The organism is Massilia oculi, from assembly GCF_017582745.1.
Lineage (GTDB): Bacteria > Pseudomonadota > Gammaproteobacteria > Burkholderiales > Burkholderiaceae_D > Telluria > Telluria oculi_A.
On sequence record NZ_JAFVIM010000010.1, the window covers coordinates 54,488 to 169,563 of the forward strand.

Here is a 115,076-nt window from a genome sequence, read left to right on the forward strand (position 1 = left end):
AAGATCTTCAAGAATATGTCTCAGCGTGCCAGCGAGATGATGCGCGAAGACCTCGAATCGAAAGGTCCGGTGCGCCTGTCCGAAGTAGAATCGCAGCAGAAACAGATCCTGCAGATCGTGCGTCGTCTGTCCGACGAAGGCCAGATCGTGCTGGGTGGCAAAGGTGAGGATTCGTTCGTCTGATGGCACTACCGAAAGAACAGCAGAGCGCCTACCAGCGCTGGGAAATGGCGTCGTTCGGCGACGACCGCCCCAGCACGCTCGCTCGCCGCGCGGCCGAAGCCGCGGCGGCGGCGCCTCCTGCTGACGCCACGCCTGCCCTGCCGCCGGGATTCAATCTGCCGAGCGTCGAAGAACTGGAAGCGATGCGCGAAGCGGCGCGCCAGGAAGGTTTCGCGCAAGGACTGGAAGAAGGCCGCGCCCAAGGCCACCAGGAGGGCCGTGCACAGGGTTATGCCGAAGGCGCCGAGGCCGGCCAGCGCGAAGCCGCGACCGAGCTGGAGCAGGTGCGCCAGGTCGCCGCCAGCTTCGGCGACGCCATCGCCCAGGCCGACGAGACCATCGCCCGCGACGTGCTCGACCTGGCCCTGCGCCTGGCGCGCGGCATGGTGCGCACCGGTTTCGACGTGCGTCCCGAACTCATCCTGTCGGTGGTGCGCGACGCCATCGACCAGCTGCCCGTCCTGCAACAGCCGGCCGTGCTCACCCTGAACCCGCAGGACGCCGAACTGGTGCGCCATGGCATGGCCGAGGAATTGACGAAAGGCGGCTGGCGCATCGTCGAGAACGGTTCCATCGCGCGCGGCGGCTGCAAGGTCGAGACCGCCACTAACCAGATCGACGCGCAGGCCGCGGCGCGCTGGAACCGCCTGACCCACGCGCTGGGCGCCAACGTCGAGTGGCTGGGCGACTGATGGACGACCACGTCCCGCACCACAAGGAAGGCACGAACAGCAGCGACCCGCACACCGGGCGCTGGAAGTCCTTCCTGCGCGATTGCGACACTCTGGTCAGCTTCGCCGATCCGCTGCAAGTGTCGGGCCGCGTCACGCGCGTGGCCGGGCTGGTGATGGAATGCGTCGGCCTGCGCCTCGCGGTCGGCGCCGCCGCCACGATCCCGACCGCCAGCGGCTTCATCGAGGCCGAAGTGGTCGGTTTCGAGGGAGAACGCCTGTTCCTGATGCCCCAAAGCGATACCGAGGGCGTGGTGCCCGGTTCGCGCGTGTTCCCGGTCGAAAGCGTGCTGCCGCCGCCGGGCACCGTGCCGCACGGACGCCGCCGTCCGCAAGACCGCGCACGCCACCTGCCGGTCGGCATGCAGTTGCTCGGCCGCGTGGTCGATGGCGCCGGCCGTCCGCTCGACGGCCTCGGCCCGCTCGGCACGACCGAGGTCGGTCCGCTCAATGCGCGGCCGGTCAATCCGCTCGACCGCGCGCCGATCAAGGACACGCTCGACGTCGGCGTGCGCGCCATCAATGCGATGCTGACCGTGGGCCGCGGCCAGCGCCTGGGCCTGTTCGCGGGCACCGGCGTCGGCAAATCGGTGCTGCTGGGGATGATCGCGCGCTATACCGAAGCCGACGTCATCGTGGTCGGGCTGATCGGCGAACGGGGCCGCGAGGTCAAGGAATTCATCGACCAGATCCTGGGTCCCGAAGGCCGCGCCCGCTCGGCCGTCGTGGCGGCCCCGGCCGACTCGCCGCCGCTGCTGCGCCTGCAGGGCGCGGCCTACGCCACGGCGATCGCCGAACACTTCCGCGACCAGGGCAAGAACGTGATGCTGATCATGGATTCGCTGACCCGCTACGCGATGGCGCAGCGCGAGATCGCGCTGGCGATCGGCGAGCCGCCAGCCACCAAGGGCTATCCACCATCGGTATTCGCCAAATTGCCGGTGCTGGTCGAACGGGCCGGCAACGGCCTGGAAGGCGGCGGCTCGATCACGGCCTTCTATACCGTGCTGTCCGAGGGCGACGATCAACAAGACCCCATCGCCGATGCGGCGCGCGGTATTCTCGACGGCCACATCGTGCTCAACCGCCACCTGGCCGAGGCCGGGCATTATCCGGCGATCGACATCGAGCAGTCCATTTCGCGGGCGATGCACTCGATCACGACCCACGAACACCAATTGGCAGCGCGCAAATTAAAGCAATTGTATTCGCGCTATCAACGCTCGCGCGACCTGATCAATGTCGGCGCCTATGCCGCCGGCAGCGATCCGGTGCTCGACCAGGCCATCGCGAAGCATGGGGCCATCGAGGAATTCCTGTGCCAGGAAATCCACGACAACGCCACGCTTCCCCAGAGCTTGGGGCAACTTTCCTCGCTATTCAATTGATTGGCGAGAATTGCTCAGCGGTAGAATCGCTGCACCATGGCCCAATTATCCGCACTTGAAACACTGATCGACCTGGCGCAGAAGGATTCCGATGCTGCCGCCAAGCGCCTGGGCGCGGCCAACAAGCTGGTCGAGGAAGCCGAGCAGAAGCTGGAGATGCTGGTCGGCTACCGCGACGAATATGCGCGCAAGCTGGATGCGGCCCAGGTGGCCGGCATCACGCCTTTCGCGTACCACAACTTCGTTGCCTTTATTGGCAAGCTGGACAATGCCTTGAATGGCCAGCGCGACGTGTTGAAGCATGCCCAATTTAAGGCAGAGTCCGAGCGCAAGACTTTGCAGGAAAGCGAACGCAAGCGCTTGTCGTATCGCACGCTGAACGAACGCGCCGCGAGCGAGGCGCTCAAGGTGCAGAACAAGCGCGACCAGAAACAGATGGACGACCACGCGGCGCGTGGCGCCCGCTACAAACAACGCTGAGCGAAACATGACGACGCAGACCACGAATCTCCTGTTCCAGACCACCGGCGCCAATGCCAGCGCGCCACGCAGCGCGAGTCCGGACCGGCTGGCCGACAGCGCACGCAACAATGGCGCCTTCGGCGCCACCCTGTCGCGTGAACTGGCGGCGCGCCAGCAGGCGCCGCAGCCGCAGTCCCCGGCTCCGGCTGCCCAGCAGTCGAAGCCGGCCGCGCAGCAGCAATCGAAGCCGAACGCCGCCGACAAGCCCGCCAACCGCGAGCCGGTGCGCGAGCAGGCCAAGGCCGGCGCCAAGCCGGCCACCCACGAAGGCGAAGCGAAGACCACGAAGACCGCGTCCGCCGAGGGCGCGGAAGAAACCGGCGCAGCCGAAGGGGCGGCCGAGGCCGCCGAGGCTGCAGCCGCCGCCACGACGCCGGTCACCGATATGCTGGCCTTCATGGCCAGCCTGACCAGGCCCGCAGCGGCCGACGCCACGCCCGTTCCGGCCGATACCGCGGCCGCCGACGCCGGCGATCAGCAATTGAAGGCGTTGGCAAGCGCGCTGGAGCACATGACCGGCGCGGCGGGCGATGACGCCGCGACCGGCGCCGCCGCCGTCACCGACGAACTCGGCAAGGGCGTGACGCTGGCCGCCGGTGTGCAGCGTGCCCCGGTCGACCCGAACGCGCCCCAGGGCCAGGCCGGCGCGCTGCCGGAAGGCCAGCAGGATGCCGCCCAGTTCCAGACCCAGCTGCGCGAGCACCAGCAGCAACTGGCGACGACTGTCGAAGAAGCCCCGGCCCCGCTGGCCCAGCTGCAGGCCCAGGCCGCCAAGATGGCGGACGCGGTCGGCAACCCGGCCGCCGTGCCGGGCGACCGCATCCCGGCCCGGGTGGGCAGCCAGGCCTGGGACAACCAGGTCAGCCAGCGCATCGTCTACATGGTCGGCAAGGAGCAGGCCGCCACCCTGACGCTGAATCCGCCCGACCTGGGTCCGGTCCAGATCGTGCTCAACGTGAGCAACGACCAGGCCAGCGTGGCCTTCTCGGCCGAGCAGCTGGAAGTGCGCCAGGCGCTGGAGAACGCCCTGCCGCGCCTGCGCGAGATGATGAGTGAAAGCGGCATCGCCCTGAACAACGCGACGGTCGACGCCGGCGCACGCCAGCAGCAGCAGGACGGCGAACGCCGTACGCCGGGCGGCACGAGCGGCAATGGCAACCTGGCCGGCGCCGGCACTGGCGGCGAGGGCGAGGCAGCGGTGAACGAGGTGGCGCCGCGTACCCGCACCGTAGGGCTGGGCGAGCGTGGGATGGTGGATTTGTTCGCCTGAACATCGTAGGGTGGACGGGGTCCCCGTCCACGCGTTCAACCAGAGCATGCGATCGATAGCGCGAACATGCGTTGAACGCGTGGACGGCCAAGCCGTCCACGCTATACCCCGTACGGAAAGGGTGGCATAACAGCCGCCCTTTTGCATTCCCTCATCGCGCGGCTGCAACAATTCCGGATTTACTGCCTCTTCCTCCCTCTTTTCTAGGCTTGCCCGGGTGCATCTTTCCGCGACAATGCCATAATGTTGTATCCCATTAACCTAGCACTGAAGACCTATTTTGAAAGCGAATCCGAAAATGAAGGCTGATCCGAAAGCGGACGCGGCTGCAGCAGCGGCGCCGGCCGGCTCGAAGAAAAAGCTCATCATCATGATCCTCGCCGCGATCCTCGTGCTTGGCGCGGGCGCCGGCGGCGGCTGGTATTTCAGCCAGTCCTCGGCCGCCCATGGCGAAGAAGAAGCCCCGGCCAAGGAAACCAAGAAGAAGAAAAAGAAAGACCCGGCGGTCAAGCCGGAATACGTGCCGATCGAGGCATTCACCGTCAATCTGCAGCCGGAAAACGGCGAGCAGTATTTGCAGGTACAGTTCACCCTGCAGGTCGAGGGCGCGGAACAGGCGACCCTGGTGAAGGACAATATGGCGATCGTACGCAATCGCGTGCTGCTCCTGTTGTCGAGCAAAAAAGCGTCCGAAATCAATACGGTGGAGGGCAAGCAGCAATTGGCGTCCGAAATCCAGGCGGCGATTACCGAGCCGTTTGAAAAACAGGGCGACGAACAGGAAGTGTCCGACGTATTATTCACTTCGTTCATCATTCAGTAAGCACGAAGAAACATGGCCGATAATTTCCTCTCACAGGAAGAAGTCGATGCCCTCTTAAAAGGGGTCAACGGCGATCAGGACGACATTGCGACGCCTGAAGACACCTCGGGGGTACGCACCTATAACCTGGCAACGCAGGAGCGCATCGTGCGCGGCCGCATGCCGACGCTCGAGATCATCAACGAGCGTTTCGCCAGGTATCTGCGGGTCGGCCTGTTCAACTTCCTGCGCCGCAGCGCCGAGGTCTCGGTCGGTTCGGTGCGGGTCTCCAAGTACAGCGAGTTCATCCGCAACCTGGTGGTCCCGACCAACCTCAACCTGATCCACATGAAGCCGCTGCGCGGCACCGCCCTGATGGTGTTCGATCCGGGCCTGGTGTTCCTGCTGGTGGACAACCTGTTCGGCGGCGACGGGCGTTTCCACACCCGCGTCGAGGGCCGCGACTTTACCCAGACCGAGCAGCGCATCATCATGCGCATCCTCGACATCGTGTTCGAGGCCTACGGCAAGTCGTGGGAGCCGGTGTACCCGATCGAGTTCGAGTACATCCGCTCCGAGATGAACACGCAGTTCGCGAACATCGCGACCCCCAATGAGGTCGTGGTGTCCTGCACCTTCACGGTCGAGCTGGGCTCGGTGTCGGGCCAGATCCACTTCTGCATGCCCTACTCGATGATCGAGCCGATCCGCGATGCGCTGACCTCGAGCATCCAGGGCGAGGCGCTGGAAGTCGACAAGCGCTGGGTGCGCCTGCTGACGCAGCAGATCCAGGTCGCCGAGGTCGAGCTGGTCGCGGTGCTGGGCAACGGCAAGGCGAACTTCGACGAGATCCTGAACATGAAGATCGGCGACGTGATCCCGATCGTGGTGCCGGAAATGCTGCAGGCCACGGTCGACGGCGTGCCGGTGATGGATTGCAGCTACGGCGTGCACAACGGGCAATATGCGCTGAAGGTCGAGAAGCTGCTCGCGAACAGCGACACCTTCAGCAAGTAATCGATATGATTGGCCAGGCGCAGCGCGCCGGCCGAGGCAATGGAAGCAATACAGGAGAACACCATGTCGGACAACCAGGAAGACCAGGACCACATCGACGACGATTGGGGCGCGGCCATCGCCGAGCAGGCCGCGGCCGAAGCCGCGGCGCTCGAGCGCCAGCAACAGCAGCAGGCGACCGCCCCCGCCGCGGCTGCCGCCGTGTTCAAGGATTTCTCGAACAAGGGCGCGCGCAACGAGACGCCGAACGACATCGACTTCATCCTCGACATCCCGGTGCAATTGACGGTGGAACTGGGCCGCACCAAGATCGCCATCAAGAACCTGCTGCAGCTGGCGCAGGGCTCGGTGGTCGAGCTGGACGGCCTGGCCGGCGAGCCGATGGACGTGCTGGTCAACGGCTGCCTGATCGCCCAGGGCGAGGTGGTGGTCGTGAATGACAAGTTCGGGATCCGACTCACTGATATCATCACGCCATCTGAACGGATTCGCAAACTGAATAAATGACCCCGCGCCGCGCCCCTGTCTTTGATCGCACACGAGCCATCACCGCCTCGTTATTGCTCGCACCTTGCCTGGCCTTCGCCCAGCAAGCCACCGACACCACATCAAAGCCAGCGACGCCGGCCAGCATGGCCGGTACCTCGACTGCGCCGGCCCCGGCCGCCCACGAGGATGCCGAAACCCCACGCCGCCCCGGCGAAACCACCACCGGCCGGCCACCCGCGCCGGCGGTGCCGGCCCCGGCCACCATACCCACCGCGAAAGCCCCGCCGACCGCCCCGCTGCCGGGCGATGGCGCCGCAGCCGCCGACACCACCCCACCGGTCGCCACCGCGCCCGTGTCGCCGACCTCCACCGCGCCGCTGAGCGAAGCGCCGCGGGTGTCGATGCCGGCCTCGATGCCCACCGCGTCCACCGCCAGCCCCGGCGCGGGCGGACTGCTCAAGACCATCATGGCCCTGATGCTGGTGCTCGGCCTGCTGGCCGGCCTGGCCTGGTTGATGAAGCGCTACGGCCCCAAGATGAGCGGCGGCAGCGCCAACCTGCGCGTGGTCGGCGCCCTGAACCTGGGCGGACGCGAACGCATCATGGTGGTCGAAGTCGGCGACCAGTGGATCGTGGTCGGCGCCGCGCCGGGCCGCGTCAACGCCCTGCACACCATGCCACGCCAGGAAACGGACCTGACGCCGGCTGCCGCCCACGGCGCCATCCCGGCGAATAACTTCTCGGACTGGCTCAAGAAGACGATCGACAAACGCAATGCGAGTTAAATACATCCTGTTGGCCGGCGCACTGGCCCTGCCGCTGATCGCAGCGGCCCAGCCCGGCATTCCGGCATTCGAGAGCAGGCCTGCGCCGGGCGGCGGCGCGTCGTATTCGCTGCCGGTCCAGACCCTGCTGCTGCTGACCTCGCTCACCTTCCTGCCGGCCGCGCTGCTGATGATGACGGCGTTCACCCGCATCATCATCGTGCTGTCGCTGCTGCGCCAGGCGCTGGGCACCCAGACCGCGCCGCCGAACCAGGTGATGGTGGGGCTGGCGCTGTTCCTGACCTTCTTCGTGATGGGGCCAACGTTCGACCGCATCTACAGCGAGGCCTACCTGCCGCTGCAGCGCAACGAGATCCAGATGACCGAAGCGATGAACCGCGGCGCCGTGCCGCTCAAGGAATTCATGGTCAAGCAGACGCGCCAGTCCGACCTGGCGCTGTTCGTCAAGATCTCGCGCTCCGAGGCGCTGCAGGGTCCCGAAGACATTCCGCTGCGGGTCCTGATCCCGGCCTTCGTCACCAGCGAACTCAAGACGGCGTTCCAGATCGGCTTCGCCATCTTCATACCGTTCCTGATCATCGACATGGTGGTGGCGTCGGTGCTGATGGCGATGGGCATGATGATGATGTCGCCCGCCGTCATCGCCCTGCCGTTCAAGCTGATGCTGTTCGTGCTGGTCGACGGCTGGCAGTTGCTGCTGGGCTCGCTGTCCCAGAGTTTCTACTGAGGATGCGGCCATGACACCCGAAAGCGTGATGACGATGGGCCGCACGGCCATGGAGGTGACCCTGATGATCGCGGCCCCGCTGCTGCTGGTGGCGCTGATCATCGGCCTGATCATCAGCATCTTCCAGGCCGCGACCCAGATCAACGAGGCGACCCTGTCCTTCATTCCGAAGCTGGTCGGCGTGTTCGTCGCCCTGGTGGTGGCCGGACCGTGGATGCTGTCGGTGATGCTCGATTATATGCGGCAGGTGTTTACCGGGATTCCGGGGTTGATCGGGTAAAGGCACTTCGTGCTGACATTGACTTCGGCCGAGATCAATACCTGGATCGCGGCGCTGCTATGGCCGCTGTCGCGCATCCTGGGGCTGATCGCGGCCGCGCCGCTGTTCGGCAACGCCGGTGTGCCGCTGCGCGTCAAGGTCTTGCTGGGCGTGTTCCTGGCACTGGTGATCGCGCCGCTGGTGCCGGCGGTGCCGGCCGTCGATCCGACCTCCTGGGCGGGCCTGCTCATCCTGGTCAAGGAAATGATCATCGGGCTGGCGATGGGCTTCGCCATGCGCCTCGTGTTCGCCGCCGTCGAGTACGCGGGCGAGGTCGCCAGCCAGACCATGGGCCTGGGTTTCGCCGTCTTCTTCGACCCCAGCACGCGCGGCCGTTCGTCGGCCGTCAGCCAGTTCATGGCCCTGGTCGCGACCATGGCCTTCCTGGCCGTGAACGGCCACCTGGTGCTGCTCGAGGCGCTGGCCGAAAGCTTCGTCACCATGCCGATCACCGAGACGCCGTTTTCCTCGAACGCGGCGCTGGAACTGGTGCGCTGGGGCGGCCGCATCTTCTCGGCCGGGCTGCAGATCGCGATGCCGATCATCGCCGCCCTGCTGATCACGCAAGTCGCCCTCGGCATCCTGACGCGCGCCGCGCCGCAGCTGAATATCTTCGGCATCGGTTTCCCGATCACGCTGGGCGTGGGCTTCCTGACCCTGAGCCTGGCCCTGCCCTATCTGAGCGCGCCGATCGTCAACCTGTTCAACCAGGGCATCGAAGCCACCCGTTCGCTGCCGCGCGCCGGCAATCCGCAGCCGGGCACGCCGGCGGCGCAGCCGGCGCCGGTGGTGCCGGCGCCTGGATGATTACAGGAAACAACTATAGAATGAGAATAATTCTCATTCATTTTGTTTCCCATGCTCGACTCTTCGCCTCGCCGCCGCCTGCTCGGCGCCGCCGCCGTCACCACCCTGGCCGGCCTCGCCGCGCCGCTGGCCCGTGCCGCCGAAGGATGGCAAGCGGCCACCCTGCCCGCGGGCCTGCAGCGTGACATCAAGTCCACCATCACCGGCCAGCATTACCGCATCTTCGTGGCCGTGCCATCGGGCCCGGCGCCCGCCGCCGGTTACCCGGTGCTGTACGCGCTGGACGGCAACGCCACCTTCCCGACGCTGGCGCTGATGAGCCGCTTTGCAGGTGGGCGCGGCCGCGCGGGCGGCCAGACGCCGCCCGTCATCGTCGGCATCGGCTATCCCGGCGACCAGCCCTGGAACATCGCGCGCGGGCGCGACTATACGCCGCCGACCGGCGCCGCGGGCCCGGCAAACGAAGGCGGCGCCGACCTCTTCCTCGATTTCATCGAGAAGGAACTCAAGCCGCTGGTGGCAACGCTGGCGCCGCTCGACCCGGCGCGCCAGGCCTTGTATGGGCACTCGTATGGCGGCCTGTGCATCCTGCACGCGCTGTTCACCCGCCCCGCCATGTTCCAGACCTGGATCGCGGCCAGCCCGTCGATCTGGTATGGCGAACGTGCGGTACTGTCCGGCATGGATGGATTCGCCAAGCGACTTGCCGCCCTGCCCGCGAAACCTTCGCTGATGCTGACGGTGGGCGAACTGGAACAGCCGGCAGTGGGTAACGTGGCGCTGGAAGGCCGCGAGGCGATCGCGGCCAGGCGGCGCATGGTCGACGAAGCGCGCGAGCTCGCCGGCCGGCTGCAGGCGGACCAGACACTGGCGCGGGTCCGGTTCCACCTGCTGGCCCACGAAAACCATGGCTCGGCGATGTTCCCGGCCATGGCGCGCGGACTCGAGTTCTTCCTCGCTTAGCTTGCAGAAGCGCGGTAGCGCATCGCTACGTCGCAGCGCGCATAGCGCGCGCCGTAGTCCGCCATGATTCCGGCGTCGTGCTGGAAGCCCAGCTTCTCGTACAGGTGGATGGCGGCGGCGCACCTGGCGTTGCTGAGCAGATAAAGCGGCTCGGCCCCCAGCTGCGTGGCGCGTGCGATCATCGCCTCCAGCAGGAACTCGCCGGCCTTCAGGCCGCGCGCGCTTTCGCGCACGCCCATCTTGGTCAGCTCGAAACTGCGCTCACCCGTCTTTTGCAAGGCGCAGGTGCCGACGATGCCGAGGCCGCGCGCCTCCACGAACAGGATCACGCCGCCCGGATCGACGATTTTCGTGCGCGGGTTTTCCAGCACCTCGCGGTCGGTCGCCTCGAGCCGGAACATTGCGTTGATCCACTCGGCATTGATGTCGTGGAAGTGGTGTGCCAGCTCATCGCTAAACTCGTGGATCGTGAGGATTTGCGGCGTCGACCGCGCCGCCAGCGCGTCGATCGGGTTGTCCGCCAGCGCCGTCTCGATGGCGGCGATCTGCTCCATGAACGCTTCCGGATGGCCGCCGAACAAGGCCTTGACCGCTTCGCCGATCTGCGGCCACATGTACAGCTTGGCGCGCGCCAGTACGGCATTGCCTTCGGTCGTCAGCGAAATTGTGCGCTGGCGCCCGTCCCCGTCCTGGCTTTGTCGGGATTCGGCCAGGCCGAGGTCGACCAGTTGGCCGATTCCGCGCGTGATGCCGGGCTGGCTGATGCCCACCACCTGGACCAGTTGCCCGATGGTCAGCGCCTGGCCGTCGAGCGCGGCCAGCAGCGGCATGTGGGCCGGCTGCACCGGCAGGCCAGCGTCCGAGGCAACCTTGGCAGCGCCCGCCTGCATCCGTTCGCCCAGACGCTTGAGGCGGCTGCCCAGGAAGGTCGGCCCCAGTTCAGTCAATAAATCCGACATCATCATCTCCATAACGCGATATATAACAGTGTATATTCGTGTTACAGAAAGCGTCAATCGGCTTCTTGCAACGGAAAACTCAGCGCGCCAGTGCCGGATAGGTGAATGCGAGGAAGTGCACCGCATTGAGGGCGAAGTGCGCCAGGATCGCCCCTTCCACCCGCTTCGACAGCAGGTAGGCCGCCGCATAGTGCAGGCCCGCGATCGTGGCCAGCAGCGCCAGCAGGCTGCCGCCGCCCAGGTGCGCCAGGCCGAACAGGACCGACGTCACGAGCGTGGCGACGAGCACGCCGCCACGCCAGCCGCGCATGGCATGGGCCATCTTCGCGAGCAGGAAGCCGCGGAAGAACGCCTCCTCCGCCACGCAGGTGATCAAGAGGTTGGAGGCGAGGAACCAGGCCGAATACGGCGTCCACTTGAGGTCCGGCCGGATCTGCCCCAGCAGCCAGCCTAGTCCCAGCACGACGACCAGGGTCGACAGCACCACCGGCGCGATCCGGCGCAGCATCTCCCGCCATTCGGCAGCGCTGCTTATCCGTTCGCAGAACACCCCAACCAGCACGATCCCGACGACCGCCTTGTCGAAGTTGGCCCACAGCGCGAACGGGATGCCATCGCTCGAAAATCGGATGCCGTCGGCCAGCATGGGATTGTGGAAGCCCGGCGCCTTGTGCACGGCCAGCGCCAGCGCGGCGAGCGCGGTCAGCGCCAGCAGCAGCGCCCGCGCGTACTTGCCCCGCGCCTCGCGCGCGCCCCAGGCCAGCGCGGCGAAGACCGCGATCGACAGCGGCGCGCGCCAATCGAGGATGCCGCCATGCAGGCCGGCCAGCGTCGCCAGCACCAGGCCGCCGCACCAGGGCCAGGCGCGGCTGCCGCGGATGGCGGGCAGCGGCGCCCACAGCAACAGGACGGTCAGGCCCAGCAGGCCGAAAGTGAGCAGGACGTGGGCGGGAATGGTCATGGGGCGAGATTATATTCGGGACAAGGTTGTATGACAGCAAGCTGTACTTACGCCATTGGGCAGACCTCGGATACCTGAAACTCCACCTTTTGGCGCGTAATGCTACTTAGCCAACAAACAAAACCGCATGGCAGGGGTAGCCTGAACATCCCAGGGCGTAGCGCCTCCACCAAGCCATGCATGTGGCCGCTATCGACATGAAAACATCAAGACCTCTCAAGATCGTCGGCTGGATCCTGCTCGGAATCACGGTCATCGTGATTCTGTTCTTCCTCCTGTTCGACTGGAATATGTTGCGGCCATATATCAACCGCAAGGTATCGGAGACCACCGGCCGGGAATTCGCGATCCGGGGCGACCTGGACGTGAAGTTCCACCGTGGACTGGACAGCGAACGCGGCTGGCGGCGCTATGTGCCGCACCCCTACATCAGCGCCAACGACGTCACCATGAGTAACCCGACCTGGAGCACCGTCGGCCCGCAGATGGCCGGGGTGCAGCGCGTCGAGGTGGGCGTGCGCATCCTGCCGCTGCTGACCAAGGACGTCGTCATCACCGACCTGCGCCTGGCGGGGCCGGACATCGCCGTGCAGCGCCTCGAGGACGGCCGCAATTCCTGGACCTTCAAGGACAACGGTCCGTCGCAATGGGACGTCGACATCCAGCGCCTGTCCTTCAACAGCGGCAAGCTGCGCTACGTGGACGCGCCGCTCGGCATCGACCTGCGTGCGGATGCCCGTACGATCGACGGCCAGCAACCCGCACCGTCCGCGGGCGTGCCGCCGTACGGCCTGGCCTTCACCCTGTCGGGCACCTACAATAAGGCGAAGATCACCGGCGGCGGCAAGGCCGGCGCGGTGCTGTCGCTGACCGGCGAAGACATCACCTTCCCGATCGAGGCCCAGGCCAGTGCAGGACAGAACAAGCTCGGCCTGCGCGGCGTGATCCGCGATCCACGTTCCCCGTCCGGCTTCGCCCTGAAAATGGAACTGGCCGGCGCCAGCATGGCCGACCTGTACGGGCTGACCGGCGTGCTGCTGCCGGAAACCCCGCCCTACTCCACCAGCGGCGAGTTGCTGGGCAAGAAGGATGGCGAATTCTGGAACTTCACGTATAAAGACTTTACCGGCAAGGTCGGCGCCAGCGACCTGGCCGGCACCCTGAGCTTTGTCCAGCGCAAGCCGCGGCCCTTCCTGAGCGGCACCTTGACCTCGAAACAACTGCGTCTGGCCGACCTGGGCCCGACCATCGGCGCCGATACCGGCGCCGGCACCAAGGAAGCGGGCCGCGTCAAGGCGCCGCCGCCCGGCAAGGCCTTGCCGGTGGAAGGGTTCAATACCGAGAAGTGGGGGGCGCTGGATGCCGACGTCAAGTTCTCGGGCAAGCGCATCGTGCGCACCCACGACATTCCGCTGGAAGACCTCCAGACCACGATCCGCATGAAGGACAAGGTGCTCACGCTCACCCCGCTCAGCTTCGGCATGGCGGGCGGACGCATCGTCTCGAACATCCGCCTCGACGGCAGCACCAAGACCCTCGACGCCTCGGCCCGCCTGGCGGCGCGCGGCCTCAAGATCCGCGAGCTGTTCCCCAAGCTGCAGTCGCTCCAGGCCAGCTTCGGTGAAGTGAATGGCGATGGCGTGCTGGCCGGCAAAGGCAATACGGTGGCGGCGATGCTGGGCACCTCGCAGGGCGAGATCAATGCCGTTGTCACCGAGGGCACGGTCAGCCAGTTCATCCTCGAACTGGCCGGGCTGAACGTGGCGAATGCCATCTACGCGAAGATCTTCGGCGACAAGCAGACCATGCTCAATTGCGTGGCGGCGCAGACGACGGTGCGCAACGGCCGCGCCAACATCGACCGCTTCGTGCTCGACAGCGAGGATGCGGTGGTGAACGCCTCGGGCTACGTCGACCTGGCCAGCGAACGCCTCGACGTCGACGTGCGGCCGAAATCGAAGGGGGCGCGCATCCTGACCTTGCGCACGCCGCTGTATGCGCGCGGCACCTTCACCGATCCGAAGGTCGGGCCGCATGCCGGACCGCTGGCGCTGAAGGCCGGCGCCGCCGTGGCGCTGGCATCGGTGACGCCGCTGGCCGCCCTGCTGCCGCTGGTGAACGTCGACAAGGCGCCGGACACCAACTGCGGCACCGAGATCAGGGAAGCGACCAAGCCGCCGAAGGTGAATGCGAAGACGCCGCCGAAGCCGGCGGCGGCTGGCTGATCAGATGACGTTGAACAGCGACAGCCCCGACATCGTCTTGAACGACATCTGCGCCGCCTGCAAGGTCAGCTGTTGCTGGGAAAAGTCCGAGATGGCCTTGACCGTGTCCAGCCCCTGCAGGTCGTCCAGGGTGGTGGCGTACTGGATGTCGAGGTCGGAGCCGGCCATGTCCAGGTAGTCGAGCTCGTTCATGTGCGCGCCGACCGAGGCCTGCACGGTCAGCACATTGTCGTGGGCGTTCTTGAGGTTGTCGATCGCCGTGTTCAGCTGGTTGGTCAGCGCCGCCTTGCCGGCCGCGCCGTCGCCGGGCAGGCGCAGCGTCTTGATCAGGTCGGTCACGGTGGTGAACACCGACTGCTTCTGGCTCGGCTCGACGCTGAACTTGTCGCCGGCGGCCGGCACACCCTTGATTTCCATCGACATGCCGCCGAAGGCGATCTGCTGGCCATCCTTGTAGGGCAGGTCTTGCTGGTCCGGCACCTCGGTGCGCGGATCGGTGCTGGTGTTGTAGACCGAATACGTCGGCACCGGCGGCGTGTCCGCGCTCATGCCGAACTCGATCTCGTATTTGGTATTGTCGACAACCGCACGGTTGGTAACCGAACCCGACGAGATGATGCCGGCGCCGGTATTGCCTGCGGCGGCCTTGGTCTGGAACGTGCCGTTGCCGGTCGGGATCGATTCGAACACGGCCGCACCCGAAGCCGACAGCGGCACCTTGCGCGATTCGCTCACCTGCAGCTGGCGGATGCCCGAGTCGCCCTGGTAGGCGGCGCCGGTCGGCGTTGCGGTGAACGGCTTGGTCGTGGTCATGAAGCCCGAGAACAGGTAGCCGCCGGCGCCGTCGGCGGTATTGGCCACGCCCAGCAGGTCGGCCAGGCGGCCTTCGAGTTCGGTGGCCAGCTTCTCGCGGTCGCTCTGCAGCATGATGCCGTTGCCGCCCTCCACCGCCAGTTCCTGGATTTCCTGCAGCAGGTCGCCGGCATTCTGCAGCGCCGATTCGGTGAAGCCCAGCGCGGACTTGGCGCTGCTGCGGTTGGTGGCGAACTGGGCGTTGATGTTCTGCGACTGGGTCACCTCGAGCGCGCGCGCCGACGCCACCGGATCGTCGGCCGGGGTCAGCAGGCGGCGGTCGGTCGACAGCTGCATCTGGGTGCGCGCCAGCGCCGACTGCAGGCTGTTGAGCTGGTTGGTCGAGGTGTTGTAGAGGTTCAGGGTACTGATGCGCATGGTGGTCTTTGCTCCGGGTCAGGCGTTAGCGGCCGATCGACAGCAGCGAATCGAAGATCGTGCCGGCGATCTGCATCACCTTGCTGGCCGCCTGGTAGGCCTGCTGGTACTTGATCAGGTTGGTGGCTTCCTCGTCCAGGTTGACGCCCGAGACGTCGGCCTGGGCGCCGGCCGCCTGCGCCAGCAGCGAATTGCTGGCCGAGGCGTTGATCTGGACTTCGCGCGTCTTGTTGCCGACTTCGCTCACCATCTGGGCGTACGAGGACTGGACGGTCGCGGTGCCGCCGTTGAAGATGTTCTTGGTCTGCAGCTCGCCCAGCGCCGCGATGTTGCGGGTGTCGCCCACGCCGTTGACGTTGGAGGCGATCTCGAACTTGTCGCCGCCGCCCGGGGCGCCGGTCATGGTCACGGTGATGCCGCCGAAGCTGTAGGTGGCGCCGTTCTCGAACACGACGTCGCCCGTGATCGGCGTCTTGTTGCCCTTGTCGTCCACCTTGTAGACGGTCTCGCCGGCCGGGAAACCGGTCAGCGTGTCCGGCGCGCCGGCGGCGCCCTTGTTGAAGGTGAGCGTGATCGGCAGCGTGGGAGGCGTGTCCAGGAACTCGCTGTCGACCTTGATCTCGCTGATCTTGCCGCTGCCGGTGTTGCTCGAAGGTTCATTGCTCAGGACCGGGGCCGCGGCCGCGATCTGCGACACGTCGGTGGCCAGCACCTTGAAGTCGGCCGCGCCGTTGATGGTCGGCCGCACCAGGAAGGTGTCGCCCTGGCGCGCTTCCTTCGAGAAGGTCATTTCCACGCCGCCCACTTCCAGGGTGGCATTGCCGTCGGCGTCGGGCGCGACCGACCCGACCGACTGGCGGTCCGGCAGGCTCAGCACGTGGTAGCGGCCTTCGGAAAACTTGACCTCGTAATCGTTGTCGGTCAGCTTGGACGGGTCGACGACCTTGGCCGTCAGCTCGGACGTGCTCAGCGGCGAGCTGTTGACGCTCTTGCCCACGTAGGCCGGCGCTTCGTTGAAGAAGGCCTTGCCCGGCTGGCCGTTCTGGTCCAGGCCCAGCTCGTGCTGGCGGTTGAATTCGAAGGCCAGGCCGATCGCGATCTTGCCGAGCTGGCTCTGGGCCTTGTCCAGGGTATTGCTGCGGAACTCGAGCACGCCACCCAGCTTGCCGCCCGGCAGTGCGCCGTCGGGCAGCACCGACACCTTGTCGCCCACCTGGTAACCCACTTCGAGGCGGGTCAGGTCGGTCGGCGACTGCATCGTCGCCAGCTGGAAGGAATCCTGGCCCACCACCAGCGGCTGGCCGTTGCCGATCGAGACCGTCAGGCTGTTGTTATCGCCCGGCAGCACGGTGGCCTTGACGTATTTGTTCAGTTCCAGCACCAGCTGGTCGCGCTGGTCCAGCAAGTCGTTCGGCGGACGCTGCGGCGAAGAGGCGTAGTTGCCGATCTGCTCATTGAGCTTGGCGATCTGCTTGGCGTAAGTATTGATCGCGGTGACGCTCGACTCGATCTCGGAATTGACGCCTTCGCGGATCTCGCCCAGGCGCGCGTCCAGGCCGTTCAGGCGCGTGGCCAGCGATTCGGCGTTCGACAGCATGGCCTGGCGCGACGGCACCGAGGCACGGTTGGCGGCCATGTCCTGCACGCCCTTGAAGAAGCCCTGCATCGCCGGGGTCAGGCCCGACGTGGTGTCGGCCAGCAGGTTGTCGATCTGCTTGATCTGCGAATAATACGATTCCAGGCCGCTGCTGCTGGCCTGGGCGTTACGCACCTGCGTGTTCAGGAAGTCGTCGCTGTAGCGCTTGATCTGCGCGATCTGGGTGCCGGTGCCCATGAAGCCGACGCCGGTGTTCAGGGCGGCGGCGGTGGCCTGCACCACCACCTGGCGGCTGTAGCCGGCCACGTTGGCGTTGGTGATGTTGTGGCCGGTCGTGGACAGGGCCGCCTGGGCTGCGTACAGGCCGGTCTTACCGATGGCGAGAAGGCTACTCATGACTTTTTTCTCTCTTTAACAAGTCCGTCTACGGCAGCTTTTGGAAAAACTTGACGGTCATTTGTAAGGACATTTTTCTGGGCCGGGTCTTCAGGCCAGCGAGTTCTTGATCAATCGGGTCAGCTTGGCCGCGTAATTCGGGTCGGTCGCATAGCCGGCGCGCTGCAGGCCCTTGGCGAAGGACTCGGCGTCGCCGCCGCTGGCGATGACTTTTTCGTAACGCGGGTTGTTCGCGATCAGCTTGGCGTAGTCGCGGAACGAATCGGCCGGCGTATCGTAGGCGCGGAATTTCTCGACGCGGGTCTGCGGCTTGCCGTTCACGTACTCGGTTGTGGTAGCAAGGGCAACCTTGCCTTTCCAGCTCGGGCCGGCCTTGATGCCGAACAGGTTGTTGCTGCTGGTGCCGTCGGCATTCTTGATCATGCGCTTGCCCCAGCCGGTCTCGAGCGCGGCCTGGCCCAGCATGAACTTGGCCGGCACGCCGGTGGTCTGCTCGGCCGCATGGGCGTGCTCGTGCATCTTTTCCTGGAAGGCGCGCACGTGCGGCGCCTGGGTGCGGCCATTCTCGAGCGTGGCCGGCAGCGGCGGCGCCTTGCCGGCGCCTTCCGCGCCGGCGCTGTTCTGGTACATGGCGGCGGCGTTCATCGCTGTCGGCAGGCCCTTGGCGCCGGCCGCGCCCATCGCCGCGCCCGCACTCACGCCATCGGCGCCGATCGCCAGCGCCTGCTGGCCCATCTGCTGCGAACTCAGCTGACGCACCAGCACGTCGGCCAGGCCGACGCCGCGCTTGGCCAGGTTCTGGCTGGTCTGCTGGTCGAGCATGGTGGTGAAGGTCTTGGTCTGCTGGTTGTCCATCAGGCCTTCCTGCGGCGTGGCGTCGCGCATGCTCTTCATCATCATATTGATGAACATCGCCTCGAACTGGGTCGCCGCTTCCTTGAGGGCGGCCGGCGAGCCGTCCTTCGCGCTCTGCCGCAGGCCGTTGAGGCTGTTGGTGTCGAGCGCGAGCTTGGCGGTCTGGTCGGCGGAAGTGGTCGAGGCGATCATGCGTGGCTCTGCAGGGTGGATGGAGATGCGATCAGATGATTTCGAGTTCGGCGCGCAGCGAACCGGACGCCTTCAGCGCCTGCAGGATGGCCAGCAGGTCTTGCGGGGTGGCGCCGATCGAATTCATCGCCTTCACCACTTCGGCCAGCGATGCGCCGCCCTTCACGTTGAGCACCTGGCCCGGTTCCTTCCTGATCTCGACGGTCGGGTTCTGCGTCACGACGGTGGCGCCCAGGCTGCCCGGATTCGGCTGGCTCACCTGCGTATCGGCGCCGATCGTCACCGACAGGTTGCCGTGCGAGATCGCGCAGTTTTCCAGCATCACGGCCTGGTTCATCACGACCGAACCGGTGCGCGCGTTCATGATCACCTTGGCCGAGGCCAGCGGCTGCTTGACGTCGATCTGTTCCAGCTGGCCCAGGAAGGCCACGCGCTGGTCGCTCGACGACGGGGTGCGCACGCGCACCACGCGGCCGTCGAGGGCGGTCGCGACGCCAGGACCGAACTGGTCGTTGACAGCCTCCACGACGCGCGCAGCGGTGGCGAAATCGGTCTCTTTCAGTTCCAGGCGGATCTGGTTGTCCGCACCCAGGTTCGAGGCCACCGCGCGCTCGACGGTCGCGCCGCCCGAGATGCGGCCCACCGACAGGTGATTGACCTGCACCTGCGCGCCGCCGCCCGGGGCTTGCGCGCCGACGCCGCCGACCACCAGGCTGCCCTGGGCCATCGCGTACACTTGGCCGTCGGCGCCATGCAGCGGCGCCATCAGCAGGGTGCCGCCGCGCAGGCTTTTCGCATTGCCGATCGACGACACGGTGATGTCCAGCGTCTGGCCCGGCTGGGCGAAGGCCGGCAGCGAGGTGGTGACCATGACGGCCGCCACGTTCTTCAGCTGCAGCTGGACGCCGGGCGGCAGGTTAATGCCCTTCTGCTGCAGCATCGCCTTGATCGACTGCACGGTGAACGGGGTTTGCGTGGTCTGGTCGCCGGTGCCGTCCAGGCCCACGACGATGCCGTAGCCGGACAACTGGTTCTGGCGCACGCCGGCGATGGTCGCCAGGTCCTTCAGGCGCTCGGCCTGGGCCACTGGAGCAGTTCCCCCGAGAACGGCGGCGAGCAGCATGAAGAGAGTGATTTTACGCATGGAATTCTCTAGCAATCAGAACGGCAGCATCGACAGGAAGAAACGCGACAGCATCGAGGTCACCTCGGCGCGGTCGAGACGGCTGTTGGTGCGGTATTCGACCCGCGCATCGGCGATCACCGCCGACGAGACCGTATTGCCGGCCTGGATCGTGTCCGGGCTGACCATGCCCGAGAAGCGGATGAACTCAGTGCCCTTGTTCATCGCGACCTGCTTTTCGCCGGCCACGATCAGGTTACCGTTGGGCAGCACTTCGGTGACGGTCACGCCGATGGTGCCGCTGAAGTTGTTCGAGGCGCTCTGGTTGTCGCCGTCGGCATACTTGGTGCCCGACTCCAGGTCGACACCGGCGCCGATCACGCCTGCCACCACGCCAGGCGCCTTGAAGCTGGCGCTGCCGGTCTTGTTGCCCGAGCTGGCGCCGGTCTTGTTGGCGGTGGTGCGCTCGCTGATGTTGACGGTCAGCAGGTCGCCGATATGGCGCGCGCGGCGGTCTTCGAACATCGGGCGATAGCTGTTGACGTTGAAGATGGCGCCGTCGGTGGCCGGCGCGTTCTCGACCATCATCGGGCGGGCGCTGGTCGGGCCTTGCACGATGGTGGTCGGGGCGGTGTTGCAGCCGGCGAGCAGCGCCAGGGCGGCGAAGAAGGACAGGGACAGGCTTTTCATGGGCGTGGATTAGAGCTGGGACAGTTTCTGAAGCATCTGGTCGGAGGTCGTGATCGCCTTGCTGTTGATCTCGTACGCGCGCTGCGTCTGGATCATGGCGACCATCTCTTCGACCACGTTGACGTTCGACGCTTCGACATACCCTTGCATCAGGTTGCCTGCGCCATTGGTGCCTGGCACGTTGAGGTTCGGCGCGCCGGAGGCGGTGGTCTCGACGTACAGGTTCTCGCCGCGCGACTCGAGGCCGGCGGGGTTGATGAAGGTGGCCAGCTGCAGGGCGCCGATCTGGGTCATCGCGGCTTCGCCGGCGATCTTGACCGACACGGTGCCGTCGCGGCCGACGCTGATCGATTCGGCGTTGACCGGCACGGTGATGGCGGGCTGGACCACGAAGCCGCTCGAGGTGACGAGCTGGCCGTTCTGGTCTTTCTGGAAGGAGCCGTCGCGGGTGTAGGCCTGGGTGCCGTCCGGCATCATGACCGGGAAGTAGCCGGGACCGTTGACCATGACGTCCTTGTCATTGCCGGTCAGCTGGGGGTTGCCCTGGGTGTGGATGCGCTCGGTGGCGACGGTGCGCACACCGGTGCCGATCTGCAGGCCCGATGGCAGGTTGGTCTGCTGCGACGACTGGGCGCCTGGCTGGCGCACGTTCTGGTACAGCAAGTCCTCGAACACGGCGCGCGACTTCTTGAAGCCGTTGGTGCTGACGTTGGCGAGGTTGTTCGAAATGACGTCCAGGTTGGTCTGCTGGGCTTCCAGACCGGTCTTGGCGATGTACAGCGAACGAATCATGGCATTCTCCTATTGGTGGCAGGCGAACACCGCCACGCACAATAGAATTATGCCGGGGCAACTATCAATTCAAAGCGAGGATCTGGGTCGCTTTTGCGGCGTTATTCTCGGCGTTCTTCAACAGGCTCATTTGCGTGTCGAACGACCTTGCCAGGGAGATCATGTCGACCATGCAATCGACCGGATTGACGTTGCTGCCCTCGAGCGCGCCGCCCGCCACCCGCACATTGGGGTCGAGCTGGGCGTTGCCGCCGTCCTTCAGGCGGAACAATCCGTCGTCGCCGCGCACCAGGTCGCCTTCAGGAGGATTGACCAGCTTCAGGCGGCCCAGCACGGCCGGCGCGGCCGGCGAATCGACGTTGGAGATGGTCGAGACGGTGCCGTCGCCGCCGACCGTCACGGTGGCGTCGGGCGGAATCGTGATCGGACCGCCCTCGCCGGCAATGGTCTGGCCGGATGCGGTGGTCAGCACGCCGTTCGGGCTCATCTGCAGCGAACCGTTGCGGGTGTACGCCTCGGTGCCGTCCGGCATCTGCACCGCCAGCCAGCCCTGCCCCTTCACCGCCACGTCCAGGTCGCGGCCCGTGACTTGCAGCGCGCCCGACGAGAAATCGTTGCCGGCGGTCGAGTCGACCACGAAGGCGCGCGTCGGCAGGCCGGGACCTTGCACCGGCGCGGCGCGGAACACGTCCATCTGGGCACGAAAACCCGTGGTGCTGACGTTGGCCAGATTGTTCGAGGTCGTGGCCTGCTGCTCGAGGATGTGCTTGGCGCCGGAGGCGGCGGTGTAGATCAGGCGGTCCATGTCGTGGTCCTTAAGTAGTGCGGAAATGCGGCGGTGCGTTCAAGCACCGCCGGCATGATCATTAGCGCAGGTTCACCAGCGTCTGCAGCACCGAGTCCTGCGTCTTGATGGTCTGCGCATTCGCCTGGTAGACGCGCTGCGCGGTGATCATGTTGACCAGCTCGGCGGTCAGGTCGACGCTCGAGGCTTCGACCGAGCCTGCCTGCAGCACGCCCATGCCGCCGGTGCCGGCGGTGCCGATCAGCGGGGTGCCCGACTGTGCGGACTCGGCCCAGGCGTTGTTACCCAGCGGCTCCAGCCCGTTCGGGTTGGTGAAGTTGGCCAGGATCACCTGGCCCAGCGGCTTGGTCTGGCCATTGCTGTACTGGCCCAGGATGATGCCGTCGGCGCCGGTGGTGAAGCGCTGCAGCGCGCCCGGCTTGTAGCCGTCCTGGTCCAGGCGCTTCTCGCTGGTGGCGTTGCCGTACTGGGTGCTCTTGGCGAAGTCGAAGGTCACCGGGATCTGCAGCTCGGCGCCGGTGGAAGGCACGACCGGCAGCGAGGCCGAGAATTTGCCGTTGAAGCCGGGGCCGGTGCCGCTGGTCGCCATGTTCAGCGCGCCATTGGTGTCGAAATGCAGGGTGCCGAGGGGTTTCGGCGCCACGTTCAGCACTTTCAGGATCGCGGCGTTGACCTGCTCCGGCGTGGCGCCGGGAATGGCGGCGGCGGCGTTGGCGGCGGCGGCGATCTTGGCCTGGTCGTCCGCGCTCATCGTCGGGTCGGCGGCGACGGCAGCGGTACGCACGGCATTCGCAGCCGAGGTGGCGTAGGCGGTGATCGCGCCGGTCTTGCCCGCCGCATCGGCATTGTCCCAGGTGGTGCGCGCGCCCAGCACGGTGGCGTCGGTCAGGGTGACGCCGGCGGCTTTCGCCGACTCCATCTCGCTGCCATCCATGCTGGTGTAGACATCCCACTGGCCGGCTTCGGTCTTCACGTAGTACAAGGACAGGGTGTGCGGATTGCCCAGCGTGTCGTAGGTGCTCAGCGGGCTCTGCTTGTTATAGGTGGTCGGATCGTTCGGGTTGAACGGCTTGTTGGCGGGCGGCTGGGTGCGCGAATCGAGCTGGATCTCGGCGAAGATGTTCGAGGTGACCTTCGGCGGCTGGTCCGAGGTGTCGATCTGGATCGGCACCGGGGCGCCGGCGGCCAGCTGGCCGTTCGCACCGAGGCCATAGCCGGTCAGCTTGGCGCCCTGGGCGTTGACGATGTAGCCGTTCTTGTCGAGCGAGAACTGGCCATTGCGCGAGTACTGGACCACGCCGGCCTGCTCGATGCGAAAGAAACCGGCGCCGTTGATGGCGATGTCGAGCGGATTGCCCGAGGTTTCGATATTGCCCTGGTTGAACTGCTGGGCGATGGCCGCGACCTTCACGCCGATGCCGGCCTGGGTGCCGCCGGCGCCGTTGAGCGCATTGGCGTAGACGTCGGCGAACTGGGTGGTCGAGCCCTTGAAGCCGACGGTGCTGGCGTTGGCGATATTGTTGCCGATGACGTCAAGCGATTTGGCGGCGCCGTTCAAGCCGCTCAAGCCTTGTTGGAAAGACATGGTAATGCTCCTGAATGAGATAAAAGGTAAGCGGCTTGCTTACATGACTTGCTTGATGTCGGCGAGGGTTACTGCACCCTTGCCCGGCAGGTTGAGCTTGACGCCATCCTTGCCGCCGGTGGTGACGCTGGCGACGCTGTCGAAGGCCAGGGCCTTGGCGTCCTTGAGCGTCTCGCCGCCGCGGCTGGCCACCACGCGGAAGGAATACTCGCCGTCCGCCAGCACGACCGGCTTGCCGTCGGCGTCGAGCTTGTTCGGGTCGGGCACGCCGTCCCAGGCGATCGGGATGATGCCCGCTTCCTGGGCGCCCAGCTCCAGCGAGGCGACGTCCTTGCCGCTGGAATCGCTGATGACGATCTGCACCTTGTCGGCCGGGGTTTCCAGTTCCACGCCCAGGATCGCCTGGCTCTTGTGCAGCAGGATGCCGTCGCCCTCGACCAGCACGCCGGAGCCGATCAGCTGGGTCGCCTGCAGCGACTCGGTCGACTGGTAGCTGGCCTTGAGCGATTCCAGGGTCGTGTTCAGCTTGTTCACGCCGGTCACGGTCTGCAGCTGGGCCAGTTGGCTGGTCATCTGCGCGTTGTCCATCGGGTTCAATGGATCCTGGTTCTGCAGCTGGGTGACGAGCAGGGTCATGAACTTGTCGGTGTCGGCCTGGACGCTGTCGGTCTCGGCCTTCGGCTTGGCGTTCATCGCCGACTGCAGGTCGGAGATATTGTTGGCGGCACTCTGGGTGCTGATCGGGCTGGTCATGGTGAGTAGAAGTTTATTGTCCGATGGTCAGGGTCTTGAGCAGCATGGTCTTGGCTGCGTTCATGGTTTCGACGTTGGTCTGGTAGGAGCGCGAGGCCGACAGCATGTTCACCATCTCGTCGACCACGTTCACGTTGGGCATCGATACATAGCCCTTGTCGTCGGCCATCGGATGCTTGGGATCGTAGACCTGCTTGAGCGGCGACGGGTCTTCGACCACTTCGCGCACCCGCACGCCGGTGGCGCCCGAGGCGGTCGGCACCGACTCGAACACGACCGCCTTGGCGCGGTAGGCTTCGCCGGTGGGCGACGTGGCGCTGTCGGCGTTGGCCAGATTGCTGGCGGTGGTGTTCAGGCGCTGGGCCTGGGCGCTCATCGCCGAGCCAGACACGTTGAAGATATTAAATAGCGACATGGTCAACCGGCTCCTTATTGGCTCTGCAGCGCCGTCATCAGGCCCTTGAGCTGGCTGTTGATCATCATGATCCCGGCCTCGTAGCGCAGCGCGTTGTCGGCGAACTGGTTGCGCTCAACGTCCATGTCGACGGTATTGCCGTCGACGCTGCCCTGCACCACGCCTCGGTACAGCACCGGCGTGCCATTGGCCAGGGTGTCGCCGGTGGCGGCGCCGCGCGGCATGTGGTTGCTGTTGGTGGTGTTCATCGCGCCGGCGTTCTTGCCGCCCGCCATCGCATTCTGCAGGGCGCTGGCGAAGTCGATGTCGCGCGCCTTGTAGTTGGGCGTGTCGGCGTTGGCGATGTTCGACGCCAGCAGTTCCTGGCGCTGCGAGCGCAGGGACAGTGCGGTTTCATTGAAACGCAGGTAGTTGTCGAGATTGCCGATCATGCTGCCTCCGGGTCTTGGGCTGTTTGGGACAGAAGCGATCATACGGACCAGGCGGCAACACCAATCGACGGATAAGGAGGTGGAAATCCCCCGCTATTCAATGTTTCGCTACGGAATCATTCGACCTAAGATTGCAGCATTCCCGATGTCCCTTCAACTGGAATCACTATGAAACAGCAATTTGTCGCTTTTTCGCTGCTGGCTCTGCTGGTTGGCGGCGCCCAGGCGCAACAGGCGCCCGCCGCGGCCCGCCAGAAGCCGGAAGCGGTGCGCGCGGTCGCCGAGCAATTTCTGAAGACCCAGAGCGCCGGCCTGCCGGGCCAGGTGACGGTGAAGGTCGGCGGCGTCGATCCGCGCCTCTCCCTGCCGGCCTGCCCGGCGCCGGAAGCTTTCCTGCAACCGGGCGCCCGCCCCTGGGGCAAGACCACGGTGGGCGTGCGCTGCAGCGCCCCGGCCTGGTCGCTCTACCTGCAGGCGCAGGTGAGCGTGGTGGCCGACTACGTCGCCGCCGCCGTGCCGCTGGCCCAGGGCCAGCCGCTCGACGGGAGCCAGCTGGTGCTGGTGAAGGCCGACATCGCCGCCATGCCGAACGGCATCATCACCGACATGGCGCAGGCGATCGGCCGCACCCCGACCATCTCGCTGCCGGCCGGCACCGCGCTGCGCACGGATACCTTGCGTGCGCAGCAGGTGATCAAGCAGGGCCAGGCGGTACGACTGGTTTCGCGCGGTTCGAACTTCTCGGTCACGAGCGAAGCGAAGGCGATCAACAACGCCAGCGACGGCCAGGTGGTGCAGGTGCGTACCCAGTCCGGCACCGTCGTCAGCGGCCTGGCGCGCAACGGCGGGATGGTGGAAATAGTTCTCTAAAGTAATTGTAGATTTTGACGCATCAATTTCGTGATTGATCGCTAAAGTTTGTAAAGGCGCAGCCGTTACATCAAGCAGATCCCGGAGCTTGTAGCTTCGAACCGAGAAGGATGATGCTGTGAAAATCAACGATACGCTCAAGGGCAACCCCGGCCTCCAGCCGGCGACCACGCAGACGAATACCGCGCGTGGCGCCGACAAGGCCGCAACGACGGCGCCGACGACCCAGGCGCAGACCGACAGCGTGCGGCTGTCCTCGCAGGGCCAGGCCATGGCCAATGCGGTGGGCGGCGGCGCGCAGGTGTTCGACGCGAAGAAGGTCGAACGCATCAAGATGGCCATCGCCGATGGCCAGTTCCAAGTCAACTCCGAGAAAGTGGCGGACGGCTTGCTAGAAACCGTACGCGACTTGCTCCATTCAAGACAACGCTAAACCATGACTCCGAGCCCGATCCAGACTATTGCCGCAGAACACCAGCACCTCGATGCCCTCGTGGCATTGATGAAACAGGAACAGCAATCCCTGGTCGCGCTCGACGCCGACGAGCTGTCCAGCCTGACCACGCAGAAGAACGCGCTGCTGGCGAGCCTGTCGGGCCTGTCGCAACAGCGCCACGCGGCGCTGCGGGCAGCCGGATGCGAAGGATCGGAAGCGGGCATGGAGCCCTGGCTGGCCGCCAGCGACGATGGCGCAGGGCGGGAACAATGGCAACGCATGCTGCACGTGGCCCGCGAAGCAAAAGAACTCAACCGCGTCAACGGCATGCTGATCAGCAAGCAGCTGGCGCACAACCAGGGCGTTCTCAACGCCCTGCGCACCCCGACCAATGCGCCGACCGGCGCGATCTATGGCGCCAGCGGGCAGACCGTGGGACTGGGCGTGTCGAAGCGGTATGTAGTAGGCTAAAAGGCCACGATAAACATTCCTGTTGGCAAGCATTAGCGGCATAATGCTGGCGCTATCCGTCTCACGGATCCGTAGCACGTCGTTCCCGCGTAGGCGGGAACCTAAGCTTGCCAGCGTATTGGTAACGCGAAAAACTTAGGTTCCCGCCTACGCGGGAACGACGATTTGCCGCTAACGATTAGATTTCCTGCTATCTGAACGCTCACAGCGCACAGGTTCGTCCCTCATGCTCGCCACCCAGCAGATCTTCCTGATCGCCGCCCTGCTCTGCTTTCTCGTCTTCCTGGCCCTGCTGGCGGCCGGGTCGGAGAACGTGCGCGGCATGCGCGCGATGCTGGCGTCCACCGTGCTGGGGCTGGTGGGCAACCTGCTGTACGCCTTCGGCCGTGAACTGCCGCCGCTGCTGGCCTATGAGGTGGCCAATATGGCCTATGCCGGCGCCGGCGCCGCGCTGGCGGCGGGCTACCGCCAGCTGGCCGGCCTGCCGGCCCCCATCAGACCGCTGGCCCTGCTGGTCGGCGCCGTCGGACTGCTGATCGCGCTTTTCCATTACCGCTTCGATTCCTTTGCCGCGCGTAGCGCCGTGGCCTCTCTGTTCCAGGCCGCCGTCTGCGCCGACATCGCGCGCAGCGTGCTGGTGCGCCGCGGCGCCGCCCCGGCCCAGCCCATGGCCGGACCACCTGCGCAGCAGGCGCCAGCCACCCTGAACAAGGTGCAGCGCTTCGTGCTGCTCATGTGCGCCCTGGTCGTGGCGGGCCACGCCGTGCGCATGGCCTGGCTGCTGCTGGCGGCCGAACCACCCGGCTCGCTGCTGCAGCCGAGCACCGCCAGCCTGGCGATCCTGACCGCCGCCGCGCTGGCGCTGCCCGCACTGACCCTGGGCGGCCTGCTGACCATGCACCGCTACATCCTGCACCAGGCCGAGTACATCGCCAACCATGACCACCTGACCGGCGCCTGGTCGCGCAAGGCGTTCTTCGACATCGCCGAGCGCGAGCTGGTGCGCAGCCGGCGCAACGGCCAGCCGCTGGCCCTGATGCTGATCGACCTCGACCATTTCAAGGCCATCAACGACAGCGGCGGTCACGAAGCCGGCGACGTCGCCCTGCAACTGGTGGCCGAACGCGCCCGCGCCTCGCTGCGCGCGGCCGACTGCATGGCGCGCCTGGGCGGCGACGAGTTCGCGGTGCTGCTGCCCGAAACCACCCTGGCCGAGGCCTGCACGGTCGGCGAAAAGCTGCAGGCCGAGCTGCGCCAGCCGGCGGCCACCCTGCGGCGCCATGCCGGACAGTGCCCGCTGACGCTGAGCATCGGGGTGACGGCGACCCAGGCCGACGAGCCGTTCAAGGCAACCCTGGCGCGCGCCGACGCCGCCCTGTACGCGGCCAAGTCGGCCGGCCGCGACAAGGTGATCGCGCTGGCGCCGCAGCTGCAGCCGATGCGGTCGCGCCAGTCGGGTTAGGCACGCCCATCGGGCCCGCTCAGGCAGCGTGAACGGAAAATCCTACGCGCAGGCGCTCTCCCCTCCTATTGGGAACGACGGCAGGCAGACCCAGATGGTCATTTTGTCAGCTGTGCCAAGGAGAGCATCATGGAAGATAAAAAACCGAAGGACACCCAGCAGGACAATCCAGACCAGGGCCTGCGCCAGGGCCGCACCGATTCCTATGCGGGCTTTGTGACCGACGACATGAGCGGCACGTCGAGCATCGGTTCGGGCAGGCAGCAGTCCGGCATCCAGAGCAACTTCGCCAAGGCCTCGCCTGAAAGCAACGTCGGGCCGGCCGGCGCGGCGCAGAGCAGCCATGGCAATGCATCAGGACCGATCGTGGGTGGCGTGCTGGGCAAGTCGGAAGAAGGACAGAGCAGCCAGTCGGAGATCGGCGGCGCGGCAACCGGCGGCTCGGCAGGCACCCACTTCGACCGTGCGGCGCAGGATTATGTGGGGCGCGCCAGCGATGACAAGATCAGCGAGCGGCTGGCCGACGGGGCGGAGAGTTCGGGGACGCCGGGGGATGGGCCAAGGTAGGTTTGGTGGACTCAATTGCAGCTGGCTGCTATTCCGCTACTCTGCCAGCAGCCTGTACACGTCGTTCCCGCCCTCGCCGGGCGCCTTGGCGGGAACCTAATTTTGCTCGCACTGACGCTACGTTCGTTGATTACGGCGGCGCGAAAGACTTAGGTTCCCGCCTCCACGGGAACGACGTGGTGAGGCGGGTGTGGTCTAATATTTCGACGTTGTGATTGCGCACCAAACAGCAATACATTCGTACAAATGTTTATAATGATGGCTTCCACTATTCATCGGCCATCATGCCGCCCGAACCCTCTTCGCACGACGTGCGCTCCGCCTTCCGGCGGGAATTCGTTTCTCCTCATCTCTGGCGCACCCGGATCGTCGTGGTCAGCATGGCCGCGATCGCCGGCCTGGTCGTGGTCGCCTTCACCTGGCTCGCCGAGTCCGCCTTCGGCCGTTTCCAGCAACTGAATGACCTCGCATGGTGGGCGCCGCTGATCTGGACGCCGCTGTGTTGCGCCGCCATCGTCTGGGTGACGCGCCGTTATGTGCGCGGCGCCGGCGGCTCAGGCATCCCGCAAGTGATGGCGGCGCTCGATCCCGCGCTGTCGGGCGGACGCCGTCCCCTCCTCGTGTCGCTCAAGCTGAGCCTTGCCAAGATCGGCCTGACCTCGGCCGGCCTGCTGGGCGGCTTGTCGCTGGGGCGCGAAGGCCCGTCGGTGCAGATCGCGGCCGGCGTGATGCTGTCGGCCCGGCGCTGGCTGCCACGGCGCAGCGGCATCAGCGCGCACTCCTTATTAGTGGCGGGCGGCGCGGCCGGCATCGCCGCCGCCTTCAATACCCCTCTGGCGGGCATCATGTTCGCGATCGAAGAGCTGTCGCGCACACCCGAGCAACGCAACAGCGGCCTGATCGTGGCCGGCATCGTGCTGGCCGGCCTGATCGCCGTCTCCGTCCACGGCAACGGCCCCCACTTCGGCGTGATCCATCCCGGCCCGATCGGCCTGTCGCTGCTGTGGCCGGGACTGCTGGCCGCCGTGGTCTGCGGCGCGGCCGGTGGCCTGTTCGCGCGGCTGCTGCTGGCCAGCCTGCGCGGAACCTCGCCCGACCTGCCCAGCCGCTGGCGCGCCCGTTACCCGGTGCGCTTCGCGCTCGGCTGCGGCCTGGCGGTGGCCGTCATCGGCATCGTCAGCGGCGGCGCCACCTATGGCAGCGGCAACGAGGCTACCCGTGGCCTGCTCGAGAACGAGGCCAGCGTGCCGGTTGCGTTCGCCCTGTTCAAGTTCGTCGCCACGTGGCTGACGGCGTGGTCGGGGGTGCCGGCAGGAATCTTCGCACCATCGCTGTCGATTGGCGCTGCCCTGGGTCATGACATCGCCCTGCTGACCGGGTATCCGCATGCGCCGGCGCTGATTGCGCTGGGGATGGTCGGCTTCCTCGCTGCGGCGACCCAGGCTCCGTTGACGGCCTTCATCATTGTCATGGAAATGGTCGATGGACACGGGATGGTGCTGAGCCTGATGGCTTGTGCGGTTGTGGCGAGTACGGTGTCGCGGGTGCTCAGTCCGCCGTTATATGGGGCGTTGGCGGCGATTCAGTTGCCGCCGCGACCGGCGCGCGAGGCGAGTGATCGAAGTGGAAATACACAATAGTTCTTTGTCAATCGCGCCTTCCGCACAGCAGCAATTTCGCTCGAAAATGTTTCATTAAAGGAATACTATTGGTATAGTGCATTTATCTGTTCATAATGTTGTGGCATTTGTGCGTAAATACATCATGCACAATTGAATACATTTTATGGCCATGAAACAATCGGAGAGTTTTGTTGAAGAATGATCCATGTAGAATCCCGACGATTGCGCACTGCATCATGGAAACTCTGTGAATCGGTGAGGTCAAGATTGCTGGCCTGTATTGATAACGCTCTCAACTTGGCCCGTAGCAATGACGGCGAAACTCGTGCCGAACTCTTCGATTTGTATCGAATTCCCGTCAGCAGTATTGCTTCGGGAGCCGCCCCAGTCACGACGGGCCCACGATATCTAGGGTGCGCAAGCAAAGTCCACAGGCAGTGCTTGTGCACTTGGAGCGTCCGGTCATGCCGGGAATTTTGATCCTACTTAGGAGTAGTAAATGTACGATACCAACGCCACTGCGATCAGCAACCAGCTGAAAAACACCTCGGCGACCTTCTTCACCGATGAGACCATCAGCAGCATCCTGGATCTGATCTCCACGCCAAACAACACGACGATCGTTGCCAACAACGTCCAGGCTACGAACAACACCACCATCAGCGAAGCCAACGGCGTCGATATCGTGTTCGTGGAAACCTCGGCTACCGAACGCACCAATGTCAACGTGACTGCTGACATCCCGGCAATCTTCTTCCAGGGCGCAGGCGGCGTGAATGCAAGCATTGGTGCTGCTCCAGCACCGGACGCAACCGGCAACTCGTCGGCAGCAACCGTCGCAGGTCAAGACATCGAGCGCGTTGTCGTTGGTACCGCAGGCGCCGACACCATCACCATCGTTGACGGCAAGAACACCCAAGTCATCGCTGGCGACAAGGACACCGTCGTCGCGGGTTCGGGCTGGACCCACGTGGTTGCAGCAGAAGGCAAGAGCACGGTCGTCGGCAACGACAAGACCATCGTCGAAGCAACCGGTGCTGAAGCTGACTTCACCGTCGCTACCGCCGACGGCAAAGCCATCATCGTCAACTCGAAGACCGGCGTGTCGGTCGAGCTGACCGACGTGAACTATGTCCAGCTGAACGGCACCGATGCGCTGATCTTCGCGGACAACGCGAAAGAAGCCGCCGTGGCCAACCTGTACCACGCTCTGCTGGGCCGTAACGCAGACGCTGCAGGCCTGGAGTACTGGTTCGACGTCGCGGAAACCCACGAGTCGCTGCACGCGATCGCCGGTGGCTTCCTGGGCTCGGCTGAGTACACCGCCAAGGCACAGGACGACGCCGAGTTCATCGACGCGCTGTACGCAGGTCTGTTCGGCCGTGAAGCTGACGCCGCTGGCGCCGACTACTGGCTGGATCGCCTGGAAGACGGCGCATCGCGCGCCGACGTGGCTACCGCCTTCGCCGAAGCGTCTGTCTCGGGCGTCGAGACCGACATCGTTGGTTCGGTCACCATCATCGATCCAGCGGCGTAATAAGTAGCACTATGCAACACCCAAAAGGGGGCCCTGCCCCCTTTTTCCTCTCTACGTGCACGTCCCGCCTGCGGGACGATGCACTTCTGACGCGAGCTGTGGAATTGTTCACGGCTGGCCAGCACGCCGACGCGCTACTGGCTGCCGAGTACGTATGCCGCCGCTTGCCCATGAACCGCATTCCCGCCATCCTGCGCGCCAAGATCCTGCAAACGGCCTATCCGTTCATGGCCTCCCGCGCCTGGCACGCCGCATGGCTGAGCGAAGCGGAGAATCCCCTGCTGCAGGACGTCATGCTGCAGGCCTGGCTGAAGGACGGCGGCCGCGCCGACGTCGCCAGCCTGGGCCCGGCCTTCTTGCCCGCGCGCTGCCGCGCGGGGCGCCATGACAGCCTGATGCCCATATTGCGCGCGGCTGGCGTGACCCACACCGGCGCCTGCTGGAAGAATGGCGACGCGATCGAAACGATGGTCTTCCTCGGCACCGCCGGCAACAGCGCGCCACGCGCGACCCTGCTGCTGTCCGACGCGACCACCCAATACCAGTTCGATGTGCCAGGAGACGGCGCCCGCGTGCGCTTGATGCCGCCACGACCCGGCGCCGTGTGGTCAATCACCCTGCTGCAACCCGACGGACGCCGGCAGCTGCTGCCCGGCTCGCCGCTGGCGTTCTACGAGACGCCGACCATTCGCGCCGGTGCAGAGCCATCCGCGACGAATCCAGCCGAAGCCCGGCCGGTATCGATCGTGATCCCGGTCTACCGCGAGCTGGCGCTGGTGCGCGCCTGCATCGAGAGCGTCAAGACCAGCCTGCCGCTCAACCAGACTCCGGCCCGGATCGTGGTGGTGGACGACTGCAGTCCGGAACCCGCCCTGTCGGCCTGGCTCGACAAGCAGGCAGCAAGCGGCGCCATCACGCTGCTGCGCAATGCCTGCAATCTCGGCTTCATCGAAACGGTCAACCGCGGCATGCGCGCCCATCCGGATCACGACGTGCTACTGCTCAACGCCGATACCCAGGTGCATGGCGACTGGATCGACCGCCTGGCGCGCGCCCTGTACGCGACGCCGGACGTCGCCTCGGTCACGCCATGGACCAATAACGGCGAGATCAGCAGCTTCCCGGTGATGAGCCAGGCCGCGCCTGCCCCGGACACCCGCGAACTCGCGCTGCTCGACCAGGTGGCGGCCGAGGTACGCGCCGCCCCGGGTGGCGCCGATATCGAACTGCCGTCCTGCTGCGGTTTCACGATGTTGATCCGGCGCACGGTGCTCGACGCCATCGGCATGCTGGACGGCACCGCGCTGATCCGCGGCTACGGCGAAGAAGTCGACTGGTGCATGCGCGCCCGCGCGGCCGGCTGGCGGCATCTGCAGGCCACCGGCGTGTTCGTGGCGCACGAAGGCACGGTGTCGTTCCGCGCCGAGAAGACGCTGCGCGTGGCGCAGAACCGGGGCCATCTCGTTGCTCGCTATCCTTCGTACTACCCCGAATTCGCAGCCTTTCGCCGTGACGATCCGCTGGCAAACGCACGCACCACGCTGCGCGTTGCTCTGGAACGCTCAAAAGCAGCCAACTGGTTGCGCAAGGCCGATGTAGCGCAACCCACCGGAGCCCTGCCGAACACCATCGCCAAAAAGCCGCTGCCCGCCGTGCTCTCGCCAATGCGTGCATCTTGCCAACGCATCGCGGTCTGGAAGCATGACCTGGCGACGCCGGCTGCCGCGCATGTACTCACGCTGGCGCGCCTGCTCGCCAGCCGTCCGCAACTGAACCTGCGCATGCTGGTCATCGGTGACGGCGGCGATGCATTGTGGCGAACGGGCGTGGTGGACCACGTTCCTCATATCCAGGGCGACGCCCTGCCTTTGCTGGACGACCTGCACCTGCTGCAAGCAGCAGGTTGCCGCACGATTCTGACCGATTCCCCTACAGCGCTGCCCGCAAAACTCAAAACGGTGCTGCTCGACGAGCGTTTCGACGCGCACGCCTGGCTGGCAAGCTGGAGCAATATCAATGCGGGTATCAAGGCCGCCTGACCGTTTTTGCAAGCTGAAGATTCATGATGACCGATTCACCCTCCCCTGCTCAGGCCGTTACTTTGGCCGCTCCTACACGTTGGCATGGCGCGGTCGAAGGACTGTATAACGGACAGTTGTTTGGCTGGGCATTCGACAGCGCGCGGCCCGATGCCCGGGTGGTGGTCGAGGTATGCCTCGATGGCTATCCCTGCGCCAGCGTCGTAGCCGATGCCGCACGCGGCGATCTGGCGTCGACCATCCAGACCCTGGCCGAGCAAGCCGACGTTTGTCATGGTTTCGTTGCCGACCTTGGGCATCTTCCCGAAGGCTCCAAGGGGGTACTCACCTGCCGGATCGCAAACAACGACGCAATACTGGCCGGTGCGGTGAGCCGCACGGCGCCGGAACGTCCTCCCGCTGCTGCAGTCAGCACGGTATTCGGCGACGGCGGCTTGCGCCTGCAAGGCTGGGCTCTCGATCCGGCAGACACGAAGCGCTTCCTGCGCGTGCGCGCGTTTGACGGGAAGGACATGGTGACGGAAACCGTCGCCAACATCATTCACCCGTTCCAGCGCGCCTACATCGATGGTGCCCATGGATTCGAACTGGTGCTCCCGCCATCCCTTGCGGATGGACAGTCGCATAGTATTCGCGTGGTGGACGAAGACGGCCGTGAAGTCAACGGCAGCCCGGTCACTGTATGCTGCGCGATCGACGGATTGACCGGCTTGCTCCCCCAAAGCACGGATGAGCTGCTACAAGGAGTCGCCGATTACTACGAACGGCTACTGCCCCGCAGCTTGCCAATGAGTTACTGGCCCGAGTGGTCAGCTCGCTTTGACGCCGCGCCGCCGGCGCCACTTCCCGCATCCGTCGCTAAACTCAAAATCGGCATCCTGATCACTGGAGAGCCGGGCGCGGATCCGACCCAGCGCAGTGTGCAAAGCATTGAAGAACACGGCGTGACCGTGCAGGTCTTCCCCGGCGCGACATTCCCAGCGGTTCTCGACGGCGCCCTGGCTACGGGCTGTGACGTGATCGTGTGCATTCGCCCCGGCGATACGCTTACGCCAAACGCGTTAGCACATGCACTGGAAGGCTTCGCCCTGCCCCAAGCGCAGGTGGTCTACACCGACAGTGAGCAGAATGGCCATCCATGGTTCAAGCCGGCCTGGAACATCGACTATGCGCTGGCGACCGATTATCCGCTCGACCTTTTGCTGGTGCGCGCTGCACTTGCGAAGGAGCTGCGACAAGCCAGCAATCCAGCGGAATTCGGGTGGTCTGCGCTAGCCGCCGCGCATGCGATAGGAGAAGCCACCATCGTTCATGTGCCACGGGTGTTGTACCACAGGAATTCGCCTCTGACCGAACTCGAGCGCGCCAGTCGAGCTGCTGCTGTCGCCAAGGCTGCGGAAGCGATCGATCCATCACTTGTGCTTGAGACGCTCGTGACGGTGCCGCACGGCACACAGGATGCTGCCCGCCGGGTACGAGCAACCTTGCCGCAGAACGCACACGACATAAAAATCAGCTTGGTGATTCCAACTCGCGACAGGGCTGACTTGCTGAAACGTTGTATTGACACAATACTTCAATTCACCACTTGGCCGAGCTTAGAGCTGATTGTTATTGACAACGGCTCTACTGAGCCGGCAACACATGCCTATTTTTCCGAAATCGCAGCTCGGGGCGTAAGAGTGCTGGCAATGCCCGGACCATTCAACTATGCCGATTTAAATAACCGGGCGATCGCACTTGCCAGCGGTGAGATCGTCGGCTTAGTGAATAATGATATCGAAGCATTACACCAAGGCTGGCTGGAGGAAATCGTTGCACATCTACTGCGCCCAGGTGTCGGCGCTGTAGGTGCGAAGCTGCTCTGGCCAAATGGTATGGTGCAGCACGGCGGTGTGCTGTTAGGAGTCGGCAATGTTGCAGGCCATTTTGGAAATCTTTTGGCAGACGGGGATTGGGGCGACCATGGTCGTAACCAACTAGTGCAGCAAGTTAGCGGATGCACTGCGGCATGCCTGTTCCTGCGTCGACAAGATTTTTTGAGCTTGGGAGGAATGGATGCAGACGCTTTCCCTGTGGCTTTCAACGATGTCGATCTTTGCCTGAAAGTGCGTGCTTCGGGAAAAGTTATTATTTGGACCCCTCATGCAAAATTACTGCATGCGGAATCTGCCAGTCGCGGCCACGAAGACACACCTCAAAAAAAGGCTCGCGCTATGCGCGAAGTACAGAATTTGCGTCAACGGTGGGGCCACATATTGACTCTCGATCCGACTTATCACCCATGTGTCAACCTAGACCCCAACAGCCATGCTTTCGGCGGCTTGGCGCTCCCACCCCGCCAGAGAAAACCTCGCCTTAATTTAATAGCTCCATAAAGATTCATCGTCTTTTGTAGCTAGACGAAGGCTGCCAACACGAACTATCCAATCGCTGTTGAACGCTCTAAAAATCATAAGCTTGAATTTAGAAATTAATGCGACGCCAATGCTGAATTATGAAAAATAGCATCTCACGCGAAGTCGAAGTCATCGAACACTTGAATAGGGTAGTGAAGAGGTACGCCACAGAAAATATAGCGACTCACCCAGCAAGAGCATATTTCGAGCCGATTTCGTCTTTATCTGATGGCTTACCCGTACCGATTTTTGGAGTTATGCTGCTTATTTGGCAACTTCGAGATCAGGACTTACAAACCTTGTATCCCTTGGATACGGTAGAAAGTCGAATGCGCTTTCTATCTTGGTGCATTTGCTCTGGGGTTAAAGAGTACGCTCTTTTAAGAGAATGCGAACCGTTCTGGGAAGAACTCTCGAAACCAGCATATGATCACCAAAAATATTCAACTCTGGACAGTGCCCAGGCAATTTCTTGGCTAATGGTCATCACCCTCATAAGTAGGCCGGATGTAAACTGTGATTTAACCAGCAGCCACGGGCGCGCCAAGTTACTTCTCTGGTATCTTCAATATGGATTCGAACCAGAATATAACGGAACTCGATTAGGATCCTGGCAAATAGATTTTTTGCTGACGAAGCAGCCATCAGGAATTACCAATCATCAACATATTCTATTTGAAGCACGCAACGATCTCAAGGAAAGCTTCAATCTTCCAAGCGAAATCAGCCGCTTTACTCAATGGTATTCCGAGTCGGCTGAATTCAAGTCGTTCATAGCAGCCGTCTCTAGATCGACGGAATATAATACTTGCCTGATCCGCCCGAAGGCGGCTGGGGTGAATGTGGTTGGGTATCTTAGTGAGACTTCTGGCATTGCCGAAGATTCTCGTATGATGATTGCCGCACTTAACCACACAACAATTCCCACTGTAGCGGTTGATTACTCTAAGAACGTATCGCCCAGAGACAATCACCATCGCAATAAAATTAACGTTTTTTGCTTTCCCGTCTTGGAGCATGCCCGCTATATAGCGGAACATGGCTTGACTAAAGTTACTGGTCATTACAACATTGGATACTGGCCCTGGGAAATATCACACTGGCCGTCACAGTGGTCTCACCTATTTTCGCTAGTTGACGAAGTATGGGCCTCGAGCGCTTATACCCAAAACTCCATACTTTCCAGTACGACAAAACCAGTTCTGTTCATGCCTATGGCAGTCGAAGTCGCATCAACTCGACGCCTAACCCGAAAGAACTTCGGGCTACCAGAGCATAAATTCTTGTTTTATTTCGCTTTTGATCTTAAGTCATCATCCAGACGTAAAAATCCGGAAGCTTGTATTAGTGCTTTTTTGAAGGCGTTTCCGACATCAGACAAGGTAGGACTAGTAATCAAGGTGCTCAAACCTTCCACAACCAATAAGGAATGGAGTGCTCTCGAAAAACTCGCACAAAAAGATAAACGCATTTATATCATTTGCGAGACTCTTGAGAGAGGCGATCTGATAGACCTATATGCGGCATGTGATTGTTTCATATCACTGCACCGGGCAGAAGGATTTGGTAGAAACATTGCAGAGGCAATGATACTTGGGAAACCAGTTGTCGTCACAGATTACTCTGGAAATCAGTCTTTTGCCACTATTGAAAACAGCCTCCCTGTAGACTACAAATTAATTCGAATTGAAGTGGGTGACTATCCACATGTCACTAATGGAACCTGGGCAGAACCTAACACGAATTCGGCTGCAACTGCAATGAAAACGATATTCTCGGATCAGGAACTATCAAACAAACTACGTAGATCGGCGCGTCTATCAATGATTAACCACTCAACATTTAATGTAGCCAAGAATTATCTCGCACGCATAGATTATTTGGCTAGCACGTTCGAAGATAGCAAAGAAGGTATTTATGACCTGGTATAAAAAAGATACTCGAACTGAGTTATTGTTCGCACACAGCGAATACGATGATGGTGAATTTGCAAAACTTATAAAAAATTCGCTACCTAATTCTGAGTATTTGGTCGGCCTTATATCGATTAAAGACGCGAAAGGCTATGAACCGGAGTATGGGCAAAAGATTATTTGCACAGACCTAGAGTCGACAATCGCATTTTCAAAAGCCAAGACCTTCACACACGTCTTTTCTCAATCACCTTATGATGCCATAGACGCCAGTGATCTCCCACTTGAAGAAAAAAAAGTACGATACTCCGCTGTTCACCGCAATTTGAACAAGTCTAAGCGGGTAATTGCATTGAATGAAAAATGCAGATCTAATATTCAACAATTTCATTCGCGGCATATATATATAACTACGCTCCCGTCAACCTCAAGCAGTCTAATATCAAACCTCGAGCAAGACGGAATTGCGATTATTGTCAATAGCAACGAAATTGATAATTATGGATCGATACTGGAGCTTCTGGCGAAGTACAAACCAACGTTGTATTTCAACTCAGAAGAAAATAGCCCGGCTCCAAAAATATTTGGGATGCGTATGCCTCACAACGGGTTCGTTTCGGCCAGGCCATTAATACAGATTTACCTTGGAGAAGACCGATCAGATTGTACACCACTACGGATCAACGACGCTTCAGCCGCTAACTCAGTAGTAATCCAAATCAATGCCTCAGAAACTGAGCGGAGCAAAGGCCGATGGATGCCGACTGACTGCATCGGTTATTTTAATATTGATCGTTTGGATCTAAATTTCGCGAAACTGGAATCATTCATCTCGCATTTGCTAGGCAATAAAATATTCTTCGATTCTGTTTTATCGGCTCAACGTCGATATTTACCAGCCTACAAGTCAAACATAGCCGCTTTTCTCGAACTTCTGACCAAATGAAAAAGATTGCTTGGTGCACTCCATTCTCAACTGCCTCCTCGATCAGTGAATTCTCACATACTCTGGTCGAGAGCCATAATAGCGACCCTTCCAGCAACAGCAATTTCGAGATCGATATTTTTGTAAATGAGAACGGCCATCGATATCGTTCAACGAGCACGTGCTTTGAAATCAAACAATTCCTAAAGTCTTCTGACTCAATCAGGCTATTTAAGGACCATTACGATCACGTCTTCTACAATCTCGGCAATAACAAAGAGAATCATCAAGAGATCTTCGAGTTATCAAATATTGTGCCAGGAGTTGCGATCCTACACGACTATGTTTATCAACATTATCTCGCCGGGCGCATCTTCTCTGATTGCAATGCCCCATCCGTCTATGCTTATCTGATGGGACGTCATTATGGAGAAAGCGGTTTAAAAAGCGTTCACGCCTCGCAGATATTAGGATCGTCTGGCTCAAGGATCGGCTTATGGGATACCGACCTCACTAGTGAGTTTCCGATGATCGAGGCGATAGTCAACAATCCTTTACATAAAGGAGTTGTTGTGCATTCGGGCATGGCTCGGCGTGCGGTAGAGAAAGCTTACGATGGACCTATCCTGCAACTGCGCCTTCCTGGCGACGAAAAAGAATCCCTTTCGCCCGAGACTATCTTACGGTGGAAAAACGAAACATCACGGCGCCGGCGCGTAACGATCGGTGTAATTGGGCATATACAGCGTGGTAAGCAGATCCATCGACTCTTAGAATCGATTTTTTCCGCTCCCTTGCTTGCTGATTTGATTCAAACCGTGATCATTGCAGGAAAGCCGTCGGACAAGGAGTATGTAGAGAGCCTCAAGCGTATGATTGCAGAGCATCCGCAGGGCTCATTGATCAGTTTAGAATTGAACGTAACCCATGGAAGACTTCAAGAGATTAAGGAAATCTCTGATTTCTTCGTGAATATGCGTTATCCAAACACGGAGGGTGGGTCCGGTTCACTTGTTGAACAAATGGCATGTAACAAACCTGTAGTTGTGTTAAATAGTGGAATATTTGCGGAAGTCTCGAAAGGAGTGATAAAGGTCGATAGCATCGAAGATCGGGCGGCTATGCACGATGCTATCTATGAGCTCGCGAGCTCGCCAGAACGCAGGATCGAGCTAGGTAATGAAGCGCGGGAGTATGCACAGTCATACATGTCAAAGGACTACATCACGGACATAATTAAATTCAGCGAATCGATTCGCCTGCATGAACGATCTAATGGCGCTTCTAGCTTGCATGAGATACTGCTTTATGATAAGGAAACTCGTGGTCCAGAGCCAATATTCGATTGGTCGGCAAACGCCTTTCTCGAATTCCTAAAGATTGTCTTCCAACAGTATTTTGAGCCTGGATTTATCGACCACCTTGCGCTCGAGAGAGAAATGGATCCAATTAATACCTATAAACAATATTCTTTCGCTCGAACCATTATCAGCCTGATTGAGTCTAGCGCTAGAGGAGATGAATGCAAAACTTGGCTCTTCCCAAAGAATCTAAGCGCCGACAATAGTTATATTTTGGCATCATTGAAAGAGAAATATTACTTAATGCTCGCAGCGGCATTTTCATGCGTCGAAAATCCTTCAATTAGTCAGTGGGGCAGTCTATGCAATCGATTTACAGCCATAAGTCAAATTGAAAGATTTGCACTCGTGCTAGCAGCTTGGAATAGCGAAGGAAGCGAAAAAATCATTAAGAAGCTTCAAGGCCGCGAAGAAGAGAATATCCCAGCGAAGTTTATTGAAGTGATTAAATTAGCCGCAACTCTTCCCGATGAGAGTTTCGGCAAGCTGCTATTAGGCGAATGGCGAAAAATTCTCGATACTAAACAATATCAGAACTCATACGCAGATCTCGCCGTCAATAAGAAACTCGACCATGAGTCATTGGTGAAACACTACGAAGATCATGGTAGGGAGGAAAAACGAATTGCAAGAGTATCATCTAATCAGCTTATGCTCATCATGAGGAACGCATAAAATGACTGATGTTAACTATAAAACTGCTGTCCTCGGCTATTTTGGTTACCAGAATGCTGGGGATGATGCTTTCTATGATTTCTGGGTGCAAAGAATGGGAGCTCCTACTTGCGCATTATCAAGAAATCTCACTGGAACAAGCGCTGAATCGGCGATACTGGGCGGCGGGGCAATTATTAATGACTACTTCATTTCTCGGCTTCCAACTTCATTCACCTCCCTAAGCCTCTATGGATGCTCATTACCTTATGGAAGTGACGATGCTAAGCTGCTTATTCCGCTACTTGACAAAATTGATGATGTACATCTGCGCAGCAAGCGTGATGTCGAAGCGGCAAAGGCTTTTCTACCTCAAGCGCAGTATGTGCCCGATTTGATATTTGGCCACACTTTTGAAGATCGTCATATTTCGATCGAGGAGCTTATTTCGCATTGCGAAGTGCCCCCGGCAGGATTTAAAGCAGAACGGAAAAATTTATTTCTATTCTTATCCGATCACTATAGGTCATCAGAACTAAGCCGGCATTATATTGTCGAGTCGTTCAAATATAAATTGGCACACGCAATTGATTATTTATCTCAGTTCTATAATATTATATGTATTCCGATGAGCATGTGGCATGACAGTCGGGATAACGTATTCGCGGCCGACGTTGCATCAAAGATGAAACATCGCGCCAAGGTTGCAGTGGTTGACAGATATTTAGGACCCAGCTATATCTATCAAGCAATTAAGTCTCAGGCAGCGCTCGTGCTAACGATGAAGTATCACGGCATAGTTTTTTCAATGATTGCGAACGTCCCATTTATCAATATCGGTGACACGCGCAAGAATGCGGATTTGCTATTTGATTCTGGACTAGACGGGTTGAATTGCAGCCTAGATAATTTTGATAACAACACATTTTTGAAGACTGTTAAATTTGCAGAGTCCTCTGAGGTTCGAGAAAATATTACATCAGTAGCGGCGAAGAATAAGACATTGGTTGACGCAGCAATCGAGAAAATCATTCCGAAGTTAAAATTTTCATCAACATAGAGATTCGCTTTTTCCGTCAAGATCGATGGTGCCCTCTAAGAGGTAATTGCATCCGTAATTTTCGTAAAACTATTTCATGGACAGACGAGCTTGCCATTTAGAGCAAGCCTTTTTGAGACTCACGGGAGAACAAATTGTCAGTAATCACCGACGAGATTATAAATCGCGGGCGCACGTTGAACTTGCCAAACCCAAAACGAATTTTGTTTTACGGAGCTTGCCATGCTGGCGCGCTCGCCCGAATATTTGAGACCTTCTGCACAGATCTCTCATACTCATTTGACACCGTCACAAATTATGAAATAATTCACCGTGAAATTCCATTTCCTTATGAATCAGTTTCGAATTGGGACATCATCATCTTCAGTCCGATATTAAGACGCAAAGGCTACGAAACTTCGCGCCTGATTGATGCGTGCATCAAAAATAATGTGAAATATGTTTGTTACCCTTATCTAGAATGGCGTGGTTATTTTCCATATATTAAAGATGGCTATTTCGTAAACGCGCCGTCGTGGCATTATCAGTCTTCCATTAGCCTTGCAAAAAGCAATAGCGATTTCAATGCTTACATGCGAGAATTCAATAGACCGTTCAAAGAAGATAACTTCCTATTTGAAAATCTTGATTCAACAACGGAAATATTACGCAACCATGAGAAGATGGGACAGTGCGACGTTATTATTTCGGATTTTATTGTTGAGGAATTTCGGAATAAACGGCTATTCCTAATCCCATCTCATCCTTCGCAAGCGCTCTGGATAGAAGTGGTTAAGCGCCTGAACAAAATTTTAAACCTGCCGCTTGATCCAGCTTATCTATATTCGGCTGCGGAGCCTCAGGAGGGGGTAAAGATTCCAATACATCCCGATGTCAGCGAACGGTTAGGACTCCGTTTTCAAGATGCTGACTTCCAGAACAAGGCGAGTCATTTTGGCAACAGAACTATTCCTTGGTCAGACTATTTACGCTTAGCTCATGGTTTTGGAAGAGATAGCACTATGCGACAGTCAACTTCTCAAACAGCGATCAAACGCTTCCTGCAACCAGCCAACACATTGAGCCCAGATGATTATATAAGAGTGCCGAATAACACTATTTTACAGGCACGCTCGAAGCCAGCGGAAGATACGTCACACTTAAAGCTTGATATTACGTGGGCAGAGCCGAAGATACGGCATCAACTGATGGGCTGGGATAATGTGTATATTTTCAAACACCATTGGCTCGAATCTGTAAGACCAACAGGAGATTGAATTGGCAGGAAATGAGCGACCATCAGTTTAGATAAGTGTTTTTTTTAAACATCACACTTTCGAAATCTATTTCATTGCTAACTGGAAATTCTATGGGATGACTTCAGCAAAGACTATCTAATATAGTTAACAACAATGAAGAATTCTAGACCTGACACACTTCGGAACCATTGCACCCCACAACACAGCGAACGCTGTGCTATGAGAGGAAGCATCGAGATCAATCTTTTTCTTTCACCCACTAAAGCACGGCACTAATCGAAGTAGTCAATTTCAGTGAGCCCTTGTCCCTTATTATCTTTAGCCGAAGTAATAGGTGTTTCATGAATGGGCCAGTTGATTTTTATCAGTGAATCGCTCCACGCCAGGCATCGTTCATATTCTGGCGCATAATAATCTGTCGTTTTGTACAAAACCTCGGCCGATTGCGACAATACGAGAAAACCGTGCGCAAACCCTTCAGGCACCCACATCTGCGCCTTGTTCTCTGCGCTCAGGATTTCTCCAACCCACTGCCCAAAAGTCGGCGACGAGCGACGCAAGTCCACCGCCACGTCGAATACGCTACCAGCGACCACGCGCACCAGCTTGCCCTGCGGCTGCCGAATCTGGTAATGCAATCCTCGCAGCACGTTGTGAGCCGATTTCGAGTGGTTGTCCTGCACGAAGGTCACCGACCGGCCGACTGCTTCCTCGAACCGGGCTTGATGAAAGCTCTCATAGAAAAAACCACGCTCGTCGCCGAACACCCGAGGTTCGATACGCAGGACGTCAGGAATGGCCAATCGGGTAATCTGCATCAAAACACCGTTTCTTTCAAAACACGCAACAGGTACTGGCCGTAGCCGTTCTTCTTCATGGGGTCCGCCAGTATTTCGAGCTGGCCGGCATCGATCCATCCCTTACGGAAGGCGATCTCTTCCGGACATGCCACTTTCAGCCCCTGCCGATGCTCGATCGTCGCGATGAACTGGCTCGCGTCGAGCAGCGACTCGTGGGTGCCCGTATCGAGCCAGGCATAACCTCGCCGCATGATCTCGACGTGCAGCTTGCCCGCCTCCATGTACAGGCGATTCAGGTCCGTGATCTCGAGCTCGCCGCGTGCAGACGGTTTGAGCGTGCGCGCCATCCGCGACACGTTCTCATCGTAAAAATACAGCCCCGTCACCGCGTAGTTCGAACGCGGCGCTGCCGGCTTTTCTTCCAGGCTGACCGCCTTCCCTTCACGATCGAATTCGATCACGCCATACCGTTCAGGATCCTGGACGTGGTAAGCGAAAACGGTAGCGCAATCGGTCCGTTCGTTGGCACTGTCGAGCAGGGTGTTGAGGTTGTGTCCGTAGAACAGGTTATCGCCCAGGACCAGGGCGGAAGGCGAATCGTCAAGGAATCGTTCACCGATGAGAAATGCCTGCGCCAGGCCGTCCGGCGACGCCTGCTCGGCATACGACAGGTTCAAGCCCCAACGCGCGCCGTCCCCCAGCAATTGCTGAAAACGCGGCGTATCCTGCGGCGTCGAGATGATCAGGATGTCGCGAATCCCGCCCAGCATCAGTGTGCTCAGCGGGTAGTAGATCATCGGCTTGTCAAACACCGGCAATAACTGCTTCGAGATCGCCAGCGTCGCCGGATGCAGCCGGGTGCCGCTGCCGCCGGCGAGAATGATGCCCTTGCGTTTCACGGGTTCGCTCATAGGTTTCCTTGTGCCGACAACTCGGCGATCATGCGGTTCACGTGATAGCGCCAGTCGGGCAGCACCAAGCCGAAACTCGCGCAGAATTTGCTGCAATCCATGCGCGAGTTAGCCGGCCGCACGGCCGGTGTCGGAAATGCGCTCGAGGCGACCGGCTGCACCGACTCGGGCCCTGCCTTCAATATGGCGCCGTGGGCCTGCGCCTGCGCCAGCACATGCCGCGCATAGGCATGCCAGGTAGTGCTGCCGGAGGCGGCCACGTGATACGTGCCAGACAAGCCGTGCGCCTCTGGTCCCAAAGCCGCGATGCGATGCAAGGCCAGCGCCGTGGCATCGGCCAGCAGCTCTGCGCCGGTCGGGGCGCCGTGCTGGTCGGCCACCACGCTCAGGGTCTCGCGCTCCTTCGCCAGGCGCAGCATGGTCTTGGCAAAATTGCCGCCGCGCGCAGCGAATACCCAACTGGTGCGCAGGATCAGGTGCCTGGCGCCGCTGGCGCGAATCCGCTCCTCGCCCTCGAACTTGGTACGGCCATATACCGACAGCGGATTGACGGCATCGGTCTCGACCCATGTGCCCTCTTTCGAGCCGTCGAACACGTAATCGGTCGAATAATGCACCAGCCACGCGCTGAGGGCGGCGGCCTCCTCGGCCAACACGCCGGGAGCAACCGCATTGCAAGCATGCGCGGCGGGCTGGTCGCTCTCGGCCTTGTCCACCGCGGTATAGGCCGCGGCATTCACGATGACGTCGGGCGCGACATCGCGCACCAGCGCGCGCAGCGACGTGGGATCGGCGAAATCTGCTTCACCGCGGCCATACGCAAGCAATTCGCCCAGCGGCGCCAGCGCACGCTGCAACTCCCAGCCAAGCTGGCCATCCTTGCCAAGCAACAGGATCTTCATGCGGCCGGCCGTCCATCGGCATACTGCCGGTCGATCCACTCGCGGTAGCCGCCGCTGGTCACGTTGCGCACCCACTCATCATTGGCCAGGTACCACTCGACGGTCTTGCGGATCCCGGTCTCGAAGGTTTCGGCCGGTCGCCAGCCCAGCTCGCGTTCCAGCTTGCCCGCGTCGATCGCGTAACGACGGTCGTGGCCGGGACGGTCCTTCACGAAGGTCATCTGCGACGCATACGATTCGCCATCTTCACGCGGACGCAGTTCGTCGAGGATCGCGCACAAGGTGCGCACCACATCGATATTCGCCTTCTCGTTGCAGCCGCCCACGTTATAAGTCTCGCCCAGGCGGCCCGCCGCCAACACGCGGCGGATGGCGCTGCAGTGGTCGGTCACGTACAGCCAGTCGCGGATCTGCTGGCCATCGCCATAGATCGGCAGCGGCTTTCCGGCCAGCGCATTGTGGATCACCAGCGGGATCAGCTTTTCCGGGAAGTGATAGGGACCGTAGTTATTGGAGCAGTTGGTCGTCACGACCGGCAAGCCATAGGTGTGGTGGTAAGCGCGCACCAAATGGTCGGACGCGGCCTTGCTGGCGGAGTATGGACTGTTCGGTTCGTAGCGGTTCTGCTCGTTGAAGGGCGGCGCTTCGCTCGACAGCGAACCGTACACTTCGTCCGTGGACACGTGCAGGAGGCGGAATGCCGAACGCGCATCCGGCTCCAGGCCGCTCCAGTAAGCGCGCACCGCCTCCAGCAAGTTGAACGTGCCGACGATATTGGTCTGGATGAAGGCGCCGGGGCCTTCGATCGAGCGGTCGACGTGGCTTTCGGCCGCGAAATTCAGTACCGCGCGAACCTGGTGTTCGGCCAGCAGGCGTCCCACCAGGGCGCCGTCGCCGATGTCGCCACGCACGAAATGGTGGCGTGGGTTGTCTTCGAGGCTGGCGAGATTCTGGAGATTGCCGGCGTAGGTCAGCTTGTCGAGATTGACGACTGGCTCATTGTGTTGCGCCAGCCAGTCGATGACGAAGTTCGAGCCGATGAAGCCCGCTCCGCCCGTCACGAGGATGGTCATTCCTGCGATTCCTGATAAAGGGTCGGTGGCCGAACCCCGTCTGGCGCTCGACCTGAAGAATTGATTTGATGAGCGGCATCAGGCTCTGCGACAGGCTGTGCAACGATGCATCACGTCCGTTCTACCATCTGATTCTTGCCGCATAGCAGCAAGGGATGGCATTTCCTTTGCATTTTCAGGGCGATCTGAAGGCTTGTCAATCCAGAGTGACTGCACTTCATCACGCCCCGCGCATGCGGAGCCCGCCGATGACTGTCTACTTCAACTTCAGCATTTTCATGAATTTGTCGGCTGCCTGCGTGCCAAGCTGCTCTTCGCGCGCCTTGATCTGGGCAGCCTGCTGGGCTCGTTCCTGCTCGGTTTGCCCGCTCAAGGAACACGCTTTGCGGTGGCTTGCATATTGCAGACAGCGCGTGGTCATCGCCATCTGCGCCAATTTGTCCTGTGTATGCAGATAGAAAGCCACCATATCCGGCATGGCGGCAGGCGCTTCGCCAAATTCTTTGAATAGGGCATTCAGGCCTGACTTCGCCATTTCGGGCTGGTTAGGCATGAACGCCAGGTAGATGCCTTGGCGTAGAGCGTTCCAGGAACGCTCGGGCCAATCCACGTTGCGCAACAGGACGGCGCCCTGCTCAGCCTGGGTCGCGCCAGCACGCCGCATGGCGTCTTGCAGAGTCAGCAGCATCGTCGCATCCCCGGCGGTCGCGCCGGAAGCTGCCTTCTGGGCTAGTTTCAGAGCATCGCCGTTCCTGCCTTTGGCTTGAAGCTCCACAATTTGTGGCAGCAGGGCAAAATGCGCCAACACCTCGGCGGTAAGCGGTTCGCGCAGTGCAGCCTCCCATGAGGTCTCGCGTGGCGCCGGTCGTGGCCGAGGAAGCACCGGCGCGACCAGTTCGGTCAACGTGGCTTCCCGCTCCTGGGCCGAGGCATGGGTCGCCCGGAACTTCTGCACGCTCTGCGGCTTGTTTGCCGCCTGATTCGCAGCCGCCGCGGCGAGCGCCTCCAGTTCACCTTGCTCGATCGTTGCAAGCCGTTCGAGGAAAGTCTTGAACCCGGCAGGATAGGAGTAGTTGGCACGCAGGCTCAGGTGGACGCCCGCCATGTCTGCCTGCTTTTCCACATCGCGCTGCCAGACGGGAATCAAGGAGTCGTGCGCCAGGCTGTCGGCCACGCCGATCGTATCGCCCAGCCCCCATTTGACCGGACCCGAGCCGACATCGATTTTCCCCGCCAGCACACCAAGCAGCGTCCCCGCGAAACGCAGGTTCTCCGCGGTGTGGTGGGTTTCGTACGTGGATTGGTGATTCAGGTACACATGCGCGAATTCGTGCGCGAGCACGGAATAAATTTCGTCCTCCGATTCGGCCGACTGAATCAAGGCAATGTGCAGGAACAAGTTGCCTGATGCGGAAGAGTGCGCATTCAGGGTCGTGTCGGCGGTGATATAGACCGAACCAGGCCAGTCCGGCACGCCGGCCGATGTCTTCAACTGGGCGTAGAGCTGGTCCAGGTAAGCTTTCAGTGGCGGAATCGATACCAGGCCGTTACCGCGGATGCGATTGGCGTTGAGATTGGCCTGCAAGTCTGCCCATTCATGTCCTGGCGGCGGCGGCAGCTGCGTAACCGTGGTGACAGCCGGGATCTCGGCTGCAAACAGACTGCCCGGTACCGACAGAACACCAAAGGCCGCAGCGCACACGGCAGCGCGCAATAGGGAATATGTCGTCATTATTTGCATCGCGCCGGGCCGGCGCCGGGGGAACCCGCCACCTGTGAGGCCTGCACCGTGCTTGTCCTGCCGACCTGCCCACATGCGTCATGCACCGTGCGCCGGACGACCACTTGCATCGAATCGACCCAAACGTCCCTGCCGTTCAAGTCGACCCGAAAAAAGCTGTTCTTTTCCTCCTTGATATGCCATGGAAGCCCCGAGACCGCCATCTTCACGCCAGGCTGCGCATTGTCCGGAACGGCAAACACTTCGATTTGCTTGCCCTTCACGGACATGACCTCATCGGAAGCAAGCGCAGCGGACGCAAAAGCGCACAGCAAGATCGCACAGGCGCCGCGGCACAGCGCGGGCAACGTCGTTGTCAATTTCATCGATGAGTCCTTATCGATCGTTCAGGAAGATTGTTCGGTTTTCGCCCCTGGCGCAAGGCAGCGTCGAATCTTTTGGTTGAGTTCGAACCACTCTGCAACCAGCGTAAGAAAAATGATGCCGACGACGGAAAGCACGCCCAATCCAAAATAATGCTGGCCGACCCACACCATCGCGTAGCCGGCGGCGACGATGGCGCACGGGCGCACCACCCAAATCAACAGCAGGACGCCAAGCCTGGCGAGCGGCGCCAGCCTGCCCTGTTGCAGGCGTGGATGGCTTACGACGAACTCGACAGGGTTACTCAGTATCTTTTCCCCGGCCTGCCGCTCGATCCAGGGTCGAAGCAGTCTGGACACAAGAACCATGCTGGTCATGCAGATGAACAGAAACAGGAATAACGGTGCTTGGGAGCGGTCATACCGCAGGCTCATGTGACGCGGGTAGTCTTCGCCATGGGTCAGCAAATTGTCCAGTGCCATCGCATGCAAAAAGACGCCGGGGATACGTCCATGCAAAGGTGAATGGACGAAATCGCCTGAATCCGTGGTGCCCAACCCAACCAGGACAATTTTTCCTTCAATATCGTGGCGCAGGCTCGCCTCCCGCTCTGGCGTCGTGTTGGCAAGTTCTCCGGCGTATAAGGTCTCGTGGAATACACACAAAGGCTTTTCTGCATCACCATAAAAAGCGTTCAGCAATCCCGGTGGCATAAGCTCGCCCACGCCTGCCGAAGACCGGCAATAGGTTGCCGCATCGGGGGAGGCGCTGTCCAGCCAGGCAAGGCCGCGGGTGACAGAGCGGCTACCCCAGGTCAGCGCCAGCGGACGCTGGTCCACGCTTACCGGCGCGCCGCCTGCCGCTCGGTACAAGGCAAGCGCCGCGCTGTCCATCGGCGCTGCAACGTTGCTGTTGCGCCCGACTGTCAACTGATAATTCCACGCGACGCGGTCGATCTCGTCCGGCATGAACTCGATCCCGACCTTGTCGAAGCAATTCCCAGCCAGGGCATCGATTTCAGGTCGTAGTGCGTAGTGCCCAGCGCCATTTTGCACACTTGCCATAAACAGGGGAATCCCCTGCTCGCGCATCGCGCAAAGCGCACGCAGCAAGGCGGGCAGACTGGGGTCGTCGCGCAATGCGCTGAAATACACGTCCACAAAAACCGCTTTCGGCTTGTACAACGCGATCGCGCCGAGCAACCTGGCGGAATAGGAGTAACGCGCCGGCCAGACCTGCCCCGCTGCAGCCAATGCCGCATCGTCGATCAGGAGAACACGGATATCGTCGCGTCTGCCGTCGCCATATTCTGCTCCCGCTATAGGTGCATAGACCCTGGCTTGTTCGCGAGTCGAGAACTCCTCTCCGAACAGCCATTGCAGAAAAAACGCAAGCAGGCAGCCCGTAGCGAGCGCTATTGCGCACTCCATGAGTATGCCCGCCCATTTCCTGGTGCCGGAAAGTTTCAATTAATTCTCGAGGGAAAAATGTTTGCCAAGCATGCCATCAAATTGGAATGTTGACAAATATCAAGTTGTTTATTTGATACAAAAATCTCGTTTTGGGCCGTTTACCTTAGAGTTGCAATCAAGCGCCTCCGCCGCCTTCAACAACGCCTCGATCCCCTGCGGCTCCACCGGCCTGCTGAAACAATACCCCTGCATCTGATCGCACCCATGCTCGTGCAAAAAGGCCAACTGCTCCGACGTCTCCACCCCTTCCGCGATCACGTTCAGCTTCATCGAATGCGCCAGCGCGATCACCGCATTGACGATCGCGGCGTCGTCCGCGTCCTGGGTCAGGTCTCTCACGAAGGAGCGGTCGATCTTCAGGCTGTGGATCGGGAAGCGCTTCAAGCTCGCCAGGCTCGAATACCCGGTCCCGAAATCGTCGATTGCCAGCTGCACGCCCATGTTCGCCAGCCTGGCCATGGTCTCGGCGGCGGCGGCCGGGTTCTGCATCAGCACGCTCTCGGTGATCTCCAGCGTCAGCCAGCGCGGATCGCAGCCGGTTTTCGCCAGCAGCGCGGCCACGCGCTGGGCCACGTCCTGGCCCAGGAACTGGCGCGCCGAGAGGTTCACGCTCACGCGCACCGGCGGCAGGCCGCGGCGCAGCCAGGCCACCTGCTGCGCCATCGCGGTTTCCAGCACCCATTCGCCGATCGGGACGATCAGCCCGGTCTCCTCGGCCAGCGGGATGAAGTCGGACGGCGCCACCATCGGCTGGCCGTGCGGCTTCCAGCGCAGCAGCGCTTCCACGCCGCTCACGTTGCCGGTCGCGATGTCCACCACCGGCTGGTAGTGCAGCAGGAATTCCTGCCGCTGCAGCGCGCGCTGCAGCGCGCCTTCCATGCGCAGGTGCTCCACCGACTGGGCGCCCATGTCGGCCACGTAGAAACTGTAGTGGTTGCCGCCCGTACCTTTTGACTGGTACATCGCGCTGTCGGCGCACTTGAGCAGGGTCGCGGCGTCCAGGCCGTCGCGCGGGTACATCGCGATGCCGATCGAGCCGGTCGGGAAGACTTCCTGGCCGCACAGCAGCAGCGGCTGGAACAGATTATCCAGCAGTTTTTGCGCCACCTTGGCGGCGTCGGTTTCGCCCGCCAGCTCGGGCAGCACCACCACGAATTCGTCGCCGCCCTGGCGCGCCACCGTGTCGCTCTCGCGCAGGCTGCTCGCCAGGCGGCGCGCGATCTCGACGATCATCTTGTCGCCGGCGTCGTGGCCCAGGCTGTCGTTCACATGCTTGAAGCGGTCCAGGTCGATGAACATCACCGCCACCTGCGTGCCGGCGCGGTGCGCGTGCACGATGGCTTGCGCCAGGCGGTCCTGCAGCAGCACCCGGTTCGGCAGGCCGGTCAGGGCGTCGTGGTTGGCCATGCGCAGCAGCGCTTCTTCGGCGCTCTTGCGGCGCGAGATGTCCTCGACCACCGAGATGAAGCGCTGGTTGCCGTTGGCGTCGCGCATCATCGAGACGCTGATGTTCACCCAGATCGGCGTGCCGTCGCGCCGCAGCAGGCGCCGCTCGCGCTGGTAGTCGCCGATTTCTCCGGCGCGCAGGCGTTTGATCAGCGCCAGCTCGTCGGGCAAGTCGTCTTCATAGGTCAGCTGCTGGAAGAAGCGCTGCAGCAGCTCCACCTCGCTAAAGCCCAGGATCTGCGCCATCTTGCGGTTCACGCGCAGCAGGCGTCCGTCCGGGCCCAGCAGCACGATGCCCACCGCGGCCTGGCTGAAGGTGAGCCGGAAGAATTCCTCGCTCTCCTGCAGGCGCAGGCGCGCCTTGCGGCGGAAGGTGATGTCCTGGCCGATCAACAGCAGCATGTGGCCGCCGGCCTGTTGGGTGCGGCGGATGTTGAACTCGACGTAGCGCACGCCGTCGGCGCGGCCGTCCAGCGTCACCAGCACATTGTCTTGCGGTGCGCCGGTGTGCAGCGCCTCGTCGACGCGTGCCGCCAGCTCGGGGGCGGGCAGCCATTCCTCGAGCGGGCGCCCGGCCGCGGCGGCTTCTTCGGGCGCGCCGATCAGGTCGGCCATCGTGCGGTTCATCGAGCGTACCTTGCGGTCGGCGTCCACCACCACCAGGCCGGCCGGCATGCCGTCGATCACCTGTTCCAGGTAGTCGCGGTTCTGGCGCACATTGCGCTGGTCGGCGTGGGCATAGGTGTCGAGCGCCAGCCCCATGTCGAAGCAGACCACCTTCAGCACCGCATCCCAGGCTTCGATGAAACGCACCGGGTCATGGTGCAGCTTCTGCCACAGCATGCTGGATAGTTCGGACAGGTATTTGCGGTAGGCGCCGATATACCATTTCGGGTCGAGCCCGATGCGCTGGTGGGCCGCGCCCACGCGCAGGCGCTCGTGGATGTAGGCCGCGCCGTAGTCGCCGGACGTCAGGCTGCTGAAATAGCCGGCCTGCGCGCGCCGCAGGCGCGCCGTGGTCTCGCTGTCGGCCAGCAGCTCGCGCATGCGCGGGAAGGCCAGCAGGTGCGCGTAAAAACTGTCGGAGAAGGTGTCGCGCTCCTGGTCCAGCAGCTCGTGCACCTCGCGCAGGACGGCGGCGTCGCGCTCGTCGAATTGCAGAAAACTCCGGCGCGCCGCGATTTCCTCGTCGTCCAGGCCGATCTCTCGTGCGAGGGCGTCGATCATTTCCCGGGTTTCCCTCATGCCGTCCTCCGCGCCTGCAAGAACCGCACCGACCTGGTCGTACCACTGCTCGTCTGGGTATTCATGGGAAACGCCTCTGGCCAATCGTCTTGACCAAGAATTAATAACCTGCTGGATATCTTAGTTGCATGATAGCAAATAGCTTCCTGGCGGTCTGTCACTTATTAGTGATCTGTTGTTTATTTGTCTTAGTGTCCGCCAGCCCATTAACCTGGTTTAAGTAGAGAAGCGATGGACGTTGCACCAGCGCAAGATGCAGCGCATGGATGGGGTGACAGTGGGGAATCGCCATCATTTCAGGAGCCTGCCATGTCCCCCTACCCTATCCTTCCGTCGGCCGCCGTCGCGGCCCTGGTGCTGTCGCTTGCATGCAGCGCCGCGGCCGCCGTCGACGTCACCGTCACCCCGGTGAAGCCCACCGTCGAGCGTGGCGACGACGTGATGGTGCGCGTCACCCTCACCAATTCGTCCGGCGCCACCCAGCACCTGCTGCGCTGGCGCACGCCGCTGGATGGGGTGGAAGCGCCCTTGTTCGAAGTGCGCCGCGACGGCCAGCCGGTGCGCTACCTCGGCCGGCGCATCAAGCGCGCGGCGCCCGGCCCGTCGGACTACGTGCGCCTGGATCCCGGCGCCTCGCTCAGCAAGACGGTGGAGCTGTCGCGGGTGTACGAGATGAGCGTGACCGGCAGCTACACGATCCGCTACCACAGCGCGGCCATGCCGGCGCCGGGCGCCGGTATCCAGCCGGTGGTCGGCGAACTGGTGTCGAAGCCGGTCAGCATCTGGGTCGACGGCCGCCTGCCGCGCGGCGCCAAGCCGGCCGGCATGGCGCCGGAACCGGGCGGCGCCGGCCTGAGCTACGCCAACTGCTCGAACGCCCAGCAGGAGCAATTGGTGACGGCGATGGATGCGGGACGCGCGATGACGGCCGACAGCCACGCCTATCTGACGTCTGGCAAGCAGTATGGCGAGCGCTACACCACCTGGTTCGGCGCGCTGGACGCCGCGCGCGGCGCCAAGGTCACCAGCAATTTCACGGCCATCAAGGACGCGTTCGAGAACAAGCCGGTCAAGATCGATTGCGATTGCGACGAGCCGTATTTCGCCTATGTGTATCCGGCGCGGCCGTACACCGTGTGGGTGTGCCGGGCGTTCTGGGCCGCGGCCGTGACCGGCACCGATTCGCGCGGCGGCACCCTGCTGCATGAGCTCAGCCATTTCGACGTGGTGGCGGCGACCGACGACCACGTGTACGGCCAGGCCGGCGCCGCCGAACTGGCGAGATCGGCGCCGGAACGGGCGATCAACAACGCCGATTCACATGAGTATTTTGGGGAGAATACGCAGGTGCAGCAATGATGGCCGGACGTCGCATCGTCGATGCACGTGGGGTGGACGGCAAGCCGTCCACCCCACGATCAGCGTTACCGCTGCGTAAACGAAAACTTCACCGGAATCGCCGGACTGCTCTTGATGCTGGCCGCATCGAGCTTGCCCAGGCTACTCAGCCACGGCCCCGCATAGCGGATCTCGTAGCTGTGCTGTCCCGGCTTGAAGGCGTAGGCCTGGGTGATGTCGATCGTGTTCAGGTGGGTGGTCTGCGGCTTGACCTCGAGGTAATCGGCCGGGCCCGGCGCGGCGCGCTTGACCATGCGGCCGGTGTAGGCCACTTCTTCCCCGGGCGTGCGCAGGTTGAAGCGCGGGGCGGTCAGGTCGTCGCCCAGGGCGATCTCGCGCGGGATCCATACCGACTGGTCGCCGCGGTTCTCGATCAGCACCCGCACCTTGACCGACTTGGCGCCGGTCTCCACCTCGAGCCGGTGATGCACGTTCACCTTGGCCTCCACGGCCTTGACCGCGCCGACCAGGCCGCCCAGCGCCAGCAAGGTCGCCAGCACAGCTGCTGGCATGCTTCGTTTGACATGCATCTCGCCTCCTTCCGGGATGGGCCACTTGACAACACGCCGCCGCGGACGCGACAACGGTCTTCCGATTATGACACGAGTCGTCGCTACAGTTCAGGGCAGTATGTTACCGCCTGTTTCAGGCAAGGCCGCCAGGATGGTCACCGCCACCCGCCGGTTGCGGGTCTGCCCGGCGATGTCGGTATTCGGCGCCACCGGCCGCGTGTCGGCAAAACCGATCGCCGACAGCCGCGCCGGCGGCAGGCCGTTGTCGATGAACAGCCGCACCACGCTCGATGCGCGCGCGGTCGACAGTTCCCAGTTCGACGGATACACCGGGCTGGCGATCGGCACGTCGTCGGTATGGCCCTCGACCTCGATGCGGTGGGTATCTTCCTTCAAGAGGCCGGCCACGGCGCCCAGCACCTCGCGCGCTTCGGGGTCGAGCAAGGCCTGGCCCTGCTCGAACAGCACGCTCGCATTGATCTCGACGCTGATGCCGCGCGCGTTCTGGGTCACCCGCACCTGGCCCGATTTCACCAGCGGCAGCAGGGTCGCCGACAGCTCGCGCGCCATCACGCCCATGCGCTCCTGCTCGCGGCGCGCGGCCTCGTTGCGCTTGCGGTTGATGATGTGCGACAGCGGCAGCACCGGCTCGACGTTGGTATTCACCTGGGTCGCCGCGCCGCGGCCGCCGAAGGCGTCGCCCAGGGCGTCCGACAGCACCTGGTACTTGCCCTCGTTGACGATCGAGATCGCGTACATCACCACGAAGAAGGCGAACAGCAAGGTGATCAGGTCGGCGTAGGAGATCAGCCAGCGCTCGTGGTGTTCCTGCGGGACGTCGTCGTCGTAGCGCTTGCGGGCCATGACCTGGGTCCCCGCTCAGTGGCGCGCCAGCAGGCTGGCGACGCGCTCGTCGACCACGCGGCCGTGGTCGCCGCTGGCCAGGTCGGCGAAGACTTCGGCCAGGATCTCGTACTGCGAGACCCGGTCGTTGACGATCGCCTTGAGCTTGTTGCCGACCGGGTAGAAGAACAGGTTGGCCAGGCCGACGCCATACACGGTCGACACAAAAGCGACCGCGATGCCGGAACCCAGGCGCGCCGGGTCGGACAGGTTTTCCATCACGTGGATCAGGCCCAGCACGGCGCCCAGGATGCCGATCGTCGGCGCATAGCCGGCCGCCGATTCCCAGATGCGCGCCGCCTGCCGCTGGGCGAATTCATAGCCGTTGATCTCGTGCTCGAGCAGGCTGCGCAGTTTATCCGGCGCGATGCCGTCCACCACCAGCCGCAGGCCCTTGGCCACGAACGGGTCGGCCTTGTTCATGTATTGTTCCAGCGACAGCAGACCGTCGCGGCGCGCCGTCTGGCTCCACAGGGTGATATCGCGCGACAGCTTCTGGCGCCCGTTCTTTGGCGGCACGAACACCCAGCGCAGCATGCCGAGGCCGCGCAGGAAGGTGCGCGGCTCGCTCTGCAGCAGCACGGCGCCGAAGGTGCCGACGACGACAATGGCGAAGGCGGCCGGTTGCATCAGCGATGCAAACCTGCCGCCGTCGAGCGTGTAGCCGAGGAAGATGCCGGCGATCGCCAGCACCAGGCCGCCTACGCTGGCCCAGTCCATATATGCTCTCGCAAGGTGGTGCGCAGGCGCGCGACGGCTTGGGTGTGCAGCTGCGACACCCGCGATTCGGAGACGCCCATGACGGCGCCGATTTCCTTCAGGTTCAGCTCCTCTTCGTAATACAAGCCCATCAAGAGCTTCTCGCGCGGCGGCAGGTTGTCGATGGCCTCGATCACCGCGTGGCGGAAGTCGGTTTCCATCAGGCCGCGCAAGGGGTCGCTGTCGTCCACCGCGTAGCGGTCGAGGAAGTTGCCGTCGCCGTCGTCGTCATGAAAATCTTCGTAATAGACCAGCTGGTGGCCGCCCGAGTCGGCCAGCATTTCCTGGTAATCCTCGAGCGAGAGCTTGAGCGACTTGGCCACCTCGGATTCGCTCGGCGGCCGGCCCAGGCGCTGCTGCAGCTCGTGCATCGCGGTCTCGACCTTGCGCATGTTCTGGCGCGTGCTGCGCGGCATCCAGTCGCTGCTGCGCAGCTCGTCGAGCATGGCGCCGCGGATGCGCAGCACCGCATAGGTCTCGAACTGCGCGCCGTGGTTGTCTTCGTAGCGGTTGATGGCATCCAGCAGGCCGATCATGCCGGCTTGCACCAGGTCATCCACTTCCACCGAAGGCGGCAGCTTGGCCTTCATGTGGTGGGCAAGGCGCTTTACCAACGGCATATGCTCCGTCAGCAAAGAATTCTTGTCCGCTTTCCCTTTGACCGTGTACATGCTGGTGTAAGTCTTCTCTCTACGTGTCTTCTATTGCCGATGTCGATTACGAACCGAAGTGGGCCGCGCTCCCCTGCTTGCCGAACGGCGGCATGGCGTGCAGCGCGAACTTGCCTGCCAGCTGGCGAAACGCCACCGACGCGCCGGCCAGCGGGAAGGCGTCGACCACGGCCCGGCCCAGGCGCGCGGCCCGGTGCAGGTACTCGTCGGCCGGCACCGAGCCCATGAAACTGAGCTTGACGGCAAGGTAACGTGTTGCTGCTGCTGACATATTATCGTATACCACCTTGGCCTCAGCCTCTGTCGCACCGGTAACAAGGATACCGAAGGGGCGGCGCCCCAGTTGCTGCGACAGCCGCTTGACCAGCGAATAGGCATTCGTGATCGACGCCGCGCTGGTGGACACCTGCACCACGATCTCGGATTCAACCATCGAGGCGACCGGGAAATCGCCGTCCGGGCCGAGCTCGGCGTCGACGATCACGATGCCGGATTGCAGCGCCAGCACGTCGAAGGTATTGCCCAGGCGGCGCGCCTCGGCCGCCGTTTCGGGCGCGCCCATCGGCACCACCGAAAAGCCTTGCGGCGCCGGGCGGATCACCTGGTTCAATGCGCTTTCCTGGCGCGCCACCTGCAGCAGCGAGGCGCTGCGGTTCATGCCGAGCCGGCGCGCGACGCCGTATTCCACTTCGCAGGCATCGACGATCAGCACGTCGTTGCCGGCCTGGGCCAGCGAGGCGCCCAGGTTGACCAGCATGGCGCCCTTGTCGTCTTCAGGCGTGGCCGAGAGGAAGGTGACCACGCGCGGACGCGGGCCCTGCAGCATGCGACGCAGGCCTTCGGCCTGGTCGAAATCGAAACTAGCCAAGGTTCACCTCGCGTGCGCCAGCGGTTTGTGCAGCGGCCATCATCAGCGGCATGTCTGCGTCGGCAGTTGCATTGCCGCGGTTGCGGAAGGCGCGGTCGACCAGCAGGGCGCGGTCGGCCACGTGCAGGTCTTCCGGCACGCGCTGGCCGTTCGAGATGTAGTGCAGGTTCAGCTTCTGGCGGATCACGACGTCGAGCACGCCGCCGATCGATGCGGCTTCGTCCATCTTGGTCATGATGGCGCCGTGCAGGCCGCTGCCCTGGTAGGCGCGCACCACTTCGTTCAGCGTCTCATTGGTCGAGGTCGAGTTCAGGCACAGCAGGCGCTTCACGTCGGCGCCCGAGCCGGACAGCATGGCGACCTGCTCGGCCACCATGTGGTCGCGCTGCGACATGCCGATGGTGTCGATCAGCACGGTGTGCTTGTTGCGCAATTCCTTCAGGGCGATGCGCAGGTCGGCTTCATCCTTCACCGAGTGCACCATCACGCCCAGGATCTTGCCGTAGATGCGCAGTTGTTCGTGGCCGCCGATACGATAGGCGTCGGTGGTGATCAGGGCCAGCTTGTCCGGGCCGTGGCGCATCACGCAGCGCGCGGCCAGCTTGGCGGTGGTGGTGGTCTTGCCGACGCCGGTCGGGCCGACCAGGGCGTACACGCCGCCCTGCTCCAGCAGCGCGTCTTCGTTGCCGATGGTGGTCAGGTTACGGGCCAGCACGGTCTTGACCCAGCGCATCGCTTCCGCGGCATCCTTAGTTGCCGGCATTTTTTCAATCAGGAAGCGCGCCAGGGTGGCCGAGAAACCGGCGGCCAGCATCTCGCGCAGCACGGTCGCCTTTTGCGGCTCGCGCTGGGCGGTGGCGTTCCACGACAGTTCGGCCAGCTGGGTTTCCATCAGGCCGCGCATGGCGCGGATCTCGCTCATCATGCCGTTCATTTCGGCCGCGGCCGATTCCTTGGCCTGGGCGATGGCGGCGCTCATCATCGAGGTCATGGCGCTCATGTCGATCGCCGGCTCAGGGCTCGGGGCGCGGCGCTCGGCGTAGGTCGGGACCGGCTCGGCGTAGGCTGGCGCGATCGGCGCGGCTGGCGCGGCCGGGGCGGCGTCCTGCAGGCGGCGCGACAGGAAGGCGGGAGCGGCGGCAGGGGCCGGCGCCAGGTCTTCGAAGTGCTGCAGCTGCGGGGCTGGCTGGGCCATTTCCGAATCGACGGCCGGCGCGGCCAGCGAGGCCACGTCATCGTTGTCCAGCGCCAGGATCTCGACCTGGCCGTCGACTGGACGGTTGGAGAGAATGACGGCATCCGGCCCCAGGGCTTCGCGCACCTTGCGCAATGCATCTCGGGAAGTTGCTGCCGTAAATTTCTTAACCTTCATCTGGTTCTCCGCGCTTCAATCTGGGTTCTGCGTGACGGCACGATGCCTGTCGATAGGAAGCATTATTGACGATGCCCTCAGGAAACCATCAGGGGAAAAGGATGGGGAAAATGGTCTATTTCGACGGAATCAGTAAAACCGATACTTTTTAACGGAGTGACAAGCCGGGATTGTCGTCAAAAGGTGTCTGTGGGTGGGCGATCTTTGCCCCTGCAGGAGGGTCTAAGTAGGCAAAGTCACGTGTCGATGGCGCAGGGAGGAGACCATGGTCAAATCTATTCGACTGTTGTATCGCAACGTCCAGGGCCGCGTGCGATGCAATTACAACTGGGACTGGCAAAAGATGTGCGAGCGCTCCGCCGTCATGGTCACCGCTGTCGAGTGGAGCGGTGGGGCTGGGCCGGGCGCTGTGACCTTTACCCGCGATTCTTCTCCCGGCCACCCCCACCTGGGCCAGGCCAATGTGTACGTGACCAATATCGGACCGCACGATTCCGAGGGCGGGCCAGGCGGCGTCGAGTTCTACCTGCATGCCGACTCCGACACGCCGCTGGATGTGCTGGTGACCATTACCGACCTTGGGGAGGTCGAGCGCACGATCATGCCCAAGCAATGATCGGGCGCTTCTTGCAGTAGTGCCCTTCCTTACATCGGCACGCCGACCAGGCTGGTCACACGAATCGTCTTGGTCTCCGGCACTTCCGCATGCGACAGCACCTTCAGCTGCGGCACGGCGCGGCGCAGGAAGCGCGACAGCAGCACGCGCAGCGGGGCCGGCACCAGCAGCACCGGGGTGTGGCCCATCTGCTCCTGCTGGTTGGCCGAATGGGCCGCCTGCTGGGCGATGGTGTCGGCCAGGCCCGGCTCGATGCCGGTGCCGTCGCCGCCGGCGCCCATCGCCTGCATCAGCAGACGCTCGAGGCGGTTGTCCAGGGTCATCACCGCCAGCTCGTTCTCGCCCGGGAACAGCTGCTGGACGATGGCGCGGCCCAGGGCCACACGCACCACGGCGGTCAGTTCCGACGGATCCTGCGTCATGTTCGCGTGCTCCGACAGCGCCTCGATGATCGAGCGCATATCGCGGATGTGCACGCCTTCGACCAGCAGGTTCTGCAGCACTTTCTGCAGGGTCGACAGCGAGACGACTTTCGGCACCAGGTCTTCGACCAGCTTCGGCGTTTCCTTGCCCAGGTGGTCCAGCAGCGCCTGCACTTCCATGCGGCCCAGCAGTTCCGACGCGTGCATCGTGATCAGGTGGTTCAGGTGGGTCGCTACGACGGTGCCGGCGTCGACCACGGTGTAGCCCATGCTCTGCGCTTCGTCGCGCAGCCCGGCTTCGATCCAGGTGGCCGGCAGGCCGAAGGCCGGATCGGTGGTCACCAGGCCAGGCAGGGTGCCGCTGGCCATGCCCGGGTTGATCGCCAGGAACTGGCCGTTCAGCGCTTCGCCGCTGCCCACTTCCACGCCCTTCAGGGTGATGCGGTAGGCCGATGGCTTCAGTTCCAGGTTGTCGCGGATGTGCACCGGCGGCGCCAGGAAGCCCACTTCTTGCGCGAACTTCTTGCGGATGCCCTTGATGCGCTTGAGCAGCTCGCCGCCCTGGTTCTTGTCGACCAGCGGGATCAGGCGGTAGCCGACTTCCAGGCCCAGGGTGTCGACCGGCATGACGTCCTGCCAGGTCGCTTCTTCGCTCTCGGCCGGCGCCTGCTTGGCGGCGGTGGCGTCGGCGGCAGCCGCGGCGGCCGCCTCTTCCCTGGCCGGCGCGGTTTTCTGGCGCTTGGAGATCAGGTAGCCGGCGCCGGCCAGCGAACCGCCCAGCACCAGGAACACCAGGTTGGGCATGCCCGGGATCATGCCAAGGCCGCCGATGATGGCGGCGGTGATGTACATCGTTTCCGGCTTGGCCATCAGCTGGTTGGTCAGCTGCGAGCTCACGTCTTCGTCGTTGGCGACGCGCGACACGACCATACCGGCCGCGATCGAGATGATCAGCGATGGAATCTGCGCCACCAGGCCGTCACCGATGGCCAGCAGGGTGTAGACCTTGGTCGCTTCGCCGAAGGCCAGGTCGTGCATCACCACGCCGACGATCAGGCCGCCGACGATGTTGATCACGGTAATCATGATACCGGCGACGGCGTCGCCTTTCACGTATTTCGAGGCGCCGTCCATGGCGCCGTAGAATTCGGCTTCCTGGCTGACTTCGGCGCGGCGCTTGCGGGCTTCGGCTTCGCCGATCAGGCCGGCGTTCAGGTCGGCGTCGATCGCCATCTGTTTACCAGGCATCGCGTCCAGGGCGAAGCGTGCGCCGACTTCGGCGATACGGCCGGCGCCCTTGGTTACGACCGAGAAGTTGATGATGGTGAGGATGATGAAGACGACGATACCGACGGTGTAGTTACCGCCGATCAGGAAGTGGCCGAAGGCCTCGATGACCTTGCCGGCGGCGGCGCCGCCGGTGTGGCCTTCGGTCAGGACAATTCGAGTAGAAGCCACATTGAGCGCCAGGCGCAACATCGTGGAGACCAGCAGGATGGCCGGGAAGGCCAGGAAGTCGAGCGGCTTGACCGTATACAGTGCGGTCAAGAGCACGATGATCGACAGCGCGATATTGAAGCTGAAGAACACGTCGAGCACGAAGGCCGGCAACGGCAGGATCATCATCGCCAGCAGCATGATGATCAGGATCGGTGCGGCTGCCGCCTTGCCGCCTCGTGCACCGAGGCCGCTCATCCAGGCTGGCAGTTTCATGCTGTTGGTCATTCAGTTCACTCCGTGTTCAGTTCAATTCGGTCCACCTGGCGTGGGCGGCGCTTGCTGCTGCGACGCCGGGTTCAGCGGGTCCATCTCGTCAGGCACTTTCAACTTCGTCGGGCGATCCGGGTAATCCCCTTCACCCTTCCTGTAGGCGCGCAGCTGGTAGACATAGGCCAGCACTTCCGCCACCGCCGAGTACAGCTTTTCCGGGATCTCGTCGTCGATATCGGTATGCTTGTACAGGGCGCGGGCCAGGGCCGGGGCTTCCATCAGCGTGACCTTGTGTTCCTGGCCCAGCTCGCGGATCTTGGCGGCCACGTCGTCGATGCCCTTGGCCACGACCCTTGGCGCGCCCTTGCCGTCCGTATACTTCAGCGCCACTGCATAGTGGGTCGGGTTAGTGACGATCACATCAGCAGTAGGTACATTTTGCATCATCCGGCCGCGGGCCATTTCGCGCTGCAACTGGCGAATCTTCCCCTTAATCTGAGGATTGCCGTCCGACTCCTTGGATTCCTGGATCATTTCCTGGCGCGTCATTTTCAGTTTGTCTTTCCAGTGCCATAACTGGTAAGGACCGTCGATCAGGGCGATGAAGCCCAGCGCGCCGACGATGAACAGGAAGGATTTGCCGATCATGGCGCCCACGTGGGCGCTGCTTTCGTTGAGGGGTTCGACTGCCAAGCCGAGCATCGCCTCCTTCTGGCCGCTGACCACGATATAGGCCACCACGCCCACCACGATGGTCTTGGCGACCGCCTTGAACAGTTCGACCAGGGCATTTTTCGAGAACATATTGCCAATACCCTTGATCGGGTTCAGCTTCATGAAGTTCGGCATGAAGGCCTTGGACGAGAACAGCCAGCCGCCGATCAAGAGCGGCGAGACCAGGGCGATGACCATGATGGCGCCGGCGATCGGCAGGCAGGCCAGCAGCACGCCGACCAGGTCATTGAGGATGCGCTCGATCAGGATGGCGGGATTGAAGACCTGTTCGCGGTCGAGCGACAGGCCGGACTTGAGCGCCAGGCTCAGTTTACCGACGAGCATGCCGCCAAAGACCCAGAGGCAAGCCCCGGCGGTCATCAGGACGGTGAAGGTGGCCAGTTCCCGCGACCGGGGAACGTCGCCTTCCTCGCGCGCCTTCTCGATCTTCCGGGGCGATGCGTCTTCTGTCTTCTCTGCGTCGCTATCTTCCGACATCCTTACTCCGCCAAACTATTTCACATACGCCTTTGTACCGCGCAAATGAAATTATCGCCGGAATTGCCGTGCGGCTAGCAAGAAAACAGAGGGAGAAACCGACCGCTTTTGCGGCCGGTAGGCATTACATGCGGCGGCGGACGAAAGCTCGTGCCGGCTGCTCGCGGCCGAGGTCGGACAAGGGCGCTGCCTGGTTGGCCGCGCTCGGATTGGCGACGCGGGCCGACACGATGACCGGAGAAATCACCGGAGAAATCACCGGCGCGGACATCGGGACGATCGGGGCGACCGCCGGCTTGACCACCTTGACGGTGGCCGTAGTGGCCGGCGCCAGCGGGGTGGCGATATGGTTAGGCAGGCGGCGGCGGGCGCGCCAGGCCGCGACCACCAGGCCGTACACGACCAGGTACAGCGCGAAGCTGGCGATCACACCCTGCATCAGCACGTCGGGCGTGTTCGCATGGTTGACGGCCAGCGCGGCTGGCACCAGGGCGATGCTCCACGACACCGGCGACACGCAGGCATTGCGCAGCGGCGCCGGCAGCATGCGCAGGTAGCGCGCGGTGATCGCCGTCTTGACCAGGCTGTGCAGGTGCCAGCTGTCCGGATGGCCCGGATGGCGGCGGCACCACAGGCGGCGGCAGATGGTGAACAGGGTTTCGAAGACCGGATAGGCGCAGGCCAGCAGCGGCGCCCAGGCCGAGACCGACGGATTGCGGTAGACCAGCATCACCGACAGCCAGGCCAGCAGGAAGCCCAGCAAGTAGGCGCCGCCGTCGCCGAGGAACAGTTTACCGAACGGGAAATTGACGACGAAGAAGCCGGCGGTCACCGCGCAGATCACGAAGCACAGCTGGGCCAGGTGGACGTCGCCAGCGCCCAGGGCGATCAGGCCCAGGGTGGCCAGCCCGATCACGACCGTGCCGCTGGCCAGGCCGTTGAAACCGTCGATGATGTTGACCGCATTGGCCACGCCGCCCACCGCGAAGGCGGTGAACAGCACCGAGAACGGCAGCCAGCCCAGCAGGCCGTCGAGCGGCGCCAGGCCGGTGTATTGCAGGGTGACGCCGGTCAGGAACCAGCAGACCGCGCCGCTGGCCATGGTCGCGAGCAGGCGTGCGCGCACCGACACGGTGCGGGTCAGGTCTTCGGCCAGGCCGAACACGAAGGCCGGCAAGGCGGCCACCAGCACCGGCAGCAGCAGTTCCTGCTGCGCCTGCGGCAGCACGCCCAGCGCCATCCACAGGCCGATCATGATGGCGGCGCCGCCGATGCGCGGGGTCGGGGTGATATGGAATTTCTGCACACCGCGCGTCGCGTCGAGCGAATAGCGCCCGTGCCAGCGTGTTGTGAACACGAGCAGGAGGGAGCAGATCAGCGATGTGGCAAAGCCGATTTCGAGGCCGGCCATGGGAAGGTTATTAATACTCATAGAACCACTTTGTTAACTCGTCAATTCTATCGCATTTCTTGTTGATTTTCCGGCAAACGTGCTCGGCTACGGATTCTATCCCAATGTCACAAATGCTCTGTTCCGTCACGCAAGCCCTTGATTGTGAAAGAACAATTCGACGATTCTAGGGAGATTGCGATCTGACAATCAATCACCCTGAAACTTCTCCTAATATTTCTCGACAAATTGTTACACTTTTCTCCAGTGACATTTGGATAGATTTATTTCTCGTTCACAAATAAGGTGAACCATGGCCATACATAATCGAAAGCCGCAAACTTTCATTTCCTGCATTGTGTTATGCCTGAGCGCCCTACACCCGGGAACGGCCCGGCCGCAGGACGCCCCTTCCCCCGAATTGCTGGAAGCCCGGGCCCGCCTGCTGGAAGCGGAAACCCGGCAGGCGCTGGCCGAGGCCGAACGCGCCGAACTGCTGGCGCGCCTGCCGCCGGTCCAGGCCAAGGCCTTGAGCGGCAACGTCGAAGCGGGCAAGTTCGGCGCCGCCGGCCTGGCGCGCGCCTTCGACCTGGCGCTGGAACTCGCGATTGACGTCTGCGCCGGCCTGCCCCAGGACCGCCAGGTCACCCTGTACGACCCGGTCGTCAGCCAGGGCGTGGTGGCGGCCCGCACCGTCGACGGCGCCCTGGCACGCACCGCGCAGGAATTGGCCGAGCGCAATCTCGAACTGCAACGCTACATTAACGCGCAGACTCCGCAATCGGCTGACCGCCGTCCGGCAATACCGCTGATCTGGCTCACGGCGCCCACGGTATTACTACGCGCCGGCGCCGACCTGGCCAGCCTGTTCAAGAGCGACGCCACCTTCACCGGCATTGCCTATGGCGACGGCGCGCGCGCCCTGTTCGCCAGCGCGCTCGCGCGCAGCTGCCCCACCCGTCTCGCCGGACTGAGCGGCGGCTATATGGGCGAACTCGATATCGCGCGGCATGACCGCCTGCTCGAGCGGGTCAGGCTGGTGGGGACTGAACGGTCGGTGCTGGCCCAGCACGCGGCGCGGCTGGAAGTGCTGGCCGACGCCGCCAAGGGCGAGCTCAGGAAGGAACTGCAGGCCGTCGAGGCCGCCGCCAGGGCCCAGCTGAAGGCGGTCGACGCCTTCACCGAGGGCTTACGGGCGGGCGAGGCCAGCGACAAAAGCCCCCTGTTCACCGCCGCGCGCTACCTCGGCCAGGCCGAACGCAGCGCCAGCGCCCTCGTGCTGGACGTCGACCTGCGGCTGGAAGGCTTGACCCAGGTGCGCGGCAACCTGTTCGGCGGCGAACGCCTGTCCCTGTCCGGCGTGGCCTTCCTGTGGTACCGGCTGCACGAGCCGGACGGCCGGCTGCTGCGCGCCGACGCGCTGCGCCGGATCAGCCGGCCGGTCGAAGTGGAATTACGTGGGAAGCAAGCGGACGACGCATTCTGGAACGCGCAACCTTGAACCGTTACCGCCAGAACGTCGTCCCCGCGGAGGCGGGGGCCCAAGCTTGCATGCAGCGCGGCAACGCAGACAGCACTTAGGTCCCCGCCTCCGCGGGGACGACGTGCAGGTGTCTCAGGCCGAATGCGGATGCTTGAGCGTCTGCTCGATCGCCCCGAACAACGATTTGCCGTTCTCATCGAGCATCTCGATGCGCACCGTGTCGCCGAACCGCAGGTACTGGGTGACGGCTTCGCCGCCATCGATTATTTCCTGCCAGCGCTGCGTGGCGATGCTGGCGTAACCCGGCGTGTGGCGGCGCGTCGCGCGGTTCGCCACCACGCCGGTGCCGACGATCGTGCCCGCCGCGACCTTGCGGCTGCCGGCCAGCGCCGCCAGCAATTGCGGGAAATTGAAGGCCATGTCCTCGCCCGCCTCGAGCGTCCCGACCGGATTGCCGTTCCACACCACCCGCAGCGGCAGCGCGGCCTTGCCGCCGCGCCAGGCCTCGCCCAGCTCGTCCGGCGTCACCGCCACCGGCGCGAAAGCGGTTGCCGGCTTCGCATGCAGCAGGCCCAGGCCGGCGGCCCGCTCATCCGTCACCAGGTTCTGCAGGGTGACGTCATTGGCCAGCAACAGCAGGCGGATCTGGCCGTTCGCCTCGTCCGGCGTCGCGCCCTGCGCCAGGTCGCCGCTCACGACCGCCAGTTCGGCGCCGAAATCGATGCCCCACTCCTCGCGCGCCAGCACCAGCTCTTGCCGCGGGCCGAGGAAGCCGTCGCTTGCCGCCCAGGCCAGCGGCGGCGTGTCGCGCCAGGCCGCCGGCAATTCGGCGCCAGCGGCGCGGCGTTCCAGTTCATGGTGATGCAGGTAAGTAGCGGCAGACACGCGCCCGCTGGCGCGCGGCAGCGGGGCCATGCAGCGGGCCGGGTCGAAATCGAAGGGACGGCGCGCCTTGCCCTCGTTCAGTTGGCGGTACAGGGCGTCGAGCTGGGGCGCGATGAAGGCCCAGTCGTCGAGGGCGGCGCGCAGGCTGGGCGCGATGCCGTCGGCGACGTGGGCGGTCTTGAGGTCGCGCGACACCACGGCCAGCTGGCCGTCACGGGTGCCGTCGTCGAGCGTGGCGAGTTTCATGGAGGCCTCCTGATTCGAGGCCGCCATTCTACGATACGGTTCAGTACTTGACGATCACGCCGGCGCCGAGGACACGCTGGAAGTAGTTGTAGTCGATCATGCTCTGGCCGTAGCCCGAGAAAGCGTGGATATAGCCCTTGACCGGGCCCGCCAGCGGGAAGGCCCAGCCAAGCTGGACCGCGCCCTTGTCGGTGCTGAAGTTACGCCGCACCATGGCCGAGAGCTCGTGGCCGCCGCCCAGGCGGTAATTGCCTTCCAGTTCGAAGCGGCCCATGTAGTCGACGATGTCCGGATTGTCGTCATCCTCGTTCGACTCGTTGATGCGCTTCCACATCTTGGCCGTCATCGTCAGCGGACCGCGTTCCAGGCCCAGCTGGGCATACACCCGGTTCCAGCTGCGCGACAGTTCCGACGACTGGCCATTCGACTGGTGCACGAAGCCCAGGTTCAGGAAGCGCACGTTGACGCCCGCCAGCGCGAAGTCGAGCGGCGTCACCGCCATCACTTCAGGCTGGTAATTGGTTTCGCGGAAAGGGCTGGAAGCGCGGTGGTTGGCCGCCTGCCAGAAGCTGTTCTGGGTATAGCCGAACCAGACGTCCACCGGCGACTCGAACAGCGTCTCGGCCAGCTTCATCTTGAAGCTGAGCTGGAATTCCAGCTCGGCCTTCGACAGGCCTTCGGCATCCGGATCGCTGTCCAGGAAGTCGCGGTAAGGCTCCTCGTTCGGCCGGTGGGTACGGGTCGCCATCAGGTAGCTCGGGCGGTGCGGACGGAACTTGAACACGCCGCGCTTGTCGCGCGCGTCGAGTTCCCAGTGGCTGCTCAGCGTGTACTGCGATGCGGCCTGCACCACCGGATCGACCGAGGCGGTGCGGTCCACCGCGCTGGTACGCGGCGCGTCGAAGGCGCCCTCGGCCACCGGCGGCGTGGTCGGCACCGGCGGCACGGCGGCCGGGGTGGTGGGCGTGGCCACGGCGGCCGTGGCCGGACCGGTGCCGGCGGCAGCGGCGGCCTGGCTGGCGGCGACGCCGTCGAAGCAGGCCAGGCGCTGGCTGCCGTCGGCGATGGCGGCGCATTCCGCCAGCGTTTGCGGCGCGGTCTGGGCCAATGCCGGCAAGGCCAGCAGGAGTGGGATCAGGGCGATGGTATGGGGAAGGCTCGGGCGATAAGCGTGCATATTTATTGTTCTATATCAAAACGTTCGCGCAGCAACTGATGTTCAGTTGCCATCGCGCGTAAGTGTCGCGGATATTTCTTATCGATGTCGCACGTATTGCATCCAAGCATGCGACTACCGCCGCCCTCCGCCCACGGATCGATCAGGCCGGCACCAGCAGATCGAGCTGGGCCTGGTCGAGGAAGCACCATTCGCCCTCTTCGAGGCCGAGCGATTCCAGGGTCAGGCCGCCGATCTGCGAGCGGTGCAGCGCGCTGCAATGGTTGCCGGCGGCGGCCAGCATCCGTTTGACCTGGTGGTATTTGCCCTGTTCCAGCACGATCTCGAGGGTATGTTCGCCGCGCTGGACGCAGGACACCGCCTTGAGCGGCGCCGGCTCGTCGTTCAGCTGCACGCCGGCCAGCATGTGGGCGACCAGCTCGTCGGTCACCGGCTCGGCGGTCGTGGCCTGGTAGACCTTGGGCACGTGGCGCTTGGGCGAGGACTGGGCGTGGATGAAGGGGCCGTCGTCCGACATCAGGAGCATGCCCGTGGTGTCGTGGTCGAGGCGGCCGACCGGCTGCACCTCGCGCCAGGTGAACTGTTCCGGCAACAGGGTCAGCACGCCCGGATGATGGCTTGGTTTACGCGAGCATTCGAAGTTGGCCGGCTTGTACAGCGCGATGTAGACGTGCTCGCGATAAGGCCATTCTTCGTCGAACACGGTCAGGACCAGGCCGTCGGTCTCGAAGGTGGCCTTGTAGCTGTCGACGGTCTCGCCATTGACGGCGACGTCGCCGTCCTCGATCAGCGCGCGGCAATATTTGCGGGTGCCGAATCCCTGCGATTGCAGGATACGGTCTAGGGACAATTTACTCATGGGCCGAGACTTTACCAGATGCGCAGGCCCCTTGGGAAAGCGTTGCCGGGGCAAATCTGTTAGCGTTATCGGTAAGGCTGTCAGCGATATCGGGAAAATTTGGTAGCGTTACCTCCGACCCATTTTGCATGCGCTCGTTCATTTGAGCAGCGTCAAGCCTTTCGAAATTCGCATTGATAGACTTCAACACGTTAGGAATCCGCCTAACGGCACCTAAGGCATCCTTGTGATGGGGAGGCCATAGCCAGAGGATAGGAATGAACGTGAACGACGATCTCGACACAGCAAATGGAAAGCTTTCCGCTCAGGAGTCCCATTGTGCGCGGCAACGGCTCGCCAAGGACCACGCGGCGCTTTTCCCCACCCGACTCGCCATGGCGCGCTGGCGGGGCGGCGGCCTCCCCCACCTTCATGGCGGCCATCCGCCGTTGCGCGCCGCCTGGTATGCCAGCACCGTGCGCGACCACCAGGCTTGGCTCGACCGTGGTGGCTTTGCCCAGCACGAAGAGCTGATACCCTTGCGAAACCCGGCGATGTGGCATCCGCCACAGGCGAGCTTGTCGCAAGGTGGATTGCATGTCCCACAACAAAATAACCAATACCCAACGCAGCAGAATTCCCAATCGCCCTGCCGTTCGGATCGCGATGGCGATTCCCGGCAGTGCGGCACGTGTACCTGAACCGGCACGCCTTCCGGCAGGACGCCGGAGGCACTTCGATGAGACCGGAAAACAGGGCGACGGAAAAACTGGAAGAGAGCAGCAGCCGTACCGATGAGGTACATCCCGATGAAGTACATCCCGATGAAGTACATCCCAATGAAGTACAAATGGAAACGACGGCCGAGGCCGTCGTTTCCGTTCCTGCGGTAGGCAAGCCATTTGGCAAGCCTCCCAGGGACTTACTACCGTGAGGAATTGAATTCTCTCGAAACCGCACCGCGTGCGGTGGATAGCGGGTCGCCCTCCGGGCCGATCGAAGCATTTGCCTCTTGACCCTTGCTGCTCGCGCTACCGTTCCACTATAGCCGCTAGCCGTCGGTATTCAAGTACAAAATGTTCAACGCAATTTCGGCACGGCGCCGTGATACGCCGCCTTGACCGCGCTTTCGCCGACCGCGGCGCCAAATTTCTTGAGCACCCTTTCTGGTAAGCCTTCGTGCGCCGTGTAGTCGACGATGTCCTCGGCCTTGACGATGTCGCGCGCCACCGTGTCGACGGTGCCGAAGGCGTCGGCCAGCCCCATGTCGACCGCCTTGGCGCCGGTCCAGTACAGGCCGGAGAAGGTTTCCGGAGTTTCCTTCAGGCGCTTGCCGCGTCCGGCGCGCACCACCGCGATGAATTGCTGGTGGATCTCGTTGAGCATTTCCTGGGCGTGTTCGCGGTGCTTCGGGGACTGCGGGCTGAACGGATCGAGGAAGCCCTTGTTCTCGCCGGCCGTCATCAGGCGCCGCTCGATGCCGAGCTTGTCCATGGTGCCAGTGAAGCCGAAGCTGTCCATCAGCACGCCGACCGATCCGACGATCGAGGCCTTGTTGACGTAGATGCGGTCGGCCGCCGAAGCGATGTAGTAGCCGCCCGAGGCGCAGATCTCGTCCACCACCACGTACAGCGGTTTATCGGGGTAGCCGCGCTTGAGGCGCTGAATCTCGTCCACGATGATGCCGGCCTGCACCGGGCTGCCGCCGGGGCTGTCGATGCGCAGCACCACCGCCGCCGAGCCGGGATCGGAAAACGCCTTGTTGAGCGAGGGGATCACGGTATCGGCCGCGCCGCTGCCTTCGGCCTCGATTTCGCCGTTGATTTCGATCAGGGCCGTGTGGCGGCCCAGGTTTTCGACGTCGCCGCTGCCGAAATTGAAGTCGTAGTATGCCCACAGCGCCAGCAAGGCGACGCCGAGGAAGCTCAGTTTGAAGAAAATGCTCCAGCGCCGGGCGCGGCGCCGCTCCTGGACGGTGGCGAACACCAGTTTCTCGAGCGTTTCGCGCTCCCAGTTGCCGATCGTCGGATTCGATGCGAGCCGGCTGTCGCCGGGATGGTCATGGCTCGTTTGGTCACTCATAAAGTCGGAAGGGTCGACGGCGAGCGCTATTCCTGCGCAGGCGCGCGGAACCGCTCGTCGGGCAGCCAGTATATCTTGCCCGCGCCTTCGTGTACGGCGATCGGATGCAGCCGCCCGCCGCGGCAAGGACCCCCGGTGCACTTGCCGCTGCCGGGCTCGTAGACCGCGCCATGGGTGGCGCACATCAGGTACTGGCCGCCGGACTCGAAAAACTCCCCTTCGCGCCAATCGAGCTCGATCGGAACGTGGGCGCAGCGGTTCAGGTAGCCATAGACCTGGCCGCCGTGGCGGATCGCGAAACCGGTGGCCGGCTGCCCCCAGGCCAGCAGCGCGAAGCGCACGCCGCGGCCGGCGTCGAGCAAATCATCGGCATCGCACACGAACAGGCGCTCATCTCCCGCCATCTGCGAATTCCCTGGTTCAGGCATGCTCGAGCAGCCAGGCGTGCAGCTCGGGGATCGAGCGCGCCGAGAACAAGGGGTGGCAGGCTTGCAGCTGGGCCACCGGGTGGGCGCCGAACTCGACCGCGATGCCGGAGGCGCCGGCATTGTTCGCCATCATGAGGTCGTGGGTGGTGTCGCCGATCATCACGGTGCGGCGCAGGTCCTGGCCCAGTTCGCGGGTCAGTTCTTGCAGCATGGCGGGATGGGGCTTCGAGAATGTCTCATCCGCGCAACGGGTAGCGTCGAAGATCGACAGCAGGCCGGTGGCGTTCAAGGCCCGGTTGAGGCCCACACGGCTCTTGCCGGTGGCCACGGCCAGGAAATAGCCCTCGTTGTTAAGATCGGCCAACATCTCGCGAACGCCCTTGAACAGTACCAGTTCGTGATCCTTGGTGAGGAAGTGATAACGGTAGCGCTCGACCATGCGCGGATACATGGCCGGCTGGATGTCGGGCATCACCGCCTGCATCGCCTCGGCCAGGCCGAGGCCGATGACGTGGGCGGCCGAGGCGTCGCTCGGGACCGGCAGGCCAAGGTCGCGCGCCGCCGCCTGGATGCACTTGACGATGGCTGCCGTGCTGTCCATCAGCGTGCCGTCCCAGTCGAACACGATCAGGTCAAATTGTTTTCTTGCCATTATTTAGCGGCGACGCAGGGCGCCTGTCTCCTTAGTTTTTTGATCGTGCGCAGGTGTTATATCACGCACTTGGCTCTCCCAAGCTTACCAAGAACCGCTCGCACTCTTCAGGCATCGGCGCGCGCAAGGTCATCCGCTCGCCGCTGTCCGGGTGCGTGAACGTGATCTGGTGCGCGTGCAGGAACATGCGCTTGAGCGCCCCGCGTCCCTGGCCCGCCTTGTGCAACTGTTTATTGAATGCAAAGTCGCCATACTTCTCGTCGCCCAGGATCGGGAAACCGCTCGAGGCCAGATGGACCCGGATCTGGTGCGTGCGGCCCGTCTTGAGCTCGGCTTCGAGCAAGGCGAAATCCTGCCATTTTTTCAAGAGATTGAAAATGGTATGCGCTTCCTGGCCGCCGGCCTGGACCACGACCCGCTTCTCGCCATCCGCCGTCGTGTATTTATGCAGCGGCAGTTTGACGTGCTGGCGCTTGTTGTGCCAGTCGCCCTTTACGGCCGCGAAATAACGCTTGTCGGTCGTCCCGTCGCGCATCTGGTCGTGCAGATTGGTCAGCGCGCTGCGCTTCTTGCCGATCAGGAGCAGGCCCGAGGTTTCGCGGTCGAGCCGGTGCACCAGTTCCAGGAACTTGGCTTGCGGCCGCGCCGCGCGCAATTGCTCGATCACGCCGTAGGACACGCCGGAGCCGCCATGCACGGCCACGCCGGCTGGCTTGTTAATGACGAGCAAGTGCGCGTCTTCGAAGACGATGGGGAATTCGGTCCCCGGCACGGTGTCGTTGCTGGCCTTCTCGGCGATGCGGATCGGCGGGATGCGCACGGTATCGCCCTCGGCCAGGCGGTACAGTTGGTCGATCCGGCCCTTGTTGACACGTACCTCACCTGAACGGAGGATGCGGTAAATATGACTCTTCGGTACGCCTTTGCAGACACGCAACAGGTAGTTATCGATACGCTGTCCGGCGTCTTCTTCGCCGATTGTGACAAATTGCGCCTGCAGAGCCTGTTGTGATGAAGGGGGAACAACATCGTTTTGGGTCGCCATTCGCTCTGTCTTCCCAGAAATTCTCTCTAAGTCCTTCATTTTGAATATATAATCGACAGGCGGCGGTCAAACCTCTGCTGGTGTAAGAATTAAAACGATATTTTACACAGGGGCGCGCTCCATCGGCCCCGCTCATTGCAAATTCGATGGAAAGTAACGTGTACGCACATCCTTGCGCCGATCAGGGTTGCACCTGCAGTTGTAATCGGGTTGCGCACAAGGATGCAGGATTGGATTGTCAGGATTCTTTAGGATAAGTACCGGCAAGCAAATCTTGCTTGTCGGGTGATGGTGTCGATAACGCTTGTCGTTTTCGCCGGGCCCGATGCAGGGCCGTCCTCGAGACTTGTGAGTTAGGCTGTCTTTTCGCCTCCAGGTCCTGGACGGTCGTCGGCTTCGAGCCGGGCTGGTTGTAGCACACCCCCTCGCTCCGCTGTGCCACCCCAACGTGGTGGCAGGCGGCCAGCGCAGGTCGCGGCGTGCGTGGACAATGACGTTCGGCCCCACAGCGCCCTGTTGCGGCAGCGACGCGGTGTTCACTCGCAGTTTTACTCGCGCGGTGGTCACTGTTTTCCGCTGTATCGCACGCCACGGGCATTCCCCTCCTGAACTCCCATCCCCGCATACATCCCTGTAGCTGCGCCGCCCGCGAGGGCGGCCATCACACGGCCCACGGGTCGCGGAGTTTATAAAAATGAAACGTATGTTGTTTAACGCTACGCAGCAAGAGGAGCTGCGCGTAGCGATTGTCGACGGTCAAAAACTGATCGACATCGATATCGAGACCGCCGGTCGCGAGCAACGCAAGTCAAACATCTACAAGGGTGTCATCACCCGCATCGAACCCTCCCTCGAAGCCTGCTTCGTCTCCTACGGCGAAGACCGCCACGGATTCCTCCCCTTCAAAGAAGTCGCCCGCTCGTATTTCCGCGAGGGCGTCGACGTGCGCAACTGCACCATCAAGGAAGCGCTGAAAGAAGGCCAGGAAATCATGGTCCAGGTCGAGAAGGAAGAGCGCGGTAACAAGGGCGCCGCCCTGACCTCGTTCATCTCGCTGGCCGGCCGCTACCTGGTCCTGATGCCGAACAACCCGCGCGGCGGCGGCGTGTCGCGCCGCGTCGAAGGCGAAGAGCGCCAGGAACTGCGCGAGACCATGGACAAGCTCGACCTGCCGCAAGGCATGTCGGTGATCGCCCGCACCGCCGGCATTGGCCGCAACGTCGAAGAGCTGCAGTGGGACCTGAACTACCTGATGCAGCTGTGGCGCGCGATCGAAGGCGCCGGCAAGTCGGCCGCCGGCGCTTTCCTGATCTACCAGGAATCGTCGCTGGTCATCCGCGCCATCCGCGACTACTTCCAGCCCGATATCGGCGAAGTCCTGATCGACACCGACGAGATCTACGAACAGGCCCAGCAGTTCATGAGCCACGTGATGCCCGACATGGCGCACCGCGTGAAGCGTTACAGCGACGACGTGCCGCTGTTCTCGCGTTTCCAGATCGAACACCAGATCGAGACCGCCTACGCGCGCACCGTGCCGCTGCCATCGGGCGGCGCGATCGTGATCGACCACACCGAAGCCCTGGTCTCCATCGACGTCAACTCGGCGCGCGCCACCCGCGGCTCGGACATCGAGACCACCGCCTTCAACACCAACTGCGAAGCGGCCGACGAAGTCGCCCGCCAGCTGCGCCTGCGCGACCTGGGCGGCCTGATCGTGATCGACTTCATCGACATGGAAGTGGCCAAGAACCAGCGCGAAGTCGAGCAGCGCCTCAAGGACGCCCTGCACCACGACCGCGCCCGTGTCCAGATGGGCAAGATCTCGCGCTTCGGGCTGATGGAGCTGTCGCGCCAGCGCCTGCGTCCTTCGCTGTCGGAAGGCTCGCACGTGACCTGCCCGCGCTGCTCGGGCACCGGCCACATCCGTGATACCGAATCGTCGGCCCTGCAAGTCCTGCGTATCATCCAGGAAGAGGCCATGAAAGAGAATTCGGCCGCGATCCACGTGCAGGTGCCGGTCGACGTCGCCGCCTTCCTGCTGAACGAAAAGCGCGGCGAAGTGCTCAAGATCGAGAACCGCCACCGCATCACCGTGATCCTGATCCCGAACAAGCATCTGGACACCCCGCACTACAAGCTCGAGCGCATCAAGCACGACGATCCGCGCCTGGAAGACGCGCACGCCAGCTATGCGATGGCCGAGACCGCCGACACCGACATGGCCTACGCCAAGCGCCAGAAAGAAGAAGCGAAGCCGCGCCAGGAAGCCGTGGTCAAGACCATCACCCCGGCCCAACCGGCCCCGGTGGTCGACCGCAGCGAAGCGGCCAAGCCGGCGAAAGCCGCCGCCGCGCCGGCCGCCGCCCCCGCTCCGGCTCCTGCCGAAAAAGGCTTCTTCGGCCGCCTGCGCGACTTCTTCTTCGGCAAGCCGGAAGAACCGGCCCCGGCGCCCGTCGTGGCCGAGAAGCCGGCCGCGCCTGCGCCGGCCGAGCGCGGCGACCGCAACAACCGCAACAAGGGTGGCCGCAACGGCGGCCGCAATGGCGAGCGTGGCGAACGCGGCGCCAAGCCGGGCCGTGAGCGCGAAGAGCGCGACGCGGTTGCCAAGGGCACGGCAGGTGAAGAGCTTGCCAAGGCGCCACAGGGCGACGAGGCCCGCGAAGGCCGCCAGCCGCGCCAGCCACGCGAGCGCAAGCCACGCGAGCCGCGTGAGCCGCGCGAACTGGCCGAAGGCGCAGCGCGCGCCGAGGGCGCCGAGCGTCCCGATCGTGCAGAACGCGGCGAGCGCAAGGAGCGCCAGCCACGCCAGCCGCGCGAGCGTACCGAGCGTACCGAGCGCACCACCCAGGCCATCGAAGCCAAGCTCGACGAAGTCAGCGTGAGCCAGGTCGTCGCCACCGAGATCGTCGCGGTGAGCACCACCGGTCCGGACGGCAGCCAGGAAGTCGTGCAGCAGGTCGTGAAGTCGGTGACGACGATCGGCCCGGATGGCGAAGAAATCGAGGGCGAAGGCGACGAGCCGCGTCGCCGCCGCCGTCGTGGCGGCCGCAACCGCAATCGCCGCGACCGTGACCAGGTCGAGGGCAGCGAAGCGCTTGAAGGTTCGGACGAGGCGCCGGCATTCACCCCGGTAGCCGATGAAGAGGCCGCCAAGGTCGCCGCTGCCGCCAAGGCCGCGAAGGCCAAGCCGGCGCGCGCCGCCACGCAGGATGCATGGCCGTTCCCGACCGCCGCGTCGGTGGCCGCTGCGAAGGCGGAGGCGGAGAAGGCTGCCGCTCCTGCGCCTGCACCTGCTGCGCCTGCCGCTCCTGCCCCGGTCGCAGCGGCGCCGGTGGCTGCGGAACAGATCCCGTTCCCGACTGCGGCTTCGGTTGCTGCTCAGCAGAGCATGTTCCCGACCGCGGCGTCGGTGGCTGCGGCACGCGCCGAGGCCGAACCGGAAGCTGCGCCGGCCCCTGCACCCGCCCCGGCTCCGGTCGAGCAGGCGCCAGCGCCGGCTCCGGTGGTCGACACCGCGCCAGTGGCTGCACCGGTTGCCGCGTCGGCAGTCGAGACGGCTCCGGCGGCTGCACCAGCCATCACCGTCGCGCCGACGCCAGCCGCCGCGCCTGCGGCCAGCGCACCGGCGCCTGGCGCCGCGCTGGCTGCTGCTCCGGCAGCGCCAGTCGAAGCACCGGCCAAGCTGGACGAAGTGCTGGCCCAGGCCGGCCTGCAACTGGCGGCGACCGACCCTGAAAAACTGCGCGCCGCCCAGGAAGCCGCAGTGGCAACCCCGGTTCGCCTGGGCCGCGCCCGCAAGCCAGTGGTCGCGCCGGTCGACGAGCCGCTGGTGCAGGTCGATACGCGTCAATAAGCCTTAGTTCGCTGCCTCAGCACGTCGTTCCCGCGCAGGCGGGAACCCAAGTACTGTGAGCGTTATCGCAACGCTTGCTAACTTAGGTTCCCGCCTGCGCGGGAAGTCTTTTTTGGCAGTGCCAAAAAAGACGTTTTTAGGCTAACGGAAAAATGTCACTTAGCTAAACGAGGTCAAGCCTTTGACCTCATTCCCAAGTGGCGCGGGCAGCTTCATCAGCACCGTGCTATCGTACTGAAATGGCTGAAAAAATCATTCTGATCAATGACCTGCGCTCATCCGCGCTGCAGGTCCCGGCCGTGCTTGACGCGCCGACTGGCCTGCTCAGCGACGCGCTCGGCCGGCCCCTGCACGACCTGCGCATCTCGGTCACCGACCGCTGCAACTTCCGTTGCGTGTACTGCATGCCGAAGGAAGTCTTCGACAAGGATTACGAATACCTGCCGCACGGCGACCTGCTGTCGTTCGAGGAAATCACGCGCGTGGCGCGGCTGTTCGTCGCGCACGGCGTCGAGAAGCTGCGCCTGACCGGCGGCGAGCCGCTGCTGCGCAAGAACCTCGAGCGCCTGGTCGCCATGCTGCGCGCGCTGCCGACGCCGAGCGGCCGTCCGCTCGACCTCACGCTCACCACCAATGGCTCGATCCTGGCGCGCAAGGCCCAGGCCCTGAAAGACGCCGGCCTGGACCGCGTCACGGTCTCGCTTGACGCGATGGACGACAAGGTGTTCCGCAGCATGAACGACGTCGACTTCGCCGTCTCCGACGTGCTGCACGGCATCGACGCCGCCCACGCGGCCGGCCTCGGGCCGGTCAAGGTCAATATGGTGGTCAAGGGCGGCACCAACGACGACCAGATCCTGCCCATGGCGCGCCACTTCAAGGGCTCGCCGACCATCCTGCGCTTCATCGAGTTCATGGACGTCGGCGCCTCGAACGGCTGGAATATGCGCGACGTCGTGCCGTCGCAGGAAGTGGTGCGGCGCATCTCGGCCGAGCTGCCGCTCGAACCCGTCGCGGCCAACTACAGCGGCGAGACCGCCTCGCGCTGGCGCTACGTGGACGGCGGCGGCGAGATCGGCGTCATCTCGAGCGTCACCCAGGCCTTCTGCGGCGACTGTTCGCGCCTGCGCCTGTCGACCGAGGGCAAGCTGTACACCTGCCTGTTCGCCACCCGTGGCCACGACCTGCGCGCGCTGCTGCGCGCCGGTCGCAGCGACCTCGAACTGTCCGGCGCCATCGCCCAGCTGTGGCGCGGACGGGCCGACCGCTATTCCGAGACGCGCACGGCGGAGACCGGCATCGGGCAGCGCGATGGGGCGCGCAAGGTTGAAATGTCCTATATAGGCGGATAATGGAACAAGGGATGATCAGCGGACTGGTATTGGCGGGCGGTCGCGGCTCGCGCATGGGCAATGTCGACAAGGGCTTGCAGCCGTTCCGGTCGAGCACCATGGTCGAGCACGTGCTGGCGCGCCTGCGGCCGCAGGTCGGGCCGGTGGCGATCAGCGCCAACCGCAACCTGGATGCCTACCGCGCGTTCGACGCGATGGTATTGCCCGATGAGATTGCAGACTATCCCGGGCCTTTAGCCGGCCTGGAAACCGGCCTGCGCCACTGCGCCACGCCCTACCTGCTGGCCGTTCCCTGCGACTCGCCGTTCCTGCCGGCCGACCTGGCATCCCGCCTGTCCGCCGCGCTGGAAACAGCCGATGCCGACGTCGCCTATGCCGCGACGCAGGAAGCCGGCCAGCGCCCGCAGCCGCATCCCGTGTTCTGCCTGGTGCGCGCCGACCGGCTGCCGCAGCTGTCGGCCTACCTGGCCGAGGGCGGTCGCCGGGTCGACGGCTGGTATCGCGACCTGAAGGCGGTCGAAGTGGTCTTCGACGACGCCGACGCCTTCCGCAACATCAACACGCTGGACGAGCTGCGCGGACTGGACGATCCTTCTCCGCCCTTCCCTGCCAGCCTGGCCCAGGTAGCAAGCTGCATCAACGGCTACGATCCGGACGCCCTGCGCGTGCAGGACGCCCAGCGCATCATCCGCGACTTCGTGCAACCCGTGCGCGCGGTCGAGATGGTTGCGCTGCGCGCTGCGCTCGGCCGCGTGCTGGCGCGCGACCTGGTCTCGCCGATCAACGTGCCGGCGCACGACAACTCGGCCATGGACGGCTACGCGCTGCGCGGCGGCGACCTGCCGGCCGACGGCACGGTCACGCTGAAGGTGGTCGGCGTCGCCTACGCCGGCAAGCCGATCGACATCGTTCCCGATCCTGGAGAGTGCGTGCGCATCATGACCGGCGGCGTGATGCCGGCCGGCTGCGACAGCGTGCTGCCGCAGGAATTCGCCGAGAGCACGACCATTGACACCGTCACCTTGCGCGCGGGCGCGATCCGTCCAGGGGACAACCGCCGCCTGGCCGGCGAAGACCTGAAGGCCGGCAGCGCCGCGCTCAAGGCCGGCCGCGTGATCCGCCCGGCCGACCTGGGCCTGTGCGCCTCGCTCGGCTTCGCCGAGATTCCCGTGCAGCGCCGCCTGCGCGTGGCCTTCTTCTCCACCGGCGACGAGCTGCGCTCGATCGGCGAAACGCTCGACGAGGGCTGCGTCTACGACAGCAACCGCTACACGATCTACGGCATGCTGCAGCGCCTGGGCTGCGAGATCATCGACATGGGCGTGGTGCGCGACAGCCCGGAGGCGCTGGAAGAAGCGCTGCGCACCGCCTGCGAGAACGCCGACGCCATCATCACCTCGGGCGGCGTCTCGGTCGGCGCGGCCGACTACACGAAGCAGGTGATGGCCCAGCTGGGCGACGTAACGTTCTGGAAGATCGGCATGCGTCCGGGCCGGCCGCTGGCTTTCGGCCGGGTGTCGTCCAACGGCCGCAGCGCCTTTTTATTCGGGCTGCCGGGCAATCCGGTGGCGGTGATGGTGTCGTTCTACTTCTTCGCGCGCGAAGCGCTGCTGCGCATGATGGGCGCCGAGGCGCCGCTACCGCTGCTGCGTGCGCGCTCGACCGAGGCGATCCGCAAGAAGCCGGGGCGCACCGAATACCAGCGCGGCATCGTCGCGCGCGGGGCCGACGGGGAGCCAGAGGTGCGCATTACCGGATCGCAGGGCTCCGGCATCCTGCGCTCGATGTCGGAGGCGAATTGCATGGTGGTGCTGCATGATGGGCAAGGCAGTGTCGCGGCGGGCGAGATGGTGGACATCTTGCCGTTCGAGGGGTTGTTCTAGCAATGATTGAACGCGTCGGCGGCACGGCCGCCAACCCTACGGTCGTTCATCCGCCGCATTTAAATCAATCGTCCCGCTCCAGGCCATCCGGCCCCAGCATCAACTGCGCCGCCTCGCTCGGCAACGCCTCCACCGACTTGAGCTTGCGCGCCATCTGACGGCTGCGCACCTCGGCGCTTTCGATGTTCTTGGCGGCCTTCTCCAGCGTCAGCTTGGTGGTCGCCAGCACGTCGCCGAACTTGGTGAACTCGGTCTTCACCGCCCCCAGCACCTGCCACACCTCGGAAGAACGCTTCTCCAGCGCCAGCGTGCGGAAGCCCATCTGCAGGCTGTTGAGCAATGCGGCCAAGGTCGACGGGCCGGCGATCGTCACCCGCAAGCTGCGCTGCAGGTCGTCGGCCAGGCCGGGACGGCGCATCACCTCGGCGTACAGGCCCTCGGTCGGCAGGAACAGGATGGCGAAGTCGGTCGTCTGCGGCGGCGACACGTATTTGTCGCAGATGGTGCGCGCTTCATTGCGCACCGCCCGTTCCAGCTCGGCGCCGGCGCGCGCCACGCCATCGGCGTCGGCTTCGTCGGCGGCCAGCAGCAGGCGTTCGTACTGCTCCTTGGGGAACTTGGCGTCGATCGGCAGCCACAGCGGCGCGCCGCCGTCGACCACGCCGGGCAGCTTGATCGCGAACTCGACCCGCGCATTCGAACCGGCCACCGTCTCGACGTTCTTCGCATACTGGTCGACGGTGAGCACCTGCTCCAGCAGCATTTCCAATTGCACCTCGCCCCAGGTGCCGCGGGTCTTGACGTTGGTGAGCACCCGCTTCAGATCGCCCACGCCGATCGCCAGCTGCTGCATCTCGCCCAGGCCCTGGTGCACTTTTTCCAGCCGCTCCGACACCTGGCGGAACGATTCGGAGAGGCGCGTTTCCAGCGTCGCGTGCAGTTTTTCGTCGACCGTCTGGCGCATCTCTTCGAGGCGTGTGGCGTTATCGCTTTGCAGGTCGCGGATCTTGGTTTCGAGCGTGTTGCGCACCTCGAGCATGCGCTGGGCGTTCGATTCGGTGAGGCTGCCCAGCGTCTGCTGCAGGGTGTCGGCGAAGCGCTTCAGCGCGCGCGCCTGTTCCTCACGCCCGCTGCTCGAATGCAGCTGCATCTGCTGGCGCATGCTGTCCAGTTGCTGGACGGTGGCATTGTGATACTGAGCCAAGTGAGAGGACAGTTCCTGGCGCGTCGCCTGGGCGCTCGACTGCAGCTCCTGGCGCAGCTCGCGTTCCAGGCGTTCGACGTGGTTGCCGTCGCCATTGCCGCGCATGCGCAGCAGGACGGCGACCAGCAGGCCGGCCACAATGACGAGGCCGACCAGGATGAGGATTTCGGCGACGGTCATGGTGGCGCTCAATCAGGTTTGTTGCGCATCCAGTCCGCGGTCTGGAAGAAGGAATTCATCATGCGCACGCGCAGCGTGTCGTCGTAGCCCATGTCTTCCATCGCCCAGGCCATGCAGCGCAGCCACTGGTCGCGTTCCGCGCTGCCGATCGCGAACGGCAGGTGGCGCGCGCGCAGGCGCGGGTGGCCGTAGCGTTCGATGTACAGGTCGGGACCGCCCATCCAGCTGGACAGGAACATGAAGGTCTTCTCGCGCGAGCTGTCGTTGGGCACCGGGTGCATGGCGTGGATGCCGGCGAAATCGGGCTCCAGCTGCATCAGGTCATAGAAGCGGTCGACCAGCGCCCGCAAGCGCTCGCCGCCGCCCATCATTTCGTACAGAGTCTGCGCTTCGGCGGGAGTATCAGTGTGGTGTTCGGACATCCCGCAATGATAGCGCACCGTGGGGCGTCATGCCTCGCGCAAGGTTTGCAATGGCGGCTGACGCAACACCCCGCGCAGGCCCAGCCAGCCACCCACGATCGCGCACAACGCGCCGACGAACAGGCCCGCGATCCAGACGCCCGGCTCGAACACCCACGGGAACTTGAACTGGTAGGTGGCCAGGGCCCAACCCAGCGCCGCCGCGCCGCTCGCCGCCAACAGGCCCGCCAGGCCGCCCACCAGCACGAACTCGATGCGCTGCGCCTGCGCCAGCTGCTGGCGCGTGGCGCCCAGCGCCCTCAAGAGGCCCGCTTCGCGCGTGCGCTCGGATTGCGATCCCATCAACGCCGCATACAGCACCAGCACGCCGGAAGCGAGCGTGAACAGGAACAGGAACTCGACCGCCGTCACCACCTGGTCCAGCACGTCCTGCAGCTGGCGGATGATGCCCGACACGTCGATCACCGTCAGGTTCGGATGGTTGCGGGTCAGCGCATTGCCCAGGTTCGCGCCCTCGGGCGGCACATGGAAGGCCGTCATATAGGTGGTCGGCGCATCCGCCATCGCGGCCGGATTGATGATGACGAAGAAGTTGGCGCGCATCGAGCCCCATTCGAGCTTGCGCACGCTGGTGATCCTGGCGTCGACCAGCAGGCCCGCCATGTCGAAGCGCAGGCTGTCGCCCAGTTTCAAACCCAGGCGCTCCATGATGCTCTGCTCGACCGAGGCCTCGGCCACGCCGGGTGCGTCCCTGAACCACTCGCCCTGCACCACCTCGTTCGCCTGCGGCAGCACATTGGTCGTCGACAGGTTGAATTCGCGGTTGGCCAGGCGCCGCGCCTCGCCGTCCTGGAAGGTGTCGCGCGTGATCGCGTCGCCATTGATGGCCGTCAGGCGGCCACGGATCATCGGGTACAGCACGGGCTCCTTGACGCCGGCCGCGAGCAGCTGGCCTTCGACCGACTGCTTCTGCTCGGGCAGGATGTTGATCACGAAGCGGTTCGGCGCATCGGCCGGCGTGGCAAGCTGCCAGGCCGCCATCAGGTCGCCGCGCACCACGGTCAGCAGCAGCAGCGCCATCAGGCCCAGCGCCAGCGACACCACCTGCACCACGGTGGCGCCGGGACGGCGCTGCAGCGAGGTGACGGCGAAGCGCCAGCCCTGGTTCCTGAATGCGCCGCGCATCCGGCGCAGCCCCTGCAGGCCGAGCCAGGCCACCAGCGCGAAGAAGGCGAAGCCGCCCAGGAAGCCGCCGGCGGTAATGAGCGCCAGGGTCGGATCGCCCGCCTGCCACAGGAGCAGCAGGAAGAACACGCCGATGCCCAGGCCATAGGTCGCCAGCGCGGCCGGCTGCGGCGCGCCCTGCTCGCGCCGGATCACGCGGTTGTGCGGCACGTTGCGCAACTGCAGAATCGGCGGCAGCGCGAAGCCGACCAGCAGCATCATGCCGGTCGCCACGCCCTGCAGCGCGGGCAGCATCGACACCGGCGGCAGCTCGGTCTTGATCAGCGAGCCGATCATCTCGAGCAGCACGAAGTGGGCGCCGAAGCCGACCAGCACCCCGATCACGCTCCCAGCCAAGCCGATCAAGCCGAATTCGAGCAGGTACAGCACGGTGACCTGGTTCTGGGTCAGGCCCAGGCAGCGCAGCATGGCGCAGGCGTCCAGGTGGCGGCCCATGAAGCGGCGCGCCGCCATCGCCACGGCGACCGCCGCCAGCATCGCCGACAACAGTCCCACCAGCGACAGGAACAGGCCGGCGCGATCGAGCGTCGCGCGCATCTCGGGGCGGCCGTTTTCCAGCGTCTCGATGCGCACGCCCTTGATATTGTTGTCGCGGATCTGCGCGCGTATCCATTGTTCGTAGTCGCGCACCGCGGCCATGTCGTTCGCGTCTTTCGATGCGACCATCAGGCGGAAGCTCACGCGCGCGAAGTCGTCGACCAGGCCGGTGGCTTGCAGGTCTTCCAGCGCCAGCATCACGCGCGGCGCGAAGTTGGCGAACGAGGCGCCCTTATCGGGTTCGGTGGCGATCAGCTGGGCGATGCGGAACTGGCTGTTGCCCAGGGTGAGCGTGGCGCCGACCTCGGTGCGCAGCTGCGGCAGCAGGCCGGGATCGACCCAGACCGTGCCGCGCGCCGGCACCTCGCGCGTGGGCATGCCTTGCGCGCCGGCGGCGGCGACCGGATCCGTCGTGATGCTCACCTGGCCGCGCAGCGGATAGCCTTGCGACACCGCCTTGATCGACGACAGCTGGGCCAGCGAGTCGTCGCCCTCGCCGGCTTGCGCCATGCTCGGGAAGGTGACCGTGTCGGCCAGCAGCAGGCCCCGTTTCAGGGCCTCGTCGCGCCACGCCTGGCGCACCGGGTCGTCGGTATTGACCAGCAGGTCGGCGCCGAGCAGCTGGTGGGCGTCGCGGTCCATGCCCGCCCGCATGCGGTCGATAAAGAAGCCGACCGAACTCAAGGCCGCGACCGCGACGATCAGCGCCACCAGCAGGAAGCGCAGCTCACCGGCGCGCCAGTCGCGCGCCGTCATGCGAAGAGCCTGGACGAACATGGATCCGCTCCGTTATGTAAAGGTCAGACGTTGGCGAAGAAGTCGTCGACTTCAGCCAGGAAGGCGCGCTTGCGCTCCGGGTCGACGAAGGCGGCCTGGAAGCTGTTGCGCGCCAGCTGGCGCGCATGGCTTTCATCCAGCGGCAGCGCGTCGAAGGCGGCGAAATAATTCTCGTTGACGTAGCCGCCGAAATAGGCCGGATCGTCCGAGTTGACGGTCACCGCGAGATTGGCGTCGAGCAGCGTGCGCAGATTGTGCGAACCCATCACGTCGAATACGCGCAGCTTGATGTTCGACAGCGGGCACACGGTCAGGGCCATCTGCTCGCGCGCCAGGCGCTCGACCAGGGCCGGGCTTTCCAGGCTGCGCACGCCGTGGTCGATGCGCTCGACCTTGAGCACGTCGAGCGCGCTTTCGATATAGGCCGGCGGGCCCTCCTCGCCCGCATGCGCGACCAGGCGCAGGCCGAGCGCACGGGCGCGCTCGAACACGCGCGCGAATTTCTCGGGCGGGTGGCCGACCTCGGACGAATCGAGGCCGACGCCGATGAATTTGTCGCGGAACGGCAGCGATTCTTCGAGCGTGGCGAGCGCCTCGTCTTCGGACAGGTGGCGCAGGAAGCACATGATCAGGCTGGCGCTGAGGGGCGCGTCCTGGCAGGCGCGCCAGATGCCGTTGATGACGGTCTCGAACGGCACGCCGCGCGCGGTATGGGTTTGCGGATCGAAGAAGATCTCGGCATGGCGGACATTGTCGGCATGGGCGCGCGCCAGATAGGCCGCAGTCATGTCGTAGAAGTCTTGTTCCTTCAGCAGCACGCTGGCGCCGGCGTAATAAATGTCGAGGAAGGATTGGAGATCGGTGAAAGCGTAGGCCTCACGCAACGCTTCGACCGAGCTATAAGCGAGGTCAACGCCGTTTCTTTGCGCAAGCTCAAAAATCAGTTCTGGTTCGAGCGAGCCCTCGATGTGGATGTGCAGTTCTGCCTTGGGCATGTTCTGCAGCAGGTTGCGCAGGCGTTCGTCGAGCATGGTTTTCTCCAACAGGTACATCAGTAAATATTCAATTGTGCGGGTCATTCCGACCCGACCGACAAGTGTAACGCATGCAGGCTTTCCGCCTGTGCCAGGGCGAAAATGGCTGCGTTCGGCTTTATGACATGCACGATTCGCGTGCGCCGCGTGTTGAGCAGTTCGTGCACTATCGGCGCACAACGGAAGAAAATAGGGATGCCGACTGCACCCCGCTCTTTCGTTCAAACCGGCCTCGACGCCGTGTTCCGGCCCCACCTTCCCAGGGCCGCCGCGACGCCTGCAAAAACCGACTTTCGATAGCTGAATCAAGTACTTGGCACCGCTTCAACAGCTTGCACGACACTGCTTTGACTTCGGAAACTAATAGGCACATAATAAATTTCATAAACGCAAAAAAGGCGTTCTCCACCACGCAATGATTTGGCTATCCGCCGAATCGACAAGACGCAATCGCACGTGATTTCCTTTAACGGCGCCGGCCATCCCGGCGCGGCACGTGACGACCGAACAAGGAGCACGCGACAAAGATACCGGGGCCCGGGCAGCTTCGACATTGGCTGCCGTGACAGTGATTCGTTGTTGGCACATTAAAGGAACTTCAATGAGCATCTTTGAAAACTACGCGGCCCGCTATGAGCGTACCCGGGAAGAGGAATACTCCCTGGCGGAATATCTCCAACTGTGCAAGAAAGACCCGCTGACCTATGCCAGCGCGCCGGAGCGCATGCTGGCCGCGATCGGCGAGCCTACCCTGGTCGATACCCGCCTCGATCCCCGCCTGTCGCGAATCTTCGCCAACAAGGTGATCAAGATCTATCCGGCCTTCCGCGAGTTCTACGGCATGGAAGAAGTGATCGAGCAGGTGGTGTCTTATTTCCGCCATGCGGCGCAAGGACTCGAAGAGCGCAAGCAGATCCTGTATTTGCTCGGCCCGGTCGGCGGCGGCAAATCGTCGATCGCCGAGAAACTCAAAAGCCTGATGGAGCTCGTGCCCTTTTATGCGATCAAGGGCTCGCCGGTGAATGAATCGCCATTGGGCCTGTTCAGCGAAGAAGAAGACGGCACCATCCTCGAAGAGGACTACGGCATTCCGCGCCGCTACCTGCGCGCCATTCCGAGTCCGTGGGCCGTCAAGCGCCTGCACGAATACGGCGGCGACATCAACAAGTTCCGCGTGGTGAAGCGCTATCCGTCGATCCTGAAACAGGTCGCGATTTCCAAGACCGAACCGGGCGACGAAAACAACCAGGACATCTCTTCGCTGGTCGGCAAGGTCGATATCCGCAAGCTCGAGGATTTCCCGCAGGACGATCCGGACGCCTACAGCTATTCCGGCGGCTTGTGCCTGGCGAACCAGGGCCTGATGGAATTCGTCGAGATGTTCAAGGCGCCGATCAAGGTGCTGCACCCGCTGCTGACCGCCACGCAGGAGGGCAACTACAAGGGCACCGAGGGCTTCGGCGCGATTCCGTTCGACGGCATCGTGCTCGCGCACTCGAACGAATCCGAGTGGAAGACCTTCCGCAACAACCGCAACAACGAGGCTTTCCTCGACCGTATCTATATCGTGAAGGTGCCGTATTGCCTGCGCGTGTCCGACGAAATTCAAATCTACGACAAGCTGCTGCGTAATTCCTCGCTCGACAAGGCGCCGTGCGCGCCCGGCACCCTGCGCATGATGTCGCAGTTCGCCGTGCTCTCGCGCCTGAAGGATCCCGAGAATTCGAGCATCTTCTCCAAGATGCTGGTCTACGATGGCGAGAACCTGAAGGACACCGACCCCAAGGCCAAGTCGCTGCACGAATACGTCGACTATGCGGGCGTGGACGAAGGCATGAACGGCCTGTCGACCCGCTTCGCCTTCAAGATCCTGTCCAAGGTCTTCAACTTCGACAATACCGAGGTGGCGGCCAATCCGGTGCACCTGCTGTACGTGCTCGAACAGCAGATCGAGCGCGAGCAGTTCCCGCCCGAGACCGAGCAACGCTACCTCTCCTATATCAAGGAGCACCTGGCGCAGCGCTACGTCGATTTCATCGGCAAGGAGATCCAGACCGCCTACCTGGAAAGCTATTCCGAGTATGGCCAGAACATCTTCGACCGCTACGTGACCTTCGCCGACTTCTGGATCCAGGACCAGGAGTTCCGCGATCCGGATACCGGCGAAAGCTTCGACCGCGAATCGCTGAACGCTGAGCTGGAAAAGATCGAAAAGCCGGCCGGGATCTCGAATCCGAAGGATTTCCGCAACGAGATCGTCAACTTCAGCCTCAGGGCGCGCGCCACCAATGCCGGCAAGAATCCGGCCTGGACCAGCTACGAGAAGTTCCGCAGCGTGATCGAGAAGAAGATGTTCTCGAATACCGAGGAACTTTTGCCGGTAATTTCCTTCAATGCAAAAGCGAGCGCAGAGGATGCGAACAAGCATGCCGACTTTGTCGCCCGCATGGTAGAGAAAGGCTATACACCAAAGCAGGTGCGTCTGTTGTGCGAATGGTATTTGCGTGTGCGGAAATCCTCGTGACGGGGGAGGCGCCTATCCCGGAGGGTGGAAGGAAGCTCATGGCGATGCATGGCGGGCATGGGCAAGGCGCGAGGAGGCAGCATGGCGGCGCCATGCAACGACGAGCAACGCAGCACACGCCTGCCAGGCGCGCCAGGAGCGACTTCTACCCGCCGGGATAGGCTCCAAAGCGTGTTGCCGGTTCGCCGCAGGCCGCCGCCGGCAAGACTCGACGCTGCGCGTGCGCCGCACGCTCGTTCGCGCAGCGTATTAAGATAGGGGTGCCGTCGCATGCGACGGCGCCAAAGCGCCAGCGACAAGCGCTACATGTCGCCAGTTCCGCGCTTATTAAGAGCAGGAGGCCTGTTTTGACTTACCTCATCGACCGTCGCTTGCAGGGCAAGAACAAGTCAGCGGTCAACCGCGAACGTTTCCTGCGCCGCTACAAGGCGCAGATCAAGGATGCTGTCGGCCGCGCCATCAAGGGCCGCTCGATCACCGACATCGAGAACGGTGAAAAAGTCACCATTCCCGTCAAGGACGTGAACGAACCGCATTTCGGCCACGCCCATGGCGGCGTGTATGAAACCGTCAACCCCGGCAATACCGAGTATCAAAAGGGCGACCAGTTCAACCGCCCCCGCGGCGGCGCTGGCGGCGCCGGGCGCGGGCGCGCCGGCAACAGCGAACAGACCGTCGAAGACGATTTCATCTTCGAGCTGTCGCGCGAAGAATTCATGAATTACTTCTTCGAGGATCTCGAGCTGCCGAACATGGTCAAGACGCAGCTGACCCAGACCATCGAATACAAGAACCAGCGCGCCGGCTACAACGTGTCCGGCACGCCCTCGAACATCCACGTGCTGCGCTCGCTGCGTGGCGCGCTGGGCCGCCGCATCGCCGTCGGCGGTCCAGCCCGGCGCCAGCTGGCCGAGGCAGAAGAGGCGCTGCAGGCGCTGCTCGACCAGGGCGCGCCGTCCGACGACGAACAGGTGGTCGCGCTGAAGGACCGCATCCACCACCTGCACATCCGTCTTAACGCCATTCCCTTCATCGATCCGTTCGACCTGCGCTACTCCAACCGGATCAAGGTCCCCAAGCCCAGCACCCAGGCCGTGATGTTCTGCATTATGGACGTGTCCGGCTCGATGGACGAGACACGCAAGGATACGGCCAAGCGCTTCTTCATCCTGCTGTATCTCTTCCTCAAGCGGGTCTACGAGAAAATCGACGTCGTCTTCATCCGCCACCACACGGCGGCGGCCGAGGTCGACGAGAACGAGTTCTTCCATTCGCGCGAGTCGGGCGGCACCGTCGTGTCCTCGGCCCTGCACCTGCTGCAAAAAGTGATCACCGAGCGCTACGGCAGCGCCGACTGGAACGCCTACGTGGCGCAAGCCTCGGACGGCGACAACTGGGATAACGACTCGGTGCTGTGCAAGCAGATTCTTACCAGCGCGATCATGCCGCGCGTGCAGTATTACACCTATGTCGAGATCACCGATGGCCCGCCGCAGAACCTGTGGGAACAATACTGCGACGTCGCCGCCCAGCACCGCAATTTTGCGATGCAAAAGATCGTGACCCCGGCCGACATCTACCCGGTATTTCGGGAACTGTTCAAGAAGCAGGCCAAATAGCCTGAAGAACAGATGCAGTCAACAGCGAGGCGCCCCATGCCAAGAGATCCAAGCAATCCGCGCGCCCTGCCCGAACAGTCGGAGTGGACCTTCGACCTGATCGAGCAGGCGCACGAAGAAATCAAGCGGGTGGCCAGGCGCTACGGCCTGGACACCTATCCGAACCAGCTCGAAATCATCACCGCCGAGCAAATGATGGATGCCTATACCTCGGTAGGCATGCCGGTGTCCTACAACCACTGGTCGTTCGGCAAGCATTTCCTGAGCACCGAAAAGAGCTACCGCCGCGGACAGATGGGCCTGGCCTACGAGATCGTCATCAACTCGAATCCCTGCATCGCCTACCTGATGGAAGAAAACAGCCTGACGATGCAGGCGCTGGTGATCGCCCACGCCGCCTACGGCCACAATTCTTTCTTCAAGGGAAATTACCTGTTCCGCAGCTGGACCGATGCCGACGCCATCGTCGACTATATGGTGTTTGCCAAGAACTATATCGCCGAATGCGAGCAGCGCTACGGCATCGATGCGGTCGAAGAGCTTCTCGATTCCTGCCATGCGCTGCAGAACTACGGCGTCGACCGCTATAAGCGGCCGGCCAAGCTGTCGGTGGCGCAAGAGGCGGCGCGCACCAAGGAGCGCGAGGAATACGCCCAATCCCAGGTCAATTCGATCTGGCGCACCCTGCCCCAGCGCGAGGAACAGGTGGCCGCGGATGCACCGACCCACCGCTTCCCGCCCGAGCCCGAGGAGAACCTGCTGTATTTCATAGAGAAATACGCGCCGCTGCTCGAGCCCTGGCAGCGTGAACTGGTGCGGATCACGCGCAAGATTTCGCAGTATTTCTATCCGCAACGCCAGACCCAGGTGATGAACGAGGGCTGGGCCACCTTCTGGCACTACACGATCCTGCAAGACCTGTATAAAGAGGGGATCGTCGGCGACGGCTTCATGCTCGAGTTCCTGCAAAGCCATACCAACGTGGTCTACCAGCCGCCGGCCAATAGCCCCTATTACAGCGGGATCAATCCCTATGCCCTCGGTTTCGCGATGATGACCGACATCCGGCGCATCTGCGAAAACCCGACCGACGAAGACAGGACCTGGTTCCCCGACATCGCCGGCAGCGACTGGCTCAAGACGCTCGACTTCGCGATGCGCAACTTCAAGGACGAGAGCTTCATCGCCCAGTACCTGTCGCCCAAGCTGATCCGCGACTTCCATTTCTTCGCCGTGCTGGACGACGACCGCAGCGACAAGCTGACCATCTCGGCCATCCACGACGAGGCCGGCTACCGCTACGTGCGCCACAAGCTGGCCGAGCAGTACAACCTGGGCAGCCGCGAGCCGAACATCCAGGTCTGGCAAGTCAATACACGCGACGACCGCGCCCTGACCCTGCGCCACACGCAATACAACCGCCGCCCGCTCAACGGCCAGGCGCAAGAAGTCCTCAAGCACGTGGCCCGGCTATGGGGCTTCGACGTGCGCCTGGAGACGGCCGATCCGGCCGGGCACGTGGTCAGCTTCCTCGAGTGCCGGCGCGAGAAGCGCGGGCGCTAGCCTCCCGAACGCCTTATGCGTGGTGGGTCGCTGCCGGTTTTTGCGGCGGCGCGCCCACACCTTCAAACCACGGACGCATACCGGGTAGGGTTGGCGGCTGCGCCAACGACACAGTGACCGTTATCGGTGCCGATCTCGCGCCGAATGATTTAGCAGCAAACCATCACCGCGTCGGCGGCTAGCCGCCAACCCTACGACCCTCAAGCAACGCGCCTTGCTTATGCACGTTCAATTAGGCTCATCTGCTATCGCCAACATACAGATTTCATGGTATGTTCCCGACATCACATGTTAGCGCTGTCACAACCAAGACATGGCAATTTGTCGGTGAAGGACCTAGCACTAACTAAGTAATATAGTTTGTCTCGCAGGGTGTGGGGGCGCGCAGCTTTCATTCCTGTCAATCCGAAGTCGTTGAATGGCGTACGGTTGAGGCAGCTCAAACGCAATAATGGGTATCGCTTTTATCTATACCGTATGTACACTCGGACGGCTTCCAGGGCAATCCAGCGAAACCGGGTACTGATGAGAATAAGACTATTGTTTGCAGAAAGACCATTGTGGAGTCATATGAAATTTGCCAGTCCGCTGATTTAACGTCAGAAATTTGGCAAATATCGAATCTGCACTGATCTTCCACGCGATGAGGAGAATCGATACATAAAACTACACATTTTCCGGCCTTCCGGACCCCTGAAAACGACCTCGCCAGGCTTGTATAGATGAGCTTGTTTGCCTGCATTTACAGGTAGTTAGCGCACCTTTCGGTGCTGTAAAAATGTATGTGCAAAAAAGAATTCGTAGGTATAATTCTTCGATGTCCCGGATGCGGCTCTAGCCTTTTGTCGTGTTTAGTGGGTTTGGTAGCAACAAAAAAGAGTTGGTATTGGAGAAATATGGCATGAATTTTTCGAATGAGAAGCAACCCGGGAAAAATTTCACAGGCTTCATCGTAGTCGTCATCCTTCACATCATCGTGGGATGGGCGCTGGTGGCGGGCCTGGGTACCCGGATCGTCAGCACGGTGACCGAAGCTGTGGAAACCAAGCTGATTGAAGAGACCGCACCACCGCCGCCGCCGGAAACTCCGCCGCCGCCGCCGCCGCCAGAAATGAAAGCGCCGCCGCCGCCGTTCATCCCGCCGGTCGAAGTGCAGGTGCAGCAACCGCCTCCACCGCAAAACACGATCGCTACCGCGACCAACACGCCGCCGCCAACCACCCAGCTGGCTCCGCCGGCACCGCCAGCTCCTCCGGCTCCGCCGGCGCCGCCGGCACGTGGCCCGAGCCGCACCGAGGCAGTCGCTGACTTTAATACTTGCGCACGTCCGGAATATCCGCGTTCGTCGCAACGCAATGAAGAAACCGGTACCACGACCCTGCAGTTCCTGATCGGTGTCGATGGTCGTGTGATGGAAGCCAAGCTGGCGAAGTCGAGTGGCTTCCGTGACTTGGACCGGGCCGCGCAATCGGCTCTGAGCAAATGCCGATTCAAGCCCGCCATGATCGATGGCAAGCCGGAACAGGCGTGGACAGCGGTGCAGTACGTCTGGACGCTGGAATAAAACCGAGGCAGAACACCGTCTCAAACTTTGATTGTCGTTGTCATTAGTTCAGCGAACTGTCTATTTAATATCTTTGGAGGAAGCATGTTTAAGAATACCCGTTTGTCCGCTTTCCTGGCGGCTGTCCTGTTGTCGGTAACCGCAGCATCGGCTCTGGTCTCGGCCCCTGCCTTCGCTCAAGAAACCCCGGCAACCGACGCAGCTGCGCCGGCGGCGACCGACGCTGCAGCACCAGCTGTTGACCCAGCTGCTGCTCCTGCAGACGCTGCTGCCGCTCCTGCAGACGCTGGCGCGCCAGCCGCTGCTCCAGGTGGCGAGCAAACCGAAGAAGTCTACAACCCATACGGCCTGCAAGCGATGTGGGAACACGGCGACTTCGTCAACAAGGGCACCCTGATCATCCTGTCGCTGATGTCGATCGGTTCGTGGTACATCATCATCACCAAGCTGATCGATCAGCAGAAGATCATGAAGCAGTCGAAAGACATGCAAGCCAAGTTCTGGAAAGCACCGTCGATCGCTGCTGGTTCGGCTCAGCTGAAAGAAGGTTCGCCATTCCGCTTCATCGCTGAAACCGGCACCAAGGCAACCCAGCACCACGACGGCGCCCTGCTCGAGCAGATCGACCTGTCGACCTGGGTCACCATGCAGATCCAGCGCGCAGTGGACCGCGTCCAGTCGCGTCTGCAAGACGGCCTGTCGTTCCTGGCAACCGTCGGTTCGACCTCGCCGTTCATCGGTCTGTTCGGTACCGTCTGGGGCATCTACAACGCACTGACCGCCATCGGCATGTCGGGTAACGCATCGATCGACAAGGTCGCAGGTCCAGTCGGTGAAGCACTGATCATGACCGCCTTCGGTCTGTTCGTTGCAGTTCCTGCCGTTCTGGGTTACAACTGGCTGGTGCGTCGTAACAAGACCGTCCTGGAAGACATCCGTTCGTTCTCGGCTGACGTTCACTCGGTCCTGATCTCGGGCGCAATGTCGACCTCGAACGCAGCTGCCGCAGCTAAAAAGATTGGATAAACTATGTCGATGAGTGTCGGTTCCGACGGAGGCGAAGATGCACTGAACTCAGAGATCAACACGACGCCACTCGTTGACATCATGTTGGTTCTTCTGATCATCTTCCTGATCACTAGCCCGGTGGTGCTGAATCTGCAGAAAGTGACCCTGCCTGCAGAAGAGAACCAGGTCACCCTGACCAAGCCGGAAGATGTGAATATCACCGTCAATAAAGACGGCGAGATGTACTACAACCAGACTCACCTCGCGAATACGGACGAGCTGTTCAAGTTCCTCGCGGAGCAGTCGGTGAAGGTGCCGCAACCGGCGGTGAAAGTTCGTGGCGACCAGGAAACCCGCTACGAAGCGATCGGCCGAGTCATTTACACGGCACAACGTGCTGGTGTGCAGAAGGTTGGCTTCGTTATCGAGCCACCGGGCTGATAGCCCAGCATGCGGCGCCTGGCTTTCGAGCCGGGCGCCGTAACCTTCTCCCCAACATTAGATAAGGACACACCCATGAGTATGAACGTAGGTGGAGGCGGCTCCGCAGCAGCAGCCGATCCGGAACCGATGATGGAAATGAACATGACGCCGCTGATCGACGTCTTGCTCGTTCTCATCATCATGCTGATTATCACGATTCCGAAGCAAAACCACTCCGTCAATCTGAACATGCCAGTTGGTAACCCGCCGCAAAGCGATATCAAACCGGTGGTGATCACGATCGACGTGGACTTCGACGGCACCATCCTCTGGGATGGCGAAGTGATCCCGGATCGCTCGACGCTCGAAGCCAAGATGAACGCCGTTGCAGCCATGGCCGACCAGCCTGAAGTGCACCTGCGTCCGAATAAGCTGGTAGAGTACAAGGTAGTTGCCGGTGTCATGGCATCCGCCCAGCGTATCGGCGTCACCAAAATCGGCATGGTCGGTAACGAGCAGTTCCAGTAATCGTTCCATGTTAGACCAACACGGCAGGGCTATCCCTGCCGTGTCCATTTTGAAATAAGGATTTTTCAGATGATCAAGTTCCGTCTCGCTCACCTCAGCCTTGCAATGGCCGCTCTGGGCTTTACCGCGCTCACCCCGGTAATCGGCCTGTCTTCCGCCGTCGCGCAGGAAGCGATGCGCCCGGAGATTGGCAAACCGCTGCAGCAAGCCCAGGCCCAGATGAAACAGGGCAAGCACAAGGAGGCACTGGCTACCCTGCGCGGACTGGACAAGGTGGGCAACAAGACCGCCAATGAGAGCTACCTGATCGAGCGCGTGCGCGCCGGGGCGGCTTCGTCGGCCGGCGATTACGATACCGCCGCCAAATCCTTCGAAGCCCTGCTCGCGTCGGGCAAGCTGAGCGCCAACGAGCGTTCGCAATTCGCCGAAGGCCTGGTGGGCATCTATATGCGCGCAGGCGACCTGAACAAAGCCAACAGCACGATCCAGACCCTGCTCAAGCAGAAGGACGATCCGAAGCTGCGCGCCTACCTGCTGCAGAACTATTACAAGCAAGGCAACACCGCCGCGCTCGAGCAAGAACTGCGCACCATCGAGAAAAGCGGCCGCCTGAGCGAAGACCAGCTCGGCATGCTGGCCAATATCCAGCTCAAGAAGAACGATACCGCCGGCTACGTCCGCACCATCGAGAAGCTGGCCGCCAGCTATCCGAAGGCCCAGTACTGGACCGACCTGCTGAACCGCGTGCAGCGTCAGCCAGGCTACTCGCAACGCCTGAACGTCGACGTGTACCGCCTGAAACTGGCCAATAACCTGCTCAAGAAGCCGAGCGAGTACATGGAAATGGCCCAGCTGGTGCTGCAGGCGAAAGCCCCGGCCGAAGCGATCAAGATCATCGACAAGGGCTACAAGGCCGGCGCCCTGGGCACCGGCAGCGACGCCGCGCGTCACCAGCGCCTGAAAGACCTGGCCGAGAAGAACCTGGCAGAGCAGAACAAGAACTTCGCTGCGCTGGAAGCCGAGCACACCTCGGTCAAGGACCAGGACTCGCTGGTCGGCCTGGGTTACGCACTGGTGCAGGCTGGCCAGGCCGACAAGGGTCTGAAGATGATGGACGCGGCCATCAAGGCCGGCGGCCTGAAGAACCCTGAAGACGCCAAGCTGCGCCTGGGCGAAGCCTACGCTGCTGCCGGCAAGAAGCAGCAAGCGATCGCCACGCTCAAGACCGTGGGCGGCAAGGACGGCACCGCCGAACTGGCCCGCTACTGGATCCTGGCGATCAATAACCCGCTCTCCTGATCGGGCCAGTCCCCGCGCAGGCGGGGATCCAGGGAACGCCGCCTGCGGGCGGCGTTTTTTATTGCGCCATTCGATAGCGTGGATGAGTAGATGCATAGTCATCGCCTCGGTGCAACAATCGCTTTACCGTATAATCAGGGTTTTGGCGCCGCTCCAACGTAGCGCGGCGCGCAACCGGACCCAGATTTGATGAAGGTATTTCGCGGACTTCCCAACGACAGGGCGCGCGCGCCCTGCGCGCTCACGATCGGCAATTTCGACGGCGTCCATCGCGGCCACCAGGCCCTGCTGGCCCACGTGCGCAGCGCCGCCGCGGGGCTCGGCCTGGAAGCGGCCGTGATGACGTTCGAACCCCATCCGCGCGAATACTTCGCCCGCAAATCCGGCGACCTGTCGCGCGCCCCGGCCCGCATCGCCAACCTGCGCGACAAGCTCGAAGACCTCGACCAGGCCGGCATCGACCGCGTGATAGTCGAGCATTTCAACGAACAGTTCGCCGCCATGTCGCCGCGCGACTTCATCGAGCGCGTGCTGGTCGACGGCCTGCACGTCAAATGGCTGATGGTCGGCGACGATTTCCGCTTCGGCGCCCGGCGCCTGGGCGATATCGCGATGCTGGTCGAGGCCGGCCGCGAGTTCGGCTTCGACGTCCACACCCTCGACGCCGTCATGCACGGCGACCAGCGCATCTCGTCCTCGGCCGTCCGCGCCGCCCTGCTGGAAGGCGATTTCGTCCGTACCAGGGAGCTGCTCGGCCATCCGTATGCGATGTCGGGCCACGTGATCCATGGCCAGAAGCTGGGCCGCACGCTCGGCTTTCCCACCATGAACCTGCGGGTGGCGCACCGCCCTGCTCTCTCCGGCATTTTCGTCGTGCAGGTGCACGGCCTGGCGGACGCGCCGCTGCCGGCCGTGGCCAGCCTGGGCGTGCGTCCGACCGTCGAGGATGCCGGCCGTATGTTGCTTGAAGTCCATGTGTTCGACTATGCCCAGCAATGCTACGGCAAGCTGGTGCGCGTGGAATTCCTGGCCAAGCTGCGCGACGAAGAGAAATACGACGACCTGGCCACGCTCACCGCCGCGATCGACAACGACGCGGCCCGGGCGCGCGCCTTCTTCGCCCACCGCAACAGCGCGCTGACGGCGACCGACCGAATTTGAGCGCGCTCCGGCCATCCTGGCGATGGTCGGCAGCGCCTTACCAGACTCTGCCGCAGCGCCATCCGCTGTGCACACCGAACACTTACCAGAAGAAGCTTATGTCCGATACCAAACAGAACAACTCGCCCAAAGGCGCGAAAAAGCCTGAAAGCAAATACCCGGTCAATATGACCGACACCCCATTCCCGATGCGCGGCGACCTCGCCAAGCGCGAGCCGGGCTGGGTCAAGCAATGGCAGGATAAAAAAATCTACGAGCGCGTGCGCAAGGCCGCGGCCGGTCGTCCAACCTTCATCCTGCACGACGGTCCACCGTACGCCAACGGCGACATCCACCTGGGCCACGCCGTCAACAAGATCCTCAAGGACATGGTGATCAAGTCGCGCACCATCGCCGGCTTCGACGCGCCCTATGTGCCAGGCTGGGATTGCCACGGCATGCCGATCGAGATCCAGATCGAAAAACTGTACGGCAAGAACCTGCCGACCGCCGAAGTGCTGCAAAAGGCGCGCGCCTATGCGCTCGAGCAGATCGACCGCCAGCGCGCCGGCTTCATCCGCCTGGGCGTGCTGGGCGAGTGGGACAACCCGTATATGACCATGGCCTACAGCAATGAGGCCGACGAGCTGCGCGCGCTCGGCACCCTGCTGGAAAAAGGCTATGTGTATCGCGGCCTCAAGCCCGTCAACTGGTGCTTCGACTGCGGTTCGGCGCTGGCCGAGGCCGAAGTCGAATACCAGGACAAGCGCGACCCGGCGATCGACGTCGGCTTCCCCTTCTACGAGCACGACAAGATCGCCGCCGCCTTCGGCCTGGATAAACTCCCGGTCGACAAGGGCTTCATCGTCATCTGGACCACGACCCCGTGGACCATCCCGTCGAACCAGGCCCTGAACGTGGGCCCGGAAGTCGGCTATTCGCTGGTGCAGGTCGAGCGCGACGGCCAGCCACAATTGCTGATCCTGGGTTCGGAGCTGGTGGAGTCGGTGCTGGCCCGCTACAAGCTGGAAGGCACGGTCATCGCCACCACCGTCGGCGCCAAGCTCGAAGGCATCCGCTTCAAGCACCCGTTGCATGCGCAGGACACCTTCTACGATCGCCTGTCGCCGGTCTACCTGGCCGACTACGTGACCGTCGACAGCGGCACCGGCGTGGTCCACTCGGCCCCGTCCTACGGCCTGGAAGACTTCCAGTCGTGCAAGGCGCACGGCATGAGGGACGACGAGATGCTGAAACCCGTGATGGGCGACGGCCGCTTCGCCTCGACCCTGCCGCTGTTCGGCGGCATGACCATCTGGGAAGCGAGCAAACCGATCTGCGCGGCACTGACCGACGCCGAGGCCCTGTTCGAACTGAAGATGTTCGACCACAGCTACATGCACTGCTGGCGCCATAAAACCCCGATCGTCTACCGCGCCACCAACCAGTGGTTCGCCGGCATGGACGTCGTGCCGAAGGACGGCGGCGCCACCCTGCGCCAGACCGCGCTGGCCGGCATCGAAAAGACGCAGTTCTTCCCGGACTGGGGCCAGGCGCGCCTGCACGGCATGATCGAGAACCGTCCGGACTGGACCCTGTCGCGCCAGCGCCAGTGGGGCGTGCCGATGGCCTTCTTCGTGCACAAGGAAACCGGCGAGCTGCATCCACGCACCCCGGAACTGCTGGAGCAGGTGGCCAAGCTGATCGAAGCCGGCGGCATCGACGCCTGGCACAATCTCGACCCGGCCACCCTGCTGGGCGAGGACGCCGCCATCTTTGAGAAGAACAAGGACACGCTGGACGTCTGGTTCGATTCGGGCAGCACCCACCAGACCGTGCTGCGCGGCTCGCACAAGGCGCAGTCGAGCTTCCCGGCCGACCTGTACCTGGAAGGTTCGGACCAGCACCGCGGCTGGTTCCACTCCTCGCTCCTGACCTCGTCGATGCTCAATGGCGAACCGCCCTACAAGGCGCTGCTGACCCACGGCTTCACCGTCGACGAGAACGGCAAGAAGATGTCCAAGTCGCTCGGCAATACGATGGCGCCGCAGAAGATCTCGGACACCCTCGGCGCAGACATCCTGCGCCTGTGGGTGGCCTCGACCGACTACACCGGCGAGCTGTCGATCGGCGAAGAGATCCTCAAGCGCGTGACCGAGTCGTACCGCCGCATCCGCAACACGCTGCGCTTCCTGCTGGCGAACACCTCGGACTTCGACCCGGCGCAACATGCAGTGCCGATGGCCGAGCTGCTCGAGATCGACCGCTATGCGATCGCTTCGATGGCGCAGCTGCAGAACGACGTAGCGAGCCACTTCGAGCGCTACGAATTCCATCCAGTCGTGTCGCGCCTGCAGAACTACTGCTCGGAAGACCTGGGCGGCTTCTACCTCGACATCCTGAAGGACCGCCTGTACACGACGGGTGTGGAATCGCAGGCGCGCCGCTCGGCGCAGACCGCGCTGTGGCACATCGCCCACTCGCTGCTGCGCGTGATGGCGCCGATCCTGTCGTTCACCGCGGAAGAAGCGTGGGAAAAGTTCGCCGGCGCCGAGGCTTTCGCCGCCAGCGACGAAACCATCTTCACCCAGACGCTGTGGACCTTCCCGGAACTGCCCGATGCCGAGGCCCTGCTGGCGAAATATGCGCTGCTGCGCCAGGTCCGCACCGACGTCACCAAGCAGCTGGAAGAAGTGCGCGCCTCGGGCGCCATCGGTTCCTCGCTGCAGGCCGAGCTGGCGATCAAGGCCGCGGGCGACAAGTACCGTGCGCTGGCAAGCCTGGATGACGACCTGAAGTTCGTCTTCATCACCTCGCAGGCGACCGTCAGCGAAGTGGCAAGCGAAGCCGACGAAGCGGTGGAAGTGGTGCCGTCCGGCGCAGAGAAGTGCGAGCGCTGCTGGCACTACCGCCGCGACGTCGGCCACGACCACGCGCATCCGACCCTGTGCGGGCGCTGCACCAGCAACCTGTTCGGCGCCGGCGAGAAGCGCCGCTACGCCTAAGCTCCCGCGGGTCGATCGACCCACGGGTTTTTCCGCCATGCCGCCTCCCGGGCGGCGTGGCGCGTACCGACACCACACACCATGGCAACCAAAAAGAAACCCATCGCAGCAGGCCCGAAGTCCAGCCCGACCCTCGTCACCAGCAGCAAGGCCAGCCTGTTCCCCTGGATCGGCCTGTCCCTGATCATCGTCCTGCTCGACCAGGTCACCAAGATCACCGTCGAACGCACCTTCGCCTATGCCGAGACGCTGCCGATCACGGGCTTCTTCAACCTGATCAAGGTGTACAACCCGGGCGCCGCCTTCAGCTTCCTGGGCGACGCCAGCGGCTGGCAGCGCTGGCTGTTCCTGGGGATCGCGATCGCCGCCGTGGTGTTCTGCGTATATATGATGTCGAAGAACGCGAACCAGCGCCTGTTCTGCTTCGCCCTCGCCCTGATCATGGCGGGCGCGATCGGCAACGGCATCGACCGCGTGGTGCACGGCCACGTGATCGACTTCCTCGATTTCTACTGGACCGGCCTGGGCCACTTCCCGGCCTTTAACATCGCCGACATCGGCATCTCGGTGGGTGCGGTGCTGTTCGTCCTCGACGAGCTGCGCCGGGTGAACAAGTCTTAACGCAAGGAGCTTGAACATGGAGCTGAAAGGCAAGCGCATCGTCCTCGGCCTGACCGGTGGCGTGGCCTGCTACAAGGCGGCCGAACTGTGTCGCGCCCTGGTCAAGCAGGGCGCCAGCGTGCAGGTGGTGATGACCGAGGCCGCCACGCACTTCATCGGCGCGGTCACCATGCAGGCCCTCTCCGGCCAGCCGGTCTACCTGGACCAGTGGGACGCGCGCATGGCCAACAATATGGCCCACATCGACCTGACCCGCAATGCGGACGCGATCCTGATCGCGCCCTGCTCGGCCGACTTCATGCGTAAACTCGCGCACGGCGCGGCCGACGACCTGCTGTCGACGCTCTGCGTGGCGCGGCCGCGCCACGTGCCGCTGCACGTGGCGCCGGCGATGAACGTCGAGATGTGGGAAAACCCCGCCACCCAGCGCAACGTCGCCCAGCTGCGTGAGGACGGCATTTGCCTGTTCGGTCCCGGCTGCGGCTCGCAGGCCTGTGGCGAGACGGGCCTGGGCCGCATGCTCGAAGCCGAGGAGCTGGTCGAAGAACTGATCGCCTCGTTCCAGCACAAGGTGCTGGCGGGACGGCGCGTGCTGATCACGGCCGGCCCGACCTTCGAGCCGATCGATCCGGTGCGCGGCATCACCAATCTGTCGTCGGGCAAGATGGGCTATGCGCTGGCGCGCGCGGCGCGCGAAGCCGGCGCCGAGGTGACCCTGGTCTCGGGCCCGGTGTCGCTGCCCACGCCGCATGGCGTGCGCCGCATCGACGTGCTGACCGCGCAGCAGATGCACGACGCCGTGATGGCGGGCGTGGAAGGCCAGCACGTGTTCATCGGCGTGGCGGCGGTGGCCGACTGGCGCGTGGCCAACGCCAGCGACCAGAAGATCAAGAAGACGGCGGACGGCGCGCCGCCCCAGCTGGAGTTCGCGCAGAACGCCGACATCCTGGCCGCGGTGGCGAACAAGGTGTCGCTGTCCGGCTGGCCCTACTGCGTGGGCTTCGCGGCCGAATCCGAGCAGCTGGAACAGTACGGCGCCGCCAAGCGCGAAAAGAAAGGCATCCCTCTGTTGGTGGGCAATATCGGCCACCAGACTTTCGGGCAGGATGACAATACCGTGATCCTGTTCGACGAGAACGGCCACACGGTGCTCGAGCGGGCCGACAAGCTGACGCTGGCGCGCCAGCTGGTGTCCGAGATCGCCAAGCGACTCGAGCAGCGCTCCCTGCTTACCTAAAACACATAACAAGTATCAGATGAAGAATATCGATCTTAAAATCCTCGACCCGCGCATGAAAGACCTGCTGCCGGCCTACGGCACGCCGGGCAGCGCGGGCCTCGACCTGCGCGCCTGCCTCGATGCGCCGCTCACCATCGAGCCTGGCCAGACGGTGCTGGTGCCGACCGGTCTCGCCATCCACATCGGCGATCCGGGCTACGCCGCCATGATCCTGCCGCGCAGTGGGCTCGGCCATAAGAGCGGCATCGTTCTGGGCAATCTGGTAGGCTTGATCGACTCCGATTACCAGGGCCAGCTGATGGTCTCCACCTGGAACCGCGGCGCCGCCACCTTCGTGCTGCAGCCGATGGACCGCCTGGCGCAGCTGATCGTCGTGCCGGTGCTGCAGGTCGGCTTCAATGTGGTGGAGGAGTTCGCATCGAGCGACCGTGGCGCCGGAGGATTTGGCAGCACCGGCAAACAATAACAGAGGAGGACCATGATCCCTAACCGTCTTCAACGCTTCACGTCCGCTGCGCTGGTTGCCGCCACCGCGGCCCTGCTCGCGGCCTGCAGCACGCCGGGCCCCATGCAATCGTCGACCACCCCGGGCGTGATCCCGGAGCAGGTCCCGGGCAAGCCGCCGGTCACGCCGCAGATGGCGGCGGCGGCCGACACGCTCACCCGCATGGCGACCCAGCACGACCGCCTGTACCGGATCGCGGCCCCCCTCCTGATCGACAACGCGCAGCTGTGCACCAAGCACGCGCGCAACCTGCTGGGCTTCACGGCCAAGAACCGCTACACCTATCCGGGCCAGTACAACGAGGCTGCCTGGGTGGTGCTGGGCATGGGCGAGCGCCTGCAGGTCACCAACGTCTTGAATGGCAGCGGCGCGGCGCGCGCCGGCCTGCGCCAGGGCGACCGCCTGCTGGCGGCCGGCGGCACGCCATTGCCCGAGGGCCCGAACGCCCTGTCCCAGGCCGGCGCCGTGTTCGGCCCGATCATGTCGAAGCAGGCCAGCCTGCCGCTGACGATCGAGCGCAACGGCAACCAGCGCGACCTGACCATCCCGGTCACCCGCGCCTGCGCATTCGCGATCGAACTGGGCAACGCCGACAACATCAACGCCTACGCCGACGGCTCGCGCGTGATGGTCACCCGGGGCATGCTGGGCTTCGCCCAGAACGACGACGAACTGGCCTACGTCGTGGCGCGCACGATGGCGCACAATATGCTGGGCCACGCGGCCACGCAGCGCAACGCCGCCACCATCGGCAGCATCATCGACAACCTCACCGCGATCACGCCCGACACCTCGATGCTGATCGGCAGCGGCGGCATCAAGGCCATGCCGGTGGCCGACGACGTGGCGGCCGACCGCCTGGCCATCTACCTGGTGGCGCGCGCCGGCTACCGCATCGAGGGCGCGTCCGCCTTCTGGAAGCGCCTGGCGGCCACCTACCCGGCCCGCATCCTCAACGGCTACACGGCCAACCATCCGTCGACCACGCAGCGGATCGCGGCGATCGACAAGACGGTGGCCGAGGTGAAGGCCAAGCAGAGCGGCAAGAAACCGCTGGTGCCTTGACCCTCCCGGCGTGCGCGGCGCTTCCATGCCGCGCACGTCCGCTCCAGCGCCCTCCGCACTTTTTTTGTATGATTGTCCATCTTGTATCTACCCCGCATATGGCGGAGAGCACACCATGGACAGCATCGACCTCGACGTACTGAAAACCTGCGCCGCCTGGCTTGCTGGCGGCCAGCGCTGCCAGCTGGTCACGGTGATCAAGACCTGGGGCTCGAGCCCGCGCCCGGTCGGCGCCACGCTCGCCATCTGCGAGGACGGCCAGGTGGTCGGCTCGGTTTCCGGCGGCTGCATCGAGGACGACCTGATCGCCCGCGTGCGCGACAACGGCATCGAGATCACCCTCCCCGAGATCATCAGCTACGGCATCAGTGCCGACGAGGCGCATCGCTTCGGCCTGCCCTGCGGCGGCACCATTGAGCTGGCGATCGAGCCGCTGTCGACCGAGAGCCGCATTCCCGAACTGCTGGCGCGCCTGGATGGCGGCGAGCTGGTCGAGCGCCGCGTGCACCTGGCCAGCGGCGCGGTCACCCTCGAGCAGGCGCAGGCCAGCGCCATCCAGCGCATCGAGGATGGCGTGCTGCATACCCTGCACGGCCCGCGCTGGCGCCTGTACATCATCGGCGCCGGCCCGCTGTCGCGCTTCCTGGCCACGATCGCGGCAGGCATGGATTACCGCGTCACCGTGTGCGATCCGCGCGAGGAATACCGCAGCGGCTTTTCGATTCCCGGCGTGAGCCTGGTGCATGCGATGCCCGACGACCTGGTGATCGAGGCCAAGCTCGATGCGCGCAGCGCCGTGGTGGCGCTGACCCACGATCCCAAGCTGGACGACCTGGCGCTGATGGAAGCGCTCAAGTCCGACGCCTTCTACGTCGGCGCCATCGGCTCGCGCGCCAACAACGCCAAGCGGCGCGAGCGCCTCAAGCTGTTCGACCTCACCGACGCCGAACTGGCGCGCCTGCACGGCCCGATCGGCATCTACATCGGCAGCAAGACGCCGGCCGAGATCGCGATCTCGATCATGGCCGAAATGACGGCCGTGAAGAACGCGGTGCCGCAGCAGATGCTGGTGCCGCACGCGGCGGCGCTGACGCTGGCCAGCGCGGCCTGAATCGGTAGCGCCAATTCAAAAGCAAGGATCGGCTGGCACGAAAGCGCCGGTCCTGCCACAATGGCCTGTTATCGGACGGGCCATCTTTTTTTATCAATGAACACCGCGAACATGCTGCGCCTGGTGGCGCTGGCCGCCATCTGGGGCGGCTCCTTCCTTTTCATGCGCATCGCCGCGCCCGTGCTCGGACCGGCGGTGCTGATCGAATACCGGGTCGGCTTCGCCGCCCTGTTCCTGGCGCTGGTGGCCTGGGTGTTCCACCTGCGCGGCAAGGGCGCCCCGCTCGACGTGCGCCGCCACTGGAAGCATTACCTGATCCTCGGCCTGTTCAATTCGGCCCTGCCCTTCCTGCTGTTCGCCTTTGCCGCGCGCACCCTGTCGGCCTCGGTGCTGTCGGTGCTGAACGCCACCGCGCCGATGTGGGGCGCGCTGGTCGGCGCCGTCTGGGCGCGCCAGAAGGTGTCCGGGCGCAGCGCGCTCGGCCTGCTGCTCGGCACCTGCGGCGTGACCTTGCTGGTCGGCTTCGACCACGTGGCCGAACGGCCCGGCGCCGGCATCGCCGTCGCTGCGGCCTTGGTCGCGGCGTTCAGCTACAGCGTCGCCAGCCAGTACGCCAAGTCGGCTCCGGCGGTGGCGCCGTTCGCCAACGCCCATGGCTCGATGTGGGCGGCCGCCATCCTGGTGCTGCCGCTGGTGTTCTTCTTCCCGGCGCCGGGCGAGCCGACGCTGGGCGTCATGGCCGCCGTGCTGGCGCTGGGCGTGGTCTGCAGCGGCATCGCCTACATCATCTATTTCAAATTGATCGAGGAAGTCGGCACCACCTCGGCGCTCACCGTCACCTTCCTCAATCCCCTGTTCGGCATCCTGTGGGGCGCGCTGTTCCTGCACGAAGCCATCGGCTGGCACACGATCGCCGGCTCGGCCATCGTGCTGCTCGGGACCGCCCTGGTGACGGGCTTCCGCCCCCGGTTCGGGCGCGCAGCGGCTCCGGTTGGCGGCAAGTAATGGAGACGACGCAGGACATCGCCCTGCCGTCGGGCTACCGCGTGGCCGACGTCGTCGCCTTCCATGGCCGCGATGCCGAAGGCCTGGCCGAGCAGGTCGGCCCGGACGGCTTGCGCAAGGGCGTGCTACTGGACGGCGTGCCGACCCTGCTCGACATCCGTTTCAACGACGACGTGGCCCGCTGCCGCATCGCCTTCGACGCGCCGTCGGTCACGCCCGCGCTCGATGCGCTGGCCCGGGACGCGCTGCTGAACGTGCTGGGCCTGCGCATCGACCCGGCCGCCTTCGCCGCCTCCGCCCACGACGATCCCGTGCTCGGCCCCATACTGGCGCGCCAGCCCGGCCTGCGCATCGTGCAGTCGGCCACCGTGTTCGAAGCGCTCACCTGGGCCATCATCGGCCAGCAGATCAACCTGACTTTCGCGATCGCCCTGCGCCGCACATTGATCAAGCTGGCCGGCCGCCCGCATTCAAGTGGCTTGTGGTGCTATCCGGAAGCACCCGACGTCGCCCGCCTCGCACTGGAGGACCTGACCAGCCGCAAGTTCTCGGGCGCGAAGGCCGAGACCGTGCTGCGCGTGGCGCGCATGGCGGTCGACGGCAGCCTGGCGCTCGACCGCAGCCGCGACGCCGCCGAGGTGAGCCAGGAATTGCTGGCAATCAAGGGCATCGGCCCCTGGACCGTCAATTATGTGCTGCTGCGCGGCTATGGCTATACGGATTGTTCGCTCGAAGGCGACGTGGCCGTGCGCACCGCGCTGCACAACCTGACCGGCAGCGCCCAGCGACCGACCCTGGCCGAAGCCCAGCGCCTGCTGGCTCGCTATGCGCCACACCGCACGATGGCGGCCGCCTATCTATGGGCGAGCCTGGCCGAAAAGGCGGCAACCAACGGAACCTAGTTCCAGCGCGGCAAGCCGTCGAACTGCTGCGCGCCCTCGCCCGAGAACCGGATGAGCTCGGCCAGCGGCACGGTGGCCAGGTTGTCGCAGCCGTAGTGCCCGCCCAGCGCGCTGGGAATCTTGAGACAGTATTTGCGCCCCTCGGTCAGCGGCCCCAGCGCGGCTTCGGCCAGGCGCACCGCCTCGGGCATATACCAGTCGTTGAGGAAATCCTGGTTGTAGGCCAGCGCATCGAGCGCGGCGCGGCTGCGCGCCAGCGGCTCGCAGACCAGTTCTTGCGGACGCAGGCACCAGAAATGGTCGTCCTCGTCACGGATGATGAGGTTGCCGAAGGCATTGGCCCCGAGAACTTCGACGGCGCTCATGCCGACCCAGCCCCAGGCCTCGTTGATGTCGTCTACATCGATCATGGTCATCGCCCCTGAATGTCGCCATGGCGCACGCGCGCGGCGGTTCGCAGGGTTGGACAGGGCGGCCTCGTGTGCATTGCAGCAGAGGCGAGCGGATTTGACCTGCGTCGAGCCCGTTAAAACCGGGAAAGGGAGTTGCCGGACCCGAAAAAGCCGGCCTGAAAAACGGAAAAGCCGCTGACTCTTGCGAATCAGCGGCTTCGAATATGGTTGCGGGGACAGGATTTGAACCTGTGACCTTCGGGTTATGAGCCCGACGAGCTGCCAGACTGCTCCACCCCGCGTCTGATGGAATGAATTATACGCCCATTCCCGTTATTAGGCAAATGCAATACTGCGGCCATGTGCGATTGCAACACGACATAACTCATGGTCTGCGCTAAAAACAGGCCCTGCCGACCACCCTGGCGCTGCCCTATCGCCCCCGCATTCGGTGTAAAGTAAGGGCAATGCCAATTCGTCACACGACCATGAAATTCTGCTCCGAGTGCGCCCACCCCGTCCTGCTTTCCATTCCCGAAGGCGACAACCGGCCGCGCTACGTCTGCACCCATTGCAACACGATCCACTATCAGAATCCGAAACTCGTGATCGGCTCGATCCCCGTGTGGGAGGCCGACGGCCGACTCCAGGTCTTGCTGTGCAAGCGCGCGATCGAGCCGCGCTACGGCTACTGGACCCTGCCGGCCGGCTTCATGGAAAACGAAGAGACCACCGAGCAGGCCGCCGTACGCGAGACCGAGGAAGAAGCCGGCGCCAACGTCGAGCTCGGCCCCTTGTTCACCCTGCTCAACGTGGCCCACGTGCACCAGGTCCACCTGTTCTACCGGGCGCGCCTGCTCGACCTCGACTTCGCGGCCGGCATCGAGAGCCTGGACGTGCGCTTGTTCAGCGAAGAGGAGATCCCCTGGGACGACCTGGCCTTCCCCACCATCCGCACCACGCTGGAACTGTTCTTCGCCGACCGGATCAAAGTGCGCGAGGGCGGCAGCTTTGGCTTTCACAGCCGCGACATCCATCGCCCGATGATCGCCCCACGCGAACCGGACTGAGATGATTCCCTGGCTCGAGACCGATACGCCGTTTCCCGACGTATCCAAGGCATTGACGGTCGAAGCGCCGGGCCTGCTCGCGGCCGGCGCCGACCTGTCGCCGCCGCGTCTGCTGCAGGCTTACCGCAACGGCATCTTTCCCTGGTTTTCCGAGGGCCAGCCCATCCTGTGGTGGAGCACCGATCCGCGCATGGTGCTGTACACGAGCGACTTCAAGATCAGCGACAGCCTGGCCAAGACGCTGCGCAAGGTCGAGCGCAGCCGCCTCGAAGGGGGCCGCTGGGACGTGCGCTTCGACTCCGCCTTCGCCGACGTCATGCGCGCCTGCGCCGCGCCGCGCCGCGACGGTCCCGGCACCTGGATTTCGGGCGAGATCATCGACGGCTACAGCGGCCTGCACGCGCTGGGCTATGCCCACTCGTCCGAAGTCTGGCTCGACGGCGAACTGGTCGGCGGCGCCTATGGCGTCTGCATAGGCCGCATGTTCTATGGCGAATCGATGTTCGCGCGCGTGTCCGACGCTTCCAAGGTCGCGCTGGCCTACCTGGTGGCCTTCCTGCGCCGGCATGGCGTGCGGATGGTCGACTGCCAGCAGGAGACCGGTCACCTGGCCTCGCTCGGCGCGGCGCCGATCCCGCGCAGCCGTTTCCTGGAGCACCTGCGCGCCGCAATCGCCGAGCCGCCCATCCGTGACTGGACGGTCGCCTCGCCGTTCGCGGCATCCTCAGGATCCGCTGCAGCGCCCGACAAATCCGGCAATTCGCCCGCGATACCGTTGGATGGCTAACGGTGTCACTGGCGCGTTTTCGCTAGAATAGGTTCATCACACGTCGTCTCGAGAGTTTTTTGCATGACGCACCTACACGACCTGCCCTTCGCGACGCTGCAGTTCTACACGACGGCGCCCTATCCCTGCAGCTATCTCGACGCGCGCCAGGCGCGCTCGCAGGTCGCCACACCGTCGCACCTGATCAATGCCGACGTGTATTCCGAGCTGGTCAAGAACGGCTTCCGGCGCAGCGGCATCTTCACCTACCGTCCCTACTGCGACGGCTGCCAGGCCTGCATTCCGGTGCGCGTCAAGTGCGAGGACTTCACGCCCAACCGTACCCAGCGCCGCGCCTGGAAGCGCCATGGCAACCTGGTCGCGATGGTGGCCAACCTGGCGTTCTCCGACGAGCACTACGCGCTCTACCTGCGCTACCAGACCACGCGCCACGTGGGCGGCGGCATGGACCAGGACAGCCGCGACCAGTACGCCCAGTTCCTGCTGCAAAGCCGCGTCAACACGCGCCTGGTCGAGTTCCGCGAACCGGACGGCCTGCTCCGCATGGTGTCGATCATCGACGTGCTGTCCGACGGCCTGTCGTCGGTGTATACCTTCTTCGATCCCGACGTCGAGAATGCCTCCTACGGCACCTACAACATCCTGTGGCAGGTGAACCAGGCCCACGAGCTGGGACTGTCCTACGTCTATCTCGGGTACTGGATCGAACAGAGCCCCAAGATGGCCTACAAGATCAACTTCCGGCCGCTGGAAGCCCGCATCGACGGCGAATGGGGCGTGCTGCAGCGCTAGGATTCCGACCGACCTTGGCCGGTTGTGATACAAGTGCTAACAAAGTCGTTGACATCCGAATACGTTTGCCGCAGCGCGTCACGTTAAAATGACGGGGAAAACTTTTATGAGTTCCCCATGCCCGATAAATTTCTGTACACCCTCGTTCGCCCCGCACTGTTCTCGCTCGACCCGGAGACGGCCCACAACCTGACCCTGCCCATGCTGCGCCGGGCAGCCGCGTTCGGCCTGACGGGCGCGTTCAGGAAACCCCTGCCCGACCCGCGCACCGTCATGGGCATCACCTTCCCCAACCCGGTCGGCCTGGCCGCCGGCCTGGACAAGGATGGCGCCTACATCGACGGCCTGGCCGCGCTCGGCTTCGGCTCGATCGAGATCGGCACCGTGACCCCGCGCGGCCAGGCCGGCAACCCCAAGCCGCGCATGTTCCGCCTGCCGCGCGCGCGCGGCATCATCAACCGCATGGGCTTCAACAACGGCGGCGTCGACGCCTTCGTGGCCAACGTCCAGGCCTCGCGCTTCTACCAGGAGCGCCAGGGCGTGCTGGGCCTGAACATCGGCAAGAACGCCGACACGCCGATCGAGCAGGCCGCCGAGGATTACCTGCACTGCCTGCGCAAGGTCTATCCGTATGCCAGCTATGTGACGGTCAACATCTCGTCGCCCAATACCAAGAACCTGCGCCAGCTGCAGGGCGCGTCCGAACTGGACGGCCTGCTGGCGCAGCTGAAGGCCGAACAGACCAAGCTGGCCGACCACCACGGCCACTACGTGCCGATCACGCTCAAGATCGCGCCCGACGTCGACGGCGACCAGATCCGCGACATCGCCGGCGCCCTGCTGCGCCACAAGATCGACGGCGTGATCGCCACCAACACCACGCTCAACCGGCGCGACGTCGAAGGCATGAAGCACGCGCAGCAGGCCGGCGGCCTCTCGGGCGCCCCGGTGTTCGAGCAGTCGAACATCGTGATCCGCGCGCTCAAGACCGAGCTGCGCGACGACATCCCGATCATCGGCGTGGGCGGCATCATGCGCGGCCCGGACGCGAAGGCCAAGATCGCGGCCGGCGCCAGGCTGGTGCAGCTGTACAGTGGCCTGATCTACGCCGGCCCGGGCCTGGTGCGCGAGTGCGCCGACGCGCTGCGCGCCACCGACAAGAAAAAGAAATGAGCATGCAGCGCAAGAAGCTGGGCCGCACCGACCTCGAGGTGAGCACCGTCTGCCTCGGCACGATGACCTTCGGCGAGCAGAATACCGAGCAGGAAGCCCACGCTCAACTCGATTACGCCCTCGAGCGCGGCATCAACTTCATCGATACCGCCGAGCTGTATCCGGTGCCGCCGAACGCGGCGACCCAGGGTTCGACCGAGCGCTTCATCGGCTCCTGGCTCAAGGCGCGCGGCGGCCGCGACAAGCTGGTGCTGGCGACCAAGATCGCCGGCCCGAACGGCAGCCAGGCCTGGATCCGCGGCTCGAAGCACAACCACGACGCGGCCAACCTGCGCGCCGCCGTCGACGCCAGCCTGCGGCGCCTGCAGACCGACTACATCGACCTCTACCAGCTGCACTGGCCGAGCCGCAACGTGCCGATCTTCGGCGCCAACGGGTTCGATCCGCGCAAGGAACGCGACGGCGTGGCGATCGAAGACACGCTGCGCGCCCTGGCCGACCTGGTCCAGGAGGGCAAGATCCGCCACATCGGCGTATCGAACGAAAGCCCGTGGGGCGTGTGCGAGTTCGTCAAGCAGGCCGAGATCCACGGCCTGCCGCGCATCGCCACCATCCAGAATCTGTATAACCTGACCGCGCGCGCATTCGAGACCACCTTGCTGGACGAAGCCTGCTACCGCGAGGACGTCAGCCTGCTGGCCTACAGCCCGCTCGCCTTCGGCCAGCTGAGCGCCAAGTACGTCGACGACCCGCAGGCGCGCGGGCGCCTGACGATCTATCCGCCGACCTGGAGCCCGCGCTACCTGCGCCCGGCGGTGTTCGAGGCGACCCGCGAGTACGCGGCGCTGGCGCGCGAGCACGGCTTGACGCCGGCGCAGATGGCGCTTGCCTGGTGCTATTCGCGCTGGTTCATGGGGTCGACCATCGTCGGGGCGACCACGCTGGCCCAGCTCGAGGAAAACATCGATGCGGCGCAGATCGTGCTGGGCGATGAGGTGGTGCGGCGGATCGACGAGATCCATGCGCGCATCACCAACCCCGGCCAGTAGCGTGGACGGGTTTCCCGTCCCCGCGTTCTAGTCCGCCGTCGCGATCGCCTTCTCGATATCCGCGCGCGTATAACCCTGGGCGAAGCGCTCGATGAAGTGGAAGGCATACGCCCGCAGATACGAGCCTCGGCGCACCGCCAGGCGCGTTACGTTCTGGGCGAACAGGTGCGAGGCCTCGATCGCGCGCAGCCCTTTGTCGCGGCCATGGTCGAAGGCCATCGAGGCCACGATGCCCACGCCCAGTCCCAGCGACACATACTGCTTGATCACGTCCGAATCCATCGCGGTGAGCACGATGTCCGGCGCCAGCCCGGCTTCAACGAAGGCCGCGTCGATGTGGCTGCGGCCGGTGAAGCCGACGTCGTAGGTGATCAAGGGATGCTCGGCCAGGTCTTCCAGGCGCAGCGGCGTCTTGCTGGCGAAGATCGGGTGCCCCTCGGGCGCCACGATCAGGTGGCTCCAGCGGTAGCACGGGAAGGACACCAGGTCGGGGAAGGCCGACAGGCCCTCGGTCGCGATCCCGACGTCGGCCTTGCCCGAGGCCACCCATTCGGCGATGTGTTCCGGTGAGCTCTGCTGCAGGGCGATGCGCACGTTCGGGAAGGCGGAGCGGAACGACTGCACCACCTGCGGCAGCGCATAGCGTGCCTGGGTGTGGGTCACGGCGACCGTGAGCGTGCCGCTGTCTTGCGCGGCGTATTCGCGGCTGGCCTGCTGCAGGTTCTCGGCTTCGACCAGCAGCTTTTCGACGATGCGCAGGATGCCCTTGCCGGGCGGCGTCAGGCCGGTCAGGCGCTTGCCGTTACGCTCGAAGATCACCACGCCCAGTTCTTCCTCGAGCTCGCGGATCTGGCGCGACACGCCAGGCTGCGAGGTGAACAGGGCGTTGGCCACTTCGGTCAAATTGAAATCGCGGCGGGCCGCTTCGCGGACCGAGCGCAGCTGCTGGAAGTTCATATGGCATTTCCTTCGTCGACGAAGACTTCGATACGACGCGGACGCACGACAAGCGTCTCGCCCTCCTTGAGGCCCAGGCTGGCGAAGCGCTCGTTCGGCATCACTGCCTCGATCAGTTGCTGGTTGTCGGCGCGCTCCAGGTCGAGCTGGGCCAGGGGGCCGATCGCATGCGCGCGGCGCAGCTTGGCCACCACGCCTTCGGCGCCCGGCGTATAGCGCTCGACATCGAGGTCGTGCGGACGCACGTAGCCAATGCCGGCGCCGTCGCGCACACCCGCGTGCTGCGGGGCCTGGAAGTTCACCTCGCCGCTGGCCAGCACGCCCTCATGGATGCGGCCGTGGAACAGGTTGACGTTGCCCAGGAAGCCGTACACGAAAGGCGAGGCCGGGTTGTTGTACACCTGGTCCGGGCTGCCCAGCTGCTCGACGCGGCCCTTGTTCATCAGGACCACCTGGTCGGCCACTTCCAGCGCTTCTTCCTGGTCGTGGGTGACGAAGATCGAGGTCACGTGCAGGTCGTCGTGCAGGCGGCGCAGCCAGCGGCGCAATTCCTTGCGCACCTTGGCGTCGAGCGCGCCGAACGGTTCATCCAGCAGCAGGACACGGGGTTCGACCGCGAGCGCGCGGGCCAGGGCGATGCGCTGGCGCTGGCCGCCCGACAGCTGCGGCGGATAGCGGTCGGCGATCCAGTCGAGCTGCACCAGCTCGAGCAGCTTTTTGACTTTCTCGCGGATCTGCGATTCGCTCGGGCGATCCTTGCGCGGTTTCACGCGCAGGCCGAAGGCGACGTTCTCGAACACGGTCATGTGCTTGAACAGCGCGTAGTGCTGGAACACGAAGCCGACCTGGCGCTCGCGCACGTGGCGGTGCGAGGAGTCCTGGCCGTCGAGCAGCACGCTGCCCGAATCCGGATACTCCAGGCCGGCGATGATGCGCAGCAGCGTGGTCTTGCCGCAGCCCGAAGGGCCGAGCAAGGCGGTCAGCTCGCCGTCGGGGAACTGCAGCGACACGTCGTCG

The 115,076-nt window shown here is 63.4% G+C and carries 102 protein-coding genes and 1 tRNA gene (2 of these 103 running past the window's edge); 58 read left to right on the forward strand and 45 right to left on the reverse strand.

The window, feature by feature from the left end; genetic code table 11:
• From fliG to J3U95_RS13455, 13 genes are all read left to right on the forward strand, one after another.
• On the forward strand, window positions 1-183 hold the 3' end of the coding sequence (gene fliG / locus J3U95_RS13395) for a flagellar motor switch protein FliG (protein WP_109346698.1). 822 nt of this gene lie to the left of the window's left edge; only the last 183 of its 1,005 coding nucleotides appear in the window; its start codon lies beyond the left edge, outside the window; the stop codon is at window positions 181-183.
• Window positions 183-914, forward strand: a complete 732-nt coding sequence (gene fliH / locus J3U95_RS13400; protein WP_208279079.1) for a flagellar assembly protein FliH — start codon at window positions 183-185, stop codon at window positions 912-914. Before fliG ends, fliH begins: the two co-directional genes overlap by 1 nt.
• Window positions 914-2,341, forward strand: a complete 1,428-nt coding sequence (gene fliI, locus J3U95_RS13405) for a flagellar protein export ATPase FliI (protein WP_208279080.1) — start codon at window positions 914-916, stop codon at window positions 2,339-2,341. The genes fliH and fliI overlap by 1 nt, the downstream gene beginning before the upstream one ends.
• 36 nt (window positions 2,342-2,377) lie before the next feature.
• The gene (fliJ, locus tag J3U95_RS13410; protein WP_208279081.1) at window positions 2,378-2,821 is read left to right on the forward strand and encodes a flagellar export protein FliJ; all 444 of its coding nucleotides are present in this window, start codon (window positions 2,378-2,380) and stop codon (window positions 2,819-2,821) included.
• Between the two features lie 7 nt (window positions 2,822-2,828).
• Entirely contained in the window at window positions 2,829-4,133 is a 1,305-nt protein-coding gene (locus J3U95_RS28880; RefSeq protein WP_208279082.1) for a flagellar hook-length control protein FliK, read from the forward strand.
• A 298-nt stretch (window positions 4,134-4,431) separates the two neighbouring features.
• Complete coding sequence (fliL, locus tag J3U95_RS13420) at window positions 4,432-4,956, forward strand: flagellar basal body-associated protein FliL (protein ID WP_208279083.1); 525 nt, start codon at window positions 4,432-4,434, stop codon at window positions 4,954-4,956.
• A gap of 12 nt (window positions 4,957-4,968) precedes the next feature.
• On the forward strand, window positions 4,969-5,952 hold the full coding sequence (gene fliM / locus J3U95_RS13425) for a flagellar motor switch protein FliM (protein WP_109346692.1): 984 nt from the start codon (window positions 4,969-4,971) through the stop codon (window positions 5,950-5,952).
• Window positions 5,953-6,015: 63 nt separating this feature from the next.
• Window positions 6,016-6,459, forward strand: a complete 444-nt coding sequence (fliN, locus tag J3U95_RS13430) for a flagellar motor switch protein FliN (protein ID WP_005665870.1) — start codon at window positions 6,016-6,018, stop codon at window positions 6,457-6,459.
• 53 nt (window positions 6,460-6,512) lie between these two features.
• Window positions 6,513-7,226 carry a flagellar biosynthetic protein FliO gene (gene fliO / locus J3U95_RS13435; RefSeq protein ID WP_229519826.1) on the forward strand — a complete coding sequence of 238 codons (714 nt, stop codon included), beginning with the start codon at window positions 6,513-6,515 and terminating at the stop codon, window positions 7,224-7,226.
• Window positions 7,216-7,953, forward strand: coding sequence for a flagellar type III secretion system pore protein FliP (gene fliP, locus J3U95_RS13440; protein ID WP_208279085.1), 738 nt, complete (start codon window positions 7,216-7,218; stop codon window positions 7,951-7,953). Before fliO ends, fliP begins: the two co-directional genes overlap by 11 nt.
• Window positions 7,954-7,963: 10 nt before the next feature.
• The gene (gene fliQ / locus J3U95_RS13445) at window positions 7,964-8,233 is read left to right on the forward strand and encodes a flagellar biosynthesis protein FliQ (RefSeq protein ID WP_208279086.1); all 270 of its coding nucleotides are present in this window, start codon (window positions 7,964-7,966) and stop codon (window positions 8,231-8,233) included.
• A 9-nt stretch (window positions 8,234-8,242) separates the two neighbouring features.
• Window positions 8,243-9,079, forward strand: a complete 837-nt coding sequence (gene fliR, locus J3U95_RS13450) for a flagellar biosynthetic protein FliR (protein WP_208279087.1) — start codon at window positions 8,243-8,245, stop codon at window positions 9,077-9,079.
• A gap of 51 nt (window positions 9,080-9,130) precedes the next feature.
• Window positions 9,131-10,042, forward strand: coding sequence for an alpha/beta hydrolase (locus tag J3U95_RS13455; protein ID WP_208279088.1), 912 nt, complete (start codon window positions 9,131-9,133; stop codon window positions 10,040-10,042).
• Here the strand turns inward: J3U95_RS13455 and J3U95_RS13460 are convergent.
• Window positions 10,039-11,001, reverse strand: coding sequence for a bifunctional helix-turn-helix transcriptional regulator/GNAT family N-acetyltransferase (locus J3U95_RS13460; RefSeq protein ID WP_208279089.1), 963 nt, complete (start codon window positions 10,999-11,001; stop codon window positions 10,039-10,041). The two genes, J3U95_RS13455 and J3U95_RS13460, sit on opposite strands and share 4 nt — an antisense overlap.
• 79 nt (window positions 11,002-11,080) lie before the next feature.
• Window positions 11,081-11,962: a CPBP family intramembrane glutamic endopeptidase gene (locus J3U95_RS13465; protein ID WP_208279090.1), complete on the reverse strand. Its 882-nt coding sequence runs from the start codon at window positions 11,960-11,962 to the stop codon at window positions 11,081-11,083.
• 197 nt (window positions 11,963-12,159) lie between these two features.
• On the opposite strand from J3U95_RS13465, the gene J3U95_RS13470 reads away from it, so the two are divergent.
• Window positions 12,160-14,187: an AsmA family protein gene (locus tag J3U95_RS13470; protein WP_229519827.1), complete on the forward strand. Its 2,028-nt coding sequence runs from the start codon at window positions 12,160-12,162 to the stop codon at window positions 14,185-14,187.
• On the opposite strand, the gene flgL is transcribed toward J3U95_RS13470, so the two are convergent.
• The 11 genes from flgL to flgB form a co-directional block, all read right to left on the reverse strand.
• Entirely contained in the window at window positions 14,188-15,417 is a 1,230-nt protein-coding gene (gene flgL, locus J3U95_RS13475) for a flagellar hook-associated protein FlgL (protein ID WP_208279092.1), read from the reverse strand.
• Window positions 15,418-15,442: 25 nt separating this feature from the next.
• Window positions 15,443-17,410, reverse strand: coding sequence for a flagellar hook-associated protein FlgK (flgK, locus tag J3U95_RS13480; RefSeq protein WP_208279093.1), 1,968 nt, complete (start codon window positions 17,408-17,410; stop codon window positions 15,443-15,445).
• Window positions 17,411-17,500: 90 nt separating this feature from the next.
• The gene (gene flgJ / locus J3U95_RS13485) at window positions 17,501-18,457 is read right to left on the reverse strand and encodes a flagellar assembly peptidoglycan hydrolase FlgJ (RefSeq protein WP_208279094.1); all 957 of its coding nucleotides are present in this window, start codon (window positions 18,455-18,457) and stop codon (window positions 17,501-17,503) included.
• A gap of 31 nt (window positions 18,458-18,488) precedes the next feature.
• The gene (locus tag J3U95_RS13490; protein ID WP_208279095.1) at window positions 18,489-19,601 is read right to left on the reverse strand and encodes a flagellar basal body P-ring protein FlgI; all 1,113 of its coding nucleotides are present in this window, start codon (window positions 19,599-19,601) and stop codon (window positions 18,489-18,491) included.
• Window positions 19,602-19,616: 15 nt separating this feature from the next.
• Window positions 19,617-20,270 carry a flagellar basal body L-ring protein FlgH gene (locus tag J3U95_RS13495; protein WP_208279096.1) on the reverse strand — a complete coding sequence of 218 codons (654 nt, stop codon included), beginning with the start codon at window positions 20,268-20,270 and terminating at the stop codon, window positions 19,617-19,619.
• 9 nt (window positions 20,271-20,279) lie between these two features.
• Entirely contained in the window at window positions 20,280-21,062 is a 783-nt protein-coding gene (flgG, locus tag J3U95_RS13500) for a flagellar basal-body rod protein FlgG (protein ID WP_123067758.1), read from the reverse strand.
• Window positions 21,063-21,126: 64 nt separating this feature from the next.
• Window positions 21,127-21,867, reverse strand: a complete 741-nt coding sequence (gene flgF / locus J3U95_RS13505) for a flagellar basal-body rod protein FlgF (protein ID WP_208279097.1) — start codon at window positions 21,865-21,867, stop codon at window positions 21,127-21,129.
• A gap of 61 nt (window positions 21,868-21,928) precedes the next feature.
• On the reverse strand, window positions 21,929-23,452 hold the full coding sequence (locus tag J3U95_RS13510; RefSeq protein ID WP_208279098.1) for a flagellar hook protein FlgE: 1,524 nt from the start codon (window positions 23,450-23,452) through the stop codon (window positions 21,929-21,931).
• Window positions 23,453-23,491: 39 nt separating this feature from the next.
• The gene (locus J3U95_RS13515; protein WP_208279099.1) at window positions 23,492-24,205 is read right to left on the reverse strand and encodes a flagellar hook assembly protein FlgD; all 714 of its coding nucleotides are present in this window, start codon (window positions 24,203-24,205) and stop codon (window positions 23,492-23,494) included.
• A gap of 13 nt (window positions 24,206-24,218) precedes the next feature.
• Window positions 24,219-24,620, reverse strand: a complete 402-nt coding sequence (gene flgC / locus J3U95_RS13520; protein WP_071361650.1) for a flagellar basal body rod protein FlgC — start codon at window positions 24,618-24,620, stop codon at window positions 24,219-24,221.
• Window positions 24,621-24,634: 14 nt separating this feature from the next.
• Window positions 24,635-25,051, reverse strand: coding sequence for a flagellar basal body rod protein FlgB (gene flgB, locus J3U95_RS13525; protein WP_208279100.1), 417 nt, complete (start codon window positions 25,049-25,051; stop codon window positions 24,635-24,637).
• Window positions 25,052-25,219: 168 nt separating this feature from the next.
• Between flgB and flgA the strand changes: the two genes are divergently transcribed.
• The 14 genes from flgA to J3U95_RS13595 all read left to right on the forward strand — a co-directional run bounded on the left by flgA (window position 25,220) and on the right by J3U95_RS13595 (window position 43,623).
• Entirely contained in the window at window positions 25,220-25,921 is a 702-nt protein-coding gene (flgA, locus tag J3U95_RS13530) for a flagellar basal body P-ring formation chaperone FlgA (RefSeq protein WP_208279101.1), read from the forward strand.
• Between the two features lie 118 nt (window positions 25,922-26,039).
• The gene (gene flgM, locus J3U95_RS13535) at window positions 26,040-26,354 is read left to right on the forward strand and encodes a flagellar biosynthesis anti-sigma factor FlgM (RefSeq protein ID WP_005665849.1); all 315 of its coding nucleotides are present in this window, start codon (window positions 26,040-26,042) and stop codon (window positions 26,352-26,354) included.
• 3 nt (window positions 26,355-26,357) lie between these two features.
• Window positions 26,358-26,828: a flagella synthesis protein FlgN gene (locus J3U95_RS13540; protein ID WP_208279102.1), complete on the forward strand. Its 471-nt coding sequence runs from the start codon at window positions 26,358-26,360 to the stop codon at window positions 26,826-26,828.
• A 226-nt stretch (window positions 26,829-27,054) separates the two neighbouring features.
• Complete coding sequence (locus tag J3U95_RS13545; protein WP_208279103.1) at window positions 27,055-28,290, forward strand: GGDEF domain-containing protein; 1,236 nt, start codon at window positions 27,055-27,057, stop codon at window positions 28,288-28,290.
• 129 nt (window positions 28,291-28,419) lie between these two features.
• Entirely contained in the window at window positions 28,420-28,857 is a 438-nt protein-coding gene (locus J3U95_RS13550) for a hypothetical protein (protein ID WP_208279104.1), read from the forward strand.
• Window positions 28,858-29,141: 284 nt separating this feature from the next.
• Window positions 29,142-30,497 (forward strand): chloride channel protein, encoded by a 1,356-nt coding sequence (locus J3U95_RS13555; protein ID WP_208279105.1) that lies wholly within the window; start codon window positions 29,142-29,144, stop codon window positions 30,495-30,497.
• A 481-nt stretch (window positions 30,498-30,978) separates the two neighbouring features.
• A complete protein-coding gene (locus tag J3U95_RS13560; protein ID WP_208279106.1) occupies window positions 30,979-32,016 on the forward strand; it encodes a DUF4214 domain-containing protein in 1,038 nt (345 codons plus the stop codon).
• A 170-nt stretch (window positions 32,017-32,186) separates the two neighbouring features.
• Window positions 32,187-34,055: a glycosyltransferase family 2 protein gene (locus J3U95_RS13565; protein WP_208279107.1), complete on the forward strand. Its 1,869-nt coding sequence runs from the start codon at window positions 32,187-32,189 to the stop codon at window positions 34,053-34,055.
• A 23-nt stretch (window positions 34,056-34,078) separates the two neighbouring features.
• Window positions 34,079-36,433 carry a glycosyltransferase family 2 protein gene (locus tag J3U95_RS13570; protein ID WP_208279108.1) on the forward strand — a complete coding sequence of 785 codons (2,355 nt, stop codon included), beginning with the start codon at window positions 34,079-34,081 and terminating at the stop codon, window positions 36,431-36,433.
• A gap of 119 nt (window positions 36,434-36,552) precedes the next feature.
• Entirely contained in the window at window positions 36,553-38,385 is a 1,833-nt protein-coding gene (locus J3U95_RS13575) for a glycosyltransferase (RefSeq protein ID WP_208279109.1), read from the forward strand.
• Window positions 38,372-39,313 (forward strand): hypothetical protein, encoded by a 942-nt coding sequence (locus J3U95_RS13580; RefSeq protein WP_208279110.1) that lies wholly within the window; start codon window positions 38,372-38,374, stop codon window positions 39,311-39,313. Before J3U95_RS13575 ends, J3U95_RS13580 begins: the two co-directional genes overlap by 14 nt.
• A complete protein-coding gene (locus J3U95_RS13585; protein WP_208279111.1) occupies window positions 39,310-41,328 on the forward strand; it encodes a glycosyltransferase in 2,019 nt (672 codons plus the stop codon). Before J3U95_RS13580 ends, J3U95_RS13585 begins: the two co-directional genes overlap by 4 nt.
• Before the next feature lies 1 nt (window position 41,329).
• A complete protein-coding gene (locus J3U95_RS13590) occupies window positions 41,330-42,367 on the forward strand; it encodes a polysaccharide pyruvyl transferase family protein (RefSeq protein WP_208279112.1) in 1,038 nt (345 codons plus the stop codon).
• A gap of 134 nt (window positions 42,368-42,501) precedes the next feature.
• Entirely contained in the window at window positions 42,502-43,623 is a 1,122-nt protein-coding gene (locus tag J3U95_RS13595) for a WcbI family polysaccharide biosynthesis putative acetyltransferase (RefSeq protein ID WP_208279113.1), read from the forward strand.
• A 254-nt stretch (window positions 43,624-43,877) separates the two neighbouring features.
• Here J3U95_RS13595 and rfbC read toward each other — a convergent pair whose 3' ends face one another.
• From rfbC to J3U95_RS13635, 8 genes are all read right to left on the reverse strand, one after another.
• Window positions 43,878-44,423: a dTDP-4-dehydrorhamnose 3,5-epimerase gene (gene rfbC, locus J3U95_RS13600; RefSeq protein WP_208279114.1), complete on the reverse strand. Its 546-nt coding sequence runs from the start codon at window positions 44,421-44,423 to the stop codon at window positions 43,878-43,880.
• A complete protein-coding gene (rfbA, locus tag J3U95_RS13605; RefSeq protein WP_208279115.1) occupies window positions 44,423-45,316 on the reverse strand; it encodes a glucose-1-phosphate thymidylyltransferase RfbA in 894 nt (297 codons plus the stop codon). Before rfbA ends, rfbC begins: the two co-directional genes overlap by 1 nt.
• Window positions 45,313-46,218: a dTDP-4-dehydrorhamnose reductase gene (rfbD, locus tag J3U95_RS13610; RefSeq protein ID WP_208279116.1), complete on the reverse strand. Its 906-nt coding sequence runs from the start codon at window positions 46,216-46,218 to the stop codon at window positions 45,313-45,315. The genes rfbA and rfbD overlap by 4 nt, the downstream gene beginning before the upstream one ends.
• Window positions 46,215-47,291 carry a dTDP-glucose 4,6-dehydratase gene (gene rfbB / locus J3U95_RS13615; RefSeq protein ID WP_208279117.1) on the reverse strand — a complete coding sequence of 359 codons (1,077 nt, stop codon included), beginning with the start codon at window positions 47,289-47,291 and terminating at the stop codon, window positions 46,215-46,217. The genes rfbD and rfbB overlap by 4 nt, the downstream gene beginning before the upstream one ends.
• A gap of 256 nt (window positions 47,292-47,547) precedes the next feature.
• Window positions 47,548-49,023 (reverse strand): M48 family metalloprotease, encoded by a 1,476-nt coding sequence (locus J3U95_RS13620; protein WP_208279118.1) that lies wholly within the window; start codon window positions 49,021-49,023, stop codon window positions 47,548-47,550.
• Window positions 49,023-49,397, reverse strand: coding sequence for a hypothetical protein (locus J3U95_RS13625; protein WP_208279119.1), 375 nt, complete (start codon window positions 49,395-49,397; stop codon window positions 49,023-49,025). Before J3U95_RS13625 ends, J3U95_RS13620 begins: the two co-directional genes overlap by 1 nt.
• Window positions 49,398-49,418: 21 nt before the next feature.
• Window positions 49,419-50,864, reverse strand: a complete 1,446-nt coding sequence (locus tag J3U95_RS13630; RefSeq protein WP_208279120.1) for a CHASE2 domain-containing protein — start codon at window positions 50,862-50,864, stop codon at window positions 49,419-49,421.
• 69 nt (window positions 50,865-50,933) lie between these two features.
• Entirely contained in the window at window positions 50,934-53,558 is a 2,625-nt protein-coding gene (locus tag J3U95_RS13635) for an EAL domain-containing protein (protein ID WP_208279121.1), read from the reverse strand.
• A 309-nt stretch (window positions 53,559-53,867) separates the two neighbouring features.
• Here J3U95_RS13635 and J3U95_RS13640 point away from each other — a divergent pair, with 309 nt between their 5' ends.
• Window positions 53,868-54,917 (forward strand): M35 family metalloendopeptidase, encoded by a 1,050-nt coding sequence (locus tag J3U95_RS13640; RefSeq protein WP_208279122.1) that lies wholly within the window; start codon window positions 53,868-53,870, stop codon window positions 54,915-54,917.
• A gap of 65 nt (window positions 54,918-54,982) precedes the next feature.
• On the opposite strand, the gene J3U95_RS13645 is transcribed toward J3U95_RS13640, so the two are convergent.
• The 6 genes from J3U95_RS13645 to flhF form a co-directional block, all read right to left on the reverse strand.
• Complete coding sequence (locus tag J3U95_RS13645; RefSeq protein ID WP_208279123.1) at window positions 54,983-55,486, reverse strand: hypothetical protein; 504 nt, start codon at window positions 55,484-55,486, stop codon at window positions 54,983-54,985.
• Between the two features lie 90 nt (window positions 55,487-55,576).
• Complete coding sequence (gene motD / locus J3U95_RS13650; protein ID WP_208279124.1) at window positions 55,577-56,332, reverse strand: flagellar motor protein MotD; 756 nt, start codon at window positions 56,330-56,332, stop codon at window positions 55,577-55,579.
• A gap of 15 nt (window positions 56,333-56,347) precedes the next feature.
• Window positions 56,348-57,091, reverse strand: coding sequence for a flagellar motor protein (locus J3U95_RS13655; protein WP_109346662.1), 744 nt, complete (start codon window positions 57,089-57,091; stop codon window positions 56,348-56,350).
• A complete protein-coding gene (locus J3U95_RS13660) occupies window positions 57,073-57,801 on the reverse strand; it encodes an RNA polymerase sigma factor FliA (protein ID WP_005665822.1) in 729 nt (242 codons plus the stop codon). The genes J3U95_RS13655 and J3U95_RS13660 overlap by 19 nt, the downstream gene beginning before the upstream one ends.
• A 46-nt stretch (window positions 57,802-57,847) precedes the next feature.
• Window positions 57,848-58,669 carry a MinD/ParA family ATP-binding protein gene (locus J3U95_RS13665; RefSeq protein WP_208279125.1) on the reverse strand — a complete coding sequence of 274 codons (822 nt, stop codon included), beginning with the start codon at window positions 58,667-58,669 and terminating at the stop codon, window positions 57,848-57,850.
• Window positions 58,662-60,041, reverse strand: a complete 1,380-nt coding sequence (gene flhF / locus J3U95_RS13670) for a flagellar biosynthesis GTPase FlhF (RefSeq protein WP_208279126.1) — start codon at window positions 60,039-60,041, stop codon at window positions 58,662-58,664. Before flhF ends, J3U95_RS13665 begins: the two co-directional genes overlap by 8 nt.
• Window positions 60,042-60,306: 265 nt before the next feature.
• On the opposite strand from flhF, the gene J3U95_RS13675 reads away from it, so the two are divergent.
• Window positions 60,307-60,657, forward strand: a complete 351-nt coding sequence (locus J3U95_RS13675; protein ID WP_208279127.1) for a hypothetical protein — start codon at window positions 60,307-60,309, stop codon at window positions 60,655-60,657.
• A 29-nt stretch (window positions 60,658-60,686) separates the two neighbouring features.
• Here the strand turns inward: J3U95_RS13675 and flhA are convergent, their stop codons facing one another.
• From flhA to J3U95_RS13690, 3 genes are all read right to left on the reverse strand, one after another.
• Window positions 60,687-62,804: a flagellar biosynthesis protein FlhA gene (flhA, locus tag J3U95_RS13680; RefSeq protein WP_208279128.1), complete on the reverse strand. Its 2,118-nt coding sequence runs from the start codon at window positions 62,802-62,804 to the stop codon at window positions 60,687-60,689.
• Between the two features lie 21 nt (window positions 62,805-62,825).
• Window positions 62,826-64,001, reverse strand: a complete 1,176-nt coding sequence (gene flhB / locus J3U95_RS13685; protein WP_208279129.1) for a flagellar biosynthesis protein FlhB — start codon at window positions 63,999-64,001, stop codon at window positions 62,826-62,828.
• A gap of 124 nt (window positions 64,002-64,125) precedes the next feature.
• Window positions 64,126-65,412: an MraY family glycosyltransferase gene (locus J3U95_RS13690; protein ID WP_229519828.1), complete on the reverse strand. Its 1,287-nt coding sequence runs from the start codon at window positions 65,410-65,412 to the stop codon at window positions 64,126-64,128.
• Window positions 65,413-65,812: 400 nt separating this feature from the next.
• On the opposite strand from J3U95_RS13690, the gene J3U95_RS13695 reads away from it, so the two are divergent.
• The gene (locus tag J3U95_RS13695; protein ID WP_229519829.1) at window positions 65,813-66,892 is read left to right on the forward strand and encodes a hypothetical protein; all 1,080 of its coding nucleotides are present in this window, start codon (window positions 65,813-65,815) and stop codon (window positions 66,890-66,892) included.
• Window positions 66,893-67,006: 114 nt separating this feature from the next.
• Here J3U95_RS13695 and J3U95_RS13700 read toward each other — a convergent pair whose 3' ends face one another.
• The 3 genes from J3U95_RS13700 to J3U95_RS13710 all read right to left on the reverse strand — a co-directional run bounded on the left by J3U95_RS13700 (window position 67,007) and on the right by J3U95_RS13710 (window position 70,041).
• Window positions 67,007-68,005, reverse strand: coding sequence for a fumarylacetoacetate hydrolase family protein (locus J3U95_RS13700; RefSeq protein ID WP_208279132.1), 999 nt, complete (start codon window positions 68,003-68,005; stop codon window positions 67,007-67,009).
• A 40-nt stretch (window positions 68,006-68,045) separates the two neighbouring features.
• On the reverse strand, window positions 68,046-69,182 hold the full coding sequence (locus J3U95_RS13705; RefSeq protein WP_208279133.1) for a phospholipase A: 1,137 nt from the start codon (window positions 69,180-69,182) through the stop codon (window positions 68,046-68,048).
• A 142-nt stretch (window positions 69,183-69,324) separates the two neighbouring features.
• Window positions 69,325-70,041 carry a pseudouridine synthase gene (locus J3U95_RS13710; RefSeq protein WP_208279134.1) on the reverse strand — a complete coding sequence of 239 codons (717 nt, stop codon included), beginning with the start codon at window positions 70,039-70,041 and terminating at the stop codon, window positions 69,325-69,327.
• Between the two features lie 257 nt (window positions 70,042-70,298).
• Between J3U95_RS13710 and J3U95_RS13715 the strand changes: the two genes are divergently transcribed.
• Entirely contained in the window at window positions 70,299-70,721 is a 423-nt protein-coding gene (locus J3U95_RS13715) for a hypothetical protein (RefSeq protein ID WP_208279135.1), read from the forward strand.
• A 38-nt stretch (window positions 70,722-70,759) separates the two neighbouring features.
• Entirely contained in the window at window positions 70,760-70,954 is a 195-nt protein-coding gene (locus J3U95_RS13720; RefSeq protein ID WP_208279136.1) for a hypothetical protein, read from the forward strand.
• Window positions 70,955-71,100: 146 nt separating this feature from the next.
• Here the strand turns inward: J3U95_RS13720 and J3U95_RS13725 are convergent, their stop codons facing one another.
• The 4 genes from J3U95_RS13725 to J3U95_RS13740 form a co-directional block, all read right to left on the reverse strand.
• Window positions 71,101-72,102, reverse strand: coding sequence for a S49 family peptidase (locus tag J3U95_RS13725; RefSeq protein WP_208279137.1), 1,002 nt, complete (start codon window positions 72,100-72,102; stop codon window positions 71,101-71,103).
• 26 nt (window positions 72,103-72,128) lie between these two features.
• Window positions 72,129-72,506 carry a Rieske (2Fe-2S) protein gene (locus tag J3U95_RS13730; RefSeq protein WP_208279138.1) on the reverse strand — a complete coding sequence of 126 codons (378 nt, stop codon included), beginning with the start codon at window positions 72,504-72,506 and terminating at the stop codon, window positions 72,129-72,131.
• A 16-nt stretch (window positions 72,507-72,522) separates the two neighbouring features.
• Window positions 72,523-73,182: an HAD-IIIA family hydrolase gene (locus J3U95_RS13735; protein WP_184239105.1), complete on the reverse strand. Its 660-nt coding sequence runs from the start codon at window positions 73,180-73,182 to the stop codon at window positions 72,523-72,525.
• Window positions 73,183-73,243: 61 nt separating this feature from the next.
• The gene (locus tag J3U95_RS13740) at window positions 73,244-74,227 is read right to left on the reverse strand and encodes an RluA family pseudouridine synthase (protein ID WP_208279139.1); all 984 of its coding nucleotides are present in this window, start codon (window positions 74,225-74,227) and stop codon (window positions 73,244-73,246) included.
• A 694-nt stretch (window positions 74,228-74,921) separates the two neighbouring features.
• On the opposite strand from J3U95_RS13740, the gene J3U95_RS13745 reads away from it, so the two are divergent.
• The 3 genes from J3U95_RS13745 to moeA all read left to right on the forward strand — a co-directional run bounded on the left by J3U95_RS13745 (window position 74,922) and on the right by moeA (window position 81,318).
• Window positions 74,922-78,083 carry an Rne/Rng family ribonuclease gene (locus tag J3U95_RS13745; RefSeq protein WP_208279140.1) on the forward strand — a complete coding sequence of 1,054 codons (3,162 nt, stop codon included), beginning with the start codon at window positions 74,922-74,924 and terminating at the stop codon, window positions 78,081-78,083.
• A 239-nt stretch (window positions 78,084-78,322) separates the two neighbouring features.
• Complete coding sequence (gene moaA, locus J3U95_RS13750) at window positions 78,323-79,435, forward strand: GTP 3',8-cyclase MoaA (RefSeq protein ID WP_208279141.1); 1,113 nt, start codon at window positions 78,323-78,325, stop codon at window positions 79,433-79,435.
• An 11-nt stretch (window positions 79,436-79,446) separates the two neighbouring features.
• Window positions 79,447-81,318 carry a molybdopterin molybdotransferase MoeA gene (moeA, locus tag J3U95_RS13755; protein ID WP_208279142.1) on the forward strand — a complete coding sequence of 624 codons (1,872 nt, stop codon included), beginning with the start codon at window positions 79,447-79,449 and terminating at the stop codon, window positions 81,316-81,318.
• Between the two features lie 64 nt (window positions 81,319-81,382).
• Here moeA and J3U95_RS13760 read toward each other — a convergent pair whose 3' ends face one another.
• The 4 genes from J3U95_RS13760 to J3U95_RS13775 are packed head-to-tail and all read right to left on the reverse strand — an operon-like array spanning window position 81,383 to window position 86,714.
• Window positions 81,383-82,702 carry a DNA recombination protein RmuC gene (locus tag J3U95_RS13760; RefSeq protein ID WP_208279143.1) on the reverse strand — a complete coding sequence of 440 codons (1,320 nt, stop codon included), beginning with the start codon at window positions 82,700-82,702 and terminating at the stop codon, window positions 81,383-81,385.
• An 8-nt stretch (window positions 82,703-82,710) separates the two neighbouring features.
• Complete coding sequence (locus J3U95_RS13765) at window positions 82,711-83,124, reverse strand: group II truncated hemoglobin (protein ID WP_208279144.1); 414 nt, start codon at window positions 83,122-83,124, stop codon at window positions 82,711-82,713.
• A gap of 27 nt (window positions 83,125-83,151) precedes the next feature.
• Window positions 83,152-85,683 carry an ABC transporter permease gene (locus J3U95_RS13770; RefSeq protein ID WP_208279145.1) on the reverse strand — a complete coding sequence of 844 codons (2,532 nt, stop codon included), beginning with the start codon at window positions 85,681-85,683 and terminating at the stop codon, window positions 83,152-83,154.
• A 23-nt stretch (window positions 85,684-85,706) separates the two neighbouring features.
• Window positions 85,707-86,714 carry an adenosine deaminase gene (locus tag J3U95_RS13775; RefSeq protein WP_208279146.1) on the reverse strand — a complete coding sequence of 336 codons (1,008 nt, stop codon included), beginning with the start codon at window positions 86,712-86,714 and terminating at the stop codon, window positions 85,707-85,709.
• A 604-nt stretch (window positions 86,715-87,318) separates the two neighbouring features.
• On the opposite strand from J3U95_RS13775, the gene J3U95_RS13780 reads away from it, so the two are divergent.
• The 17 genes from J3U95_RS13780 to J3U95_RS13860 all read left to right on the forward strand — a co-directional run bounded on the left by J3U95_RS13780 (window position 87,319) and on the right by J3U95_RS13860 (window position 107,839).
• On the forward strand, window positions 87,319-89,241 hold the full coding sequence (locus J3U95_RS13780) for a PrkA family serine protein kinase (protein ID WP_208279147.1): 1,923 nt from the start codon (window positions 87,319-87,321) through the stop codon (window positions 89,239-89,241).
• A 347-nt stretch (window positions 89,242-89,588) separates the two neighbouring features.
• A complete protein-coding gene (locus J3U95_RS13785; RefSeq protein ID WP_208279148.1) occupies window positions 89,589-90,860 on the forward strand; it encodes a YeaH/YhbH family protein in 1,272 nt (423 codons plus the stop codon).
• 36 nt (window positions 90,861-90,896) lie between these two features.
• Window positions 90,897-92,423, forward strand: a complete 1,527-nt coding sequence (locus tag J3U95_RS13790) for a SpoVR family protein (protein WP_208279149.1) — start codon at window positions 90,897-90,899, stop codon at window positions 92,421-92,423.
• Window positions 92,424-93,324: 901 nt separating this feature from the next.
• Complete coding sequence (locus tag J3U95_RS13795; protein WP_005665793.1) at window positions 93,325-93,987, forward strand: energy transducer TonB; 663 nt, start codon at window positions 93,325-93,327, stop codon at window positions 93,985-93,987.
• 84 nt (window positions 93,988-94,071) lie between these two features.
• Window positions 94,072-95,013, forward strand: coding sequence for a MotA/TolQ/ExbB proton channel family protein (locus J3U95_RS13800; RefSeq protein ID WP_205289006.1), 942 nt, complete (start codon window positions 94,072-94,074; stop codon window positions 95,011-95,013).
• Window positions 95,014-95,016: 3 nt separating this feature from the next.
• Window positions 95,017-95,436: an ExbD/TolR family protein gene (locus J3U95_RS13805; RefSeq protein ID WP_208279150.1), complete on the forward strand. Its 420-nt coding sequence runs from the start codon at window positions 95,017-95,019 to the stop codon at window positions 95,434-95,436.
• A 75-nt stretch (window positions 95,437-95,511) separates the two neighbouring features.
• The gene (locus J3U95_RS13810; protein ID WP_205289005.1) at window positions 95,512-95,946 is read left to right on the forward strand and encodes an ExbD/TolR family protein; all 435 of its coding nucleotides are present in this window, start codon (window positions 95,512-95,514) and stop codon (window positions 95,944-95,946) included.
• Between the two features lie 69 nt (window positions 95,947-96,015).
• Complete coding sequence (locus tag J3U95_RS13815) at window positions 96,016-97,245, forward strand: tetratricopeptide repeat protein (protein WP_208279151.1); 1,230 nt, start codon at window positions 96,016-96,018, stop codon at window positions 97,243-97,245.
• Between the two features lie 189 nt (window positions 97,246-97,434).
• Complete coding sequence (locus J3U95_RS13820) at window positions 97,435-98,406, forward strand: bifunctional riboflavin kinase/FAD synthetase (protein WP_208279152.1); 972 nt, start codon at window positions 97,435-97,437, stop codon at window positions 98,404-98,406.
• 98 nt (window positions 98,407-98,504) lie between these two features.
• Window positions 98,505-101,390, forward strand: coding sequence for an isoleucine--tRNA ligase (ileS, locus tag J3U95_RS13825; protein WP_208279153.1), 2,886 nt, complete (start codon window positions 98,505-98,507; stop codon window positions 101,388-101,390).
• 81 nt (window positions 101,391-101,471) lie between these two features.
• The gene (gene lspA / locus J3U95_RS13830; RefSeq protein WP_208279154.1) at window positions 101,472-102,011 is read left to right on the forward strand and encodes a signal peptidase II; all 540 of its coding nucleotides are present in this window, start codon (window positions 101,472-101,474) and stop codon (window positions 102,009-102,011) included.
• Window positions 102,012-102,027: 16 nt separating this feature from the next.
• On the forward strand, window positions 102,028-103,248 hold the full coding sequence (gene coaBC / locus J3U95_RS13835) for a bifunctional phosphopantothenoylcysteine decarboxylase/phosphopantothenate--cysteine ligase CoaBC (RefSeq protein WP_208279155.1): 1,221 nt from the start codon (window positions 102,028-102,030) through the stop codon (window positions 103,246-103,248).
• A gap of 19 nt (window positions 103,249-103,267) precedes the next feature.
• A complete protein-coding gene (dut, locus tag J3U95_RS13840; protein WP_208279156.1) occupies window positions 103,268-103,717 on the forward strand; it encodes a dUTP diphosphatase in 450 nt (149 codons plus the stop codon).
• Window positions 103,718-103,729: 12 nt separating this feature from the next.
• Entirely contained in the window at window positions 103,730-104,821 is a 1,092-nt protein-coding gene (locus J3U95_RS13845) for a M48 family metallopeptidase (RefSeq protein WP_208279157.1), read from the forward strand.
• A gap of 115 nt (window positions 104,822-104,936) precedes the next feature.
• On the forward strand, window positions 104,937-105,932 hold the full coding sequence (locus tag J3U95_RS13850; protein ID WP_208279158.1) for an XdhC family protein: 996 nt from the start codon (window positions 104,937-104,939) through the stop codon (window positions 105,930-105,932).
• 96 nt (window positions 105,933-106,028) lie between these two features.
• Complete coding sequence (locus J3U95_RS13855) at window positions 106,029-106,937, forward strand: DMT family transporter (protein WP_229519830.1); 909 nt, start codon at window positions 106,029-106,031, stop codon at window positions 106,935-106,937.
• Window positions 106,937-107,839, forward strand: coding sequence for a DNA-3-methyladenine glycosylase family protein (locus J3U95_RS13860; protein WP_208279159.1), 903 nt, complete (start codon window positions 106,937-106,939; stop codon window positions 107,837-107,839). Before J3U95_RS13855 ends, J3U95_RS13860 begins: the two co-directional genes overlap by 1 nt.
• On the opposite strand, the gene J3U95_RS13865 is transcribed toward J3U95_RS13860, so the two are convergent.
• On the reverse strand, window positions 107,836-108,249 hold the full coding sequence (locus J3U95_RS13865; RefSeq protein ID WP_005665771.1) for a T6SS immunity protein Tdi1 domain-containing protein: 414 nt from the start codon (window positions 108,247-108,249) through the stop codon (window positions 107,836-107,838). The genes J3U95_RS13860 and J3U95_RS13865 overlap by 4 nt on opposite strands.
• 207 nt (window positions 108,250-108,456) lie before the next feature.
• Window positions 108,457-108,533: transfer RNA gene (locus tag J3U95_RS13870), tRNA-Met, on the reverse strand.
• A gap of 186 nt (window positions 108,534-108,719) precedes the next feature.
• On the opposite strand from J3U95_RS13870, the gene J3U95_RS13875 reads away from it, so the two are divergent.
• From J3U95_RS13875 to J3U95_RS13895, 5 genes are all read left to right on the forward strand, one after another.
• On the forward strand, window positions 108,720-109,301 hold the full coding sequence (locus tag J3U95_RS13875; RefSeq protein WP_208279194.1) for an NUDIX hydrolase: 582 nt from the start codon (window positions 108,720-108,722) through the stop codon (window positions 109,299-109,301).
• Between the two features lies 1 nt (window position 109,302).
• Window positions 109,303-110,088 (forward strand): leucyl/phenylalanyl-tRNA--protein transferase, encoded by a 786-nt coding sequence (aat, locus tag J3U95_RS13880; RefSeq protein ID WP_208279160.1) that lies wholly within the window; start codon window positions 109,303-109,305, stop codon window positions 110,086-110,088.
• Window positions 110,089-110,151: 63 nt separating this feature from the next.
• Complete coding sequence (locus J3U95_RS13885) at window positions 110,152-110,880, forward strand: arginyltransferase (protein ID WP_208279161.1); 729 nt, start codon at window positions 110,152-110,154, stop codon at window positions 110,878-110,880.
• 117 nt (window positions 110,881-110,997) lie between these two features.
• Window positions 110,998-112,053, forward strand: coding sequence for a quinone-dependent dihydroorotate dehydrogenase (locus J3U95_RS13890; RefSeq protein ID WP_208279162.1), 1,056 nt, complete (start codon window positions 110,998-111,000; stop codon window positions 112,051-112,053).
• Window positions 112,054-112,055: 2 nt separating this feature from the next.
• On the forward strand, window positions 112,056-113,102 hold the full coding sequence (locus tag J3U95_RS13895; RefSeq protein WP_208279163.1) for an aldo/keto reductase: 1,047 nt from the start codon (window positions 112,056-112,058) through the stop codon (window positions 113,100-113,102).
• A 27-nt stretch (window positions 113,103-113,129) separates the two neighbouring features.
• Here the strand turns inward: J3U95_RS13895 and J3U95_RS13900 are convergent, their stop codons facing one another.
• Entirely contained in the window at window positions 113,130-114,059 is a 930-nt protein-coding gene (locus tag J3U95_RS13900) for a CysB family HTH-type transcriptional regulator (RefSeq protein ID WP_208279164.1), read from the reverse strand.
• A protein-coding gene (locus tag J3U95_RS13905; protein WP_208279165.1) for a sulfate/molybdate ABC transporter ATP-binding protein crosses the window boundary here: on the reverse strand, window positions 114,056-115,076 show its 3' portion. It continues 53 nt past the right edge of the window; the window shows 1,021 of its 1,074 coding nt (coding positions 54-1,074); its start codon lies beyond the right edge, outside the window; the stop codon is at window positions 114,056-114,058. The genes J3U95_RS13900 and J3U95_RS13905 overlap by 4 nt, the downstream gene beginning before the upstream one ends.

What these genes read in the sequence shown, in the direction of transcription:
- J3U95_RS13875 (WP_208279194.1), top strand. Translation starts at nt 108,720, where the DNA reads ATGAAATTCTGCTCCGAGTGCGCCCACCCCGTCCTGCTTTCCATTCCC.
- J3U95_RS13625 (WP_208279119.1), bottom strand. Translation starts at nt 49,397, where the DNA reads ATGAAATTGACAACGACGTTGCCCGCGCTGTGCCGCGGCGCCTGTGCG.
- J3U95_RS13745 (WP_208279140.1), top strand. Translation starts at nt 74,922, where the DNA reads ATGAAACGTATGTTGTTTAACGCTACGCAGCAAGAGGAGCTGCGCGTA.
- flhF (WP_208279126.1), bottom strand. Translation starts at nt 60,041, where the DNA reads ATGAAGGTTAAGAAATTTACGGCAGCAACTTCCCGAGATGCATTGCGC.
- flhA (WP_208279128.1), bottom strand. Translation starts at nt 62,804, where the DNA reads ATGACCAACAGCATGAAACTGCCAGCCTGGATGAGCGGCCTCGGTGCA.
- J3U95_RS13775 (WP_208279146.1), bottom strand. Translation starts at nt 86,714, where the DNA reads ATGCTCGACGAACGCCTGCGCAACCTGCTGCAGAACATGCCCAAGGCA.
- J3U95_RS13660 (WP_005665822.1), bottom strand. Translation starts at nt 57,801, where the DNA reads ATGTACACGGTCAAAGGGAAAGCGGACAAGAATTCTTTGCTGACGGAG.
- J3U95_RS13540 (WP_208279102.1), top strand. Translation starts at nt 26,358, where the DNA reads ATGACTCCGAGCCCGATCCAGACTATTGCCGCAGAACACCAGCACCTC.
- rfbC (WP_208279114.1), bottom strand. Translation starts at nt 44,423, where the DNA reads ATGCAGATTACCCGATTGGCCATTCCTGACGTCCTGCGTATCGAACCT.
- J3U95_RS13580 (WP_208279110.1), top strand. Translation starts at nt 38,372, where the DNA reads ATGACCTGGTATAAAAAAGATACTCGAACTGAGTTATTGTTCGCACAC.
- J3U95_RS13675 (WP_208279127.1), top strand. Translation starts at nt 60,307, where the DNA reads ATGGTCAAATCTATTCGACTGTTGTATCGCAACGTCCAGGGCCGCGTG.
- moaA (WP_208279141.1), top strand. Translation starts at nt 78,323, where the DNA reads ATGGCTGAAAAAATCATTCTGATCAATGACCTGCGCTCATCCGCGCTG.
- J3U95_RS13770 (WP_208279145.1), bottom strand. Translation starts at nt 85,683, where the DNA reads ATGTTCGTCCAGGCTCTTCGCATGACGGCGCGCGACTGGCGCGCCGGT.
- fliL (WP_208279083.1), top strand. Translation starts at nt 4,432, where the DNA reads ATGAAGGCTGATCCGAAAGCGGACGCGGCTGCAGCAGCGGCGCCGGCC.
- J3U95_RS13460 (WP_208279089.1), bottom strand. Translation starts at nt 11,001, where the DNA reads ATGTCGGATTTATTGACTGAACTGGGGCCGACCTTCCTGGGCAGCCGC.
- fliH (WP_208279079.1), top strand. Translation starts at nt 183, where the DNA reads ATGGCACTACCGAAAGAACAGCAGAGCGCCTACCAGCGCTGGGAAATG.
- J3U95_RS13590 (WP_208279112.1), top strand. Translation starts at nt 41,330, where the DNA reads ATGACTGATGTTAACTATAAAACTGCTGTCCTCGGCTATTTTGGTTAC.
- J3U95_RS13560 (WP_208279106.1), top strand. Translation starts at nt 30,979, where the DNA reads ATGTACGATACCAACGCCACTGCGATCAGCAACCAGCTGAAAAACACC.
- J3U95_RS13810 (WP_205289005.1), top strand. Translation starts at nt 95,512, where the DNA reads ATGAGTATGAACGTAGGTGGAGGCGGCTCCGCAGCAGCAGCCGATCCG.
- flgF (WP_208279097.1), bottom strand. Translation starts at nt 21,867, where the DNA reads ATGGACCGCCTGATCTACACCGCCGCCTCCGGCGCCAAGCACATCCTC.
- J3U95_RS13470 (WP_229519827.1), top strand. Translation starts at nt 12,160, where the DNA reads ATGAAAACATCAAGACCTCTCAAGATCGTCGGCTGGATCCTGCTCGGA.
- J3U95_RS13700 (WP_208279132.1), bottom strand. Translation starts at nt 68,005, where the DNA reads ATGAAACTCGCCACGCTCGACGACGGCACCCGTGACGGCCAGCTGGCC.
- flgJ (WP_208279094.1), bottom strand. Translation starts at nt 18,457, where the DNA reads ATGATCGCCTCGACCACTTCCGCCGACCAGACCGCCAAGCTCGCGCTC.
- J3U95_RS13655 (WP_109346662.1), bottom strand. Translation starts at nt 57,091, where the DNA reads ATGGACTGGGCCAGCGTAGGCGGCCTGGTGCTGGCGATCGCCGGCATC.
- J3U95_RS13890 (WP_208279162.1), top strand. Translation starts at nt 110,998, where the DNA reads ATGCCCGATAAATTTCTGTACACCCTCGTTCGCCCCGCACTGTTCTCG.
- J3U95_RS13565 (WP_208279107.1), top strand. Translation starts at nt 32,187, where the DNA reads ATGAACCGCATTCCCGCCATCCTGCGCGCCAAGATCCTGCAAACGGCC.
- J3U95_RS13885 (WP_208279161.1), top strand. Translation starts at nt 110,152, where the DNA reads ATGACGCACCTACACGACCTGCCCTTCGCGACGCTGCAGTTCTACACG.
- flgL (WP_208279092.1), bottom strand. Translation starts at nt 15,417, where the DNA reads ATGCGCATCAGTACCCTGAACCTCTACAACACCTCGACCAACCAGCTC.
- J3U95_RS13820 (WP_208279152.1), top strand. Translation starts at nt 97,435, where the DNA reads ATGAAGGTATTTCGCGGACTTCCCAACGACAGGGCGCGCGCGCCCTGC.
- aat (WP_208279160.1), top strand. Translation starts at nt 109,303, where the DNA reads ATGATTCCCTGGCTCGAGACCGATACGCCGTTTCCCGACGTATCCAAG.
- J3U95_RS13850 (WP_208279158.1), top strand. Translation starts at nt 104,937, where the DNA reads ATGGACAGCATCGACCTCGACGTACTGAAAACCTGCGCCGCCTGGCTT.
- J3U95_RS13640 (WP_208279122.1), top strand. Translation starts at nt 53,868, where the DNA reads ATGTCCCCCTACCCTATCCTTCCGTCGGCCGCCGTCGCGGCCCTGGTG.
- J3U95_RS13550 (WP_208279104.1), top strand. Translation starts at nt 28,420, where the DNA reads ATGGAAGATAAAAAACCGAAGGACACCCAGCAGGACAATCCAGACCAG.
- J3U95_RS13815 (WP_208279151.1), top strand. Translation starts at nt 96,016, where the DNA reads ATGATCAAGTTCCGTCTCGCTCACCTCAGCCTTGCAATGGCCGCTCTG.
- moeA (WP_208279142.1), top strand. Translation starts at nt 79,447, where the DNA reads ATGATCAGCGGACTGGTATTGGCGGGCGGTCGCGGCTCGCGCATGGGC.
- J3U95_RS13645 (WP_208279123.1), bottom strand. Translation starts at nt 55,486, where the DNA reads ATGCATGTCAAACGAAGCATGCCAGCAGCTGTGCTGGCGACCTTGCTG.
- J3U95_RS13860 (WP_208279159.1), top strand. Translation starts at nt 106,937, where the DNA reads ATGGAGACGACGCAGGACATCGCCCTGCCGTCGGGCTACCGCGTGGCC.
- flgK (WP_208279093.1), bottom strand. Translation starts at nt 17,410, where the DNA reads ATGAGTAGCCTTCTCGCCATCGGTAAGACCGGCCTGTACGCAGCCCAG.
- lspA (WP_208279154.1), top strand. Translation starts at nt 101,472, where the DNA reads ATGGCAACCAAAAAGAAACCCATCGCAGCAGGCCCGAAGTCCAGCCCG.
- J3U95_RS13575 (WP_208279109.1), top strand. Translation starts at nt 36,553, where the DNA reads ATGAAAAATAGCATCTCACGCGAAGTCGAAGTCATCGAACACTTGAAT.
- J3U95_RS13510 (WP_208279098.1), bottom strand. Translation starts at nt 23,452, where the DNA reads ATGTCTTTCCAACAAGGCTTGAGCGGCTTGAACGGCGCCGCCAAATCG.
- J3U95_RS13705 (WP_208279133.1), bottom strand. Translation starts at nt 69,182, where the DNA reads ATGCACGCTTATCGCCCGAGCCTTCCCCATACCATCGCCCTGATCCCA.
- J3U95_RS13900 (WP_208279164.1), bottom strand. Translation starts at nt 114,059, where the DNA reads ATGAACTTCCAGCAGCTGCGCTCGGTCCGCGAAGCGGCCCGCCGCGAT.
- J3U95_RS13555 (WP_208279105.1), top strand. Translation starts at nt 29,142, where the DNA reads ATGCCGCCCGAACCCTCTTCGCACGACGTGCGCTCCGCCTTCCGGCGG.
- J3U95_RS13720 (WP_208279136.1), top strand. Translation starts at nt 70,760, where the DNA reads ATGAGACCGGAAAACAGGGCGACGGAAAAACTGGAAGAGAGCAGCAGC.
- J3U95_RS13710 (WP_208279134.1), bottom strand. Translation starts at nt 70,041, where the DNA reads ATGAGTAAATTGTCCCTAGACCGTATCCTGCAATCGCAGGGATTCGGC.
- J3U95_RS13620 (WP_208279118.1), bottom strand. Translation starts at nt 49,023, where the DNA reads ATGACGACATATTCCCTATTGCGCGCTGCCGTGTGCGCTGCGGCCTTT.
- J3U95_RS13585 (WP_208279111.1), top strand. Translation starts at nt 39,310, where the DNA reads ATGAAAAAGATTGCTTGGTGCACTCCATTCTCAACTGCCTCCTCGATC.
- J3U95_RS13780 (WP_208279147.1), top strand. Translation starts at nt 87,319, where the DNA reads ATGAGCATCTTTGAAAACTACGCGGCCCGCTATGAGCGTACCCGGGAA.
- J3U95_RS13760 (WP_208279143.1), bottom strand. Translation starts at nt 82,702, where the DNA reads ATGACCGTCGCCGAAATCCTCATCCTGGTCGGCCTCGTCATTGTGGCC.
- fliQ (WP_208279086.1), top strand. Translation starts at nt 7,964, where the DNA reads ATGACACCCGAAAGCGTGATGACGATGGGCCGCACGGCCATGGAGGTG.
- J3U95_RS13730 (WP_208279138.1), bottom strand. Translation starts at nt 72,506, where the DNA reads ATGGCGGGAGATGAGCGCCTGTTCGTGTGCGATGCCGATGATTTGCTC.
- J3U95_RS13725 (WP_208279137.1), bottom strand. Translation starts at nt 72,102, where the DNA reads ATGAGTGACCAAACGAGCCATGACCATCCCGGCGACAGCCGGCTCGCA.
- J3U95_RS13855 (WP_229519830.1), top strand. Translation starts at nt 106,029, where the DNA reads ATGAACACCGCGAACATGCTGCGCCTGGTGGCGCTGGCCGCCATCTGG.
- J3U95_RS13690 (WP_229519828.1), bottom strand. Translation starts at nt 65,412, where the DNA reads ATGGCCGGCCTCGAAATCGGCTTTGCCACATCGCTGATCTGCTCCCTC.
- coaBC (WP_208279155.1), top strand. Translation starts at nt 102,028, where the DNA reads ATGGAGCTGAAAGGCAAGCGCATCGTCCTCGGCCTGACCGGTGGCGTG.
- J3U95_RS28880 (WP_208279082.1), top strand. Translation starts at nt 2,829, where the DNA reads ATGACGACGCAGACCACGAATCTCCTGTTCCAGACCACCGGCGCCAAT.
- J3U95_RS13455 (WP_208279088.1), top strand. Translation starts at nt 9,131, where the DNA reads ATGCTCGACTCTTCGCCTCGCCGCCGCCTGCTCGGCGCCGCCGCCGTC.
- J3U95_RS13495 (WP_208279096.1), bottom strand. Translation starts at nt 20,270, where the DNA reads ATGAAAAGCCTGTCCCTGTCCTTCTTCGCCGCCCTGGCGCTGCTCGCC.
- flgG (WP_123067758.1), bottom strand. Translation starts at nt 21,062, where the DNA reads ATGATTCGTTCGCTGTACATCGCCAAGACCGGTCTGGAAGCCCAGCAG.
- fliN (WP_005665870.1), top strand. Translation starts at nt 6,016, where the DNA reads ATGTCGGACAACCAGGAAGACCAGGACCACATCGACGACGATTGGGGC.
- flgA (WP_208279101.1), top strand. Translation starts at nt 25,220, where the DNA reads ATGAAACAGCAATTTGTCGCTTTTTCGCTGCTGGCTCTGCTGGTTGGC.
- J3U95_RS13490 (WP_208279095.1), bottom strand. Translation starts at nt 19,601, where the DNA reads ATGCGTAAAATCACTCTCTTCATGCTGCTCGCCGCCGTTCTCGGGGGA.
- J3U95_RS13795 (WP_005665793.1), top strand. Translation starts at nt 93,325, where the DNA reads ATGAATTTTTCGAATGAGAAGCAACCCGGGAAAAATTTCACAGGCTTC.
- motD (WP_208279124.1), bottom strand. Translation starts at nt 56,332, where the DNA reads ATGGCCCGCAAGCGCTACGACGACGACGTCCCGCAGGAACACCACGAG.
- J3U95_RS13515 (WP_208279099.1), bottom strand. Translation starts at nt 24,205, where the DNA reads ATGACCAGCCCGATCAGCACCCAGAGTGCCGCCAACAATATCTCCGAC.
- J3U95_RS13895 (WP_208279163.1), top strand. Translation starts at nt 112,056, where the DNA reads ATGCAGCGCAAGAAGCTGGGCCGCACCGACCTCGAGGTGAGCACCGTC.
- ileS (WP_208279153.1), top strand. Translation starts at nt 98,505, where the DNA reads ATGTCCGATACCAAACAGAACAACTCGCCCAAAGGCGCGAAAAAGCCT.
- J3U95_RS13800 (WP_205289006.1), top strand. Translation starts at nt 94,072, where the DNA reads ATGTTTAAGAATACCCGTTTGTCCGCTTTCCTGGCGGCTGTCCTGTTG.
- J3U95_RS13765 (WP_208279144.1), bottom strand. Translation starts at nt 83,124, where the DNA reads ATGTCCGAACACCACACTGATACTCCCGCCGAAGCGCAGACTCTGTAC.
- rfbA (WP_208279115.1), bottom strand. Translation starts at nt 45,316, where the DNA reads ATGAGCGAACCCGTGAAACGCAAGGGCATCATTCTCGCCGGCGGCAGC.
- fliP (WP_208279085.1), top strand. Translation starts at nt 7,216, where the DNA reads ATGCGAGTTAAATACATCCTGTTGGCCGGCGCACTGGCCCTGCCGCTG.
- J3U95_RS13570 (WP_208279108.1), top strand. Translation starts at nt 34,079, where the DNA reads ATGATGACCGATTCACCCTCCCCTGCTCAGGCCGTTACTTTGGCCGCT.
- J3U95_RS13865 (WP_005665771.1), bottom strand. Translation starts at nt 108,249, where the DNA reads ATGATCGATGTAGACGACATCAACGAGGCCTGGGGCTGGGTCGGCATG.
- J3U95_RS13790 (WP_208279149.1), top strand. Translation starts at nt 90,897, where the DNA reads ATGCCAAGAGATCCAAGCAATCCGCGCGCCCTGCCCGAACAGTCGGAG.
- fliJ (WP_208279081.1), top strand. Translation starts at nt 2,378, where the DNA reads ATGGCCCAATTATCCGCACTTGAAACACTGATCGACCTGGCGCAGAAG.
- flhB (WP_208279129.1), bottom strand. Translation starts at nt 64,001, where the DNA reads ATGTCGGAAGATAGCGACGCAGAGAAGACAGAAGACGCATCGCCCCGG.
- J3U95_RS13715 (WP_208279135.1), top strand. Translation starts at nt 70,299, where the DNA reads ATGAACGTGAACGACGATCTCGACACAGCAAATGGAAAGCTTTCCGCT.
- flgC (WP_071361650.1), bottom strand. Translation starts at nt 24,620, where the DNA reads ATGTCGCTATTTAATATCTTCAACGTGTCTGGCTCGGCGATGAGCGCC.
- J3U95_RS13545 (WP_208279103.1), top strand. Translation starts at nt 27,055, where the DNA reads ATGCTCGCCACCCAGCAGATCTTCCTGATCGCCGCCCTGCTCTGCTTT.
- J3U95_RS13740 (WP_208279139.1), bottom strand. Translation starts at nt 74,227, where the DNA reads ATGGCGACCCAAAACGATGTTGTTCCCCCTTCATCACAACAGGCTCTG.
- J3U95_RS13805 (WP_208279150.1), top strand. Translation starts at nt 95,017, where the DNA reads ATGTCGATGAGTGTCGGTTCCGACGGAGGCGAAGATGCACTGAACTCA.
- dut (WP_208279156.1), top strand. Translation starts at nt 103,268, where the DNA reads ATGAAGAATATCGATCTTAAAATCCTCGACCCGCGCATGAAAGACCTG.
- flgB (WP_208279100.1), bottom strand. Translation starts at nt 25,051, where the DNA reads ATGATCGGCAATCTCGACAACTACCTGCGTTTCAATGAAACCGCACTG.
- J3U95_RS13845 (WP_208279157.1), top strand. Translation starts at nt 103,730, where the DNA reads ATGATCCCTAACCGTCTTCAACGCTTCACGTCCGCTGCGCTGGTTGCC.
- J3U95_RS13735 (WP_184239105.1), bottom strand. Translation starts at nt 73,182, where the DNA reads ATGGCAAGAAAACAATTTGACCTGATCGTGTTCGACTGGGACGGCACG.
- rfbD (WP_208279116.1), bottom strand. Translation starts at nt 46,218, where the DNA reads ATGAAGATCCTGTTGCTTGGCAAGGATGGCCAGCTTGGCTGGGAGTTG.
- fliI (WP_208279080.1), top strand. Translation starts at nt 914, where the DNA reads ATGGACGACCACGTCCCGCACCACAAGGAAGGCACGAACAGCAGCGAC.
- fliM (WP_109346692.1), top strand. Translation starts at nt 4,969, where the DNA reads ATGGCCGATAATTTCCTCTCACAGGAAGAAGTCGATGCCCTCTTAAAA.
- J3U95_RS13465 (WP_208279090.1), bottom strand. Translation starts at nt 11,962, where the DNA reads ATGACCATTCCCGCCCACGTCCTGCTCACTTTCGGCCTGCTGGGCCTG.
- rfbB (WP_208279117.1), bottom strand. Translation starts at nt 47,291, where the DNA reads ATGACCATCCTCGTGACGGGCGGAGCGGGCTTCATCGGCTCGAACTTC.
- J3U95_RS13635 (WP_208279121.1), bottom strand. Translation starts at nt 53,558, where the DNA reads ATGAGGGAAACCCGGGAAATGATCGACGCCCTCGCACGAGAGATCGGC.